Consider the following 88434-nt stretch of genomic DNA (forward strand, 5'->3'; position numbering starts at 1 on the left):
ATCTTTACGCCGCCGCGAAAGCGTTGGGATTTGATATCGACTATAAACTGTTGCGCCAGGAATTCATGCGGCGCGGCAAACTGCTGCGCGCATTCTATTACACTGCCCTGCTGGAAAACGATGATTACTCGCCGATCCGGCCGCTGGTCGATTGGCTGCACTACAACGGGTATAACATGGTCACCAAACCGGCCAAGGAATACACCGACAGTCAGGGCCGCCGTAAGGTGAAAGGGAACATGGATATCGAACTGTGCGTCGATGCCATGGAACTGGCCCCACGGGTGGATCATATCGTGCTGTTTTCCGGCGATGGCGATTTTCGGCCTCTGATCGAAAGCCTGCAACGCAGTGGCGTGCGCGTTTCCGTGGTCTCCACCGTGCGCAGTCAGCCACCGATGATATCGGATGAGTTGCGCCGTCAGGCCGACAATTTCATCGAGCTGGACGAGCTGAAAGATGTCATTGGCCGCCCACCGCGCGACCCCCGCGAAGAGGATCGTGAACTGCACGAGATGGCAGGCGAATAACCCGCCGCTGTTTCCCTGAAAGACCCATTCCGGCGTGACCGGGCTGGGCGCAATGTTTGTGGCGGCCTTTGCGGCGGCCACATTTTTGCCGTTCCCATCCGAGGTGTTGTTCGCCGGATTGCAACTGGGCGGTGAGACGTCGCTGTTTGCGCTTATCCTTGTGGCCAGCATCGGCAACACCTTGGGATCTTTTGTAAATTACGCCATCGGCTGGCAGGTTGACAGGTTCACCGGCACCCGTTGGTTTCCCATCACCCATGCGCAACTGGAACGCGCGCAGGTGTGGTATGCGAAATATGGCGTCTGGACGCTGTTGTTGTCCTGGGCACCCCTGGGCGATGCAATCACTTTGGTTGCGGGGGTGATGCGCACGCCCTGGTGGTTGTTTTTGTTGCTGGTCGCATTCGCCAAAACCGCGCGCTATGTGGTCATGGCGGCCCTGACCGCGGGCGTGATTGCCGGGATCGGTTAATCCGCCGCGCTGGCGGCGTTCATTTCATTGTGCCTTGCGATGATTTCGGCAGGCCAGGTTGATTTGATATAGGCCAGTGTGGCGGCGATTTCTGCATCGCTCAGCACGTCGCCGTATCCTATCATATCGCTTTCATACCCCTGCCCGACCAGTGCCGCGACGCCGTATTTGGTGAGGGCAAACAGGTGTGCATCGGAATGGTGCCAGGTGTGGCCGGTGGGGTCATGGGGTGGGGCGGGCAATACCCCCGATGGCAGGCGCGTGCGCCAGTTTTCCTGGCCTTCCAATGCGGCCCCATGGCACGACGCACAATTTTGTGCATAAAGTTCGGCGCCCCGGGCCACAACATCCGGATCGTCATAGGCAAAAATCTGACCGGCGCGCGGGGCGGAATCGGCCATGCTCCACAGGCTGATGGCAACAACCGCAACGACCGGCAGGGCAAAGGTGGACAGCACGATGGGTTTCACAAGAGCTCCTTTTCGATTTTTGGCACTTTGCCAGACTCCCCCAGGGGGAACCCAAATCACAAACACGCGACCTTTGGGGGGCTGGACGCATGGCGCGCGGTTGATTACCTCTGTGCTACGCCAAAAGGACCATCGCCATGACCAAACCGCCCCTTACCCTTTATCTTGCCGCGCCACGCGGATTTTGCGCCGGGGTGGACCGGGCGATCAAGATTGTCGAACTGGCGATTGAAAAATGGGGCGCGCCGGTGTTCGTGCGCCATGAAATCGTGCACAACAAATTTGTCGTTGACGGGCTGCGCGCCAAAGGTGCCGTGTTTGTCGAGGAATTGGAAGATTGCCCCACCGACCGCCCGGTGATCTTTTCCGCCCATGGTGTGCCCAAATCAGTGCCCGCGGCGGCCGAAGCGCGGCAGATGGTCTATGTCGATGCCACCTGCCCCCTGGTCAGCAAAGTGCATATCGAGGCAGCGCGCCATCACGAACGCGGTTTGCAAATGATCATGATCGGCCACGCGGGCCACCCCGAAACCATGGGCACCATGGGCCAATTGCCCGAAGGCGAGGTGTTATTGGTGGAAACCGAGGCCGACGTGGCGAATGTGACACCGCGCGATCCCGAAAAATTGGCCTTCATCACCCAAACGACCCTGTCGGTGGATGACACGATCGGCATCGTCGCCGCCCTGAAGGCGCGGTTTCCCGCCATTGTCGGGCCGCACAAGGAAGACATCTGTTATGCCACCACCAACCGCCAGGAGGCGGTCAAGGCGATGGCGCCCAAATGCGATGCCATGCTGGTCATCGGCGCGCCCAATTCCAGCAATTCGCGACGTCTGGTCGAGGTGGGGCGCACCGCCGGTTGCGCCTATTCGCAACTGGTACAGCGGGCCGATGACATTGATTGGCGCGCGCTGGAGGGCATCACCAGCATCGGCATCACCGCCGGGGCCAGCGCCCCCGAGGTATTGGTAAACGAAGTGATCGACGCCTTTCGCGCCCGGTTCGATGTGACCGAGGAAATGGTGGAAACCGCTGTCGAGAACGTAGAATTCAAGGTGCCGCGCGTGTTGCGCGAACCGGCCTGATGGCCACAGCTTTTGATCCCGAACCGGTGCTGGCCACCATCGCCGCAGGTTGCATCCCCCGCAACGCGCCGGTCCGGTTTTGCTGGTCAACTTGCCACCCCTGCCCTATCTGACACGGCTATGAAACCAACCATTCCTCTTTCTGCGCTCTGCCTTGGTCTTGCCGGGCTTATTCCGTTTGTCTGGGGGGCGCTGACGGTGGTGTTTCCCGATTTTGGCCTGCAGGCGGCGCGCATCGTTGGGCCCCGGTTTGTCGGGCCTTATGTGCAACTGGCCTATGGCACGGTGATCCTGGCGTTCATGTCCGGTGTGCTGTGGGGGTTCGCCACCAAGGTTGAAGGGAAGGCCGCCGCCATCGGATACGGCCTGTCGGTGCTGCCGGCACTTTGGGCGTTTTTCTTTGTGGGGGGCGGCCCGGTTTCTGCGGCGATATACCTGATATTCGGGTTTCTTGGCCTGCTGATCCTTGACTTTCAATTCTGGCGCTGGGGGCTGGCCCCACCGTGGTGGATGCAGTTGCGCATCCTGCTCAGCGTCGTTGTTGTGGGCTGTCTGTCCATCGGAGTCTTTTGACGCCAACGGGAACCGACCCGATGCCCGGCGCGTTCAAGAACGTGTGATGCGGAATTATGCATAATTGGGGGCGCCATGGCTTCGGAACTTGAAGGGCTACGCCGGGGCGTCAATACCTTGGTTGTTTTATCACTGTTTGCGCTGGCCTATGTCGCGCGCGATCTGCTTTTGCCGGTTCTGGCGGGGCTGTTGATTGCGCTTACGCTGCGCCCGTTCTCGCGCGGGATGCAGCGCGCGGGGTTTCCACCCGGTGTTGCCGCCTTTGTTTTGATATTGGGCGTCACCTTTTTGCTGTTGGCGCTGGCTCTTGGTTCGGCGGGGGCAGTGAATGCCCTGGTCGACGAAAGCGCGACCATGCAGTTTCAACTGAAACAGCGCCTGCGCGGTTTGTTCCTGTCGATCAACGACATGCAGAACGCCACCAAAGAGGTGGAAGACATGGCCCGCATGGGCGAGCCGGAAAAGACCGAAGTTGTGGTTCAGCAACCATCGCTTTTGAACAGCGCGGTCAGCTCTGCCGGGATGATTGGCGGCACGATTGCCGTGGCCCTGGTGTTTGCCACATTCCTGTTGGCGTCGGGCGATGTGATGCTGACCAAGGTGGTGCAATCCTTTCCAAAGCTCAGTGACAAGAAACGCGCCCTGACCACCGTGTATGAAATTGAGCGCAACGTGTCGCGCTATTTGCTGACGATCACGCTGATCAACGCATTGCTGGGGGTGGCGGTCACGCTGGCGATGTTCGCGATCGGGCTGCCCTATCCTTATGTGTGGGGCATGATGGCCTTTGCGCTGAACTTTCTTCCTTATCTTGGGGCATTGATCGGGGCGGCCATCGTTGCGGCATTTTCCGTGGTCAGTTTTGATTCGCTCGGCTATGCCGCGCTGGCGCCGGTTGCCTTTCTGACCCTGACCACCATCGAGGGTCAGTTCGTCACCCCGACGGTGATCGGACGGCGGTTGTCGATGAATCCGATTGCGGTATTTCTGGCCGTGGTTTTGTGGGGTTGGCTTTGGGGCATTGCCGGGGCTTTGGTGGCGGTGCCGATCCTGGTGGTGTTCAAGGTGATCTGCGACAACACCGGCCCGCTTAAAACATTCGGGCAATTCCTCAGCGGCGCGGCCCCGGTCACGTCATAGCCCGGTGAAGCCCGAGGGGACTGGCCTCGGAGGTCGGCTTCGCCTATGACGGCGGCGACATATTCTGGGACATACCGATGGCTGAACTTTTCGCCTATACCGATGGCGCCTGTAGCGGCAACCCCGGCCCCGGCGGTTGGGGCGCGCTGATGATTGCCCGCGAAGGCGGCAAGGTGATCAAGGAACGCCCGCTCAGCGGCGGTGAACCCCTGACCACCAACAACCGTATGGAACTGTTGGCCGCCATCGGCGCGCTGGAATCCCTGTCACGCGACAGCGAAATCACCGTCGTCACCGATAGCCAATATGTGAAAAACGGCGTGACCACATGGATTCATGGCTGGAAGCGGAACGGTTGGCGCACCGCCCAGAAAAAGCCGGTGAAAAACGAAGATCTGTGGAAACGTCTGGATGCCGCACAGGCCCGCCACAATGTGACCTGGGCCTGGGTCAAGGGCCACGCGGGCCACCCCGAAAACGAACGTGCCGATGAATTGGCCCGCGCCGGGATGGCCCCGTTCAAGGCAGGCAAATGACCATTCTTCCCCTGCTTGATTTTGCGGCGGTGTTCATCTTTGCCCTGACCGGCGCATTGGTGGCCAGCCGGGCGCAATTGGACCTGATCGGGTTTTCCGTTCTTGCGGGCCTGACCGGCGTGGGCGGGGGCAGCATGCGTGATGTGCTGTTGGGGCGGGACACGGTGTTCTGGATTGCCGAACCCACCTATCTGGTGGTGATCGGTGCGGCGGCTGTTTTCATCTTCTTCACCGCCCATCTGGTGGAAAGCCGCCATCACTGGGTGTTGTGGCTGGATGCCGCGGCATTGGCGGTTGCCGTGCCTGCCGGTGTCGGTGTCGCGCTGGCGCTTGATGCGCCGCCGCCGATCGTGATTGTCATGGGGGTGATCACGGGCTGTGCCGGGGGATTGATGCGCGATGTCGTCGCGAACGAGGTGCCATTGTTGCTGAAACAGGGCGAAATTTATGCCACCGCCGCCGTCGCCGGGGCAATTGCCGCGCTGATCATGCCTGAGGTCGAACTGGGCGGGTTTGGCCCCCTAGCGGTTTGCGGAATTGTCACCTTTGCGCTGCGGGGCGGATCGTTGATGTTTGGCTGGAAATTGCCCGTCTATCGCGCCCGCCCGCCGCGCGGCTAACCCAGGCTGGGCGGCAACGTCAGACCGCGCAGGATATCGCCGCTGTTCATGGCCGATTTACCGGCCCGCTGCGCCTGTATGATGCGCACGGCCCCGGTGCCACAGGCAATGGTGAACCCCTGTAACACCGTGCCCGGCGCGCCCTGCCCGGCCACCGGTTCGGCGCGCAACAGTTTCACCCGCTCGCCCGCAATATCGCACCATGCGCCGGGAAAAGGCGACAACCCGTTGATATGGCGCGCCACCTCGTCGGCGGGTCTGGCCCAATCCACCCGCGCCTCGGCCTTGTCGATCTTGGCGGCATAGGTCACGCCCTGATCGGGCTGTGGCGTGGCGGTGAGGCCCGGCAGATCGCCCAAGGCTTGAACAATCAGATCGGCGCCCATTTCTGACAACCGGTCATGCAGATCGCCGGTGGTATCGGTCGGGCCAATCGGCAGGGCTGCACGCAACAGCACCGGGCCGGTGTCCAACCCTGCCTCCATCTGCATGATGCAAACGCCGGTTTCCTCGTCGCCCGCCATGATCGCCCGGTGAATCGGTGCCGCCCCGCGCCAGCGCGGCAAAAGCGAGGCGTGAATGTTCAAACACCCGTGGCCGGGCGCATCCAGCACCGCTTGGGGCAGGATCAGACCATAGGCCACAACAACCGCCACATCGGCCCTGAGTGCGGCAAAATCGGCCTGTGCCTCGGGGGATTTCAACGATTTCGGATGGCGCACCGGCAGGCCCAGCGTTTCGGCCCAGGCATGCACGGCGGTGGGGCGGTCTTTTTTACCGCGTCCGGCGGGGCGGGGCGGCTGTGTATAAACACAGGTGATCGTATGATCGCGCGCCAGCGCCCGCAGGATCGGCACAGAAAAATCGGGCGTGCCCATGAATATGATGTTCAACTGTGCCTCCTGTGGTTAGGCGCGGCTTAGCCCGGCGCGGGGGCCGGTGTAAACCCGCCCGCCGCCGCGCCCTTGGGCAATGTCACCCGGCGCAGGCGCAGGGCGTTGGAAATCACGAACACGCTGGACAATGCCATCGCCCCCGCCGCCAGCATCGGCGACAGCAACGTGCCGCTGATCGGGTACAAAACCCCCGCCGCCACCGGGATCAGCGCCGTGTTATAGGCAAAGGCCCAGAACAAGTTCTGACGGATATTGCGCAGGGTCGCGCGGCTGACCACCATTGCCTTGGCCACCCCGTTCAAATCGCCCGACATCAACACCACATCGGCGGTTTCCATCGCCACATCGGTGCCGGTGCCCAGCGCAATGCCCACATCGGCCGCGGCCAGCGCGGGCGCGTCGTTGATGCCATCGCCGACAAAGGCCAGGGTTTTGTCGCCCCTCAACTGCTCGATCGCGGCGACCTTGCCATCGGGCATGACGCCGGCAACCACATGTTCAATGCCCAGATCGCGGGCAATGGCGCGGGCTGTCGCCTCTTGATCGCCAGTGACCATGGCCAGGGTCAGGCCCATCGCACGCAATTCGGCCAAAGCGGCGGGCGTGCTGGGTTTGATCGGGTCGGCCACGCCGATCACGGCGGCAAGTTCGCCATCAATCGCGGCAAACATCGCCGAACGCCCCTGATTGGCAATCCGCGCGCTTTGCTCGGCCAACGGATCAACCGCCACATCGATTTCGGCCATGAACCGGGCGGTACCGATGCGCACGGCGCGCCCGCCCACCCGGCCTGACACGCCCTGCCCGGTGTGAGATTGAAAATCATCCACCACGGGCAGGGTCTGGCCTGCTGCCGCACGGGTGATGGCACGGGCAATCGGGTGTTCTGATTGCGCCTCAAGGGCGGCAAGCAACGGCAGAACATCGTCCCGCTGCAATCCGGCCGCCAGTTCAAGATCGGTCAGCTCAGGGCGGCCTTGGGTCAAGGTGCCGGTTTTATCAAACGCGATCACCCCAACCTCGGACAGGGATTGCAGCGCGTCGCCCTTGTGAAACAGCACGCCCATTTCGGCGGCGCGCCCGGTGCCCACCATCACACTGGTTGGCGTGGCCAGACCCATGGCACAGGGGCACGCCACGATCAAAACCGACACCCCCGCCACCAGCGCGAATGTCAGCGCCGGATCGGGGCCGAACACCAACCATGCCAGAACCGTGGCGGCGGCAATCGCCAATACGGCCGGTACGAAAATCGCGGTGATCCGGTCGGCCATGGCCTGAATCGGCAGGCGCGCGCCTTGTGCCTCTTGCACCATGCGCACGATGCCCGACAGCACCGTGTCAGCCCCCACCGCCGTGGCGCGAATGCGCAACGCGCCGGTGCCGTTGATCGTGCCGCCCACCACGGTGTCGTCGGTGGTTTTGGCCACGGGGGCCGGTTCGCCGGTGATCATGCTTTCGTCAACCCAACTGTCACCCGACATGACCTGCCCGTCCACCGGAATACGCGCGCCGGGGCGGGCCAATACCACATCGCCGGGGGCAAGTGTGGCGATGTCCTGTTCAACCGTTTCGCCATCACGCTCAACCAAAGCCACACGCGGTTGCAGGCCCATCAGCCCGCGAATCGCAGCACCGGTGCGCCCCTTGGCCCGCGCCTCAAGCGTGCGACCCAAAAGGATCAGGGTGACAATCACCGCCGCCGCCTCAAAATACACGGCGCGGCTGGCCGCGGGCAAAAGCGTGGGCGCAAACAGCGCCACAGTGGAATATAGCCAGGCCGCGCCGGTGCCCAGCGCCACCAATGCGTTCATGTCAGGTGCCCGGCGCATCAGCGCAGGCCAGCCCTTGGTGATGAACCGCCGACCGGGAAAGACCAGAACAGCCGTGGTCAGAACGAATTGGATCATCCAACTGGTCGTATGACCGATGGTCTGGCCGATAAGATGATGAAATGCCGGAATCAAATGCCCGCCCATTTCCAAAATGAACACCGGCAGGGTGAGCACGGCAGCGATAATCGTATCGCGCGTCAAAATCGCCGCCTCATCGGGTTTGGTGTCGGGCTGTGCAGTGTCATCTTGGGGAATCACCGGATATCCGGCGGCCCGCGTCGCGGCGGTGATGGCGTCGGGTGTTGCCGCGCCTTCGGCCCATGTCACCTGTGCCGTTTCGGTGGCCAGATTAACGCTGGCCTCAACCACGCCGGGGATCGCCAACAGCGCCTTTTCGGCGCGCCCCACACAAGACGCACAGGACAGGTTTTCAACATCGAACTGCGCGGTGTGCATTTTGGCGGGATAGCCCGCTTCGCGCAACGCCTGAGCAACCTGCGCCATACTGGCGTCGTCCATCGTGACCCGCGCGGTGGTGGTGGCCAGATTGACCTGTGCCGCGGTGACGCCGGGCACGGTTTTGATCGCCTTTTCCGCCCGCCCCACACATGAGGCACAATTCAGTCCCTCAAGTTCAAAAGTGATATCTGCCATAGGATTTCCTTTCCCTGGCAGAGATAGGCCCTCCACCCACTGGAGGGTCAAGGGCCGCCTAGCGCAATTTGGCCGCCTTTTTCAAAAGCATCGCGCGTTTGGTGCGGCTCAGGCGGTCAAAATACATCTTGCCGTTCAGATGATCGATCTGGTGTTGCACGCTGGTGGCCCACAGGCCGACAAAATCGCGCTGTTCCACCGCACCTGCGGCATTCACAAACCGTACCGTTACGGCGCGGGGCCGGGTCACGGGGGCGGCCAGACCGGGCAGGTTTGGCGATGCCTCCTGGTGCAGCCGTGGTTCGATACTGGCATGCAGGATTTCGGGGTTGGCCATGCGCACCGCCTGACCGCGCTTTTCCGAGGCATCCACCACCGCCAGACGCAGCATCACGCCCAATTGCGGTGCGGCCAGACCGACGCCGGGCATCGCCTCCATCGCCTCGATCATCTCATCCCACAGGGCGCGGATGTCATCGGTGATTTCCGGCACCATTTCGGCGGGGGTCTGCAACCGTTTGTCGGGCCACATCACATAGGGGCGCGGCGTCATGGCAAAACCTCGGCTTCAAACGTTGCGCGCTGATCGGGCGACATGTGATCAAACAGGGTCACGCCATTCAGATGATCCAGCTCGTGCTGCGCACAGGTGGCGGCAAACCCGCTCAGCATGGCCCGATGCGCGGCACCCGTCAGATCCTGCCAGGACAGCGTGAGTGTGTCAGGGCGCGTTACCTGAACCGGCAGATCGGGAATCGAAAGGCAGCCTTCGGTTTCGGCGCGCTGATCGGCGCTGGCGGCAATGATCGCCGGATTGATACAGATCCAAGGGTCCGGCGCGCCGTCTTTCCACGTTACATCCATGACAAACACCCGCCGTGTCACGCCGATTTGCGGCGCTGCCAAACCCCGCCCCGAGGCATCATACATCGTTTCCAACATATCATCGGTGAGCGCTGTAAGAGCATCATCAAACACAGTGACCGGCGCACACACAGCCCGCAACACCGGATCAGGCCACAGCACAATGGGCCGGATCACGCGCGCTGCCGTTCGCGTTTCAGTTTCACCATCTTGCGGGTGATCATCTGACGGCGCAGGGGTTTGAGATAATCAATGAACAACTTGCCGTTCAGATGGTCAATTTCATGCTGCACACAGGTGGCCCACAACCCGTCAAACCGTTCGCTGTGCTCGCCCATCTTCAAATCATTCCAGCGCACCTCGACCTCGGCGGGGCGCTCGACCTCGCCATATTGTTCGGGGATCGACAGGCACCCTTCTTCATAGACCGATTGCGCGTCGCTGGCCCATGTCACGGTGGGGTTCAGCATGACGATCGGGCGCGGCGCGGCGCCGTCCTCTTTTACGCAATCGACCACGATCAAACGCTGCATCACCCCCACCTGGGGCGCGGCCAATCCAATGCCCGGCGCGTCATACATGGTTTGCAACATGTCATCGGCCAACCGGCGCAAATCGTCAGACACGTCCTGCACGGGGGCGGCGACCTTTTTCAGGCGCGGATCGGGATGGATGAGAATATCAAGAATGGCCATTTGCGGGATGTATGACGTGCCGGAAGGTTTTGCAATATCACCCGCGCGAATGGGGCTTTACCCGGCGGCGCAACGCCTTAGGCTAGACAAAAATAGGCCAAAGGACGAAAATCCATGAGTTTTGACGATATAATTGACCGGCGCGGCACCCATTGCATGAAATGGGACATGATGGAGCCCCTGTATGGTGTGCCACGGGACGAGGGCCTGTCCATGTGGGTGGCCGATATGGATTTCCGCCCCCCCGCCTGTGTGCAAAACGCGGTGCAAAACATGGTTGACCATGGGATTTACGGCTATTTTGGCGACGATACCGATTATCTGGCCGCCATCCAGTGGTGGATGCAAACGCGCCACGGTTGGACGGTTGACCCCGATTGGGTGTTCACCACCCACGGTCTGGTCAACGGCACCGCGATGTGCCTGGATGCGTTTACCGCACCGGGCGATGGGATCGTGTTGTTCACGCCCGTTTATCATGCCTTTGCCAAAGTGATCAAAGCCGCCGGTCGCCGCGTGGTTGAATGCGAGATGGCGTTGGATCAGGGGCGCTATACCCTCGATTTTGACCGCTGGGATGCGCAACTTGACGGCTCGGAAACCATGCTGATCCTGTGTTCGCCCCACAACCCCGGCGGCCGCGTCTGGACCCGCGAAGAACTGACCCAGGTGGCCGAATTTGCAAAGCGTCACGATCTGATTCTGGTCAGTGATGAAATTCATCACGATCTGGTATTTCCCGGCCACAGCCATATTCCCATGGCCCATATCGACGGGATCGAAGACCGGCTGGTGATGATGACGGCCACCACCAAAACATTCAACATCGCCGGATCCCATGTTGGCAACGTGATCATCGCCGATCCCGAATTGCGCGCCCGGTTCGGCGCGCGGATGGCGGCATTGGGCCTGTCGCCCAATTCATTCGGGCTGTTCATGGCCACGGCGGCCTATTCGCCCGACGGCGCCGCCTGGGTCGATGATTTGATGACCTATCTGGATGGCAACCGTAAAGTATTTGACGAAGGGGTGAACGCGATTCCCGGCCTTTCCTCGGTTTCGCTTGAGGCGACGTACCTGAGCTGGGTCAATTTTGAGGGCACCGGGATGAAACGCGAAGAATTCAGCCGTCGTGTCAGCCAGGATGCCAAAATCGCCGCCAATGCCGGGCCGACATTCGGCACGGGCGGCGAACATTTCCTGCGGTTCAACATCGCCACGCCGCGTGCACGGATCAAAGAGGCCGTCGCGCGGCTGACAGACGCTTTTGGAGATTTGCAATAAGGAGGCGGCCCTGCGGGCCGGGTTGGGGGCTTTGCCCCCGGCCTTTCAGGCCTCCCCCAAGATATTTTCAGCAAGAAAAAACCCTGTGCGATTCATTGAATATTAACCAAAATCACGAAATCTCATCATGCGGTACAGGCTGGGAAGCCGATGACCGTGCAAGGAAAAGCCGCCCCGTTTCATTTTGACACATCTGAAATGGGGCGCATTTCTGTGTTTTTTCTTGCTATAAATATCCAAAAGGCGCGTGTCCCTTCGGGCGCGGCGCAAATTGGATTGGCGCAGAGCGCTTGACTTTCACGGCGTCCCCGCCGATATGGCGTGTAACCGCCGCCCTCTGCCGCGTGAGCAGATTTGCCCGAAACCGGGCACACTCGGGGCCGCGACGATCACTAAAGTTTCCCACATCACGCAGGGGGGCAGCGCTTTGACGGCCACGGGGCATCCGGCCCAGCGGTCAGATCGCGGCGCAACCTGCACTTTCGCCCGGGGCAGACCTGGGGCGTTTGACCGTTTCATACGGCAGGCCATGGGGCGTGCCGTGACAAAGGATTTACTATGGATTTCGACATGTTGGGCCTTGCGCCCAAGATCGTTTCTAACCTCACTGCCTTGGGCATCACCGAGCCAACGCCGATTCAGAAACAGGCGATTCCGCATGCGATGAATGGCCGCGATGTGATGGGTCTGGCGCAGACCGGCACCGGCAAAACCGCGGCGTTTGGCCTGCCGTTGATTCACACGCTCAGCAAACTGGGCGTAAAGCCCAAGCCACGTTCGGTTCACGGGCTTATCCTGGCACCGACACGGGAACTGGCCAATCAGATCGCCGAAAACCTGCGCGCTTATACCGGTGGGTCGCACCTTTCCGTGGCGATTGTTGTGGGCGGCGTCAGCATCAACCGCCAGATCAATCGCCTTGAGCGTGGCGTAGATCTGTTGGTTGCCACGCCTGGCCGTTTGATGGATCTGCTGGATCGTCGCGCTGTTACATTGAGCGACGCCAAATTCCTGGTTCTGGATGAGGCAGATCAGATGCTTGATCTTGGCTTTATCCACGCTTTGCGCAAGATTGCGCCGTTGCTGGCCAAGGATCGCCAGACCATGCTGTTTTCGGCCACGATGCCAAAGCAGATGAACGAAATCGCCAGTGTGTATCTGACCGATCCGGTGCGTATCGAAGTGGCCCGCCCGGGCCAGACCGCTGACAATATCACCCAATCGGTGCATTTCATCGCCCAGGCCGAAAAGCAGGGGTTGTTGATGGATCTGCTGAAAAAGCACCCCGATGAGCGGGCCTTGGTGTTTGGACGCACCAAGCATGGCAGTGAAAAACTGATGAAAAACCTGGATCGTGCCGGGTTTTCCACCGCATCGATCCATGGCAACAAAAGTCAGGGACAGCGGGATCGCGCGATCGCCGATTTCAAGGCTGGCAAGATCAAGGTGTTGGTCGCCACCGATGTGGCCGCGCGCGGCATCGACATTCCCGAGGTGATGTTCGTGTATAACTACGACCTGCCCAACGTTGCCGAGAATTATATTCACCGCATCGGGCGCACCGCGCGGGCCGGGGCCAGCGGCCAGGCCATTGCATTTTGCGCGCCAGATGAGATGCCGTATCTGAAAGACATCGAAAAAGTGATGAAATCAGGGATCGATGTCGCGTCGGGCCGCCCATGGGAGGTTGTCGGCGGTGCAAAACCCGCACGTCGGCGCGGTGGCGGCGGCGGCAAACCCCAGGGTCAGCGCAAGCCGCAGGCCGGCAAACCGGCAACAGGTGGTGGACCCAGACGGCGGCGTCGCGCGGCCTAGGCGGTTGCCACTCGGTAAATAAAACTGCGCACGGGCCCGGGAAACAATCCTTGGGCCCGGCGTTATCAAGGCTGAATTGCCTCGGTTAGGTCAGCAAACCCGCCGGGGTGAAATCATCGGGTGCGAAATCGCGCGGCGGGCGGTCGAACACCGGTGTGTTTTGCTTGAACTCATACACCATTTCGTCACGCTCCTGACCGCTGGCCACGATCAGACAGCGGCCCATGTGACGCGGGCCATCATACAGGTCAACATGGCCCCGCAGATGTGGTGCGTCGGCCGCACTCAGGGCAAACCCCTGATCCCAATACCGCAAAACCACATACTCCTGATCCCCCACCTGCACATGCATCCGGCCTTTGCGGCGGGCGGCATCGCGGCGGGCCTTGTCCAATCCGTCTTTCACCTCTTGCGGTAGATATTCCAGCATCACAGCCTCCGAAAGCGTTGGCGTTATCTTAACAGACGTCACCGGCGTGCGATCCGTCAAGTGTTTGGGCGCCGGACCCTTCAAATAGAGCGCAAATTTATGACAGGATTGTTAATCTCACCCTTTCAATGGCGAAACATCGGTCATTTTGAACAACGCGCCAGGCGAATCGGGGCCATAGGACAGGCGGCCATGCCACTGTGCACAGAATCGGTTCCAATGCGGGCGGCTGATCCGACCGGGGAACGCCGCCCCATGGCTTGACACAGGCGGTGGCCGGGTTGATGCATGGCACCATGACTGACACTGCCCGCTGTTGCAGCCCCGAAATGGTGAAACCCACCCTGCCCGATCAAACGCTGCCCACAGGCGGCAATGTCGCGCGCGACTGTGTGCCGGTGCCCGGGGGGCGGGCGGTTTTAGGCACCGACAGACCGGTTTTTCCGGTGGATGAGGAAGGCCCGGCGCGCCGCGCCACGGTAAAGCCCCTGTGGTGGGAACGGGGCACCGTCAGCAATGCCGCCTTTGCCCGGTTCGTCGACGCCACCGGATACCAGACCGAGGCCGAGCGGTTTGGATGGTCGTTTGTATTCTGGTCCCATGTTCCGGAACAACAGGGGCCAACCCACGCCGTGCAGGGTGTTGAATGGTGGCGCCGCGTCGATGGCGCGTGTTGGCACCGCCCCACCGGGCCACAGGGCGGCGCGCCCTTGGCCGATCATCCGGTGGTGCATATCGCCTGGACCGATGCGCGCGCCTATGCCGCCTGGGTCGGGGGCCGATTGCCGCGCGAGGCCGAATGGGAACACGCCGCACGGGGGGGATTGGGCGATGTGCGCTATCCCTGGGGTCATGAGGCGCCCACCGATGCGGGCCCGTTTCGTTGCAACATCTGGCAAGGGCGGTTTCCCGATCACGACACCGGGGCCGATGGATTTACCGGCACCGCCCCAACCCACAGTTTTCCGGCCAACGGATACGGATTGTTCAACATGGTCGGCAATATCTGGGAGTGGAGCAGTGATCCGTTTCGCCTGCGCACATTGAAACGGGCGGCGCGTCAGGTGGCAAATGCCCCCCGCAAGCTGTTGAAAGGCGGATCATTCTTGTGCCACGAATCCTATTGCCACCGCTATCGCATTGCCGCCCGTATCGGCAACACCCCCGACAGCACAACAACCCATACCGGATTTCGCGTCGTATACGACACGCCCCCCCTGAAACCCGATCCATGATGGCGATCTGTGCACAGGCGCGGGGCGGGCGTGCTGTGACGCTGGTATCGCAAGGGCCGACAATCGGGTAAACACCCACAAACAGCACAGGAGACATGCAATGGGACAATTGGTTGACGGCGTCTGGCACGATGAATGGTACGACACCAAAAGCACGGGCGGCGCGTTCAAACGATCGCAGGCCAGCTTTCGCAACTGGATCACCGCCGATGGCAGTGCCGGCCCAACCGGCGAAGGCGGGTTCAAGGCCGCGCCGGACCGGTATCATCTGTATGTCTCTCTGGCCTGCCCCTGGGCCAACCGCGCGCTGTTTTTCCGCACCCTGAAGGGGTTGCAAGACATGATTGGTGTGTCGGTGGTTCACCCCGACATGCTGGGCGAAGGGTGGACATTTGCCACCGATTATCCGGGCACAACGGGGGATACGTTGTACGGCCTGCCCTTCGCGCGCGACATCTATCTGAAAGTAAAACCCGATATGTCGGGCCGCGTGACCGTGCCGATCCTGTGGGACAAAGAGCGCGAAACCATCGTCAGTAACGAAAGCTCTGAAATCATCCGGATGTTCAATTCGGCCTTTGATCATCTGACCGGCAATACCGATGATTACTGGCCCGAACCCCTGCGCGATGCCATGGAGCCGGTCAATGACCGTATTTATGACACGGTGAACAATGGCGTTTACAAGGCCGGGTTTGCCACCAGTCAGGGCGCCTATGACAACGCAGTTGTCCCGCTTTTTGAATCGCTTGACTGGCTGGAAGACCGGCTGTCTGACAACCGGTATCTGATGGGTGACACCCTGACCGAGGCGGATTGGCGGCTGTTTTCAACCCTGGTCAGGTTCGATCTGGTCTATCACCTGCATTTTAAATGCAATCGCAAGCGGATCGTCGATTACCCCAACCTATGGGCCTACACGCGCGAATTGTACCAATGGCCCGGCATTGCCGAGACGATCAATTTTGATCATATCGTGCGCCATTATCATTACAGCCACGACACGATCAATCCAAACCGGATCATCCCGATCAACCCGGTGATCGATTGGATGGCGCCGCACGGGCGATAGCGGCACAAAACGGAGTTGACGGAAAAAGCGTTGCAAATTAAAGCCTTGCTCATAGTTTTAGTGGCTCAATGCAACGAGCGTCACCTCCCTGCCCTGCCGAAACCGGAGCCCCGAAATGAGCCAAGATAAAGACGACCGCCTATATGTCAAGGAAGATGGCAACGGCACTTTCAGGCTCATGTCGGGCAAGGAGAAAAGCGAAGAAGACGCGATTGGCGTTGTCGTCTTTGTCTGGTTCGCCATCGTCGCGGCGATCCTGATAATTTACGGGTTTTCGCCAATCTCGTTTTTCATGATCGTCGGCTCGTTCATTCTGTGCATATTACTGCGCAATCTGATCCTGATCATGGTCGGCCTGCTGTTTATTGCCGGGGTGGGATATGGGGTGATCTGGCTGTTTTTCCTCTGACAAACAGCCAGATGGCCCGTGATCAGTCGGCCCAATCCCAAGGCGTGGCGAATTCGCCCAACACCTGCGCCACGCGGCCCTGATCACCGGCTTCGCCCCGCGCCACATATGCGACAAGGCCGCGCTTTCGGTCTTCGCGCACATCGGCCACGCGGGCATCGATACCGGCCTGTTCAAGGGCGGCGTTGAACACACGGGTGATGGCGCGGCGGCGCAGTTCGGGTTTGAATACCTTGCCCACCGCGGTTTTGGGCATTTCATCAATGATTTCGATGTATTTTGGCCGGGCGGCGCGTTCGCGCACATTTTGGCGGGCGTGTTCGATCAGGGTTTCAACCGTGCAATCGCTGTCCGCCACCAGTTCGACATAGGCACAGGGCAGTTCCCCGGCAAAGGCATCGGGTTGGCCGATGGCGCCTGCCATGGCCACGTCGGGATGGCCGGCCAATGCCTCTTCTATTTCGGCGGGGTCGATATTGTGGCCGCCGCGAATGATCACATCCTTGGCCCGGCCGGTGATCCAGATATATCCATCACTGTCGATCCGCCCCAGATCACCGGTGCGCAGATAGATATCATCGTGAAACAGGTCATTGTTCTTATCAACCTCGGTATAGGTTGAGCCCGCATAAACCCCGGGGTTTGATACACAGATTTCCCCAACGGCATCGGTTTCACATTCCTGCATGCCATCAGGCGTTTCGACCAGGATTTTCACCCCACAATAGGGAAACGGAATACCGACGCTGCCGATTTTCTTAATCCCGTCCACCGGGTTGATCGACACCAGACAGGTGGCTTCGGTCAGCCCGTAACCTTCGCAGATGGCCACGCCTGTGGCCTTTTCAAACCGTTTGTACAATTCAACCGGCAGTGGCGAAGATCCGGAAAACGCCTGTTTGATGCTGGAGACATCGGCATCGACCGGGCGCTGCATCAGCGCGGCAATGGCCGTGGGTACGGTGATGACAAAGCTGATTTTCCATCGCTCGACCAGCTTCCAGAAATTGTCGAACACCCCGTCACCCCGGTATCCCGCAGGTGTGGGAAACACCACATGACCCCCCGATGATATCATCGCCATCAAGATCACATGGCAGGCAAACACATGAAACAACGGCAGTGGGCAAATCACGTTGTCCTTTTCGCTGAACAACAACCGATGGCCCAGCCATCCGTTATAGACCATGCCGGAAATTCTGTGTTGCGCCACCTTTGGCATGCCGGTGGTGCCGCCGGTGTGAAAATAGGCGGCGACACGATCCTGATCCGGGTCATCGAATGTCAGATGATCGCCGGGGTATTTCGCCAATTCGGTGCGAAACTGCAAAACCCGCGCGTGGTGATCCACGGGGTTTTTCGGGCGGATAAACGGCACGATCCAACGTTTGGGCGGCGTGAGATAGTGGTTCAAATCCACCTCAAGCACAGTTTTGACGTTTGGGGCCAGCTTCACCGCCTCGGCGGCCTTTTGCGGCACGTCGGTTTTCGGAAACGCCTTGAGCGTCACCAACACCGTTGCCCCGGTTTCGCGCAGGATGGCGGCGATCTGGGCGGGGGCCAACAACGGATTGATCGGATTGGCGATGCCCGCAATCGTCCCCCCAATCAGGGTGACGGCGGTTTCCAGACAATTGGGCAGCAGATAGGCCACCACATCTTTTGGCCCTACCCCCATGGCGCGAAACATGTTCGCCGCCTGGGTTGATTGACTGTGAAACTGTGCCCAGGTCAGGGTGTCGGCCCGGTCTTTCGGGCCTGACAACAGTTGAAAGGTGATCGCAGGGCGGGATGGAAACCGCTGGGCAACCGACCCCATGAACCGGTGCATGGTGCGCGGCATATCCCGTGCGTCCCATGGCATTTCCGCCTCGATGGCGGTGCGGTCGGCATGGCCTGCAAATTTGCCCATTCGTCTCCCCCCGTGATGCGCGCCTTGCCCGCATGTCTTTACACCAAGATGGGAGGGTTTGCGCAACAGCGCAAGGCGGCGGTTTATTCCGCCGCCAACCCATCGGTAAATTGCAACCGCGCCAGACGCGCATACAGCCCGCCCTGGGACACCAGATCATCATGGGTGCCGGTGGCAATGATTTGACCGGCATCAAACACGATGATCCTGTCGGCCTTTTTCACGGTCGCCAGACGGTGTGCCACGATCAGGGTCGTGCGCCCCTCGCTCAGGGTTTCGACGGCCTGTTGCACGGCGCGTTCCGATTCAGCATCCAGCGCGCTGGTGGCTTCATCAAGCAACAGAACCGGACTGTCACGCAGGATCGCGCGCGCAATCGCAATGCGCTGTTTCTGCCCCCCCGACAACATGACGCCACGTTCCCCCACATAAGTGTCATACCCTTGGGGCAGTGCGGTGAGAAAATCATGGGCGGCGGCGGCGCGGGCGGCCTGTTCGACCTGTTCATCGCTGGCGTCCGGGCGACCAAAGCGGATGTTTTCCCGCGCCGAGGCGGCAAAAATTACCGGATCTTGCGGCACAAGCGCGATATGGGTGCGGAAATCGGCGCGCGCCATATCGCGCAGGTTCATGCCATCCAGGGTGATCGTGCCGCTGTCGGGGTCATAAAACCGCTGTATCAACTGGATGATCGTGGTTTTACCGGCCCCCGATGGGCCGACAAGGGCCACGGTTTCCCCCGGTGCAACCGTCAGGTTGACACCGTTCAGCGCCGCCGTTCCCGGCCGGGCAGGATAGTGAAACACCACATCGTCAAACGTTATCGCGCCTTTCACCGGTTTGGGCAACGCCAGGGGCGCGGCGGGGTCTTGCACCGTATCGACGGCATTGAGCAATTCAACCAACCGCTCGGTGGCTCCGGCGGCGCGCTGCAACTCGCTCCAGATTTCCGAAAGCGCGGCAACGCCCCCGGCCACCATCACCGCATAAATGACGAACTGCACCAATTCGCCCACCGTCATCAGATCGGCCCGCACATCGCGTGCACCAATCCACAACACCCCGACGATGCCGAAAAACACCAGCGCAATCACGATCACCGTCATGATCGCGCGGGTAAAAATCCGGCGCCGCGCGGCGTCATAGCTTTTTTCCGTCACATCGGCGAAAGATGCCCGGCTTTTCGCCTCGTGGGTAAAGGCCTGAACGGTCTGCACAGAACTAAGCGTTTCACTGGCCGTGCCCGACGATTGGCCGATCCAATCCTGATTTTCACGGCTCAGCGCGCGCACCCGGCGGCCCAGCACGATGATCGGTACAATCACCGCAGGCACGATCAGCATCACCATCAGCGTCAGCTTGGTTGAGGTGAAAAACAGCATCGCCAAGCCGCCCACCAAAATCAGGGCGTTGCGCAGGGCAATCGACACCGACGATCCGATCACCGACAGAATCAGCGTGGTGTCGGTGGTGATGCGCGACAGGACTTCGCCGGTCATGATGTTTTCATAAAACGTGGGCGACATACCGATCACCCGGTCAAACACCGCCTTGCGGATATCGGCCACCACCCGTTCGCCAAGCCGGGTCACGAAATAATACCGCAGCCCGGTGCCAACGGCCAACAATCCGGCAATCGCCAATGCGGCAAAGAAATAACTGTCCAACAGGGCCTCGGCGCTGGTTTCAAACCCGTCCACCACGCGCCGCACCGCCAAAGGCAGCACCAGCGACACACAGGCGGTCAGGATCAAGGCACCAATCGACAACCCCAAAAGCACCCGGTAGGGCCGCAAAAATGGCCACAGCGACGCCAGCGCGCCGATCTTCTTGCTCTTTTCGCGTTCCTGTTCGCTGTATTTATCCGCCATCGCACCCTACCTTTTCTATGCGCCACTTACCCACTTTGGCCGCGCGGAACAAGTTCCCCTTGGCGCGTCACGTCGCCCCTTGCATATGAGGCACGCCGTGGCACTGTGCGTTCTGTATCAAATCAGGAGGGCGCAGCATTGTCACAGCGCAACATAATCGTAACCGGCGCAACCAGCGGCATCGGGGCCGCCACCGTGCGCCAATTGTGCGCCGGGAGGGATCGGGTGCTGGCCATCGGGCGGCGGGCCGACCGGCTGAGCGAACTGGCGGCAGAAACGGGGTGTGATACCCTGACCGGGGATGTGCGCGATCATCGCGCATTGCACGATCGGATTTTGACCTTTGCCCCCGATGGGTTGGTGAACAACGCAGGCGCGGGCCACGGGATTGACGGGTTGGAAACCGCGCCGCCCGAAACCATTCAACTGGCCATCGACACAAACGTGACCGCGCTGTTGCATCTGAGCGCACTTGTGTTGCCCGGAATGCGCGCACGCGGGCGCGGTCATATCGTGAATATCGGCTCGATTGCGGGGCTGCATAACGGCGTGTCGGCGATCTATGGCGGCACAAAGGCGGCGGTGCACATGATCAGCCAAAACCTGAGGATGGAGTTGCGCGGCACCCCGATCCGCGTGTCTGAAATCTGTCCCGGGCGGGTCAGCACCGAATTTTATCAGGCCGCCCAGGGGCAGCGCGAAACACTGGATCAGATGGGCAAAACCGGCATCACCGAGTTGCGCGCGCAAGACGTGGCCGATGCCATTGCCTATGCGCTGAACGCACCGGCCCATGTGAACATCTCGACGATTGAATTACTGCCCACCGAGCAGGTGGTCGGTGGCACCAATGTCGTATCAGACCGGTCCTGACGGCCCTAAGTCGGCGGCGGCCCAAACCCGCCGCCGCCGGGGGTTTTCATGACAAACACATCGCCAACCTGCACCTGAATTTCACTGTTGCCGCCCAAATCCTCGACCGATCCATCGGCGCGTTCCACACTGTTTTCCCCCACGGCCCCCGGTGCGCCCCCCGCCGCGCCGTGGGGCGGGATTTTGCGATGCGATGTAAGGGTGGTCACGGTCATATCTTCAAGAAACCGCAATTTGCGGATCACCCCATCCCCGCCCGCATACTGCCCCGCCCCGCCCGAGCCGGTGCGCACGGAAAATTCCTCAACCCGTACCGGGAACCGGGTTTCCAACACTTCCGGGTCGGTCATGCGGGTGTTGGTCATGTGGCTGTGCACCGCACTTGCGCCGTTAAACCCATCGCCCGCCCCGGTTCCCCCGCAGATCGTTTCGTAATTTTGATAGGTGTCATTGCCATAAACGAAATTGTTCATCGTCCCCTGACTGCCGGCAATCACGCCCAGCGCGCCATATAACGTATCGGCAATCGCCTGGCTGACCTCGGTATTTCCCGAAATCACGGCGGCGGGATATTCCGGATTGATCATACTGCCCTGTGGCACGATCAGGTTGAGGGGTTTCAAACACCCCTCGTTCATCGGAATGTTCGACCCAACCAGGGTGCGAAACACATAGAGCACCACAGCGCGGCAAATTGCCAAAGGCGCGTTGTAATTCAGCCGATCCTGGGGCGATGTGCCGGTGAAATCAATCACCGCCTCGCGCTTGGTCTTATCGACCGAAATCTTCACCTTGATCTGTGCGCCACTGTCCAGCGGATAGGTGAACGCACAGTCGTGCAGCACATCGAGCACCTGGCGCACGCTTTCTTCGGCATTGTCCTGCACATGCCCCATATAGGCATGCACGGTTTTCAGGCCGAATTGCCCGGCGATCTTGGTTAATTCCTGTACACCGGTGGCATTGGCGGCGATTTGGGCGGCAAGATCGGCCATGTTCTGATCAATATTGCGGCACGGATATTTGCCCGAGGCCAACAAATCGCGCGCCGCCCGCTCTTGCAATGCCCCCTGTCTGACCAAGGTGAAATTATCGATCAGCACGCCCTCTTGTTCGATATGGGTGCTGTCGGGCGGCCCCGATCCGGGGGTGGTGCCGCCGATATCGGCGTGATGCCCACGTGAGGCGACAGTATAAATGATATCGCGACCGTTTTCATCAAACACCGGCGTGATCACGGTAACATCGGGCAAATGGGTGCCGCCATTATAGGGGTTGTTCATCATGAACACATCGCCGGGGCGGATTTTACCGGCATTCTGGCGCAACACCGTGCGCACACTTTCCGACATCGACCCCAGATGCACCGGAACATGGGGCGCATTGGCCACCAGATCGCCGTCTTGATCAAAAATCGCACAGGAAAAATCATAGCGTTCTTTGATATTCACCGAATAGGCGGTGTTGGCCAAGGTCGCGCCCATTTGTTCGGCAATCGACATGAACAGATTGTTGAACACTTCCAACATCACCGGATCAACCCGGGTGCCAATCGCCTCTTGGCGGTTCAGGGGCACGGTGCGGCGCAGGATCAGATTGCCGCCGCTGGCACATTCCGCCTGCCAGCCCTGTTCCAGAATATTGGTGCCGGTGGGTTCGGTGATGATTGCCGGGCCTTCCACCGTTTCGCCCCGGCCCAACTTCGCACGATCAACCAGCGGCACATCGTGCCACGCGCCCTGGCTGAACATCGGCGCGGTTATTGCCGACGACCCCTGGGTTTTCGTGTCAGGCAACGTCACCGCCGCGCCGGTCGTGCCAATCGCCTCGGCGGTTAACAGATCGATAATCAGATCGGCGTAATCGGGCACGAAGCCAAACCGCTGTTTGTGGGCCTTGGCAAAGGCGGCGGTCATATCCTCGGCGGGGCCGAACGGCACGGCCAGGGTTTGATGGCCACCATCGGTGCGCAGATGCGCCATGGCGACCGTGTGAATATCGCGCTCGGCAATGCCTTGGGCGGCCACCTCGGCCTTTGCCTGTTCGATCAGTGTGGCCAGCGCGGTTTCTGCCGCGCCCACCGCGCCCAGGGGTTTGGCAAACTGATGTTCGTGGATCGCGCGCACATCGGCCAACCCCATGCCAAAGGCCGACAGGACTCCGGCAAAGGGGTGAATATAAACGCTTTCCATTCCCAAAGCATCGGCCACCAAACAGGCGTGTTGCCCGCCCGCCCCGCCAAAACAGTTCATCGTGTATTTGGTGACGTCATAGCCGCGCTGCACGCTGATTTTCTTGATCGCATTGGCCATGTTTTCAACCGCAATGCGCAGGAATCCTTCGGCAATATCCTCAACCGTTCGCCCGCCCCCGATTTGTTGCGCCAAGGCGGTGAATTTTTCGCGCACGATGTCGGCGTCCAACGGTTCATCCGCATCGGGGCCGAAAACCGCCGGAAATTGATCGGGCTGAAGTTTGCCTAACAGCACGTTACAATCGGTCACGGTCAATGGCCCGCCGCGCCGATACGCCGCCGGGCCGGGGTTGGCACCCGCACTTTCGGGGCCGACCTGCATGCGCCCGTCCCTGTAAGACAGGATTGATCCGCCCCCCGCCGCGACCGTGTGGATTGACATCATCGGCGCGCGCATCCGCACGCCTGCCACTTCGGTTTCAAAGCTGCGTTCAAATTCACCGGCATAGTGGCACACGTCGGTCGATGTGCCGCCCATGTCAAAGCCGATCAGTTTTTCAAACCCCTGTTCGGCGGCGGTGCGCACCATGCCCACAACCCCGCCCGCCGGGCCAGACAGGATCGCATCCTTGCCCTGAAACATCCGCGCATCGGTCAGCCCGCCATTCGATTGCATGAACACCAGACTATCACAGCCCCCATCATCGGCATTCAACGCATCGGCCACCTGTTCCACATAGCGGCGCAGGATCGGCGAAAGATAGGCATCAACCACCGCCGTATCGCCCCGCGACACCAGTTTGATCAAAGGGCTGGCGCGGTGGCTGAGCGAGATTTGGCGAAACCCAATCTCTGCCGCCAGATCGCCCAACGCAACCTCGTGATCTGTAAACCTGTAGCCATGGATCAGCGCAATTGCAACGGATCGAAACCCATCGTCATAAGCACGCATCAGCGCCGCGCGGGCCGTTTGCAAATCAAGCGGCGTGATAATTTCACCGGTCGCGCTGACGCGCTCATCAACCTCAACAACCTGTTCATACAGCAATTCCGGCAGTTTAATATCAAGGTCGAACAACCGGGGCCGGTTTTGGTATCCGATGCGCAACTGATCGCGCAACCCTTTGGTGATCAACAACAATGTGCGCTCGCCCTTGCGCTCCAGCAATGCATTGGTGGCCACGGTTGTACCCATTTTCACCGCTGAAATCTGGCCGGGTGCAATTGCGCAATCCCTCGCCATGCCCAACAGGGTTTTGATGCCATGAACGGCGGCATCGGCGTAAACTTCGGGGTTTTCCGACAGCAATTTATGGGTCAGCAATTCGCCTTTGGGGGTTTGGGCCACGATATCGGTAAATGTGCCGCCCCGATCCACCCAGAACTGCCACTTTTTCTTATCCACGCCTGTCTCTCCCACATTTTGGTGTCGCATTGTTGCGGCAATGCCGGGCAATGTTCAACGCCCCCCACCGTTCACGGCGCAGAACGCAAAAGTGCGGCAAAATGCGTTGCCACATGGGAGGGCGGGCGATGCGCGGGAAACAACAGATAAAGCACCCGTGACAGCGCCAGATCCGCGATTTCGACCCACCCAAGATCGGGATCGTTGAACAGGCGCACGGCCTCGCGCGGCAAAAGCGCAAGTCCGATGCCCGCCCGCACCAGACACAGTTGCGCGATGGTCGATTTTGCGTGCAACGCCCCGGTGCGCAAATCCGCGGGCAAAGCAGGATGATTGCGCAACAATCGCGCGGTGCCGGTATCTTCATCAAGGTGAATCAGGCTGTCTGGCGCAATATCGCACAACTGCACCGCCCGCCCCGACCGGGCCAGCGGATGATCGCGCCGACAGGCCAGAACAAAAGGATCACGGGCCAGTTCGGTTTGCACCAGATCGCCCGGAACTTCGCCCGGCCCGGCAATCGCCAGATCCAGATCGCCCTGAGAAACCTTTTGCGCCAGACGTTCGGCGATATCATCATCCAGCGTGATTTCGATCGCCGGATGGGCCGTGCGAAACCGCAACAATGCGGGCGCAACAATTGACGAAATCGCCGAGGGCGACGCGCCAAGGCGCAAGCGCCCGCGATCAAGATCCGCCGCCGCGCGCAGCCGTTCGGTGGCCCGGTCCAGTGCGGCCAGATGCGGCCCGGTTTCGACCAGAAACTCAAGCCCGATGGGCGTGGGGTGCGGTGGCCGCTGACGGCGATCAAACAGGGGAACGCCGATGATTTCTTCGATCTGGCGCACCGCATCACTCAGCGCGGATGGCACCACGCCCAACCGGTTCGCAGCGCGCGCAAAGCTGCCCTCGGCCCAGATTGCATGAATGGCACGCAGGTGGCGCAGATTCAGGTTCGTGTTTTCCGAATTTATCTTCATTACTTTCTGATTTTACGATCTTCCATTTCGTGGTTCAATGGGCAATCCCTTTTTTAGCGAGCGTGCCATGTCGTTTATTCCCCGGCCCCCGGCCCACCCTTTATGCGATGCATTGCGCGGCGCGGGGTTTCGCGGCGAGGTTGAAACCGACGGCGCATTGCGCACGGCCATGTCGACGGACAATTCGGTCTATCAGATCATTCCCGATCTGATCGTCGCCCCCCATGACGCCAAGGATATCGTGTGCCTGATGGGGGTTCTGGACCGGCCCGAATTTCGCGGCCTCACCCTGACGCCGCGCGGCGGCGGCACCGGCACCAACGGGCAAAGCCTGAACGCCGGTGTCATTCTGGATACGCGCCGCCACATGAACCGCCTGTTACAGATCAACGCCGCCGAAGGCTGGGCCGAGGTGGAACCGGGCATGGTGCTGGACGATCTGAATGATCAGTTGCGCCCACTGGGCCTGTTCTTTGCGCCGGAAACGTCGACGTCGACACGCTGCACCATTGGCGGCATGGTGTCGACCGATGCATCGGGCAAGGGATCGCGCATCTATGGCAAGACGTCCGACAATATTCTGGGCCTTGAAATCGCGCGCGCCGACGGGCTGTTGAATTCCACCCTGCCGACACCCGATTGGGCGCGCGCGATGCTGGCAAGCGCCGAAATGGCCGCGCGCGCGGGGCGCGCCGCGTTTATCGCCGCGACACCCCGGATCAACCGCCGCTTTACCGGTTATGATCTGGAACGCGCCTGCCCCGAAACCGGTGGGTTTGAGTGGTGGCGGTTATTTCTTGGCGCCGAAGGCACGCTGGGCCCGATCACCCGCATTCGGGTGGCCCTGCGCCCGGTCGAGGCGGAAAAGCGGCTGATCGTTGCGGGGTTTGACAGTTTCGCCGCCGCCATGGCCGCTGCCACCCCATTGCTGGCGGATGAGCCAACAGCGATCGAGGTGATGGATGAACGGGTGCAACACTTGGCCGAAACGGCGGGCATTCTGGCGCGCCTTCCCGAATCGTTAAGGCCGCAGGATGGCGGGCGGGTGGCCTATGTGTTTATCGAATTCAACGGCGACGATCTGTCGGTGATCGGTGAACGCGTCGCGTCGTGCCGCGCGCGGTTGGCCGGATTGCCCGGCATCCTGTCGGTGCATCTGGCCGGGGATCGCGCCGAAATCCGCGATCTTTGGGCGATCCGGTCTGCCGGTGTGGGGCTGCTTGGCAAGGTTGATGGCCCATCGCGCCCGGTCGCCTTTGTCGAGGATTGCGTGGTGCCGCCCGAAAACCTGCCCGGTTTCGTTGCCGATTTTCTGGCCCTGCTGGAAGGCGAGGGTTTAGGGTTTGGCATCTATGGCCATGTGGATGTGGGCTGTTTGCACATCCGCCCGGCGCTTAACCTGGATCGGACCGCCGACCGGGATCGGTTGGTGCGGGTATCGCGCGATGTGTTCGATCTGACCCGCAAACATGGTGGCATCTTTTGGGGCGAACATGGCAAGGGTGTGCGCGGCGCATTTCTGGAAGAATGGATCGGCCCCGAAGCATACAGCGCGCTTAAGGCGGTAAAGGCCGCGTTTGACCCAGGCGAACGGTTCAACACCGGCAAGCTGGTGAGCGGGAAGAATCCGGTCATGGGCATTGCAACCACACCGTTTCGCCGGTTCAACAGCACCGAAGATGACCCGTTGGAAAAGGCGTTCCGCTGTAACGGCAATGCCCAATGTCTCAGCTATGCGGCGGCAACGCCCATATGCCCGTCGTTCAAGGCCACCGCGGATCTGCGCCAATCGCCCAAAGGGCGGGCCGATGTGTTGCGCGCCTGGCGCAGTGGGGCGCAAACGGTAAACGAGGATGAAGTTCTGGCCGTGCTTGACACCTGCCTGGGCTGCAAGGCCTGCGCCACATCCTGCCCGGTGCAGGTGGATATCCCGCAAATGCGCAGTGCCTTTTATGCCGATTACTATGGCCGCCACAGACGCCCCCTGTCCGACCGCCTGACGTTGTTGGCCGAACGCGCAAGCCCGGTGCAAATGCGCCTTGCCCCCGCCTTGCGCCCGGTCTGGCCGCTGTTGCGCGCATTGGCAACGCCGCTGATGGGGGCGGTTGATCTGCCCGACCGCATTGCGCGGCCCCTGCCCCGCGGCGACCGGATCACCGTGGATGAATTGGCCGGCCCCCACTCCGAAAACACGGTTCTGATCTGGCAGGATTGGTTTACCGCGCTCTATGACGAAAGCGCGCAGCGCGGTGCCATTGCGGGGCTGCGCGCGCTTGGCTATCGGCCCCGGATGGTGGCGATGCTCCCTTCGGGCAAGGCGGCCCTGAACCTTGGCGATATGTCCGGGTTCCGGGCCATAGCGAAACGCCTGTGCGCCGCGTTGGAACAGGCCGCAATCAGCGGCGCGCCAATGCTGGGCCTTGATCCGGCGTTTGTGATGTGTCTGCGCCAGGATTATCCCAGCGCCGGGTTTGCCCCGCCCAAAGTGCTGTTGCCACAGGAATTTCTGAGCGCCGAAATCAAGGCCGGGCGAAAATTTCCGCAGGCGGCAACCGCAGACAAGGCCCGATTGTTCAACCATTGCACCGAGGCGACCGCCCTGCCCGAAACCGGCGCGTTGTGGCACGGGGTTTTTGCGGCGCTGAATATCGAACTGGACACGCCCGCCACCGGCTGTTGCGGCATGGCCGGGCAATTTGGCCATCAGGCCCGGCATCAAACCGTATCGCGACGGTTGTTTGATCTGTCATGGGCGGCACCGGTTGCCGCCGGGGGCGCAATGGCGGCCACCGGTTATTCGTGCCGCTGCCAGGCTGGGCGGCTGAGCCAAGAAAAATTGGCGCATCCACTGGCATTGATTGCCGATCTGTTGGGCAAATCGCCCTGATCTGTGCCGCCCCTCAGGTTTTCGCCCAGAACGATGTTTTCCGGTCATGGTGCGCGCGCAGGGTCTGAACGTAGGTATCGTGGGTCGGGAATGGCCCGTAGTCGGTGATCGCCCCATCCAGTGACGCGCAATCGGCAAGGTGCGCGGCGGCATGGGCATAGCGCGAAGACCGCGCCTGACCCAAGGCAAAATCAATCATCGCCCGCCAAAGCAGCACGGCAGCGCGCGGATGGCGCAGGCGCAATGCCTCGGCGGCGGGGGTCAGGCGCATATAATCGTTGCCATTTATTTCATCGGCGCGGGCCTCGATCAACTGCGCCGCTGTCACCAGATCGGGCCAGGTCAGACAAAATTCCAACGCTTTGGCGAAATCTTCAAATTGCAGAACATGGGCCCGGGCGCGATCTTCGGCTTCGACATCGTCAAAATCCGCCAGCCTTTTGAGATGTTCGCGCAGGTGGATTTCATCGAGCGTGGCGAGGAAACAGGCCCATCGGTGGCTCTGCGCATCGCCATCCCGGCCAAGTGCCGTCAGGGTGGCGACATAGGCCGCATCCCACGCCGCCTGCCCAAAACTCTGGCCATCCTGCGCGGATTTTGACAACAGCGCCAGCGCATCATCGGCGCGATCCTCGGACAGCAAAAGCATCGCGACCTCGGCCGAGACATCCTTGCGCCGCAGATCGGCGTCGGAGTATTGCGAAATATATGCCGCGGTGTCGCCGGCGGCTTCGGCGATCTCTTGCAGACAGCTTTTGACGAACCGCGCCTTGCGCTCGGCGGCATAGGTGTTTGGCCCCCGCAAATCGCGCAGGAAACGGAGTGCCTCGTGTTCATCGGATTCGGGCTCAAGGGGTGCCGCGCCGTATGCATTTACATGGGCGGTCAGCCGTTTCAGGCCGGGTTGGGCCAAGGTAGGCGCAAGCCGGGTTATGATACCGTCCCATTCCCCATATCCGTTATCCTGAACCACGCCCCACACCCGATCGGCCAATGCATCGGGGTTCAGCGCCGCGCGGGGCGCGATGGTTTCAAAATGCGTGATGGCGGCGCGAAAGACATCACCCACATCGCCACGGCTGTCATCAACCCGGCCATAGACCGAAGGGGCGATTTCAATAAACTGCCACAGCAAATCAAACGCCGCTGCCGGATCTTGGGGTGCGATTTTCTCAACGATCATCGCCACTTGCGTTTCAAGATCCTTGATCAGCGCCTTGCGTTTGCGCCAGCCCACGAAACTGGTGGATTTTCGAAGCGACGCGAGCCGTTTGCGCACATCATGGGCCAATTCGGCAGGGCCCAGATTATGGCTGAGCTCTAACCGCAACCGGCGTTTTATATCGGCGCTGCCCATGCTGACCTCGATCAACAGGGCGGCCAACTGCGCCGCGCCCAGCGCCTCAAGGTTGGTTTGGTTCAGGGTCTTTTTTGACATGGCTGATTTTGGCATTTGCCGCCGTCAAAGTGAAGCGGCGTCATGATTTGGCGGCGCGTGGCACCGGGGTGCCACACGCCATGATCCACCCTAGACGGATTGCATCAGCAATGTCTGGTTGTGCCAATCTTCGTCATCAACCGCGCGGGCCAGAACGGCGGCAACATCGCCGCGCGCGGCCATGCCCTTTACATCAACCTGATCGCCAAAGCGCATGTCGCGTGTGCCATCTTCGTCGGTCAGGCGCACGGGGCGCAAAATTGCATAGCTAAGCCCCGATGCCATCAGATGTTCGTCGGCGTCGTGTTTCGCCTGAAGATAGTGCGCCATATCACCGCCCGACCCGGGATCGCCCGCGCCAACACTGCTGAGCATGACAAAGCGTGACACGCCCGCCTTGGCGGCCAGATCGATCAACCGTTTGGCACCGTCGCGATCAACCTTGTCGGTCATTTCCGGGCCGGTCGAGCTGCCCGAACCGGCGGCAAAGATCACCGCATCACAGCCGTCGCACACACCGTCCTGTAAATCCGTCAGATCCCCGTGGCGCAGGGTAATATCCCCCGGCAAAGTACTGGTATCCGAGGATTCGCGCACCAACGCAATCGGGCTATGGCCGTTGGCCATCAATTCATTGACGAGCCGAACGCCGGTTTGTCCGGTAGCCCCTGCAACAAGAATATTCATAAATTTCTCCAAACATTTATCTTGAATGGCAAATGATCGGGGCGGCATGTTTCACCGCCCCGACCGGCAACATCAGAGCAGCGTCAGAAGTTTGCGCGCCGCCTCTTCGGACGAGGCCGGGTTCTGGCCGGTTACCAATTTACCGTCCGTCACCACAAACGACGCCCAATCGTTGCCCTTCTGATAATCGGCACCGTTCGATTTCAGCATATCCTCAACCAGAAACGGCACGATATCGGTCAGGCCCACGCCCTCTTCTTCGGTGTTGGTAAAGCCGGTCACGGTCTTGCCCGACACCAAGGGTTTGCCATTTGCGCCCTTGGGGTGTTTGAACACGGCCGGGGCATGGCACACCGCGCCGATCGGGCGATCAGAGGTGGCGAAGGCTTCGATCAACGCCGTGCTGTCGCCATCTTCGGCCAGATCCCACAACGGCCCATGGCCACCTGGGTAAAACACCGCGTCAAATCCATCAGCCGAAATGGATGACAGTACTTCGGTATTGGCCAGCACATTTTGCGCGGCTTCATCGTTCTTGAACCGTTTGGTGGCGTCGGTCTGGGCATCGTCTGTATCGCTGGACGGATCAAGCGGCGGTTGCCCGCCCTTGGGTGAGGCCAGCGTGATATCGGCCCCTGCATCCTTGAACACGTAATAGGGTGCCGCGAACTCTTCGAGCCAAAAGCCCGTCTTGTTGCCGGTGTCGCCCAATTTATCGTGCGACGTCAAAACCATAAGTATCTTCATCGGGTACTGCCTTGTGTATGTTTCAGGCGCTCAGCTTGATAACGCGTTTGCCAAAAGCTTCGCCGTTCAGCAGCCCAACAAACGCGGCGGGCGCCTGTTCCAATCCATCTATCATTTCTTCGCGATACTGGATTTTGCCCTGTTTCACCCAATCACCCATTTGCTTGGAAAATTCGGGGTACAGGTGGCCAAAATCATCAAACACGATAAACCCGCGCATCGTCATCCGTTTGCGCAGAACCAGGCCCAGCAAAAGATTCAGCCGGTCAGGGCCATCGGGCAGCGACGTGGCGTTGTATTGTGAAATCAGCCCGCATACCGGAATGCGCGCCGAAGGATTCAGCAGCGGCATCACCGCATCAAACACCGCGCCACCCACGTTTTCGAAATAGATATCGATGCCATCTGGCACGGCGGCTTTCAACGCGTCGGGAAATCCATCGGCCTTGTAATCAATGCACGCGTCAAACCCCAGCTTTTCAACCACATGGGCGCATTTTTCGGCGCCACCTGCAATACCGACAACCCGGCATCCCAAAATCTTGCCGATCTGCCCGACGGTCGCGCCAACCGGGCCGCTGGCCCCGGCCACCACCAGTGTTTCGCCTTCTTTTGGCTGGCCGATCTGGATCAGCCCGGCCCAGGCGGTCAGGCCCGGCATTCCCAGCACGCCCAGCGCCCAGGATGGGTTTTGCGGATCCTTGCCCATATTGATGACGCCGGTTCCGTCAGAAACCGCGTAATCCTGCCAGCCGCCAAATGCGACCACCCAATCGTTCTTTTCAAAACCATCCACATCCGATGTCACAACCTGTGCCACGGTGCCGCCTACCATCACATCGCCGATGTTCACCGGATCGGCGTAAGACGGCGCATCGCTCATCCGGCCGCGCATATAGGGATCAAGCGAAAGATATTCGTTGCGCAGCAGCATCTGGCCTTTGCCCGCCTTGGGCAGATCGCCGGTTTCCAGACGCAGGGTGTTTTCATCGGGCGCGCCTTTGGGGCGTTCGGCCAGAACGAATTTACGGTTTTGTGTGTCGGATTGTGCCATTGGATATTCCTTTTTCAGACCGGCGCATGGCCAGTCGTGGTATTTGCAAGACGCGCAGAATGCGGCGTCGCCCACCGACTACGGCCGGGGGCTTGAATCCTAGGTATGGCCGCAGGGATCAAATGCAATGCCACCGCACAGGGCCGACCATTGCGATGGACCGGGGCGCCCTGACGTAACCGCGCCGTGTGCGCCCGTGGCTCAGAGGGGGCGGGTTTCCCTGACATAGATCTCGAAGAAATCCGAAAAGGTCGCAACCCGCAGCGGCAATTGTTCGTAGGGCGGATAATACAGGGTCAGCCAGATTTCGGGGGTGCGCCAGTCGGGCAGCACCGCCACCATGCGCCCGGCGGCCAGATCGCCGTCAATGATGAAACGCGGCAACAGCGCGATGCCTTCGTCGTTCAAAACCAACCCCGCCAGAAGATCGCCGTTATTGGTGCTTAACCGGCCCTGCGCCCGGTGGCTGCGCCGCGCGCCACCATTTGCAAGCTGCCACACCTCGTCGCGCAAATCATCGCGATACCCCAGACACTCGTGATCGGCCAGATCATCGGGGTCTTGCGGTGTGCCGCGCGCGCGCAGGTAACCGGGGGTGGCAACAAGAAGGCGGGGCACCATGCAAATCTTGCGCCAGATCGTCGATTTATCGCTGGGCGGGCCGGAAACGCGGATCGCCAGATCGAAATCATCTTCCACGATATCGACAAATCCATCGGACAGGTTGACGTCAACAGTGGTTTGGGGATGCAGCGCCGCGAATTGCGACAGAACCGCAGGCAAAACCTTGACGCCCAAAGACAGGGGCGCACTGATCCTCAACCGCCCCGAGGTGATGCCCTGCGCCTCGCGCGTTTGGGTCGCCGCCTCGGCCAACCCGTCGGCCAGGGGCGCCACCCGCGCGGCATAAACCGCCCCCGCCGAGGTCAGCGAGACCTGCCGCGTCGTGCGCACCAGCAATTGCACGCCAAGGCGCGCCTCAAGCGCGGCGATGGTGCGCGTGACCGATGCTGGCGTCATACCCAGATGGCGCGCGGCCCCAGCAAAGCTTTGCTGTTCGGCCACGGCCAGAAACACACGGATGGATTCCAACTCTCCCATGGGCGATTGTTACACTAGGCGCAACAGTGAATGCAACATTATAGCCATTCAAGGAAATGATCCGCAGATCTATATTGGGTGCAAGGAAACATTCATTCGGGAGAAACATCATGCTCACCCAGATCAACGGCCTGCATCACGTGACGTCGATGGCGTCGGATGCACAGGAAAACAACGCATTCTTCACCAACGTTCTTGGCCTGCGCCGGGTCAAGAAAACCGTGAATTTCGACGCGCCAGACGTGTATCACCTGTATTACGGCGACAAAACCGGCGGTGCCGGCACGGTGATGACATATTTCCCCTTCCCCAACATGCCAAAGGGCCACCGCGGCACAGGCGAAGTGTCACAAACCGTGTTTGCCGTGCCCCAGGGCAGTTTGGGATTTTGGCAGGACCGTCTTGAAAACGCCGCTGTCGAGGGCATTTCCACCGCAGAACGGTTTGGTGAAAAGCGCCTGAATTTCCATGGTCCCGACGGCGATGGGTTTGCCTTGGTCGAGGTTGCGAGCGATCCGCGCACGCCCTACGGCGATGGCCCGGTTCCGGTGGATATGGGCATCTATGGTTTTCATTCTGTCACCATGCATCTGCGCGATGCGGCGGCCACCGCCGAATTGCTGAAATTCATGGGATACAAGGAAACCAACCAACAAGGAAACCTGACCCGTCTTGCCGCCACGGATGGCAATGGCGCCCATATCATCGATCTTGAGGCCGATTCCGACGCCCCAAGAGCGCGCGAAGGTGCCGGATCGGTGCATCACGTCGCCTTTGCCGTAAAAACCAAAGAGGCCCAGGTTGAAGTGCGCAAGGCATTGCTGGCCCATGGCGTGCATGTGACACCGGTGATCGACCGCGATTATTTCTGGGCGATCTATTTCCGCACCCCCGGCGGTGTTCTGTTCGAAATCGCAACCCACGAGCCGGGATTTGCACGCGACGAAGACGTCGCACATCTTGGCGAGGCCCTGAAACTGCCCGATCAGCACGCCCATCTGCGCGCCCGGTTGGAAAAATCACTGCCGGAAATTGCTGACTAAACCAAAACGGCCGGACCTTTCGACGCGTTCAACACGTTGATCGGATGGTTCGGCCCGCGCTTTGACCGCTTGGACCATGACAAAGAGAAGGATATAAGATGACCACCCGACAGCTTGAAACCATATGGGCCCCCCGCATGCTTGGCATTTTGCGGATCATGACGGCTCTTTTGTTTCTTGCCCATGGATCGCAAAAGCTTTTGGGCTTTCCCGCGTCCGAATTTTCGCCCGCCGTCTTTACCTTGCCATGGGTTGCCGGTGTGTTGGAACTGTTTGGCGGTGCCTTGTTGGTGCTTGGCCTTTTCACCCGCCCGGTGGCCTTTGTTCTGTCGGGAATGATGGCCGTGGCCTATTTCATGGTCCATGCACCACAGAGCTTTTTCCCACCGCTGAACGGCGGCGATGCGGCGATCTTGTTCAGCTTTGTCTTTCTTTATATCGTGGCCGCCGGCCCCGGCGCGTGGAGCGTTGATGCCCTGCGCAACCGTCGCCTGACCGTTTCCGAAGGCATCTAAGACCGGATTTGCCGTTCAATTGGCCGCGACATTCAGGTCAGGCCCGTGTATCAGCATAACATGTAACCCCTAACTCAACCAACCTGACAGGAGAACGACCATGACCGTCAAACTCGCCATTATCTATTATTCCAGCTACGGCACCAACCATCAGATGGCATCAATCGCCGCCGAGGCGGCAAAGGCCGCAGGTGCCGAAGTACGGCTGTTGAAAGCCCCCGAAACCGCACCTGACGAAGTTGTTGCCGGTGTCGACGCCTGGAAGGCGCAGGCCGAAAAAACCGCCGACATTCCCGATGCAACCGCCGACGACATGGAATGGGCGAATGCCTATCTGATTTCGGCGCCAACCCGGTTTGGCATCATGGCCAGCCAGATGCGCGCCTTCATCGACACGCTGGGCGGTGTCTGGGGCAAGGGCGGGTTGGCCAACAAACCGGTATCGGCCATGACCTCGGCGCAGAACATGCACGGCGGCCAGGAAACAACCTTGGTGTCGTTTTATACCACTGTGATGCATTGGGGCGGATTCGTGGTTGCGCCGGGCTATACCGACGAAGTCATCTTCAAAACCGGCGGCAATGCTTATGGCTATAGCCACACCCAAGGCAATGAATTCACTGACGAGGTGAAAAACGCGATTGGCCATCAGGCTCGCCGTCTGGTCGATGTTGCGGCAAAGCTGGGCTAAGCCCGAAAACACGTGATTGGCACGGTCAGCCATCTTGTCTGACCGTGCCAGTATGGGCGAACGGCGGCTGAAAACACCGCCGTTCGCCACCCTGGCAAAGATCATTCAGCCGCCAGAGACACCTTGGCGCCACTTTCGCGCCGCAACCGTTTTGACGCCATGCCAGGTTCGGCGCCCCAGACCGCGATCCAGCGGTAAAAGACCGGCGTCAGAAACAGGGTGAACACCGTGGCAAAGCCCAATCCACCCACAATCACCCATCCAACCGCGATGCGCGCCTCGGCCCCTGCCCCCGATGTCAGGATCAGCGGCAAGCCGCCAAACACCGTTGACACCATCGTCATCAATACCGGCCGGATCCGCAGGCGCAGGGCATCGCGAATGGCACTGTCAATGTCCTGACCCGCCTCGCGCAACTGATTGGCAAATTCCACGATCAGGATACCGTTCTTGGCCATCACCCCGATCAGCATGACCAGCCCGATCTGGCTGTAATAATTCAACGATCCACCGGTCAGCGAAATTGCCATCAGGGCCGCCGCCAGCCCGAATGGCACGGTCAGCATGATCACGACCGCACTGGCAAAGCTTTCAAACTGCGCCGAAAGCACCAGAAAAACGACCACAAAGGCGACGGCAAACACCATATACATATCGGCCTGACTGTCGGTCAGGGTTGCCGCCTCGCCGGTGAAAATGATCCCCATGCCCTCGGGCAATGTATCGGCGGCGATCGCCGAAAGCCGGGTCATGGCCATGCCCAGATCAATCCCCTCTCCCAGGTTGGCCTGGGCCGACACGGCCAGCGATCCGCCTTGGCGCGAAATCGACGATTGGTTCACGACCGGCACCAGCGTTGCCGCAGATGACAGGGGCACATAGGCCCCACCGGGCAAACGCAGATAGATCGATTCAAGGTCGGACGGGTCGTCAATCGGCGGCCCACCGGGCAGGATCCTGACGTTGGTTTCGGTATCGTTTTCAAAAACCGTAGTGGCAATCCGGCCCTGCACCAGCGCGCTGACAGTGCGGGTGATGTCTGCCGCGCTTAATCCGAACACGCTGGCCATGTCGGGGTCGACGCGCACCTCGTACTGGGCCTGCACGCTGTCACTGGAAATCTGCGGGTTGAGAAACGTGTCATCCTGCGCCATCGCCGCCACCAATTGATCGGCGGCGGTGGTCATTGCATCGACATTCTTGCCGGTGACTGCAAATTGCAATCCCCGCCCGCCGCCACGAATGTTCAGACTGTTGGTCGAACGGGCGCTGACCTGAACGCCGGGCACGGTGGCCAGTTGGCTGTTGATGCTGGCGATGATTTCGGATTGTGACCGGTCGCGGTCGGCCCAGTCGGGCAGACGTACGATGATAAACGCGCTGGTGCCGCCACCGATACCGATGATGCTTTGCACTGCCGCAATTTCGCCGGTGTCACGGTACGGGGTCAGGATGTCTTCGATCATCGTGACCTGGGTTTCCAGGTAATCAACCGTGGTATCGGGCGCACCCCGCGCAAAGATCAGGAAAAATCCGCGGTCTTCCTCGGGCGTGATGCTGGACGATAACGTACCCGCAGCCCCCGCCGCAATAATCGCAAACCCCGTTGCGATCGCCAGCACGATCAGCGGCGCGCGGATCGCACGGTCCATCACCCAGTCAAATCCCCGTGCAAGCCTGCCGGGCGTGGCGGGTTTGGTGATTTTGGGATCGGGTTTTCCGGGGTCAAGGAACGCCGCCAGCACCGGTGCCAAGGTCAGCGCGGTGATCGACGACAGCGTGACGGCAAACGCCAGTACAAAGCCAAATTCGCTGAACACCCCGCCTGCCTGACCGGGCAGGAACGAAATCGGGATAAACACGGCCGCCAGCGTCGCAGTGGTTGAAATGACGGCAAAGAATACCTCATTCGTGCCCGAGGCGGCAGCGGCAAACGCGCCCATGCCCTGTTTGCGTTTGCGCACGATGTTTTCGATCACAACGATGGAATCATCCACAACCATGCCCGTTGCCAGCACCAGCGCCAGCAGGCTGATCGTGTTGACCGAAAATCCGGTCAGCCAGATCGCCGCGATCGTACCAACCAAGGCCACGGGAATCGTGATCGCGGGAATGATCGTTGCGCGCGCCGAGCGCAGGAAGGCAAAGATCACCGCGATGACGATGATTGTTGCAAGGCCAATGGATGTGACCACCTCGTTGATCGACCCTTCGATGAAGGTGCCGTCATCGGATGTGATCAACAGTTCGACCCCCTCAGGCAGTGTCGGGCGCAGTTCCTCGACCGCGGCGCGCACCTGTTTTGAGATTGATAACGTGTTGCCGACGGATTGGCGCGTGATCTCAAGCCCGACCGCCATTCGCCCGTTGACCCGGGCCGATACGGTGTTTTCCTCGGGAAGCAACCGAACGAAGGCCACATCGGACACCCGCGTATTTGCATCGATCGGGGTCTGGCCCACGGTCTCGACCGTGACATCCGCGTTGCCCACCCGCAGCGCCATGGTTTGCGATGTCGATTCCAGCGTGCCCAGCGGCGTGTCGTCGCGCAAGGCGGTCAGCGCCGTGGATACATCAAATACCGTCAACCCCCGGCTCAGCAACGCGGGCATATCAAGGGTCACGCGAAATTCGTTGGCCCGGTTGCCCCGCACCGAAACCTCGGCGATGCCGTCAATGACCGACAGGCGGTCATAAATTGCCCCCTCGGCCAGAGCGGTCAGCGCATCAAAACTGGCGTCGCCCAAAATCGCCAGACGGATGATCGCGTCGGCATTGCTGTCGCTTTTGGTGACGGTCGGATCATCATCCAGAGCGTCGGGAAGGCGGCGCAGGGTGGCCGATACGATCTCGCGCGCCTCGTTGGCGGCAACGTCAACATCGGTGCCATCGGACAAATCAATGGTGATCCGGCTCGACCCGGTCGAAGATGTCGATTCGATATAAGACACACCCTCCAACGCGCTCAGCGCGTCTTCCAGAACCTGTGTCACTTCCTGATCGACAATCGCGGGCACGGCCCCCTCGTATGTGGTACGCACCGACAACACAGGGCGGTCGACGTCGGGCATTTCGCGCACATCAACGGCGACCAAGGCGGCAAGCCCGGCAATGAGGATCAACAGGTTGACGACAATGCCAAAAATCGGGCGGGCAACAAAAAGCTCGGCAAACCCCGTTTTGCCGGATGACGGTATCGGCGCGCTCATTTCGACACGTTGGCCGCTGGGCGCGGTCCCGTCTGATCGCCCGACCCGGCATTGCGCGCGGGCGGCCCGCCCAAGGCGGCGGATTCGCCCGCGGCACCCCCCCGGCGGCCACGCCGTTCGCCGGCGCCACCCGGTGTGGAAATCCGCGCCCCGTCGCGCAGTTTTTGCGCGCCTTCGGTGACCACCATCGTGCCTTCGGCAATCTCGGCATCAATCCAGACCGTATCATTGCGGCGATACAGAATCGTTACCGGCACCCGTTTGGCGGCACCATCGGCATCAATCCACACACCCGCCCCGGCGCGCGACCAGGTGATCGCGGTTGAAGGCAGGGCCGGTAACGGCGCGCTTTCCTGATTTAGGCGCACGGCAAATGTCATGCCCGGCCACAGCACCCCGTCCGGGTTTTCGATCCGGGCCTTGACGGTCACGCTTCTTGTGACACTGTCGATGCGGCTGTCGAATGACACGATATCGCCCTCGAACACCCGCCCCGCAAAAGTTGAGGTACTGGCCAGAACGGTTTTCGCATCGGCCAGCAGGCCGATTGCCCGCTCGGGCAGTTCAAATTCGACAATCAGCGCGCTGGCCTGATCGATGCTGGCAATAACGCTGTTGGCGGTGATCACATCACCGATTTCAACACGGCTGAGGCCGAGTTTGCCGGCGATGGGCGCGCGGATGATCCGGTCATCCAGCGCCACTTGCGCCAGCCCTACCGCCGCTTCGGCAAGGCGTCGCTTCACCAGGGCCTCGGACATTGTCACGTCGGTCACCGTTGACGCGCCCCCCGCCCTAAGCCGTTCATAGCGCGCGACAATTTCCTGTGCCTGTTCCAGATTGGCCTGGGCAATCTCAAGGTTCAGAACCTGGGCGCGCACATCGAAACGCACCAATACCTCGCCCGCTTCCACGTCGCGGTTTGCGGTCAGGTTGGTTTCGGTCACCGTGCCTGCGGTATTGGCCACGACATTGACACTGCGCAGGGCCGAGGCGGTGCCGATCGCGTTCAGCGTATTCACATAGGGCTGGATTTCCAGCGGTGTGGTCACGACTGTTGTGGCGCGTGATCCCCCCCTTGGCCCACGCGCGCCACCACCCGCCGGCGGCACGGCGCCACCGTTGCCCGCCGCAGAATCGCCACCTGTGCCCGGCGGGATCATTGCCGCAATCGATGGCGGCAGACCAAACGTCACCGTATAGGCACCGGCGACAATCGCAATTGCGACAAGCAGCGTCAGAAGTTTCCGCATGAAAGATACGCGCCTTTTTTGAACATGTTCTTTTGATTATACGTCACGGTCCGGCATTTCCGTCGCAAAAATCCGGCCTGTCCGGAATATTATATATCCCCACCATTGTGTGATCGTTCAATACCCTTACCTAACCCTCATCACGCCCCGCGATATTTGCGGTCGCGCGCCGCCACACGGAAAGGACCACCCCATGAGCAACCCACTTCGCATTGACATCGTGTCTGACGTGATGTGCCCCTGGTGCATCATCGGGTATCGTCAACTGGCGCAGGCGTTGGCCGACACCGGCACCGCCCATGACATCCACTGGCATCCGTTCGAATTGAATCCCGAAATGCCGCCAGAAGGGCAGAACATGCGCGAACACATCATCGAAAAATATGGTGCTACCCCCGCGCAATCGGCGCAGAACCGCGCCCAGATGACAGCACTGGGTAAAGATCTGGATATCGATTTTCGCTTTACCGAAGACATGCGCATGCACAACACATTCAACGCGCATCAACTGCTGCATTGGGCCGATACGCTGGATCGCAAGCATGATCTGAAAATGGCGCTGTTCAGCGCACATTTCACCGACGGGCGCAATCTGTCCAACCCGGCGGTGCTGGCCGATGTGGCCGGAGAAATCGGCCTGAACCGCGACACCGCCGCGGCCGTTCTGGAGGATCAGCGGTTCGCCTCGGCCGTGCGCGAGGCACAGGGTTTCTGGAGCGAACAGGGCATTCGCGGCGTGCCTGCCATGGTGTTTGATCGCCAACACCTGGTCACAGGGGCGCAAGGGGTGGAAAATTATACCAACATCCTGAAACAGTTGGCCAAGACGCCCGCCTGACCGAATCCTGCGGCCCCTGACCAAAATACAATCGCCGCTTTGATCCCGATCAACGCGGCGCGTATCGTGTCAGATAACCTTTGGGCAATCAAAAGGAGATTCGGATGCTTGGCTTTACAAAAGCGATGGTATTGGCAATCTGCGTGGCCACGCCCGCCATGGCCCAGGATATGGCCGAAGGCGAACAGCTGTTTCAGCACCGCTGCGCGACCTGCCACGGTCTGAGCGCGAATGGCACCGGGCCGATGGCCCCCGTATTGCTGATTCAACCCACGGATCTAACGCAGTTACAGCAAAAAAACGATGGCACGTTCCCTGTTCAACGGGTGGTCTGGCGCATTGATGGACGCGAACCTTTGGTCAGCCACGGATCGCCAATGCCCGTCTATGGTGACTTTTTTCAAGGCCGCGATGTCACGCTGAAGGCCGACACGGGCCAGCCGATCATGACCAGTCAGCCGATTGCCGATCTTGTTGCCTGGCTGCAATCCATCCAGCAATGACATCAGCGGCCCCACCCCGCCGATCACCAGAAAATTATTCTGACAGACCCATAGTTTGTGTTAGCGTGGCAATAACGCGCCAAAATATCCGGAGGCCGAGATGGCGATCAATGTTGTGTGTCTTGAATGTGGCCAAGGCAACAGAATACCCGAGGCAAAGCTGAATGCCGGGCCGAAATGCGCCACCTGTGGCACGGCACTGTTCACCGACAAGCCGACGGAAATCTCGCTCGACATTCTGACCAAGGCCGCGCGCGTCGACACAATGCCGCTGATTGTGGATTACTGGGCGGCCTGGTGCGGACCCTGCCGGATGATGGCCCCCGAATTTGCCGCCGCCGCCAAAGCCATGAAGGGCAAGGCGCGTTTTGCAAAACTCGACACCGAGGCCTATCCAAAAGCAAGCCAACGATACGACATCCGCGGCATCCCTTTGTTGATTGCCTTTGTTGGCGGGCGCGAGGTCAAACGCCAATCCGGGGCGATACCCGCGGCCAAGATCATCGAATGGGCCTCGGGCCTGGTGCAGGCAAAAGGTGGGGTAAAATAAGTTTCAACCACGCCCGTCCATTTGCCAAAGATGCCGCTGACGTCATTCATGAGTGAACCGAACATGTAAGGGGAGATGAAAAATGCACGCTGATCTTGAAACACGCCGCCGGGTGCTGATCGTGATGTATCGACGTTACCTTGATGCCGACCGATGCTGGAATCTGGCTGTTCGCGAGATGAAACTGTGGTTTCCAACAGAAGATCAGCACAGCCTTTCAAGGTTGGGCAACCCCGGCTCTTTCATTCGGCGCCGCTATGAACAGCGAGAGCGGGCCTTGGCGCTTTTGACGGCCGCGCACCTGAAACTTGACGTGGCACGACAGCGTTTGGCCAAAAGACGCGCAAAATCCGATGCCGCACCGCCCCTGCGCCTGACCTATATCGGGGCGCATGTCGCCTGATAGATCATCCACGGCAGGATCGTTTTCACCCATCCCAAGGAGCATGAAATGGTAGATACAGATCGGCACAAAAAACAGATCAAGGCACAGTTGCAGGAACTTCACAAACGTCTGGACCGCGTCGAAGAAACATTGGATGAACCCGCCGATCGGGATCTGGCAGATCAGGCAATCGAACTGGAAGATGATGAGGTTCTGGAGGGCATTGGCCGCGCCAGTGTGCGCGACGTCCGGCTGTTGGAGGCGGCGTTGGAGCGGATCGAAAACGACACCTATGGTATCTGCAACACCTGCGGCACGGAAATCACCACCGCGCGCCTTGATGCCATCCCTTATGCGATGCTGTGTCGCGACTGTGCCGGGGCAGGCCCGTCAAAATCATAGGGCACCGCACCAGCGGATATGAATCCCATCGTGGCACGGGGGCGAGGCGCGGCTTAATCCGTGATCTCGTCAAGGCCCCGTGTCACCACGATCGAGGCCACAGCCATGGCCGCAAAAATGATTAGCGTAATGTGTGGACCGGCCAGTGAGGCCAGCGCGCCAAACACGCCCGACCCCAACAGGACAATCCCGATCACCGTGTTTGACACGGCGGTATATGTCGCGCGGTTGTCGGCGGGGGCCATATCGACCAGATAAATCACCCGCCCCTGCCGCACCCCGTGATAGGCGAGCATCAGCACAAACAAAACCAGCGGCAGCGCCCAGATCGTACCCGAAGCCCCCGCCAGATCCAGCCCCACCGCCGCCAACAGCGCCACCGCCCCGGCCATGCCCGAAAACATCAGCACCTTGCGGCTGGACCGATCAGCCAACCGGCCCCAGATCCACGAACTGAGAAAAGACGCCACCGACGAGGCCAGCACCAGCGCGCCAAGACGGTCAAACGCGCCCTGCCCCGCCTGCGCGCCCAGCAACACGATATAGGGCGGCGCAAGGGCGGTGGCGGTCAAAAGCCCCCGCGCCAGGATGAAGCGGCGCAATTGCCGATCACTGCGCAAAATACCAAGCTGACCCAGCGTCGGCGTTTCGGACTGTCCCGGTGCGCGTTCTTCCCACAAGGTTGAAAAAAACGCGCCCGCACCAATCCACAACGCCGCAGCCAGGGCAATGGCAACCAGCACCAGCGTCGGGCGGTCCACCAGCCCGGTGATCAGCACCAGCGCAAAAATCACCACCGCCCCCGCGCCCAGAGATGTGGCCACGCCAGTTGCCGCACCGCGCCGCGACTGGCCCACGGTCTTGCCCAAAACATCGCTGTAACTGACCGAACAAACCGACCGTGACACCGCCAGCACCGCCAGCAAAGCACAAATCACCGCCCCCGCGGTGGAACCGGTCAGTGTCAGCGCCGCCAGAACGATACCCGCCGCCGCCGCTCCCTGCCCGATGCAGCCCGCCGCCCAGGCCCATTTGCGTTGCGCCATCGCCTGTATTCGCGGCGCGGTGAACAGTTGCGGCAGCAATGCCCCCGCTTCGCGGATCGGCACCAACAGGCCAACAAAAAATGTCGAAGCCCCTAGATGGGTCAACAGCCAGGACAGCACCAGTTTCGGATCGATCAGCCCGTCGGCGACCTTGCTCATCGAAAGAGAGGCGGCGTGGCGCAGAAAATTCGCAGGCTCGTGGCGCGCCTGAGCCTGCGACAGACCGCCCGCATCCCCGGTGTCATCCACCAGGGCGGTGAACAGCCTGTTCGTGATTGTTGCTCTGCTCATCGCACCCCCGGCTGAATGGTCGTCGGCATGCGCACAAGAAACGTCAGCGGGCCGGAAAACACAAGCAGCGCGGCGATACCGGTCTGTTTGGCGGCGATCGGCATCACATTTGGCTGGCCCCTTTGTGCCGGGGCTGACTGTTATCCCGGCCAAAGGCGCAATCACCCTACTAAAACAGGGGCGATTTCAGAGACGTTAGAATACGCGCTTTTGTCGTTTGCGATATCTGCGAAAGCTGAACGCCAACGCCACACACAGGACAGCGGGCACCAAAAGCGCCTTGAAGGCCACGCTTTGAAACAGGAACGCGCCGCCGATGCCGCCGATCAAAAACCCCGAGATGATCAGCAGGAACAGGACCGCCTTGCGCCTGTCAAAGGTTTGCCCCCGCACCATCATGCCGATCATGATCCCCAGATCGGTGAATATTCCGGTCAGGTGCGTGGTACGCACAATTGCGCCGCTATAACTTGTCGCCAGCGCGTTTTGCACACCGCACGCCGTTGCCGCCGCGAAATAGCCAAAGATCGACCCTTTTGCCAACAACAGATAGGCGATGAAAAACAACGCCGCTTCCGTCATCAGCGCGGTATCGTAATGGTGACTGACCGTCAGCGCGCTGCCGCGCAGCAAAAAGCCGGATATCGCCGCCCCCAGAAGAAACGAAACCAACACCCCCGCCAGATGGGACGTGCTGGACAGCGACGGATCATACAGCGCAGCGCCAAGCAATGTCGCCGTGCCCGATACATGCGATATCGCCAACCGGTCAAAACCCAGAAACCCGATCACATTGACCAGCCCGGCGATGAACGCCAGCAAGAACGCGCCAAATTCAATCCATCTTGGCAGTTTGGTGATCAAGATCTGGCCTCACTTGGTTCTTGCCCGCCACCCTAAGCGCTCTTGCCGCGTTCTGCCAGATTGCGGGGGTGAATTTTGATCATGAACCGCGGCACGCCCCCCGCGCCCTATGAGGGCAGCGTGGAAAACAGGTGTTTTCGCCCCGCAATCAAAGGAGGATACAGTGCGCGGCAAACCCTTTACAGCTACGGTTAAATTGATCAATATCTCACTCTGTTGCCCGACACAGTATTGCCCGGACCCTTGCCCATGCGAATTGATCTTAGCGCGCTTTTTGCCGCTGCCCCTTCGCCATATGTTCTTCTTGATTCTGACCTGCGCATGGTTTGGGTCAATGATGCCTATGTTGACGTCACCGGGCGGGACCGCGACACCCTGATCGGGCGCATCATGACCGAGGCATTCCCCGCCCCTGCCGACTCCACCTCTGATCAGATGCTGCGCGGGTCGTTTCGGCGGGTTCTTGAAACAGGGCGGGTCGATCATTTGCCGTTGATCCCCTATCCGATCAAGACGGCAACCGGCCAAATCATTGATCGTTTCTGGAGCGCGACGCACACGCCCATTCTGGATGCAGACGGGCGCGTCGAATTCATTTTGCAAAATTCGATGGATGTGACCGACCTGTATCACTCCGAACACGCCGCAAGCGAACGGACCAGCCCGGATCAGGCATCTGTGCTGCAACGGGCCGAAGCGGTTGCAAACGAAAACCTGGCCCTCGGAGAGATGACCCGGTTCTTTCAGTCGGCGTTTGATCAGGCGCCCAGCTTCATGGCCATCGTCAACGGTCCGCAACATGAATTTCAGATCGTGAACAGATCCTATGTCGATCTTGTCGATGGGCGCGATCTGGTTGGCCTGACGGTGCGCGAGGCCCTGCCCGAACTGGAAGGTCAGGGATTTTTTGAACTGCTCGATCGGGTTTATACCACCGGTGAGCCGGTTTCGATCAAGGGCATGGGCGCACAGCTGAAATCCCCGGCAAACGGGCAGATGGCACAGCGTTTCGTCGATTTCATTTTTCATCCCATAAAGGATGAAACCGGCACCCCGACCGGAATATTCATTCAAGGGCATGATGTAACCGGCCAGAAAACCGCCGAGGCACAGCTGACCGCGACCCGCGAAAAGTTCAGAACCATGGCGCAGACCATGCCAAACCACGTCTGGACCGCTGAAAAGGACGGGGGGATCAATTGGCTCAACGATCGGATTTATCGCTTCACCGGCCTGCGCGAGGGGGATTTATACGGAACCAATTGGGGACGTGTCGTTCACCCTGACGATTTGGAAACCGTAAGTACACAATGGGCCGACACCATTCGGCATGGCAAGACCTATGAATCCGAATTTCGCATTCAGGCCGCCGATGGCAGTTACCGGTGGCATCTGGTGCGCGCGTCGCCTCTGCGCTCTGACGACGGGGCGCTGATCGGCTGGGTCGGAACCAATACCGACATCGAAGAGCGTAAAAGCACCGAAAACCAGATTGCCCAATTGAATGCGACGCTGGAAACCCGTGTTGCCGCCCGCAATCAAGAACTGGAAGAGCTGCACGCCACCTTGCGACAAAGTCTCAAGATGGAGGCGATTGGCAGCCTTGCCGGTGGCATCGCCCATGATTTCAACAACCTGTTGCAGGTCATCACCGGCAACCTGCAACTGCTCGGGCGCGAGATCGCGGCCGACTCGGCGGGGCAGGAACGGCTGGATCAGGCGATGAAGGCCGTGATGCGGGGCGCGACACTTGCCTCGCAACTTTTGTCATTTGCGCGCAAGCAACCGCTGGCGCCGGTTGTGACGAATCTGCGCCGCCTGATTGGCGAGAATTGGGATATCCTGAGCAGCGCGATTGGCGAAGGTGTCGAAATCGAAACGCAGTTTGCCGATGATCTGTGGAACACCAACGTCGATCCGAACAACATGGAAAATGCGCTGTTGAATCTGGCGATCAACGCGCGCGATGCGATGGAGCGACACGGCAAGCTGAGGATCAGCGTTGAAAATGCCGATCTGGGGGCCGCCGATGTGCGCGCCCATCCGGGGCTGGAGCCGGGCCAGTACGTGACACTGGCGGTCACAGATACCGGATCGGGCATTCCCGACGATGTGGCCGAACGGATATTCGAACCGTTCTTCACCACCAAGGAGGATGGCAAAGGCACCGGGTTGGGCCTGTCGATGGTGTATGGGTTTGCCAAACAATCGGGCGGGCATGTCACCATCGACAGCAAGGTGGGCAAAGGCACAACCATCCGCATCTATCTGCCAAGATCGTTGGAAAACGAACAGGTGTCTGATCAGACCGGGTCTGATGGCCTGTCGGGCGGGTCTGAAACCATTCTTCTTGTCGAAGACGATGACGACGTGCGCGAAACCGCGTTCAGCATGCTTTCGGATCTTGGATACACCGTTCTTCAGGCCGCCGGGGCCGACACCGCGTTACAGCATTTGCAGGGCGACGCGGCAATCGATCTGTTGTTTACCGATGTGGTGATGCCCGGCAAAACCACCGGTCAGGATCTGGCGGAAATGGCGCGTGAATTGCGGCCCGGTTTGCCGGTGCTGTTCACGTCAGGTTATGTTCAGGATACCATCGTGCATGACGGCCATCTTGACGAAGGATTGCAACTGCTTGGAAAGCCCTACACACAGCTTTCAATGGCGCGCAAGATCCGGGATGTTCTGGCACTTGAGGGAACACCGATCCAGCCGCGCGCAACTTGCACCCAACCGCCCGAGGAAAAGCGCGCGCCAGACCGGGCAGCCAGTCTCAAACCTCACCACATTCTGCTTTGTGAAGACGACCCATTGATCCGGATGGATGTTGCCCTTGGGCTTCGCGATGCCGGATATGAGGTTTTCGAAGCGCCAACAGCCCAAGGCGCGATTGACATACTAAAGGCAGAAACCATCGCCCTTTTGATCACGGATGTCGGATTGCCGGATCGCTCGGGCGAGGAATTGGCGGTTGAGGCAAGGCAGTTTCACCCGCAGTTGCCAATCATCTTTGCGACCGGCGGTCTGGATGTGCCGGCGGCGGAAACCCTTGGAAATTGCAAGGTGATGACCAAACCATTTCGCGATGTGGCCTTGTTAGAGACAATTGGCACCATGAATGTGGGCCGCGCAGAAATGGCCGACTGAGGCAGGTTTCAACGGCAGTCGGCGATTTTGGCAACCTGAATCAAAACGCGGCCGGTATGCATTCCGATCCGGCGCGCCAATGGCCGCAACTGCGGCCACCGAACCCCGTTTCATTTTATGCGACACGCCGCCAATCAGTCTTGTGTTACGCTTGCCGCAATCGCATCGACCGCCCTGAGCGAAAGCGCGGCAATCGTAAGGCTTGGGTTGGCCGTGGCCGATGTGGGAAACGTGCCAGACCCCAGCAAAAACAGATTGCGGTGATCAAAGCTGCGCAGATCGCCATCCACCACCGAATCCTTGGCATCCTTGCCCATGCGCACGGTGCCGATGATATGGCCTGCCCCCTGAATATCGGGCGAATGGTTGATGTTGGTGGCACCGATGGCGGCGAACACCTCGTCATGAGCCTGTTGGGCGGCGTCCAGACCGGCGCGCGTGTAATCGGAGTAATCGAAATGAATCCGCGGCAACGGCATGCCGTTGGCATCCTTTTTGTCAGGGTCCAATGTCACGCGGTTTTCGGCATCGGGCGATTGTTCGACCAGCGAACTGATGCGCAACTGACGCGAGGTCGCATCCTTAATCGCGGCGTCAAGTTCGGCACCGCGCAGGCCCGAATTGGCCAGATCGGCCGCTGTCGACAGGGGCGCACCGGTGGGCCAGGCGTGGCCATCATTGGCGATTTCAATCCGAAACGCGGCATGGTCCTTGCGGAAATCACCATCGCGCAGATTTTCGATACCCGAGGTCGAAAGCGGGCCGCGGAAGGGCCACACAGGCTCGGGCGTTTCTGCCCAGCTGAGTTTTGAGGGGTGATCCATCAGATTGCGCCCCACCTGATCAGAGCTGTTGGCAACACCATTCGCCGCCCCCTCTTGCGCTGAATTAAGCAGCAGGCGCGGTGTTTCAATGCCGTGGGCCGCAACAACCACAACCTTGCCGGTGGCCGTGCCGGTGCTGCCATCGGCCCGGCGGAAATCGACCGAGGTTATCTTGCCATCCGCACCAAGATTAAGCCGCGTTGCGGTGGTTTGATCATGCACAACCGCGCCCGCCGCTTCGGCCTGTTTCACATGAACGGTTGCGTCATATTTCGCCTGAATGGGACAGATCGGAATGCACGACGCGTTGCCGCAACATTCGGGGCGGTCGGCATGAAAGACCGAATTTCGCCCCTGCGGTGTGGCACGCAGTTCAAATCTTGTGCCCTCCAACGCCTTACCCACCTGTTTGTCCAGATAGGTGACCGGGATCATCGGCATCGGGTATTCGCCCGACCTGGGTGAACCCAGATCCTCGGCGCTGTCGCCCGCGACGCCAATCTCTTGTTCAGCGGCAAGATAGAAAGGCTCAAGCGCGTCATAATCAATCGGCCAGTCAACGGCGTGGCCATAAAGCGATTTCAGTTTGAAATCGGCCGGCACGTTGCGCAATGTCGTGCCCAACCAGTGCCATGTCGTACCGCCCACCACCTTGATATAGGTGGATTTGAAATTTTCGGGGCCCATCTGTTGATAATAATCTTCGATGCGGTGAGTCAGGGGATGGGGCGCGGTCGGGTCATTCGGATAAGGCGATTCCGGCACCTTGATCTTGGCATCCCAAAAGGTCTGAACGGCATCAAACCGGTCAATCCGCTTGCCACTCTCCAGAAAGGCAACCTTCAGCCCTTTTTGCGCCAGCTTTGCGCCCGCAATCGCCCCGGCCACGCCGGTGCCGATGATCAGAATGTCTGTGGTAATGTCATTTGCCATGTAAATTTGTCCTTGAATCAGATGTGGCCGGAAGAGAAAGAGATCAAATTCACGCCGCTGGCGGCTCTGACCAATACCCCACACCACCGCCGCAAAACGCCATCGGCTTGGAATAGCTCATCGCCTGCCAGATCAGCGCGTCGGTATAGGTAACCACCTGCAGATCATCGGGATCGGGCGATATCCCGGTGTACCAAGCCGCCACGATGTCATTGGCAAGATCTTCGTCAGATTGCCCATCTGCCAGTGCAGAAATTTCATCTTCCTTGCCCATGGCGACGAAAGATTTAAGGATCTTGGCGCCAACATCCTCATACAGGCTTTCCTTATTCAGCAGATTTTCGGACAGGGCCAGAAACGCCTCGGTATCCATGCCCGCAGCAAAGGCCCGGCCCGGCAGATGCGTCAGGGACAGCACGGAAATCCCCGAAACCGCAGACAACAGACCGCGCCGGGTTATGGTTGCCGAATTTCCCGAATTTGTATGAGCCATGCAATTTCCCCTTTTTCTTGCCATGCCAAGCGCAGGCCGACTTGACCTGTCCAACGTGCCACGGGTGCGGTTTGTTCCCCGGTGTCAGATATCGGCCCTTGTTTGATCATCCGGCGCGCTCACCGCCGGGTCGGGAAAAGCCACCACACCGCCTTGCGATTGGTTTGGGCCTTGGCTTTGGCGCTTGGGCCGCTACCTTAGCATGCAGAACCGACGCAACTTTGTGTTAAAACCATTTTTTGGAAGGAGCTTGATCAATCATGGGATCGCGCATTTTCACCACTGTCACAGCCATCAGCCTGTCAGCCACAATCGCAACTGGCGCCGCTGCCGACATTACCGTTTCATCAAAAATAGACACCGAAGGCGGCCTGTTGGGCAACGTCATCGCGCTGGCGCTGGAGGATGCGGGCCTGCCGGTTGAACGTCGCCTGCAACTGGGCGGCACCCAGGTGGTGCGCGAGGCGATTCTGGCCAATCAGATCGACATCTATCCCGAATACACCGGCAATGCCGCGTTCTTTTTCAACGAAGCCGACAGCGACATCTGGAAAGACGCCAAGGCCGCCCACGCCCGCGCCTCCGAATTGGACAGCGCGCAGAACAACATCACCTGGCTTGCATCTGCACCTGCCAATAACACCTGGGCCATTGCCGTAACCGGCCCCGTGGCCAAGGAAAACACACTCACCACCATGTCTGATTTTGGGGCCTGGGTGGCCGGGGGCGGCACGGTCAAACTGGCCGCGTCGACCGAATTTGTTTCGTCGCCTGCGGTGTTGCCCGCAATGCAGGCCACCTATGGTTTCGCGCTTTCGCCGGATCAGACGGTGATCCTGTCGGGCGGTGATACGGCGGCAACAATTCAGGCCGCCGCGCGCGGCACTTCGGGCGTCAATGCGGCGATGGTTTATGGCACCGATGGCGGCGTTGGGGCCACCGGCCTTGTGGTGATGGAGGACGACAAGGGCGTCCAGCCGGTTTATGAGCCCGCGCCAATCGTGCGTGCCGATGTGCTGGCGGAATATCCCGCCATTGCCGATGTGTTGAACCCGATCTTTGCGGGCCTTGACATGGCAACGCTGCAACAACTGAACGGGCGGATTCAGGTCGGTGGTGAACCCGCCGAGGCGGTCGCCCGCGATTATCTGACCCAGACCGGAGTTCTGGACTGATCGCGCGCAGTTTGCCCATATTACGATCCGGTGCAGGACTGTCTGCACCGGGGATTCTGTTCGGCGTTCTGGGTCTGGCGGCGTTACTGACGCCGTTCATGACCCTGGCCGCCAACCGAATTGTCGCAGGCGACGGCATTATGGCCTGGAACCTTGCCAGCCCACTGGCGGTCTTGCCGGGTCTGGCGGCGGTGCTGTTGGGGCTTGGCCTGGGGTTGCCCGCCGGGTTTGCGCGGCTGCGCCTTGTCGGGGCGGTTGTGGGGTTGGCCGGGCTGCTTTGGCTGTTGATGCAGGGGGCCCCTGCGTTATTGGACGGTGCGGGGGAGTATGCCCGGGTGTCGCCCGCTGTCGGATTCTGGTGTCTGCTTGTCGTGCTCATGTTGCTGATGGCTGATGCACTTGCCACCATGGCGTTGGGGCCCATGCAACGTGGGGCGGTGTTGCTCACCGTGATCGGCGCGCTGGCGATCATGCTGGGGTCTGGCGTTTTGGCCGATTTGTCGGTCATGCAGGAATACGCCGCCCGGCGCGATGCCTTTGTCAGTGAACTGGTGCGCCACCTTGGCCTTGCCTTTGGCTCGCTTGCGGCGGCGGCGGTGATCGGCTTTCCCTTGGGCGTTTTGTGCCATCGCCGCGAACAGTTGCGCGGTGCGATCCTGCCGGTGCTCAGTTTTTTGCAAACCATCCCGTCGCTGGCGATGTTTGGCCTGATGATACCACTGCTTGGCTGGGTCGGCGATACCGTGCCCGGCGCACAGGCCATCGGCATCGCCGGAATCGGGTTTGCCCCTGCTTTTCTGGCGCTGGTGCTTTATTCGCTGCTGCCGGTGGTGGGCAACACGGTCGCGGGTCTTGGCGCGACACCGCCTGCCGCGCTTGAGGCGGCGCGCGGCATGGGCATGACCCCGGCACAGCGCCTGCTGCGGGTCGAATTGCCGCTGGGCCTGCCGATCATCCTGACCGGGCTGCGCATTGTGCTGGTGCAAAACATCGGGCTGGCGGTGATTGCCGGGCTGATCGGCGGCGGCGGGTTTGGCACATTCGTGTTTCAGGGCCTGAATCAGACCGCGACTGACCTGATCCTGCTGGGCGCCTTGCCCACTGTGGCCCTGGCCCTGACCGCAGGTATCGTCATGGATATTCTGGTCGAACTGACCCGCCGCACCCCCAAGGACACCCGATGATCGAAATCGACAAAATCACCAAAACCTATGGCGCGACACAGGCGGTCGATTCTGTATCGATGACCGTTGAAACGGGCACGATCACCGTCATCGTCGGCACGTCGGGATCGGGCAAAACCACGCTTTTGCGCATGATCAACCGATTGGAAGAACCGACATCGGGCGAAGTGCGGATCAACGGCGAATCTACCCTTTCGCTGAAACCACATATCCTGCGGCGGCGGATCGGTTATGCCATTCAGGGCCACGGATTGTTTCCCCACCACACCGTGGCGCGCAATATCGGCGCTGTGCCCGAACTTTTGAATTGGTCGCGTGACAAGATCGCGGCCCGTGTTGATGAACTGCTTGATCTGTTTTCGATGGAGCCTGCACAGTTTCGTGACCGGTATCCGGGTGAATTGTCGGGCGGGCAACAACAGCGTGTCGGCGTGGCGCGCGCGCTGGCATCGCGCCCGGATCTGTTGTTGATGGATGAACCCTTTGGTGCGCTTGATCCGATCATCCGCACCCGCGCCCAAGAGGATCTGCGCCGCATCCAGAAACGGCTGGGGTCAACCATCATGCTGGTCACCCACGACATGGAAGAGGCGATCCGCCTCGGCGACCGCGTCGCGGTTATGGATGGCGGAAAACTGGTGCAATATGCCACGCCGCCAGAAATCATCACCCATCCGGCAACCGAATTTGTCGCCAACATGGTCGGCGATGTCGAGCGGCCCTTACGGCTTTTGTCACTGATCCCCCTGTCCGAAGTCGTTGAGGAAGGCAGCGCCGAGGGCGAGGCATTGCCGCCCGAGGCAAGCCTGCGTGATGCGTTGTCGGCCTGCCTGTGGACAGGGCGGTTGGCGGTGCCCGTGGTACAGGATGGCAGGCATATGGGCCGCGTCACTCTTGATGCGATCCGCGCGCGGGCCGAGTTGCACACATGAAAATCGGGATGATCCTGCGCCCCGCGCTGATCGCGCTTTTGCTGGCGCTGGTGGTGCGGCCCGACTGGTTCGTGCCCGTCTTTGCGCCACTGGCGCCCGAGGGTGGGCCGGTGATCTATCAACGCGCCTCGCTTTTGTCCCTGTCTCTCAGTCATCTTGGGCTTGTCTTGATGGCGTCATTGGCGGCCACTTTTGTCGCCGTTACGCTGGCCATTTTCGTGACCCGCCCGGCGGGGGCGGCGTTTCGTCCGTTGTCGCGCACGATCACCAATATCGGGCAAACCTTTCCGCCCGTGGCCGTGTTGGCATTGGCTGTGCCGGCCTTGGGGTTTGGCGCCGGGCCGACATTGGTGGCGCTGTTTCTTTACGGGTTGTTGCCGATTTTCGAAAACGCGATCACCGCGTTGTCCACCCTGCCCCCCGCCACGATGGAGGCCGCGCGCGGCATCGGGTTAAGCCGTTGGCAAAGACTGGTACGGGTGGAATTGCCGCTGGCCCTGCCGGTGACGCTGACGGGTATCCGCCTGTCGGTCGTCATCGCACTGGGCACTGCGACAATCGGATCGACCGTCGCCGCGCGCACATTGGGCGAAGTGATCATCGCCGGCCTTCTGACCAACAACACCGCCTTTGTTCTTCAGGGTGGCCTGATCGTGGGCCTGTTTGCCGTTCTGATCTATGATGCTATGGTCCTTCTCGAACGGCACCTGGCGCGCCGCATGGGCGGCTGAGCGATGTCCGGGATCAGAAATCGGCGATATAACCCACAGGCACCGAAAGGGCGTCTTGCAATCAGATCGCCTTTTGGTTCACCCGCGCCGACAGCTCTGCCGCACTTTCCTTGCGCTCGCTGTACCTGTCCAGAAGATACGCCTTGTTGTCACGGGTCAGCAGTGTGAATTTCATCAACTCTTCCATCACATCCACCATCCTGTCGTAAAACGGCGAAGGTATCATGCGCCCCGCGTCGTCAAATTCCAGAAATGCCTTTGGGGTGGACGACTGATTGGGAATGGTCAGCAAACGCATCCAGCGGCCGAGAATACGAAGTTGGTTCACCGCGTTAAAGCTCTGCGAACCGCCGCTGACCTGCATCACGGCAAGTGTTTTACCTTGGGTCGGGCGCACCCCGCCAAGGGACAGCGGTATCCAATCTATTTGGGCTTTCATGATCCCGGTCATCGCACCGTGGCGTTCGGGGGAACACCACACCATGCCTTCGGACCAGGTGACGAGATCGCGCAATTCCTGCACCTTGGGGTGATCGGCGCCTGCATCATCGGGAAGAGGAAGCCCCGAGGGGCAAAACGTGCGCGTCTCCGCGCCAAGCCGGGTCAGGATGCGGGCTGCTTCTTCGGTCATCAGCCGACTGTACGCGCGCGCCCTGAGAGAGCCATAAAGCAACAGAATACGCGGCGCATGTGACGCCCGATCCGGTGACAGCAGGCGATCATTGTCGATCGGGTGGAAAATCGGTTCGTCAACATTCGGGGTATCAGTCAACACGGCGTCCTTTCGAATCGATCAGCAATGTGCCGTCTTCTTTGTTCATCGGGCCGGGGGGCAGGCGTTCAAGAAGATCCAGCACCGCCTCGCTCGGGCGGCACAGCCGCACCCCTTTGGGCGTGCAAACGATGGGGCGGTTGACCAGAACGGGGTGGTCCAGCATTGCAGAAAGCAGCGCCTCGTCGCTCACCGTCGGGTCAAGCAATCCCAGGTCTTGCGCCGGGGATTTCGTTGTTCGCAATGCCGTGCGCGGCGTCAGCCCAGCAGCAGCGAACAGCCCGAGGAGTTGCGGGCGGGTCCAGCCGGTTTTCAGGTATTCAATGACCACCGGCGTTTCGCCCGATGCCTGAATGATCGCCAGCACATTGCGCGATGTGCCGCAATCGGGGTTATGGTGGATGACGATGCTCATGATCTGCCCCCTTCGGCCGGAAACCAGTGCTGTGTGCGGTTGGCAAAGGCAACAAGCGACAGCATCACCGGCACTTCGACCAGCACGCCAACCACCGTAGCCAGGGCAGCGCCCGATCCCAGACCAAACAGGCTGATGGCGACGGCAACCGCCAGTTCGAAAAAGTTGGACGTGCCGATCATGGCGCAAGGTGCCGCAACGTTGAACGGAATGCGCCAGGCCCGCGCGGCGCCATAAGCCAAAAAGAAAATGCCATAGGACTGAATCAGCAGCGGCACCGCGATCAGCACAATAACAAGCGGACGGTCAAAAATTACCTCGCCCTGAAACCCAAACAGCAGCACCACCGTCACCAACAGCCCGAAGATGGAAAAGGGTTGCACCCGGGCCTTGAAGGCATCGACCGCCCCTTCGCCGCTTCTGGCAACAAGATTGCGCCGCGTAATATACCCCGCCAGCAACGGCAGCAGGACATAAAGACCGACCGACAACAGCAGCGTATCCCACGGCACGACAATATCTGTTACGCCCAGCAAAAAGGCCACGATGGGCGCAAAGGCAAAGACCATGATCACATCGTTCACGCTGACCTGTACCAGCGTATAGGTGGCATCGCCGCGCGTGAGGTTCGACCAGACGAAAACCATCGCCGTGCAGGGTGCCGCGCCCAGCAGGATCACCCCCGCCAGATAGGCCTGCGCGTCATCCGGCGGGATCAGCCCCGCGAAAACATAGTTGAAGAACAACACGCCAAGGGCGGCCATGGTGAAAGGCTTGATCAGCCAGTTGACCGCCAGCGTCACGACCAGACCCTTGGGCCTGTCCCCCACCTGCCGCAGCGCGCCAAAATCCACGCCCACCATCATCGGATACACCATCGCCCAGATCAGCACCGCAACCGGCAGGTTGACCGAGGCAATTTCGAGCGAGGCCAAAGCCGAAAACGCGCCCGGAAACAAATTGCCCAAAAGCAGCCCCGCACCGATGGCAAGCGCCACCCAGACAGAAAGCCAGCGTTCAAAGAGGCCAAGGCCGGCGGCAGCGGAATGTGACAGATCGGTCATGTGAATCTTTCGCAAATGAAGTTTGACAAGTCCTGCCAGAGATCAGGCACAGACGATTTCATCGAGCACCGGCTGGCACAGCTCGGGGCACCCACCGCAGCAATCCTCCATCAGGAAACCCAGCAGGGCGCGCATTCCGTCCATATCGGCGAAATAGCGGATACTGCGGCCCTCCCTTTCGCTGCGGATCAGGCCCGAACGCGCAAGAATCGACAGGTTCGCCGACATCGTGTTTTGCCGCACATCAAGCGCAGTGCCGATCTCTCCGGCGGACATGCCCGCCTTTCCGGCCTTGATAAGCAAACGAAACACATCGAGGCGCGTGGGCTGACCGAGGGCGGCGAAGGCATTGAGGGCATCTTTTGTATCCATAAATCATGAAATATTGATATATTTTGGATATGTCAAGACGGGGTTCGATCATTTCGCAAACGTAGTTATTTCCCAGCGCAATTGTAATTTGCCCGTCCAATATCCTTTCTGAGGAACCGGGGCAGAACCACGGGCAACTCGGCCCCCCAAGCGCACTCTTTTACGCGTGCTTGGGCAGGTTCATGGTGTGGCTCTATTTCGGGGTGCCGGAACGCGCTTTCAAAACGCCGGATCAAACCGCATGCATCTCACTCCAAATGGATATTACATTCAGGTGGGTAAGGCTCCGTGTGGCGGTCGATAGGCGGCGCATCACACCCATAACCGCCACCCAACCGAATGAAAAAAGTGGTGTCCGCGGCGGGATTCGAACCCACGGCCCCAGGATTCATACCACTTCGACTTTCGCCGCCGCCTTTCGGCGTTCGTGGTCTGGACTGTCCCTTCATCCTAGGCCGAAACCCTTAGATGCTGCCCGTCCAGTCTCTACACCTTCCCCTTGCGAGGCTTGGCTCGGGATTGGCACGGCGCGATTGCGCCAAGCGTTCCCCGAATTTGAGCAGATCCGTTGCGCAGTTTCCAAGCGCAACGCCCAATTTTAAACTAGGAATCCTGTGCTCTATCCAGCTGAGCTACGCAGACATTCTTTTTTCATTGCCCAATATATCGGGCCACAGACCCCAGCGCCATGGTAAAATCCGATTTTTGCGGCTTGCGCCCCCTTTGCGCCTTCATGCCAACAGGTCACAGCAGGTATTGACGTAAAGAACTTGGAAAGGCGCGCGTTTTGCGATCTAACACAGCAAAACCGTAAGGACGCCATGACGTGACAACCGACCCAACTTTACCCCATCGCCGTCAACTTACATTGCGCGACGTGTCCGAGGAATCAGGCGTCAGCGAAATGACCGTCAGCCGTGTATTGCGCAACCGCGGCGACGTCAGCGAGGCCACCCGCAACAAGGTGTTGGCAGCAGCCAAACGGATGGGATACGTGCCCAACAAGATCGCCGGCGCCCTTGCATCGAGTCAGGTGAATCTGGTTGCGGTCATCATTCCCAGCCTGTCGAACATGGTATTTCCCGAAGTGATGACAGGCATCAGTCAGATCCTGGAACATACCGAATTGCAGCCAGTGGTCGGGGTAACCAATTACCGCCCCGAGCGCGAAGAGGATGTGCTGTATGAAATGCTGTCCTGGCGGCCTTCGGGCGTGATTATTGCCGGGCTTGAACATTCCGATGCAAGCCTGGCGATGCTGCGCGCAAGCGGCATTCCGGTTGTCGAAATCATGGATACCGACGGCGAAGCGGTCGACGCTGTGGTGGGCATTTCCCATCGCCGCGCCGGGCGTGAAATGGCCCAGGCAATCGTGAAACAGGGGTTCCGGCGGATCGGGTTCCTGGGGACAAAAATGCCGCTCGATTTCCGTGCCCGCAAACGATTTGAAGGCTTCACCGAAGCCTTGGCCAAAACCGGTCTGGAAGTGGTCGAACAAGAGTTTTACGATGGCGGTTCGGCCCTGGTCAAAGGCCGCGAAATGACCCAAGCCATTTTGGAACGCGATCCGGATCTCGATTTTCTGTATTATTCCAATGATATGATCGGCGCCGGCGGGCTGTTGTATGCGTTGGAAAAGGGCATTGATGTGCCCAACACCTTGGGCATGGCCGGATTTAATGGGGTTGAATTCCTGCAAGGATTGCCAAAACAACTGGCAACAATGGATGCGGGGCGTCTGGAAATTGGCCGTGCCGCCGCGCAGATCATCGCGGACCGGGTCAGTGGCCGTGTCACCGAAGGCGGTCAGCGGATTGAACTGACCCCAAAATTGCAGATTGGGGACACCTTGCGCCGTTACAAGGTCTGATCGGTCACCGCACCGGTGGCCCGATCAGTTTTGCGGCCATGGGCATATTCGGCTTTTTCGGTCTGCCGGGGCCAGATCATCCTGCCCCCGGATGTCCGATTGTCACACGGCCCCGAACATGGGTTATTTTTCCGGCTTTTCGATCGGTCCGCCCTGCGCGGCCCAGGTTGAAAACCCCTCTTTCAGATGTGCGGCATCAAACCCCATATCCTGCAACGTGGCCACCGTCAGGGCCGACCGCCAGCCCGAGGCGCAGTGAAACACATATTTCTTGCCCTCCTGGCCGAATACCTCTTTGAAATAGGGGCTGTCGGGGTCGACCCAGAATTCGATCATCCCCCGTGGCGCATGGACAGCACCCGGAATATACCCGTCACGCTGGCGTTCGCGGATGTCGCGAATATCCACAACCACAACATCCGGATCATCAAGCATCGCAATCAGATCCGGCGCTTCGATTTCATCAATCCGGTTGCGGGCTGCAGCCACCATCGCGGCGGCAGAGGTTTTAAGAGGCGTCGCCATAATTGTGCATGTCCTTGTTGGTTTTCGGCAATCCATTCACAAAGCGTGCCAGATTTACAGCAACAGGACCAGCCATCTGTCACCTGCCCGCCCACAACGGCAATGCCCGGCTATGCCAGACACACTCTATCAGATTTCATTGGAAATTCACTGGTCGGGCTGAGAGGATTCGAACCTCCGACCCCCTGCTCCCGAAGCAGGTGCGCTACCAGGCTGCGCTACAGCCCGACCTTGGGAGGCGGATTAATGCTTTGCGCGATCTTTGGCAAGGGATTCGTAGCTGGGGGGAAACCGTGTGGCGCGATCACGTAACATTTGCGATATGCGCGGCGCTGATCCGGTTTCCCGGGGTGATCGGTTTTCCAACACCGGGGTGTTGCGTGACACACCGCGCGTGGTTTCGCGCAGCACGATATACAATCCGCTGGCAATGATGATTCCCGCGCCAATCAGCGTAAAAGTATCGGGCGTTTCATCAAAGAACAGGATGCCGTATCCCGCAGCCCACAGGATTTGCGAATACTGCATGGGTGCCACAATCGCCGCGTCACCGGCGCGGTAGGCGGCAATGGTCAGCAGCCCGGCAATAAATCCGAACGCTGAAATCACCCCCACCAACCCCAGATGCTCAAGCGGCATGGGGCGATAAACAAACGGCAGGATACATGCCATCACCACAAAGTTCGCCACCATCGGATACAGCATCAAAACCGCGCTCCGCTCTTTGCGGCCGATCTTGCGCACAATGACCGATGCCGTGGCACTGCCCACGGAAGCGGTGATGGCGGCCAAATGGCCCAGCGACAGTTCGGTTGCCCCGGGGCGCAGCACCACAAACACACCCACCAGGCCCAACAGGATGGCAGCCCAGCGATGCGCGCCGACCTTTTCTTTCAGAACCGGGATCGAGAGGATGGTAATCAGCATCGGTGAGGCGAACAAAATCGCATAGGTTTGCGCCAGCGGCAGCACCGAAAAGGCGTAAAATGCCGAGAATCCCGTCATTACGGCGGCCAGAGTGCGCAGCGCGGTCCACCACGGATGCACCGGGCGCAGCGTGCCCGAGGTTTTGTCGCGCATCAGCATCAGCGTGGCCAAAGGAAAGCTGAACAGCACCGAGAAAAAGATGATCTGAAACGGGGCGTAATGACTTCCCAACACCTTGACCACCACATCGTGGGTGGCAAAGACACCAAAGGCCAACAGTGACAGCAATGCGCCGGTGATATTGGATTTCGCAGAATCAGTCATTGGGCGCCCCTGAACAGCAGCATATTCTGCAAAACGGAAAGAGTTGGTTAAGGCGGGGCCTGATCCGGCCCCGCCCATGACTTAAAGGCTGGCGTTCAGTGCCGCGATGACGGCTTGGCCCATTTGCGTGGTGGTGGCCGGTGTGCCCTCGCCCGACTGCATCAAATCAGCGGTGCGCACCCCATCGGCCAGCACTTTTTCCACGGCCTGTTCCAGGCGTGTCGCCTCATCGCCCTGATCGAACGAATAACGCAACGCCATGGCAAAGCTGAGGATACAGGCGCAAGGGTTCGCCTTGCCTGTGCCCGCAATATCGGGGGCGGAGCCGTGTACCGGTTCGTACAATGCCTTGGGCCGTCCGTTTTCCATCGGCAGGCCAAGGGACGCCGAAGGCAACATGCCCAACGACCCGGTCAGCATTGCCGCCAGATCCGACAACAGATCGCCAAACAGGTTGTCGGTGACGATCACATCAAACTGTTTGGGCCAACGGGTTAGCTGCATCGCGCCAGCATCGGCATACATATGCGAAAGTTCCACATCCGGGTATTCGGCGGCGTGAATTTCGGTCACCACATCGCGCCACAGCACGCCGGATTCCATCACGTTGGCCTTTTCCATCGAACACAGCTTGTTGTTGCGCTTGCGCGCCAGTTCAAACGCCGAGCGTGCCACGCGGGCGATTTCGGATTCGGTGTAACGCTGGGTGTTCAGGCCGATCCGCTCGTTGCCCTCTTTGAACACGCCGCGCGGTTCGCCAAAATAAATGCCCGAGGTCAGTTCGCGCACGATCATAATGTCCAGACCGGCCACAACATCGCGCTTGAGCGAGCTGAAATCAGCCAGCGCATCAAAACACTGGGCCGGGCGCAGGTTGGCGAACAAATCCATTTCCTTGCGCAGGCGCAAAAGGCCGCGCTCGGGCTTCAGGGAAAAATCCAGATTGTCGTATTTCGGCCCGCCCACAGCGCCCAACAGCACGGCGTCGGCCTCTTGCGCCTTGGCCATGGTATCATCGTGCAATGGGGTGCCGTGGGCGTCATAGGCCGCGCCGCCCACCAGATCCTCGGAGACGTCAAAGGCCAGGTCACGGTTTTCACCGAACCACGTGATCACCTTGCGCACTTCGGCCATGACTTCGGGGCCGATGCCGTCGCCGGGCAGGATGAGGAGGGAGGGGTTGGACATAGGGACGCTCCTTGTGATGGGTTATTTGTGGGGTATCCCCAAGCCAAAGTTGGGTCAAGCGATGGGCGGCATATTCCGCCCTATGGGGCAAGTGCAACATCGACCCACACCAACCGGTGGCGCGACGCCGTGCTGTCACCTGCGCCCAGCATCGCGTGCAACGGATCGTTCGGCGCGGGCCAGAACACGCCCGAATCCAACACCCTCCAATCGGTTGAGGGCAATATGTAACTGACGCGCATATTGCCCGGATCACGGGGTGTTTCATCGGGCCAATTGGCCGTATCAAACGCTGGATCGCCCTGATGGGTGGCATTCTGCCCGCCCTCCTGGGCCGCGGCGCGCACACCTCCGGCCGAGCGCGGCTGTGGGTCTTGCAAACGCGGATCGCCCAGCAGCGCGCGCAAGGATTCGGGCCGACCGTCGCCATCCACCGGATCAAGGTTGGCACTGCCGACAATCACGAACGGACGATCAGGCGGGGGCGTGGACAGCGCGCCATCCAGATATCGCAGCCAAAGCGCGGTTTCATCGTGGTTGCGGCGGCCATTGCGATCCTCTGGCCCATCAAACACCGGTGGGGTGCCGTGCCATGTGAACGCATGAAACACCGTGCCATCGCGGGTTTGCAACGGAATATCCCAATGGGCGACCGATGACAGACGTTGGATGGCAAAGGCTTTGGCATCGGGAAAGGGCGCGCCGTCCTTGGTGGGGGGAATTGCGCCGGGCAGATCGGCCCATAACAAGGCCGAAAAATCCGTCACCCCGCCGCGGTCAATCGGTAGGGCCGAAAGCACCGCAATACCGCCTGCCCCGGCAAACCGGCCATACCCCTGGGCATCGCGCGGCTCACCAGTGCGCCCGTTGCCATCCATATCAAGGCCCGTGGCGATGCCCGCATTGGGAAGCCGCGCAAAGGCATAGGGCAATGCATGGCCGGCCTCGGCAATCATTTGCGACAGTGCGGCCAGGGCCAGCCCATCACCGTCGTAATCCACATCCTGAAGCACCAGAACATCAGGCGCGATATGGGCCACAATCGCGGCCACCTGTTTGGCCTGGGCATCACCGCGCAACAGATCGCGCAACAACAAACCCGGCCCATCCCGGCCCAATTGGGTGTTGTATGTGGCAATGCGCAGGGGTTCGCCCAGCGCGGGCGCGGCCAGAACCGCAATCAGGCTGGCAAAAATCCAGCGTCGCTGATGGTGGAATACTTGCGCTTTTCTTCGATCATCTGGGCGATACGGCCCATGGCGATGCCACGCATCAACAACGAAACAGGGAAAAAGGCCCACGCGGTTACCGTCCAGATCAGGGTTTGCGGGCTGCCACCTGCCGCCGCGCCAAACAGGTTTGAGGCCGACGATACCACCATCGGCATCAAAAAGGGCAAGGCGATTCCCAACCCGATATTCACATAGGAATCGCGGCGCAACCGCCCCACCACATCGCGCCCCGCTGTTGGGTCGAATGTGGGCAGATTGGTCCAGACGTTGAAACTGCCATTTTGCATCGGCCATCCGGTCAGACGAATCGCAATCACGAATACGGCCAGTGACACCAGGGAAATCAGGTATGACAGCCCGGCCAATGCACGAATCATGTCCAACTGATGCACCGGCGCATTTTCAGGCAGCATCAAAACAACCAGCCGCACCGGGCTATAGGGAAAATCAACCGCCCGACTGATCAACAACCCGATCGATTCAACAAATTCGGGCAGCAGGGCGGGCTGTGTCTGCCCCTTTACGATCAACGACAACAAGAACACCGTGACGAACAGGCTGACAAACCGGATACGGTTGAACGGAGGGGCATCGCGAAATTCATAGAGGCAGGGATAGGTGGAATTGTATTCAAACACGGTCAGGATCGCCGCACACAGCGCCACCAACATCACCATTTGCGCCGTGTCCGGCGACACGCCGGGCAGCAACAACGCCGGTGTTGCAATCAACAGCGCCACCAGGAACCCCCTGAGACAAGCGCCAAAAAGCCGCGAAATCACTGCCATGTACCCTCAACCTGGACGGATGCGATACGATGCCGCGCCCTTGTTCCAACTTGTTTTTCCGCTTTGTGGCGGAGCGCCTCAATCTTGCCCAAGTTTTGCCCACTTTCACTTCATTCGACAACGTCTTGTTAAGGTTGACGAAAGTTTAAGGGTTTTTCAGGGAAGAACTGGTGCGCCTTTGCATCATTGTCTTGGTTAAAAAAAGGCAGCCCTTGGGGCTGCCTCAAAATCTTGTGTCTGCGCCCGAAACGGGCACTAAGGGTCAAACCCAGGGGCGGCTTTGCGCGGTCTGAGATTCGTAAGTGTCGATTGCCGCCACCTTTTCAAGGGTCAGCGCGATATCATCCAGACCGTTCAGCAGGCAATGTTTGCGGAACTGATCCACCTCAAAACTGATTTCTTCGCCGTCGGATGTGGTGATCACCTGATTTTCCAGATCCACGGTCATCCGGGCGTTTTCGCCTTTTTCGGCGTCTTTCATCAGGATATCCACCTGCTCTTGCGGCAGGGGGATCGGCAGGATGCCGTTCTTGAAACAGTTGTTGAAAAAGATATCGGCAAAGCTGGGCGCGATAACACAGCGGATGCCAAAATCCTTGATCGCCCAAGGCGCATGTTCGCGCGATGAACCACAGCCAAAGTTATCGCCCGTGACCAGAATTTCGGCATTGCGATAGGCCGGTTTGTTCAGCACGAAATCCGGGTTTTCATTGCGATCATCATCATAGCGCATTTCATCAAACAACGACACGCCAAGGCCCGTGCGCTTGATCGTTTTCAGAAAATTCTTGGGGATGATCATATCGGTGTCGATGTTGATCATATCCAACGGTGCCGCAACACCGGTCAGTTTTTCGAATTTTTCCATCTCAGTCTCCCATGGGATTGGCCGAACCGACCCCAGAATTATTTGTGCAGTGCCCGCACGAAAAACGACAAAACGATCAATCCAAGACCGTTGAACAACAATTCAACCCCCAACAGGATGCCCAAAAGCTGTGGCCCGACAGTGGCAAAGTTCACCGCGATATACCCACCCAAAAGGATCGAAAACGCCCCCGAAATCAGCATCGGCCAAAAGAACGGCGTCGGTTTCATCCGCCATGACAGGGCAATGCGCACCACGCCGTTGGCGATCAGCAACACCAACACCAACAGCGCCAGCGATATCACCCCGTCAAGCGGGTTGAACAGGAACGACAGGCCCAGAAACACCAACAGCGCGCCAAGCACGATGTTGAGGAATTTCGCGCCCCCCGTGCCATCGCTCATCATGCTGCCGGCAATTTGAAATCCGCCGCTGAGCAGAAACAAAAAGCCGGTCAGGGTGGTGACAGCCAAAGAGGCCAGCACCGTGTTGCCCAAGGCAAACACCCCAAACGCCATGGAAAGCAGGCCCAGGATCAACCATTTGGTCCAGGGTTTCATCACATCAACTCGCGGACATCGGTCAACCGCCCGGTGACCGCCGCCGCCGCCGCCATGGCCGGGCTCATCAGGTGGGTGCGCCCGCCGCGCCCCTGACGACCTTCAAAGTTGCGGTTGGATGTGGCGGCGCAACGCTCGCCCGGTTCCAACTGATCGGGGTTCATGGCCAGGCACATGGAACAGCCCGCAAGGCGCCATTCAAACCCGGCGTCGATGAATACCTGGGCGATGCCTTCTTCCTCGGCCTGGGCGCGAACAAGGCCCGATCCGGGCACGACCATCGCGCGCATTCCATCGGCAATCTTTTTGCCTTTCAGAATGGCGGCAGCGGCACGCAGATCTTCGATCCGGCCATTGGTGCACGACCCGATGAACACCGTGTCGATTTTCACATCGCTCAGGGGCGTGCCCGCGGTCAGGCCCATATATTCCAACGACCGGCGCGCGGCGTCGACCTTGCCGCCTTTGAAATCTTCGGCGGCGGGCACCGATGCGGTGATCGGCAGAACGTCTTCGGGCGATGTACCCCAGGTGACAACGGGCGCAATATCTTCGCCCCGGATCGTGACAACCTTATCCCAATGGGCATCGTCATCGGATTTCAGGGTTTTCCACCATTCCATCGCGGCCTCCCACTGCGCGCCTTTGGGGGCGTGGGGGCGGCCTTTGCAATATTCGAACGTGGTTTCATCGGGCGCAATCAGACCGGCGCGCGCGCCGCCTTCAATCGCCATGTTGCACACGGTCATGCGGCCTTCCATGCTCAAGGCTTCAATCGCCTCGCCGCAATATTCAATCACATAGCCGGTGCCGCCGGCCGTGCCGGTTTTGCCGATCACCGACAGGGTGATGTCCTTGGCGGTGACACCGGGGGCCAGTTTGCCGGTGATTTCCACCTTCATGTTCTTGGATTTCTTCGAGATCAGCGTTTGTGTGGCCAACACATGTTCCACCTCTGACGTGCCAATGCCATGGGCCAAGGCACCAAACGCGCCGTGGGTGGCGGTGTGGCTATCGCCGCACACCACGGTCATGCCCGGCAGGGTCCAGCCCTGTTCAGGGCCGACGATATGCACGATGCCCTGGCGAATGTCGGACACCGGATAATAGTGAACACCGAAATCGCGGGCGTTCTTGTCCAGCGCATCCACCTGAATACGGGATTCTTCGTTTTCGATAAACTCATTGCGCCCCTCGGTTGTGGGCACGTTGTGATCGGGCACGGCAATGGTGCGTTCAGGTGCGCGCACTCCGCGCCCGGCCATCCGCAGGCCTTCAAACGCCTGTGGGCTGGTGACTTCGTGCACCAGATGGCGGTCAATATACAAAAGGCAGGTGCCGTCGTCTGCTTCTTCGACGAGATGGGCATCCCAGATTTTATCATAGAGCGTTTTGGGGGACATTTCTGTGTCTTTCGCTAAAGGTGTAACGATGGATCAGGGGCAGTGGCAGATGCCACGCTATAGATGTGCCAGAACGGTCAGCGTCGCACCGAAAAACCGCCAGGGCAGGCGCGCGCGATCATCCATGTCAAAAACCTGTGTCATGGGTCACGGATACAATGGCAGGGCATGTGGGGCAAGCCGGATTAGAGCCGTTTCAGCCCCGGGGCGCGGCGGCGCGGCGCAATCTGTCGTTGATTGCCTGCCCCAACCCCGTGTCGGGAATCGGCGACACCGCGATTTTGCGCGCGCCCTGTGCGTCAAGCGTGCGCAGATGGCGAAACAGGTTGGCCGCCGCCTGCGCCAGATCGCCACCGGGCGACAGGTTCAGATCGGCCTTGACCGCACCAAAGCCCAACAGGGTTTCGCCGGGCCGCGCAGACTGTGCATTCAATCGCACCGTCCCCAAAGGTGCGTAATGCGATGTCAGCTGCCCCGGCGCGGTGATCTTCGCACCCGTGTCAGGCAGGGCAAGGGGATAGCCCAGCGCGCGTTCAATCGCCTGCGTCGGCAATCCGCCGGGGCGCAACAGGGTTGGCACCGGATCAAACCCGACGATGGTGGATTCCAGCCCGACACCACAGGGCCCACCATCCAACACCGCATCGATTTTGCCTGAAAGCCCGTCCAATACATGCTGCGCCGTGGTCGGCGATACCCGCCCCGACGGGTTGGCCGACGGTGCGGCAATCGGCAGGTCGGTGAGGCGCAACAGATCCCGCGCCAAGGGCAAATCGGGAATCCGCACCGCCACCGTATCCAACCCCGCCGTCACCAATGGTGACAGGCCGTGATCCGCCGCAAGGGGCAAAACCAGGGTCAGCGGGCCGGGCCAGAACGCCTGTGCCAGAATCGCCGCCGCATCGGTCAAATGCGCAAACCGCGAGATTTGGGCGATATCCGCCAGATGAATGATCAAAGGATTGAACCGGGGCCGCCCCTTGGCCGCATAGATCGCCGCCACCGCTGCATCGCTCAGGGCATTCCCGCCCAGCCCGTAAACTGTTTCGGTCGGAAATGCGACCAGCCGCCCTTGGGCCAACAATCGGGCCGCAGGGGTTGGGGTGGTCAGGATGTCTGTGCTAAGGGTCATGTGATGTGACGCTGCGTTTTGGGTTGCCCGGCGACGGTCATCGCCCCAGATTGGCCACCATGCCTTAATGGGGCGCGCCGCCAATGCCAAGCGTGCCGGTGTTCTATCTGTGGAGAATTTGATGCCATATCGCGCCCCCGTCCGCGAATTTTCATTTCTGTTCGACCATGTTGTCGGGGTATCGCAGGTCAGCGGCACCGACAGATTTGCCGAAGCCACCCCCGATATCGTCGGCGCGATCCTGACCGAAGCGGCACACCTGTGCGAGGGCGCGTTGGCGCCTTTGCAACGGGTCGGCGATCAGCAACCGGCGGTTCTTGAAAACGGCGTTGTGCGCACATCGCCCGGGTTTGGCGCGGGCTATGATGCGATCGCCAAAGGCGGCTGGATCGGGATGTCGGCCAACCCCGATCAGGGGGGCATGGGCCTGCCCATGGTGGTGACAACGGCGGTCAATGAAATGATGTCATCCGCCTGCCTTGCGCTGCAACTGAACCCGCTGATGACCCAAGGCCAGATCGAAGCATTGGAACACCATGCCAGCGATGCGATCAAGGCGCTGTATCTGCCCAACCTGATTTCGGGCCGGTGGAGCGGCACAATGAACCTGACCGAACCTCAGGCCGGAAGCGATGTTGGCGCGTTAAGCAGCAAGGCCGCGCCAAACGGCGATGGCACCTATGCGATCACCGGACAAAAGATTTACATCACCTGGGGCGATAATGATTTCACCGAAAACGTCTGCCATCTGGTGTTGGCGCGCCTGCCGGATGGTGTGGCCGGAACCAAGGGGATATCGCTGTTTCTGGTGCCAAAATACATTCCCGATGATGATGGCAAACCGGGGCGGCAGAACGATCTGAAGGTCGTCAGTCTGGAACACAAGATGGGCCTGCACGGATCACCCACTGCGGTGATGCAATATGACGGGGCCACGGGATGGTTGGTGGGGGCCGAACATGGCGGCATGGCGGCGATGTTCACGATGATGAACAATGCCCGTCTGGGTGTGGGCGTGCAAGGCATCGGCGTGGCCGAGGCGGCGTATCAACAGGCGTTGAGCTATGCGCAAGAGCGTAAACAGGGCGGGCCGGGCACAATCATCGACCATGCCGATGTGCGCCGGATGCTGACCACGATGAAGGCCGACACCCAGGCGGCGCGCGCCATTGCGTTGATCTGTGCCATGGCCACTGATATGGCGCGGGCCACCGGCGGGGCGGATTGGAAAGCGCGCGCCGCCCTGCTGACCCCGATTGCCAAGGCGTTTGGCACCGATGTCGGGATCGAAGTGGCGCAAATGGGGGTGCAGGTGCACGGCGGCATGGGATATATCGAAGAAACCGGCGCGGCACAGTATTACCGCGATGCCCGGGTCACCGCGATTTACGAGGGCACGAATGGCATCCAATCCATGGATCTGGTGGCGCGCAAGATGATGGACAATGGCGATGCGGCCTTTGCCCTGCTGGATGAGGTTCAGAAAACCGCCGAAGGTGCCCGCAACGGTCACAGCGCATTGGCAAAGGCCGTGTGGGACGCCGCCGAATCCCTGCGCGAAACCACCGAATGGCTGGTTGATCAGGATGTGCAGGATCGATTTGCCGGAGCGGTGCCTTATCTGCGGGCCTTTGCCCGCGTGTTGGGCGGGTATATCCACCTGAAATCTGCCGTGGCCGGGGATGGCGCACGTCAGGCATTGGCGGCGTTTTATGTGGATCGGTTGCTGCCCGAACACACGGGTCTGTTGGCCCATGCGCGCGCCGGGGCCGCCGGTCTGTATGCGCTGTCGCCCGAAGATCTGGCATCGTGATGGCCGGGCCTGCGCCACTGCGCTATCCGTTTGAACCCCCGGCGACCGGCCAGGCGGTTGAGGTGGCACCGGGTATTTTATGGATGCGCCTGCCGCTGCCGATGGCGTTGGACCATGTGAATGTCTACGCGCTGGACGATGGCGAGGGCTGGTGCATTGTCGATACCGGGTTTGATTCACGCAAAACCCGTGCGATCTGGGCCGATCTGTTGGCCGGGCCCTTGGCCGGAAAACCCGTGACCAAGGTGTTGATCACCCACCACCACCCCGATCACGTGGGCCTGGCCGGTTGGTTTCAGGCGCAAGGCGCCACACTGATCACCACCCGCACGGCGTGGTTGATGGCGCGAATGCTGGTTTTGGATGAACAGGCGGTGCCACTGCCCGAAACCCTGGCGTTTTGGCGCGGTGCAGGGATGGATGCGGCGGTGTATGAACAACGGCTGACCGAACGCCCCTTCAACTTTGCCGATGTGGTCGCACCCCTTCCCCTGGGGTTTCAACGGATCGCCGAAGGATCGACCCTGACCATTGGCACGCGCGATTGGCAGGTGCGCATCGGCAATGGCCACGCCCCCGAACACGCAACCCTTTGGGCGGATGGCATCGTGATTGGCGGCGATCAGTTGATCCCGTCAATTTCGCCTAACCTGGGCGTTTACGCGACCGAACCCCTGGCAGACCCGGTTGCCGATTGGTTGGAAAGCTGTGAGCGACTGGCGCAATTTGCCAAAGATGATCAACTGGTTCTGCCCGGTCACAAGCTGCCGTTTTACGGCCTGCCCACGCGATTGCGCCAGTTGATTGAAAACCACCATGGCGCATTGGACCGGCTGGAAACGTTTCTGGCGCAACCGCGCACCGCCGCCGAGTGCTTCGAAGTCATGTTCAAACGAAAGATCGGGCCGGGCGAATATGGTCTGGCGCTGGTCGAATCTTTTGCCCATTGCCAACACCTTTGGCATGCGGGCCGGGTGCGGCGCGAAAGGCGTGATGACGGCGCGTGGCTTTGGCGGGTCTAGGCGGGCACCGGGGCCAGATCGCGGTACGATGCCTGCAATCCGCGCAATTCCAACAACTGATCCGGATGCACCGGGCGCCACCGCTGGCCGCATTGCTCCAACGGTTCTGACGCCATGGCGCGCCCGCCATTGTCCAACCGGTCAGACAGATACAAACTGGGGCAGCGCCCATCCGAGGCATGGCGAAACCCATACAAGGCATCGCCATCACTGAACACACAGGTCAGGCGGATTGGCCCCAGATGCGTGGCCGCGCCCAGATCGGCAATCATCGCCTGAATCGCGCGGGCCGGATCATCGGCCAGACCATGGGCCAGCAGCGTCAGGAAAATCAGCTCGGAATCGGTGGTGCCCTGGCGGTGGTCATACAGCGCATCAGGCAGCGCCGCCTCAAGCCGCCGCCGGATCGCGTTGATATGGGGCACCTGCCCGTTGTGACAGAATGACCAGTTTTTCCAGGTAAACGGATGGCAGTTCTGACGCGATGTTTCGCCTACGGTCGAGGCGCGGATATGGGCAATGAATTGTGGACTGCGCACCATACGGCACAGGCTGGTCAGGTTGCCATCGGCCCAGGCGGGCAACACATCACGGTACAATCCCGGCAGCGGCGTTTCGGGTTGATACCAGGCAATGCCAAATCCATCACCGTTCACCGCCAACTTGGCCTCGGTTGCGTGCTGACTTTGGGTCAGCAATGAATGGGTGGGCCGCACGATGATGTTTTCAAGCGGAATCGCCGGCCCCTGATAGGCAGCAATGCGGCACATCAGCAGTGCCCGCCGGTATTGCGCCCCGCCGTTGAGCGGCGCGACGTTGGTACAACGGTATGGGGCAGAGCGGTGGTGGGCATGTCGGCTCCGAAGTTTGTTTTTGGCAATGTCGCCCAATATCACGGCGCGGCGGCGGCACAAATCATTGTGTTTGAATGAGCGGGATATTTTTTCAACGCACGCGCGTTGAGCGCTTTGGTGGTTTGCGGTGGCAGACACCGGGGCTGGTGTTTTTCGATTTGGCGATTACTGTTTCAGACAAAAGGATGTTCCATGGACAATGCAATTCAAACCACTGCCGAACTGGCCGAAGCGGCGGCCATGCCGCGCGCCCATGCGGTGCACACCGACCCAAGTATGAAAGGCGCTGAATCCGCGCCCCTGCCCCCTTGCATGGCCAAAACCCCCGTCAAAAACAAAAGTGCGGCGGAATGGGCCTATCAACGCTTGGTTTTGTATATTCAGCATTTTGAAAAACAACTGGACGAAGAACACGAGGTCGCCATGGGCTTTGTCGGCAGCGCGTCGGGCGTGATGCGGATCGAAGGGATGGGGTTTTACGACCCTGATATCGTGACGTTTTATGGCTCAGAGGCGGCGGGCGCGCGCACGCAGTTGATTCAGCATGTCAGCCAGTTGAACGTGTTTTTGCGCGCTGTGCCCAAAACTGCCGGCCAAAAAGAACCCAACAGAATCGGATTTCGCCTTGCCGCCGATCTGGAAGAGGGCGATGCCCCCTGACACCGCCGCGAAATTGCAACATTTCTGGGTCGTGACAGGGCGATCGGAATCGTCTATTCGGATTCTCAGAACATAGCGAGGAACCACAGCCATGGCCGACCACAAGCACGGATCGATGAATATCGAAGAGCAGGAAAAAACCTTTAACGGGTTCATCACCCTGATGACACGCACGGTTATCGCCATCATCGTGGTGCTGATTTTGCTGGCATTGATCAACGGCTAGGGTCGTGGGATTGCGCGCGCTGGCGGCGGTATTATTGTTGGTGATCGTCGCCGGATGCGGCGCGGGGGCTGTTTCGGTCATGGCCCCGATGGAAGACGTGCAGCGCAGCGCCTATGCCCATCCGGGGCCGCCATCGCTTACGCTTTATACTGTGATCAACAACCGTACCGGATCGGGCGCGCACACGGCGTTGATGATCAGCGCCAGTCAGCGGGTGCTGTGGGATCCGGCAGGATCGTTTTATCACCCCGCCGCCCCGGAACAGAACGATGTCCTGTTCGGTTTCACCCCCAATGTTCAGGCCGTATACGAAGATTACCATGCGCGTGAAACATTCCGCATCGTGTCGCAAACCGTGACCGTCACGCCCGAAGTGGCGGAACTGGCCCTGAAACTGGCCCGGCAACAGGGCCCGGCCGGTGATGCCACCTGTGCGATCACCACCAGCGGAATCTTGCGCCAACTGCCGGGGTTCGAAGGTTTTCCCGCCAGTTATTTCCCGGTACAAACCATGGAAAACTTTGCCGCACGCACCGGGGTAAAGGGCCAAACCATTACCGATGACGATGCCGATGACAATCACGGCGTCCTGTTTCGGGTGATGCGCCCCGCCGGGCCTGCCGCCGCCCCCTAGCCCAGCGCGAACAACAGCGTATAAAGCGCGACAGCGCCCCCGACCATGGCCCAGATCGTGTTGCGCGTCGCCAACCCAATGCCAAGGGCGACCAAGGCCGCCACACCCCGCGCCAGATCGGGCTCGCCGCCCGTGGCGGCGGGCCACAACACCAAAGGTGCCACCATCCCGGGCAACACGGCCACCGGCGTATAGCGCAACAGTTTCAACAGGATCGGCGGCATCGGGCGATTGCCGATCAGGCCCAGAAACGAAAACCGGATCACATAGGTGCCAAGACCCAACAGGGCAATGGTGGCCCAGATTTCAGTGGTGGAATAGGTCACGCGCGCCGCTCCATCAGGGTTTCAACCGTGGCCCCGACCGCCATCGCACAGGCCGCCGCAATCAACAGCCCGGTGCCCCAGGGCAGCCCGACCAACAGCAGCGCCGCCACAACCGAAGTAAAGGCCGACGCCACATGGGCCAGGGATTTCAGCGATGGGGCAACCATGGCGATGAATGCAATCGGCAGGGCAAAATCCAGCGCAAAGGCGGGCGGAACCGCGCCGCCGATCAGTACGCCGACAAAAGCAAAGGCATACCATGTGGGCACCACCGGCGTTGCGACCCCAAAGAAAAACGCCAGTTTTTCCGAAATCGACATTTTCGGCCGTTTTTCATATTCCAGAACGGCCACGGTATAGGTTTGATCCAGGGTCATATACGCCACAATCGCCCGTTTCCACAAAGGCGCCGCGCCCAGATGCGGCACCAATGCCGCCGAATACATGCCCATGCGCAAATTCACCGCCAACGCTGTGGCCAGAACCGCAAACAATGGCGCGTCTTCCTGCATCAGCGACACGGCGGCAAATTGCGCCGATCCGGCAATCACCAACGCATTGAACCCCATGGATTGTGCCAAGGTCAGGCCCGCCTCGGTTGCGACAACGCCAAACAGCAACGCAAACGGGATCAGCACGATGATAAATGGCGCGCCATCGCGCGCTCCGCGCCAATAGGCGGATTTCGTCGTGGAACCTGACATGGGAACGTCCTAGATTGTTTTGGCTGTCTTACGCATCCCGTGCCCGAGGTTCAAATGCCAAATCCCCCAACCGATCTTCCCTATCTCATCGCCCCCGATCCGGCGCGCCCCGGGTTGACCCGACAGGTGCAAGGGGTGGATCACACCGGCGCCATTGGTCCGATTTCGGTGGTCGAAGAACGGCCTTTGACGATTTTCCTGAACGGCGCCGAAATTGTGACCGCGATGACCATTGGCGATTATCCCGAATACCTGGCGCTTGGGTTTTTGCGCAATCAGGGGATGTTGCGCGATGGCGAAACCATCAAGGGCGTCGATTACGACGATGATTTGCAGGTGGTTGTTGTGCGTACCGATGGCACCACGACATACGAGGAAAAGCTGAAGAAAAAGACCCGCACATCGGGCTGTGCCGTGGGCACCGTGTTTGGTGACATGATGGAGGGGCTTGAGGGGCTGACCCTGCCCGCCGCACAGGTGCGCACATCCTGGTTGTATGCCCTGGCCGATCAGATCAATCGCACCCCTTCCTTGTATCTTGAGGCGGGGGCGATTCACGGCACAGTGCTGTGTCATCAGGCCCGCCCGCTGGTCTATATGGAGGATGTCGGCCGCCACAACGCTGTCGATAAGATCGCCGGCTGGATGCTGAGCGAGACTATATCGGCGCAGGACAAGATCTTGTATACCACCGGGCGGCTGACCTCGGAAATGGTCATCAAGACGGCCCTGATGGGAATCCCGGTGTTGGTGTCCCGGTCGGGGTTCACCGCCTGGGGGGTTGAAATTGCGCGTCAGGTCGGGCTGACCCTGATTGGCCGGATGCGCGGGCGGCGGTTTGTATGTTTGTCGGGCGAAGATCGGGTTTTGCGTGATGCCAACCTGTCTGCCGTGGCCGATGAGCCGCGCAAATCCGCGCGGAAGGGTGGCGGCGATGACTGATCCGATCGGCAAAAAAGCGGTTATGAAGCAGCCCCTTGGTGTCATTCTGGCTGGCGGTCTGGCCCGGCGCATGGGCGGCGGCGACAAAGGTTTGCTGCCCCTTGGCGCGGGTACGATCCTGTCGCATGTCGTGGCGCGGTTGGAACCGCAGGTGGCGGGGCTGGCGCTCAATGCCAATGGTGATCCGTCGCGCTTTGCCACGCTCGGCCTGCCGGTATTGCCCGACAGCATTGATGGCTTTGTCGGCCCTCTGGCCGGGGTTCTGGCGGGCCTTGATTGGGCGGCAGAGCAAGGTGGCGATCATATCGTGACGGCCGCTGCCGACACGCCGTTCTTTCCCTGTGATCTGGTGGCGCGGCTGTGTGCGGCGGGGCCGGGCATCGTGCTGGCGGCCACGGCGGACGGGCGCCACCCCACCTTCGGGCTGTGGCCCGTCGCGCTGCGCGATGATCTGCGCGCCGCGTTGCAGGGGGGATTGCGCAAAGTGGTGCAGTGGACACAGGCCCATGGCGGCGTCGAGGCGATGTTCGATGACCCCGGCGCGCCGTTTTTCAACGTCAACACCCCCGAGGATCTGATCAAGGCCGAGAGCATGTTATGAAAATCTATGGCGTGACCGGCTGGAAAAACGCCGGAAAAACCGGATTGATGGAGCGTTTGGTAACCGAATTCACCGCCCGCGGCCTGCGGGTTTCGACCCTGAAGCATGCCCATCACGCCTTTGACATCGACCAGGAAGGGCGCGACAGTTACCGCCACCGTCAGGCCGGGGCGGCGCAGGTACTGCTGTCATCGGGGCACCGTTGGGCGTTGATGTCGGAACTGCGCGGTGCACCCGAACCCGCACTGAAAGACCTGTTGGCGCGGCTGGACCCCGTCGATCTGGTTTTGATCGAAGGCTGGAAGCGCGATTCCCACCCCAAGGTCGAAGCATGGCGCGCGGCGGCCTCAAACCCGCTGATCGCCCCGGGTGATCCGACAATCCGCGCTGTGGCCAGCGATGTACCCGTGGATGTGCCTGACCGGGCGCAATTTCGCCTCGATGACACCGTCGCAATCGCCGATTTCATCGCCACCGAGGTGGGATTGTGACCTTTGACACCATCGCCATTGTCGATTGGTCCGGCGGCAACGACACCGGCGCGCGCGCCCGCAAAGATGCGATCTGGGCCTGTGCGGTGGGGGCCGGGGCCTGTGCACCCACGTATTTGCGCAACCGCGACGCGGCATTTGACTGGCTGTTCGCCTTGGGCACGGCCACGGTTTCAAACGGACAGCGCGCGTTGATCGGGTTTGATTTTCCGTTCGGCTATCCGGCGGGGTTTGCGGGGCGTCTGGGCGTTTCCGGGCCGCTGGACCTGTGGGATTTTTTGGCGCGGAATCTGGAGGATACGCCCCGGCGCAACAGCCGTTTTGCGTTGGCCGGGGCGTTGAACCGGCGGTTTCCGGGTGTCGGGCCATTCTGGTTTAATGGCGGCAAGGCCGATGTGCCCGACCTGCCGCGCAAGGGGCTGGCGCGTCATGATCATGGTATGGCCGAACGGCGATTGGCCGAAACCCGCGCCAAGGGCACGTTCACCTGTTGGCAAATGGGTGGTGCCGGATCGGTCGGCAGTCAGGCGATGACCGGCATGGCCCATCTGGCGCGGTTGCGCGCAGCCCTCAAAGACAGGGTTCGGGTTTGGCCATTCGAACCGTTGAACCGCGAGGTCGCTCTTGTGGAAATATGGCCCAGCTTGATTGACGACGCGGTTCGAAACGCCCAGCGCCCTGATGAGCCACGCGATGCGGCGCAGGTGCGCGTGTTGGCGGCAACCCTTTGGGAAATGCAATTGGCCGGTGATCTGACCGCCGCCCTGAACGACGTGCCAGAAATCGCCCGCCGTGAAGAAGGCTGGATCCTGGGCCTGGGCCATCAAACCACCCTGAGCAAAGGCGCAGAAAGGATACCGGATGTCGCAGTTGGCCAATGATTGTTTTGCCCTGCCCCCCGGGGTGTATTGGACCCCGGTGGACGACGCGCTGGCGATCCTGCGTGATCGGCTGAACCCGGTGGTTGGGGTTGAAACCTGCCTTACCGCTGACGCCGATGGCCGCGTTTTGGCGCGTGATCATTTCGCCCCGCGCGCCAATCCGCCCGGGGCAAATACGGCGATTGATGGCTATGGTTTTGCCCTTGGTACGCTGTCCCCCGGTGCACAGGATTTGCCATTGGTGGCCGGGCGCGCCGCGGCGGGGGCGCCGTTTGAAGGTGTGGTGCCACCGGGCCATGCCGTGCGCATTCTGACAGGCGCGTTGGTGCCTGCGGGTGTTGATACGGTGGTGATGCAGGAAGATTGCGAACTGGCCGAGGGGCGCATCACCTTTCCCGGCTTGCCCAAATTGGGTGCCAACACCCGCAAGGCGGGTGAGGATGTGCCCGCCGATGCGCGGGTGCTGCCGGGCGGCCATGTGTTGCGCCCGCCCGATCTGGCGCTGTTGTCTGCCGTGGGCTGTGCCACGGTCGAGGTGTTTCGCCCGCTTCGGGTGGGGGTGCTGTCAACCGGTGATGAGCTGTGCGCGCCCGGCGCTGACCCGGACCCGGCCCGCACCTATGACGCCAATCGCCCGATGCTGTTGGCGCTGGCCGCGCGCTGGGGCTATGTGCCGGTGGATCTGGGCCATGTGGGCGATGATCGCGCCGTCCTGCGCGCGCGTCTTGACAGCGCACAGGCCGATGTCGTGCTGACGTCTGGCGGCGCCTCGGCAGGCGAGGAAGACCACGTATCGGCCCTGTTGCAAAAGGCCGGCGCGATGCAGGCATGGCGCATCGCCCTGAAACCGGGGCGGCCCCTGGCCTTGGGCCTGTGGAACGGCATGCCGGTGTTTGGCCTGCCCGGCAATCCGGTGGCGGCTTTGGTTTGTGCGCTGATCTTTGCGCGGCCCACCCTGTCGTTGTTGGCCGGGTCCGGATGGCGCGCGCCGGTGGGATTTGACATGCCGGCCGCCTTTGCAAAACGCAAAAAGGCCGGGCGCCGCGAATATCTGCGCGCCCGCATTGTGGATGGGCAAATCGAAACCTTTGCCTCGGAAGGGTCGGGGCGGATTTCCGGGCTCAGCTGGGCCGATGGGTTGGTCGAACTAAGCGAACCCGCGCAAGAGGTGCGCCCGGGCGATAGGGTTCGGTTTCTGCCCTATGGGGGATTTGGGTTCTAAACCCCGCCCTTTGGCCCATCGGCAGAGGTCAGATGGCAGGCTGCGGATTGGGTGCCGTTCAGCAGTTCAAGCGCGGGTTCTTTCTGGCGGCAAATGTCGATCGCCAGTGGGCAGCGGGTGTGGAATTTGCATCCCTTTGGCGGGTTGATCGGTGACGGCAGATCGCCCTTCAGACGAATCCGATCCCGCCGGGTCGTCGATTTCTCCAGATGCGGCACCGATGACAACAGCGCCTTTGTATAGGGGTGCATCGGATTTTCCAAAACTTCGCTGGTTTCGCCCTCTTCCACGATCTTGCCCATATACATCACGGCAATCCGGTCGCTGACGTAACCGATGACCGAAATATCATGGGAAATGAACAGATAGGTCAGGCCCAGTTCCTGTTTCAGATCATCCAGCAATTCGATGATCTGCGCCTGAATCGAAACATCCAGCGCCGACACCGGTTCATCGCACACCACGAATTTCGGGTTCATGATCAACGCCCGGGCAATCCCGATCCTTTGGCGCTGACCACCAGAAAACTGGTGCGGATAACGATTGAGGTGGCTGGAATTCAGCCCCACGCGGTTGAGGATGCTGACAACCCGGTCTTTCAATTCACTGCCGCTGGCCAGCTTGTGAATCTGCAATGGCTTTGCAACGATTTCGCCCACCGTGCGGCGTGGATTGAGCGATGCATAAGGATCTTGAAAGATAATCTGCATCCGTTGGCGCATGGCTTTCAGCGCGGTGGCATCCAATGTGGTGATATCGGTGCCATCAAACGAAATTTCGCCCGATGTCGGTTCGTGCAACCGCAAAAGCGCGCGGCCAAGCGTGCTTTTGCCGCAACCGGATTCGCCGATCAGGCCCAGGGTTTTCCCCGCGCCAATGTTCAGATCGACGCCATTCACCGCCTGCACCAGAATGCCGGGGTTGCCCAACATCCGGCCGAATACTCCACGGCGCGCATCGAAATGTTTGACCAACCCGGTCACGCGTAACAAATCAGACATCGCCACCTCCGGGCGTACCGGGAAAAAGACACCGCACTTCGCGCTCGGGGCCGCAATCCTGCATCGCGATATGGGTTTTACAGGCAGGGCGCGCCCGGGTGCAGCGATCCATGAACCGGCATTGCGCCGGCAGATTGACCAGTTCGGGAACGGTGCCTTTGATCGGTTCGATCCGGCGCGCCAAATCCGACAGGCGCGGGATCGAATTAAGCAACCCCTGTGTATAGGGATGTTGCGGATTTGCGATCACTGCGTGGGTCGGGCCGCGTTCGACAATCTGGCCCGCATACATCACCACCACATTGTCGCAATATTCGGCAACAACCCCCAGATCGTGGGTGATCAGAATAACGCTCATCCCCAGTTTTTCGCGGATGCCCGCGATCAGCTCCAACACCTGCGCCTGAATGGTGACATCCAACGCGGTTGTCGGTTCATCCGCGATCAGCAGTCGGGGTTTACAGGCCAAAGCAATGGCAATCATCACCCGCTGGCGCATTCCGCCCGAAAATTGGTGGGGATAATCATCAAACCGCGATTCCGGCGATGGGATGCCAACCAGTTTAAGCATCTCCAACGCCTGTTCGCGGGCCTGTTTTCGCTTGGCCTTGCGCGATCCGGTCAACGTATCATCATGGGCCAAAAGCACCTCGATGATCTGGTTTGACACGGTGTAAGCGGGGTTCAGCGCGGTCAGCGCATCCTGCATCGTCATGGCAATTTCCTTGCCGCGCAGTTTGCGATATGCGGTCGGGTCCAGCCCGACCAATTCACGTTTTTCAAAGGTGATCGACCCGTTGGCGATAAACCCCGGCTTTTTGATCAACCCCATCACCGATGCAAAGGTCACGCTTTTGCCCGACCCGCTTTCGCCGACCACGCCCAGACATTCGCCGCGGTTTAACGACAGGCTGACACCATCAACGGCGGTCACCATCCCGTCGCGGGTATCAAAACACGTTTTGAGATCACTGATCTGAAGAACCGTATCGCGCATCATCCCGCCTTAATCATGGAACTTGGGGTCAAAGGCATCGCGCAGCCCCTGACTGACGACATTGATCGACAGGACCAACAGCAAGATCGCCAGCCCCGGAAAGGTGGACAGCCACCATTCCTGCAACATGAACGACCGGCCATCGGCCACCATCGCCCCCCAGGACGCGGTTGGCGGTTGCACGCCAAGCCCCAGAAACGACAGGCTTGCCTCAAGGATGATCACATTGGCCATGCGCACGGTGGACACCACCAGAACCGGCGACAGGATATTGGGCAGGATTTCACGCAGCATGATGTTGGATTTGCTGGCGCCCATCGCCTGTGCCGCCTCGACATATTCAACGCCTGTGGTCGCCAAGGTTTCGCCGCGCACCACCCGGCACGGGATCACCCATTCTTTATAGGCCAGCGCCAGCACGATATTTTGCAACCCCGGCCCGGTCATCGCGATAAGGGCAATCGCAAAGATCAGATAGGGAAAGCCGAGCAGGATATCGACCAGACGCGAGATCACAACATCGACCCAGCCGCGCAGAAACCCCGCGGCCAAACCGGCCAATACGCCGATGGTCGTGGCCACGATGATGACCGACGCGCCGATGAAAATGGAAATCCGGCTGCCATAGATGATGCGCGACAGGATATCGCGGCCCAGCCCGTCACAGCCCAACACATAGGCCCAATCGCCCCCTTCCATCCAGGCGGGCGGCATCAGACGGCGAAACAGATCGGCCTCGTTCGGATCGTGGGGCGCAATCAGGGGTGCGGCCACCGCCATGACGACAAACCCGATGGTGACGCACAGAAAAAACATCGACAGTTTGCTGGACGCAAACAGTTTCATATTCCGCTGAAACAGGGTTTCGGGGCGCGGTGCCTTAAGTTCAGTCTGCGCCATGGTCATAGTTTCACCCGTGGGTTCAGCATGGTGTAGAGGATATCGGCAAAGAAATTCAGCATCACGTAAGTCACCGCATAAAACAGCACCGCCGCCTGAATCAGGGGATAGTTGCGCACGAAAATGCTTTCGACCACCAGACGCCCCAGACCGGGCCAGCCAAACACGGTTTCCACCACCATATTTCCCCCAAGCAGTGAACCGGTTTCAATCGCCGCCACTGTCACCGTGGGAATCAGCGCGTTTTTCAACGCATGTTTGACCAGAATCCTGGTGCGGCTCAGGCCCTTGGCCTCGGCAAAGGTGATATAATCGCGGTTCAACACATCCAGCATCGACGCCCGTGTGACCCGCATCAGGATTGATGCCATCGGCAGGCCCAGGGTGATTGTGGGCAGGATCAGGTGTTTGAGGGCATCCCAAAACGCATCGATCCGGCCGCGCAACAGGCTGTCGATCAACAGAAGATGGGTGATTGGTGCCACTTCGGATTCAAAACCGGCCCGCCCCGATACGGGTAGCCATCGCATGTTTACCGCAAAGAACAGGATCAACAGGATGCCAAACCAGAACCCCGGTAACGACACGCCAAACAAAGATGTAACCGTGGCAAGCCGATCAAGAAACGAATTCTTGCGCACCGCCGCCAACACCCCCAACGGAATCGAAACCAACAGCGCGAAAATCAACGCCGCAAGGCTGAGTTCGATCGTGGCAGGCAGGCGCGATGCGATCACCTCTGCCACAGGTTGGCGGTGATAATAGCTTAGCCCGAAATCGCCGGTCATGGCATTTCCGAGGAATTTGAAAAACCTCTCATGGGGTGGGAGATCCAGCCCCATATCGCGGCGCAGGGCCTGTTCCATCTCTTCGGTAACGTGCTGATCGCCCAACATGATGTCGACCGGATCACCGGGGGTAAACAGCATCATCACAAAGACGATAACACTGACCCCCAACAAAACCGGGATCAGTTGCAGAAGTCGTTCGATGAATTTTCCAAGGCTCATGTGGCGCCGAATCCTGAAAGGTTTGAAACGCCCTGACCGATCACGCGCCGGTCAGGGCCCTTTTGCATCACAATGCCTTAGTTCAGGCAGGCATCATGCAGATTGATGCGGCTGTCGGCACTGGGCGACCAACCCGATACTTTGGTCGAAACGCCGTACAAATCCTGTGCAACCCACAGATACAGCTTGGGCAGATCGGCATTCACGATCGCCTCGGCCTGGCTGTACAATTCGGCCCGCTTGGCACGGTCGGTTTCAACGTTGGCTTCGTCAAGCAGCGCGTCAAGTTCGGGGTTGGTATAGCCCGAGGAATTGCCACGGTCATCGGTGCGGTGCGTCGGGTCAAAAATGCCAACCGGGTCAAGCGATCCGTTGCCCCAGGATGTCAGCCACATTTCGCCATCAATCGGGCTGCCTGGTGTGCGATATCGGGTTTTCAGCATCGACCATTCCCCGACAACCACGTTGATCTGAAATCCACCCTTGCTGGCCACGGCCGAAATTGCCTCGGCAATCTCTTTCAACTCACCCTCGACATCCATGGTCACGGTCAACCCGTCTGGATATCCGGCCTCGGCCAACAGGGCCTTGGCCTTTTCGACATCATATTCATAGGCAGGCAGATTTTTGTTCTTGCCAAAGGCATCGGGGCTGAGAATCCCGTTGGTGAGCGAGGCGTTGCCATCCAGAATCTTGTCGATGATCAACTGCCGGTCAACCGCATGGGCCAAAGCATGGCGCACCCGAATATCGGCAAACGGGCCTTTTTCATTGTTCAGCGCCAAAAATGAGGTGCGCGTGCCGTTTACCGCCATGACCGTGGTGTCAGGGTTTTCTTCAACCTGGCGCACCATATGGGTCGGCAGACCGCTGACGATATGCACATCACCCGCCAACAGCGCGGCCACCCGCGACGCGTTTTCAGGAATGATCTTGAAAATAACCCGCTCAACACAGGCCTTATCGGTTGGCGCAATATCGCGCGCGCCGCCATAGTAATCATCGAACCGTTCCATGATCACGGAATCGCCCTTGCGCCATTCGACCAATTTGAAAGGCCCGGTGCCGTTGACGTTTTCGGCCATGCCGGCGGTTCCCACCGCCTCGACATGGGCCTTGGATACGATTTCCTGAAACGGCAACATCGCGGGCAGGATCGGCCAGGGCGATTCCAGAATTAGCCGCACGGTATGATCATCAACCGCCACCACCTCTTTCAACGGGCCCAAAAGGCTTTGACGGGGGCTGGTCTGCCCGTCCATGGCACCCTCTTCGATCATCCGATCCAGAGAAAATTTTACATCGGCGGCGGTCATCACCGACCCGTCATGAAATTTCACACCCTCGTGGAGTTTGAATTCATAAGTGGTGGGGTCAATCGCCGCCCAACTTTCGGCCAGTTCCGGCACAAGGTTCATTTCGGAATCGCGGGTCATGATACCATCAAACATGTTGCGGATGATGGTTTCGGTTTCCCGGTTGCGGTGGTTGGCCGGGTCCAGTGTCAGCGCGTCAGACGGGAAACCGACGCGCAATTCCTGGGCTGTGGTGGCGACGGGCGCGGCCATTGCCCCCGTCAGTGCCAAGGCCAGCAGTGTGCTTGATCGTATCATGGTTGTCTCCTTGTTGGTCATTGGGTCTTTGCCCGCTGGCCGGTTGTTCCGGCCTGTCTTTCCCCGCGCCCTCTTTTTCGGGGCGCGAGGGTCTGTTTGTCATGCTAACGTGACGGAACTTCGATATCCATCAGCGGCGCATATTGCTGTGCGCCAAAGATATCCGGATCACCCGCGCTGCCGCTGGGACGGTCGCGCAGAATCGAAAACTTGATCGCATAGGCCGGATCGAAGGCCACGAAATCGGTGATACGATTTTGCGAAATGCCGTACAGGTCTGCGACGGTTTCACGGGTCAACGCGCCACTGTCACGGACCAGTTTGTATTCATCCTCGGTTTGGAAAATCACATCGAATGTGATCTTGTCGACCCCGGCGTTTTTGCTGCGGATGGTTTTGGCGATGTCTACCAGTTTGCGTGTCATGTCCAATGCCCCCTATGCGCCAATGTCGATCATGTGGGTTGGAAAAAGCTCCAGCCCGTCAGCCACGGCCATTGTGTGATTGATCGTCCAACGGCAGGCGGGGCTGGCGCGCATCACCTCATCAAACGGAAACGATACCCCACCTGCGGTGCCCTTCACATTCGGCAGCCGGGCATAAAACAACTGTCGCGTACCGGTCAGCGCCAATTCTTCGGCCAGCTCACTGGTCGGGGCGACCCCTTGAACGACGATGCACAATTCATGCGCAGGCGTGTCGCGTTTTGGCTCCATCGCGCCCAAAATGCCATCGCGGCCATAGACCGAGTAATGCAGTTCATACCCGGTTTCACCGAACTTGCGCAAAACTTCGGCCTTGGCCCAATCCATCACCTGATCGACATGGGCAATCGTGTGCGGATCGCGAATACCCGCAATGCCGACAAAGCGTTCGCCCACCTTGCCGGCCCCTTCCAGTTTCACGCGCATCTGTTTGGCGGGAATGAATTTTGGTCCCGTCACCCGCGTGGTTTTTTCATTGCGCTGCTCATAATGGCAGTTGGTCATGTCCAAAAGGCCGCCCGCCACATATTCGTGAAACGGATTGGCCCGTTCATACATCGCATGGCCCGCGACCGAGGCGACGGTGCAGCGCTGATCAGGATGCATGGCGGTGATATCTATTCCGTCGGGCGAAATCGTACCCATCACGGTTTCTTTGCCGCCATAAGGTTCGGCACAAAACGACGCGCATTCCAACAGCTTGCCCAGCATATATGCCTTGTCTTTCGGGTACCCATTGTGAATCGCGGCCGATGCAAAAATCGCGCTGTCAGAACTGCGCCCGCCGATAATTACATCGGCGCCCCCCTCAAGCAGATGCAAAAACGGATCGGCCCCGGCCATGGCCACGATGTGATCGCTTGCGTCCAGCTCGGTCTCGTCCAGCGGATCACGGCCATCCAACCCTTCGATGGCGTCGCCGCTCTGAATCTTTTTGCGGATCAGATCTTTATCGACCTCGGAGTAAAAATAACCCAACTTGAACGGAGCCAGCCCATGCCGCTTGGCAATCGCGCGGATCATTTCCACATACATATCGACGCGGCTGTTGGTTCCGGTATCTCCGGCACTGCCGATAATCATCGGCACACCCAGTTTACGGGCGGCCAACAGCATTTCTTCCAGATCATGCTCTTGCCAGTTTTTCGGGCTGGCCGAGGTGTCAGTGGCCAAAGGCACCGGACCCACATCGTCAGACCCCGAATCCGCGGCGACGTAATCGGGGTTTGCCGCCACGCCCAAATGAAAGCTTTCAACCTTGAGCGGCGCAAATCCCAAATGCCCATTGGGACAAATCATTGTTACAGGTTTCATAGCAGCCTTTTCGAAATGATACTCGCCCAAACGTTCTCCGGGCTCTTCACATTCCAGCGTAAGAGGCCAACATCCCCCGAACAACGAGTGAGAATTGCGCATCATCCGCCAATCTCACGCCAATGCACACATTTCACGCACCCATGCGCAGTTTCAACGCATGGCCAGTTTGCTCATTTGATGGCGCAGGGCATGGCGTGTCAGGCCAAGTGCTGCTGCCGCTTCGGCCTTGCGCCCACCATGCTGCTTCAGCGCCAGCTTGATCAGCTTGGTCTGATAGGCTTCGGTCGCCTCTTGAAATGTCAGACCGGCGGGCAGCGCCTCTGCCTCTACGGCGGCATTTGATGCTGCCTCAAACTCGCGCATGATACGCGGTGGAATATGGCTGATACGGATGACATCATCCGATTCCAGCACAAAAATCCGTTCCAGAAGGTTTTCCAGCTCACGCACGTTTCCAGGCCAACCATAGGCCCGGAATACGTTTTCAACCTCACTGTCCCACCCTTTGATCGCGCGATTGTATTTCTTGTTGAACCGCGCCACAAAATATTCGGTCAGCAGAAAACAGTCATCCCCCCGCTCCCGCAAGGGCGGCAAATTAACCGCGACCACTTGCAAGCGGTAATAGAGATCGTCACGAAAATTGCCTTTTTTCACCTCCTGAAACAGGATCTGATTGGTGGCACAGATAAAGCGAACATCAACTTCAACGTCATGCACCGCACCGATACGGCGAAAACTCTTGCGATCCAGCAGCCCCAGAAATTTAGTCTGTGCGAGGTGATTCAGCCCGCGAATTTCATCAAGAAACAGGGTTCCGCCATGGGCTGCCTCAATCAGCCCATTCTTTCTGCTCAGCGCGCCCGCGAATGATCCTTTGTCCTGACCAAACAGTTCCTGGTCAAACATATCGGCCGGGATCGAGGCACAGTTCACATCGACAAATGGTTTACGCGCCCGTTCGGATTGTTCGTGCAGCTTTTGCGCGACCAACGCCTTGCCGGTGCCGGTTTCACCATAGATCAAAACGGCATTTGCCTTGCTTTGCGCAACGCGTCTGACCAATTTTCGCAACTCTTGAATTGCCCGCGAATCGCCGATGAATTCCCGCTGGTTCATCTGTCATTCGTCCCTTCGCCCCAAAAGGATCATGCCCACCTACAGCGTAAATATCTGCCGATTGCCTTTGCACGGTGGACCACTGGAAAAAATCAGTTCCTTGGCTTCACACAAATATATAACCGAAGAGATGGTGAAACTTGTGCCATGTCCCGGATGCAGACACAGCCGATGATCGTCGTCGCCGTGGCGCGACATCAGATCAAGGATATCTTGCCGGTTTGCTGATGCGATCAGGCCCGGCAGCGCCTCGGTCAACACGTCCAGTCGGCCAACTGAACTGCGCTCATTGGCGTTGTCAGACAGGTTCATCGGGCGGGCGAATGGGGCGGTCAGAAAATGGTTGGTGTGAACGAAACCGCCGGACTGTTTCATTTCAACCTGCGCATCTGGGCTTCCGAATTCAACCGATGCGATACACCCAGACGGATCGACCAACGCCATTGACCCGCCGCCAACATGGGGGTTGGAGCGGATGATCTCAATCGCCTCGCGCACGGTGCTGGCTTGCCACAACACCTCGGTCATCAAAAAATACCGTAGCCATCCAACACCGGGGCCGTTGCGATCAACACGTGTATCCACAAGCGCCAGCCCATCAGAATTCATCCCGCTGGAAAATGCGCCCGGTGCGCCAAGAGAGCCAACAAATAAACACTCTTTGTCGCTTTGCTGCGGATTATGATGCAGAAAGACCCGTTGAAGCTGGTGATGTTCGCCCCCGTAATCACGGTTCTTTGCGACCAGCGGCCCATCAGACGAAGCGCTCAGCGCGACTGTGCTGCACCCATCCACTGGCGCGGTGCGCGGATTGATAAAGCTGAGGTGCAAAAATGCAAACAGATCCCGCGCTGAAAATCCGTATCCTTGAGCCAGCCCTTCAACCTCGTCCAAATGGCTTTGGCCGTAACGTTCGGTGAATTGCCACTGTGCGTCGAGGTATTTCTGCGTCTCGGGCTTTGACAAAACAGCATCCGCAGCGGCCAACGGCTCCTCGATTGCGCGCCGCACGCTGGAACAAAGCGTCGGGTCAGCCCCGGCTTGCATCACACCCCGTTCGTGCGCTGTGCCTTCGAGCACGACAAGATCGGATTTGTTCATCACACCATTCCTCATATTCGGGCGTCGTCCGTTGCCCCCAGACATTGCAGCGCATCGCGCCGCAATTCCAGTGCCTTTCAAGACACAACCGATGGCCGCGAATGGCAGTCGTGCCCCGGACATATGAATTGGATGGTGAAGCTAACGTAAACCCTGACGGCGCGCTCAGGCCATTTCTCGTTATTTTTGGACGTCGAAAAAGCCGCCTAGGGTTTTATTCCTTGGCGGCTGATTTTTTGATTTGTATATATAATGTTGTTCTTTACTAGGTTTGGCGGTGACCTACTCTCCCACGT

Annotated in this window: 85 protein-coding genes and 1 tRNA gene (1 of these 86 cut by a window edge); 38 read left to right on the forward strand and 48 right to left on the reverse strand. The window is 59.8% G+C overall.

Features of this window, described 5'->3' with window-relative positions:
• On the forward strand, positions 1 to 530 hold the 3' portion of the coding sequence (locus C8265_RS14565) for a LabA-like NYN domain-containing protein (protein ID WP_108484753.1). 46 nt of this gene lie to the left of the window's left edge; 530 of the gene's 576 nt are visible here — the last part of the coding sequence; the start codon falls outside the window, past its left edge; the stop codon is at positions 528 to 530.
• Between the two features lie 34 nt (positions 531 to 564).
• On the forward strand, positions 565 to 1002 hold the full coding sequence (locus C8265_RS14570) for a YqaA family protein (protein WP_338065788.1): 438 nt from the start codon (positions 565 to 567) through the stop codon (positions 1000 to 1002).
• Here C8265_RS14570 and C8265_RS14575 read toward each other — a convergent pair.
• Positions 999 to 1403 carry a c-type cytochrome gene (locus C8265_RS14575; RefSeq protein WP_108484832.1) on the reverse strand — a complete coding sequence of 135 codons (405 nt, stop codon included), beginning with the start codon at positions 1401 to 1403 and terminating at the stop codon, positions 999 to 1001. The genes C8265_RS14570 and C8265_RS14575 overlap by 4 nt on opposite strands.
• 206 nt (positions 1404 to 1609) lie before the next feature.
• Here C8265_RS14575 and ispH point away from each other — a divergent pair, with 206 nt between their 5' ends.
• The 5 genes from ispH to C8265_RS14600 all read left to right on the forward strand — a co-directional run bounded on the left by ispH (position 1610) and on the right by C8265_RS14600 (position 5429).
• The gene (gene ispH, locus C8265_RS14580; protein WP_108484754.1) at positions 1610 to 2560 is read left to right on the forward strand and encodes a 4-hydroxy-3-methylbut-2-enyl diphosphate reductase; all 951 of its coding nucleotides are present in this window, start codon (positions 1610 to 1612) and stop codon (positions 2558 to 2560) included.
• Positions 2561 to 2680: 120 nt separating this feature from the next.
• On the forward strand, positions 2681 to 3133 hold the full coding sequence (locus C8265_RS14585) for a DUF3429 domain-containing protein (protein ID WP_108484755.1): 453 nt from the start codon (positions 2681 to 2683) through the stop codon (positions 3131 to 3133).
• Between the two features lie 75 nt (positions 3134 to 3208).
• On the forward strand, positions 3209 to 4273 hold the full coding sequence (locus C8265_RS14590) for an AI-2E family transporter (RefSeq protein WP_108484756.1): 1065 nt from the start codon (positions 3209 to 3211) through the stop codon (positions 4271 to 4273).
• 77 nt (positions 4274 to 4350) lie between these two features.
• The gene (rnhA, locus tag C8265_RS14595; RefSeq protein ID WP_108484757.1) at positions 4351 to 4809 is read left to right on the forward strand and encodes a ribonuclease HI; all 459 of its coding nucleotides are present in this window, start codon (positions 4351 to 4353) and stop codon (positions 4807 to 4809) included.
• Complete coding sequence (locus C8265_RS14600) at positions 4806 to 5429, forward strand: trimeric intracellular cation channel family protein (RefSeq protein ID WP_108484758.1); 624 nt, start codon at positions 4806 to 4808, stop codon at positions 5427 to 5429. The genes rnhA and C8265_RS14600 overlap by 4 nt, the downstream gene beginning before the upstream one ends.
• On the opposite strand, the gene fmt is transcribed toward C8265_RS14600, so the two are convergent.
• From fmt to def (C8265_RS14625), 5 genes are read right to left on the reverse strand one after another with little or no spacing between them, the layout of a single operon-like run.
• Positions 5426 to 6322 carry a methionyl-tRNA formyltransferase gene (gene fmt, locus C8265_RS14605; protein WP_108484759.1) on the reverse strand — a complete coding sequence of 299 codons (897 nt, stop codon included), beginning with the start codon at positions 6320 to 6322 and terminating at the stop codon, positions 5426 to 5428. The two genes, C8265_RS14600 and fmt, sit on opposite strands and share 4 nt — an antisense overlap.
• A 26-nt stretch (positions 6323 to 6348) precedes the next feature.
• A complete protein-coding gene (locus C8265_RS14610) occupies positions 6349 to 8814 on the reverse strand; it encodes a heavy metal translocating P-type ATPase (protein ID WP_108484760.1) in 2466 nt (821 codons plus the stop codon).
• A 58-nt stretch (positions 8815 to 8872) separates the two neighbouring features.
• On the reverse strand, positions 8873 to 9367 hold the full coding sequence (def, locus tag C8265_RS14615; protein WP_108484761.1) for a peptide deformylase: 495 nt from the start codon (positions 9365 to 9367) through the stop codon (positions 8873 to 8875).
• On the reverse strand, positions 9364 to 9855 hold the full coding sequence (gene def / locus C8265_RS14620; RefSeq protein WP_108484762.1) for a peptide deformylase: 492 nt from the start codon (positions 9853 to 9855) through the stop codon (positions 9364 to 9366). The genes def (C8265_RS14615) and def (C8265_RS14620) overlap by 4 nt, the downstream gene beginning before the upstream one ends.
• A complete protein-coding gene (gene def, locus C8265_RS14625; RefSeq protein WP_108484763.1) occupies positions 9852 to 10373 on the reverse strand; it encodes a peptide deformylase in 522 nt (173 codons plus the stop codon). The genes def (C8265_RS14620) and def (C8265_RS14625) overlap by 4 nt, the downstream gene beginning before the upstream one ends.
• Before the next feature lie 114 nt (positions 10374 to 10487).
• Here def (C8265_RS14625) and C8265_RS14630 point away from each other — a divergent pair, with 114 nt between their 5' ends.
• Entirely contained in the window at positions 10488 to 11657 is a 1170-nt protein-coding gene (locus C8265_RS14630; protein ID WP_108484764.1) for a MalY/PatB family protein, read from the forward strand.
• A gap of 558 nt (positions 11658 to 12215) precedes the next feature.
• A complete protein-coding gene (locus C8265_RS14635) occupies positions 12216 to 13472 on the forward strand; it encodes a DEAD/DEAH box helicase (RefSeq protein WP_108484765.1) in 1257 nt (418 codons plus the stop codon).
• An 85-nt stretch (positions 13473 to 13557) separates the two neighbouring features.
• Here C8265_RS14635 and C8265_RS14640 read toward each other — a convergent pair whose 3' ends face one another.
• Positions 13558 to 13902, reverse strand: coding sequence for a hypothetical protein (locus tag C8265_RS14640; protein ID WP_108484766.1), 345 nt, complete (start codon positions 13900 to 13902; stop codon positions 13558 to 13560).
• A 296-nt stretch (positions 13903 to 14198) separates the two neighbouring features.
• Here C8265_RS14640 and C8265_RS14645 point away from each other — a divergent pair, with 296 nt between their 5' ends.
• From C8265_RS14645 to C8265_RS14655, 3 genes are all read left to right on the forward strand, one after another.
• The gene (locus C8265_RS14645; protein WP_108484833.1) at positions 14199 to 15137 is read left to right on the forward strand and encodes a formylglycine-generating enzyme family protein; all 939 of its coding nucleotides are present in this window, start codon (positions 14199 to 14201) and stop codon (positions 15135 to 15137) included.
• A 100-nt stretch (positions 15138 to 15237) separates the two neighbouring features.
• Positions 15238 to 16209, forward strand: coding sequence for a glutathione S-transferase family protein (locus tag C8265_RS14650; RefSeq protein WP_108484767.1), 972 nt, complete (start codon positions 15238 to 15240; stop codon positions 16207 to 16209).
• A gap of 115 nt (positions 16210 to 16324) precedes the next feature.
• Positions 16325 to 16618, forward strand: coding sequence for a hypothetical protein (locus tag C8265_RS14655; RefSeq protein ID WP_108484768.1), 294 nt, complete (start codon positions 16325 to 16327; stop codon positions 16616 to 16618).
• A gap of 22 nt (positions 16619 to 16640) precedes the next feature.
• On the opposite strand, the gene C8265_RS14660 is transcribed toward C8265_RS14655, so the two are convergent.
• Positions 16641 to 18530 carry an acyl-CoA synthetase gene (locus C8265_RS14660; protein ID WP_108484769.1) on the reverse strand — a complete coding sequence of 630 codons (1890 nt, stop codon included), beginning with the start codon at positions 18528 to 18530 and terminating at the stop codon, positions 16641 to 16643.
• A gap of 83 nt (positions 18531 to 18613) precedes the next feature.
• Positions 18614 to 20401 carry an ABC transporter transmembrane domain-containing protein gene (locus C8265_RS14665; protein ID WP_108484770.1) on the reverse strand — a complete coding sequence of 596 codons (1788 nt, stop codon included), beginning with the start codon at positions 20399 to 20401 and terminating at the stop codon, positions 18614 to 18616.
• A gap of 138 nt (positions 20402 to 20539) precedes the next feature.
• Between C8265_RS14665 and C8265_RS14670 the strand changes: the two genes are divergently transcribed.
• Positions 20540 to 21274 (forward strand): SDR family oxidoreductase, encoded by a 735-nt coding sequence (locus tag C8265_RS14670; RefSeq protein ID WP_164512343.1) that lies wholly within the window; start codon positions 20540 to 20542, stop codon positions 21272 to 21274.
• Between the two features lie 5 nt (positions 21275 to 21279).
• Here C8265_RS14670 and C8265_RS14675 read toward each other — a convergent pair whose 3' ends face one another.
• The gene (locus C8265_RS14675; protein WP_240611099.1) at positions 21280 to 24873 is read right to left on the reverse strand and encodes a hydantoinase B/oxoprolinase family protein; all 3594 of its coding nucleotides are present in this window, start codon (positions 24871 to 24873) and stop codon (positions 21280 to 21282) included.
• A 71-nt stretch (positions 24874 to 24944) separates the two neighbouring features.
• Positions 24945 to 25853 carry a LysR family transcriptional regulator gene (locus C8265_RS14680; RefSeq protein WP_108484773.1) on the reverse strand — a complete coding sequence of 303 codons (909 nt, stop codon included), beginning with the start codon at positions 25851 to 25853 and terminating at the stop codon, positions 24945 to 24947.
• 67 nt (positions 25854 to 25920) lie between these two features.
• Here C8265_RS14680 and C8265_RS14685 point away from each other — a divergent pair, with 67 nt between their 5' ends.
• Positions 25921 to 28740, forward strand: a complete 2820-nt coding sequence (locus C8265_RS14685) for an FAD-binding and (Fe-S)-binding domain-containing protein (protein ID WP_108484774.1) — start codon at positions 25921 to 25923, stop codon at positions 28738 to 28740.
• A gap of 13 nt (positions 28741 to 28753) precedes the next feature.
• On the opposite strand, the gene C8265_RS14690 is transcribed toward C8265_RS14685, so the two are convergent.
• From C8265_RS14690 to C8265_RS14710, 5 genes are all read right to left on the reverse strand, one after another.
• Entirely contained in the window at positions 28754 to 30178 is a 1425-nt protein-coding gene (locus C8265_RS14690; RefSeq protein WP_108484775.1) for a DUF6880 family protein, read from the reverse strand.
• 90 nt (positions 30179 to 30268) lie between these two features.
• Entirely contained in the window at positions 30269 to 30865 is a 597-nt protein-coding gene (locus C8265_RS14695) for an SDR family oxidoreductase (RefSeq protein WP_108484834.1), read from the reverse strand.
• Positions 30866 to 30937: 72 nt separating this feature from the next.
• Positions 30938 to 31612, reverse strand: coding sequence for a type 1 glutamine amidotransferase domain-containing protein (locus tag C8265_RS14700; protein WP_108484776.1), 675 nt, complete (start codon positions 31610 to 31612; stop codon positions 30938 to 30940).
• A gap of 22 nt (positions 31613 to 31634) precedes the next feature.
• The gene (locus C8265_RS14705; RefSeq protein ID WP_108484777.1) at positions 31635 to 32666 is read right to left on the reverse strand and encodes an NADP-dependent oxidoreductase; all 1032 of its coding nucleotides are present in this window, start codon (positions 32664 to 32666) and stop codon (positions 31635 to 31637) included.
• Positions 32667 to 32867: 201 nt separating this feature from the next.
• Positions 32868 to 33767: a LysR family transcriptional regulator gene (locus C8265_RS14710; protein ID WP_108484778.1), complete on the reverse strand. Its 900-nt coding sequence runs from the start codon at positions 33765 to 33767 to the stop codon at positions 32868 to 32870.
• Between the two features lie 110 nt (positions 33768 to 33877).
• Here C8265_RS14710 and C8265_RS14715 point away from each other — a divergent pair, with 110 nt between their 5' ends.
• From C8265_RS14715 to wrbA, 3 genes are all read left to right on the forward strand, one after another.
• On the forward strand, positions 33878 to 34810 hold the full coding sequence (locus C8265_RS14715) for a ring-cleaving dioxygenase (RefSeq protein WP_108484779.1): 933 nt from the start codon (positions 33878 to 33880) through the stop codon (positions 34808 to 34810).
• A 98-nt stretch (positions 34811 to 34908) separates the two neighbouring features.
• Positions 34909 to 35325 carry a DoxX family protein gene (locus tag C8265_RS14720; protein ID WP_108484780.1) on the forward strand — a complete coding sequence of 139 codons (417 nt, stop codon included), beginning with the start codon at positions 34909 to 34911 and terminating at the stop codon, positions 35323 to 35325.
• Positions 35326 to 35425: 100 nt separating this feature from the next.
• Positions 35426 to 36016 (forward strand): NAD(P)H:quinone oxidoreductase type IV, encoded by a 591-nt coding sequence (gene wrbA / locus C8265_RS14725; RefSeq protein ID WP_108484781.1) that lies wholly within the window; start codon positions 35426 to 35428, stop codon positions 36014 to 36016.
• A 101-nt stretch (positions 36017 to 36117) separates the two neighbouring features.
• Here the strand turns inward: wrbA and C8265_RS14730 are convergent, their stop codons facing one another.
• The gene (locus tag C8265_RS14730; protein WP_108484782.1) at positions 36118 to 39225 is read right to left on the reverse strand and encodes an efflux RND transporter permease subunit; all 3108 of its coding nucleotides are present in this window, start codon (positions 39223 to 39225) and stop codon (positions 36118 to 36120) included.
• The gene (locus tag C8265_RS14735; RefSeq protein ID WP_108484783.1) at positions 39222 to 40478 is read right to left on the reverse strand and encodes an efflux RND transporter periplasmic adaptor subunit; all 1257 of its coding nucleotides are present in this window, start codon (positions 40476 to 40478) and stop codon (positions 39222 to 39224) included. Before C8265_RS14735 ends, C8265_RS14730 begins: the two co-directional genes overlap by 4 nt.
• 193 nt (positions 40479 to 40671) lie before the next feature.
• On the opposite strand from C8265_RS14735, the gene C8265_RS14740 reads away from it, so the two are divergent.
• The 5 genes from C8265_RS14740 (at position 40672) to C8265_RS14760 (ending at position 43156) form a co-directional block, all read left to right on the forward strand.
• Positions 40672 to 41316 carry a DsbA family oxidoreductase gene (locus C8265_RS14740; protein WP_108484784.1) on the forward strand — a complete coding sequence of 215 codons (645 nt, stop codon included), beginning with the start codon at positions 40672 to 40674 and terminating at the stop codon, positions 41314 to 41316.
• 104 nt (positions 41317 to 41420) lie between these two features.
• Positions 41421 to 41819, forward strand: a complete 399-nt coding sequence (locus C8265_RS14745) for a c-type cytochrome (RefSeq protein ID WP_108484785.1) — start codon at positions 41421 to 41423, stop codon at positions 41817 to 41819.
• 100 nt (positions 41820 to 41919) lie between these two features.
• Positions 41920 to 42369: a thioredoxin domain-containing protein gene (locus C8265_RS14750; protein ID WP_108484786.1), complete on the forward strand. Its 450-nt coding sequence runs from the start codon at positions 41920 to 41922 to the stop codon at positions 42367 to 42369.
• An 82-nt stretch (positions 42370 to 42451) separates the two neighbouring features.
• Positions 42452 to 42772, forward strand: a complete 321-nt coding sequence (locus C8265_RS14755; protein ID WP_108484787.1) for a hypothetical protein — start codon at positions 42452 to 42454, stop codon at positions 42770 to 42772.
• 48 nt (positions 42773 to 42820) lie between these two features.
• Positions 42821 to 43156, forward strand: coding sequence for a TraR/DksA family transcriptional regulator (locus tag C8265_RS14760; protein WP_108484788.1), 336 nt, complete (start codon positions 42821 to 42823; stop codon positions 43154 to 43156).
• A 53-nt stretch (positions 43157 to 43209) separates the two neighbouring features.
• Here the strand turns inward: C8265_RS14760 and C8265_RS14765 are convergent, their stop codons facing one another.
• Both C8265_RS14765 and C8265_RS14770 read right to left on the reverse strand, forming a co-directional pair.
• A complete protein-coding gene (locus tag C8265_RS14765; protein ID WP_108484789.1) occupies positions 43210 to 44493 on the reverse strand; it encodes an MFS transporter in 1284 nt (427 codons plus the stop codon).
• A 195-nt stretch (positions 44494 to 44688) separates the two neighbouring features.
• Positions 44689 to 45357, reverse strand: coding sequence for a YoaK family protein (locus tag C8265_RS14770; protein WP_108484790.1), 669 nt, complete (start codon positions 45355 to 45357; stop codon positions 44689 to 44691).
• Positions 45358 to 45606: 249 nt separating this feature from the next.
• Between C8265_RS14770 and C8265_RS14775 the strand changes: the two genes are divergently transcribed.
• Entirely contained in the window at positions 45607 to 48507 is a 2901-nt protein-coding gene (locus tag C8265_RS14775) for a hybrid sensor histidine kinase/response regulator (RefSeq protein WP_108484791.1), read from the forward strand.
• 134 nt (positions 48508 to 48641) lie between these two features.
• On the opposite strand, the gene C8265_RS14780 is transcribed toward C8265_RS14775, so the two are convergent.
• On the reverse strand, positions 48642 to 50264 hold the full coding sequence (locus C8265_RS14780; RefSeq protein WP_108484792.1) for a GMC family oxidoreductase: 1623 nt from the start codon (positions 50262 to 50264) through the stop codon (positions 48642 to 48644).
• A 49-nt stretch (positions 50265 to 50313) separates the two neighbouring features.
• The gene (locus C8265_RS14785) at positions 50314 to 50757 is read right to left on the reverse strand and encodes a sugar dehydrogenase complex small subunit (protein WP_164512344.1); all 444 of its coding nucleotides are present in this window, start codon (positions 50755 to 50757) and stop codon (positions 50314 to 50316) included.
• A gap of 260 nt (positions 50758 to 51017) precedes the next feature.
• On the opposite strand from C8265_RS14785, the gene osmF reads away from it, so the two are divergent.
• From osmF to C8265_RS14805, 4 genes are read left to right on the forward strand one after another with little or no spacing between them, the layout of a single operon-like run.
• Complete coding sequence (gene osmF, locus C8265_RS14790) at positions 51018 to 51932, forward strand: glycine betaine ABC transporter substrate-binding protein OsmF (protein WP_108484793.1); 915 nt, start codon at positions 51018 to 51020, stop codon at positions 51930 to 51932.
• An 11-nt stretch (positions 51933 to 51943) separates the two neighbouring features.
• Positions 51944 to 53116, forward strand: coding sequence for an ABC transporter permease (locus tag C8265_RS14795; RefSeq protein WP_108484794.1), 1173 nt, complete (start codon positions 51944 to 51946; stop codon positions 53114 to 53116).
• Entirely contained in the window at positions 53113 to 54048 is a 936-nt protein-coding gene (locus C8265_RS14800; RefSeq protein WP_108484795.1) for an ABC transporter ATP-binding protein, read from the forward strand. The genes C8265_RS14795 and C8265_RS14800 overlap by 4 nt, the downstream gene beginning before the upstream one ends.
• Positions 54045 to 54779: an ABC transporter permease gene (locus C8265_RS14805; protein ID WP_108484796.1), complete on the forward strand. Its 735-nt coding sequence runs from the start codon at positions 54045 to 54047 to the stop codon at positions 54777 to 54779. The genes C8265_RS14800 and C8265_RS14805 overlap by 4 nt, the downstream gene beginning before the upstream one ends.
• Positions 54780 to 54840: 61 nt before the next feature.
• On the opposite strand, the gene arsH is transcribed toward C8265_RS14805, so the two are convergent.
• The 4 genes from arsH to C8265_RS14825 are packed head-to-tail and all read right to left on the reverse strand — an operon-like array spanning position 54841 to position 57402.
• The gene (arsH, locus tag C8265_RS14810) at positions 54841 to 55551 is read right to left on the reverse strand and encodes an arsenical resistance protein ArsH (RefSeq protein WP_108484836.1); all 711 of its coding nucleotides are present in this window, start codon (positions 55549 to 55551) and stop codon (positions 54841 to 54843) included.
• Positions 55544 to 55966, reverse strand: a complete 423-nt coding sequence (arsC, locus tag C8265_RS14815) for an arsenate reductase (glutaredoxin) (RefSeq protein WP_108484797.1) — start codon at positions 55964 to 55966, stop codon at positions 55544 to 55546. Before arsC ends, arsH begins: the two co-directional genes overlap by 8 nt.
• Positions 55963 to 57030, reverse strand: coding sequence for an ACR3 family arsenite efflux transporter (arsB, locus tag C8265_RS14820; protein WP_108484798.1), 1068 nt, complete (start codon positions 57028 to 57030; stop codon positions 55963 to 55965). Before arsB ends, arsC begins: the two co-directional genes overlap by 4 nt.
• A 42-nt stretch (positions 57031 to 57072) precedes the next feature.
• Positions 57073 to 57402, reverse strand: coding sequence for an ArsR/SmtB family transcription factor (locus C8265_RS14825; protein ID WP_108484799.1), 330 nt, complete (start codon positions 57400 to 57402; stop codon positions 57073 to 57075).
• Positions 57403 to 58228: 826 nt separating this feature from the next.
• Between C8265_RS14825 and C8265_RS14830 the strand changes: the two genes are divergently transcribed.
• Complete coding sequence (locus C8265_RS14830; RefSeq protein WP_240611100.1) at positions 58229 to 59272, forward strand: LacI family DNA-binding transcriptional regulator; 1044 nt, start codon at positions 58229 to 58231, stop codon at positions 59270 to 59272.
• Positions 59273 to 59395: 123 nt separating this feature from the next.
• Here C8265_RS14830 and C8265_RS14835 read toward each other — a convergent pair whose 3' ends face one another.
• The 10 genes from C8265_RS14835 to C8265_RS14875 form a co-directional block, all read right to left on the reverse strand.
• Positions 59396 to 59797 (reverse strand): rhodanese-like domain-containing protein, encoded by a 402-nt coding sequence (locus C8265_RS14835; RefSeq protein ID WP_108484800.1) that lies wholly within the window; start codon positions 59795 to 59797, stop codon positions 59396 to 59398.
• A gap of 151 nt (positions 59798 to 59948) precedes the next feature.
• Positions 59949 to 60025: transfer RNA gene (locus tag C8265_RS14840), tRNA-Pro, on the reverse strand.
• Between the two features lie 15 nt (positions 60026 to 60040).
• Positions 60041 to 61048: a DMT family transporter gene (locus C8265_RS14845; RefSeq protein WP_108484838.1), complete on the reverse strand. Its 1008-nt coding sequence runs from the start codon at positions 61046 to 61048 to the stop codon at positions 60041 to 60043.
• Between the two features lie 81 nt (positions 61049 to 61129).
• Positions 61130 to 62236, reverse strand: a complete 1107-nt coding sequence (leuB, locus tag C8265_RS14850) for a 3-isopropylmalate dehydrogenase (protein ID WP_108484801.1) — start codon at positions 62234 to 62236, stop codon at positions 61130 to 61132.
• An 80-nt stretch (positions 62237 to 62316) separates the two neighbouring features.
• On the reverse strand, positions 62317 to 63432 hold the full coding sequence (locus C8265_RS14855; protein ID WP_338065790.1) for an endonuclease/exonuclease/phosphatase family protein: 1116 nt from the start codon (positions 63430 to 63432) through the stop codon (positions 62317 to 62319).
• Positions 63417 to 64208: a hypothetical protein gene (locus tag C8265_RS19795; protein ID WP_338065789.1), complete on the reverse strand. Its 792-nt coding sequence runs from the start codon at positions 64206 to 64208 to the stop codon at positions 63417 to 63419. The genes C8265_RS14855 and C8265_RS19795 overlap by 16 nt, the downstream gene beginning before the upstream one ends.
• Positions 64209 to 64518: 310 nt before the next feature.
• A complete protein-coding gene (leuD, locus tag C8265_RS14860; RefSeq protein WP_108484803.1) occupies positions 64519 to 65124 on the reverse strand; it encodes a 3-isopropylmalate dehydratase small subunit in 606 nt (201 codons plus the stop codon).
• A gap of 38 nt (positions 65125 to 65162) precedes the next feature.
• Positions 65163 to 65684 carry an HdeD family acid-resistance protein gene (locus tag C8265_RS14865; RefSeq protein ID WP_108484804.1) on the reverse strand — a complete coding sequence of 174 codons (522 nt, stop codon included), beginning with the start codon at positions 65682 to 65684 and terminating at the stop codon, positions 65163 to 65165.
• A complete protein-coding gene (leuC, locus tag C8265_RS14870; protein WP_108484805.1) occupies positions 65684 to 67087 on the reverse strand; it encodes a 3-isopropylmalate dehydratase large subunit in 1404 nt (467 codons plus the stop codon). Before leuC ends, C8265_RS14865 begins: the two co-directional genes overlap by 1 nt.
• 196 nt (positions 67088 to 67283) lie before the next feature.
• A complete protein-coding gene (locus tag C8265_RS14875; protein WP_108484806.1) occupies positions 67284 to 68219 on the reverse strand; it encodes an L-threonylcarbamoyladenylate synthase in 936 nt (311 codons plus the stop codon).
• A 121-nt stretch (positions 68220 to 68340) separates the two neighbouring features.
• Here C8265_RS14875 and C8265_RS14880 point away from each other — a divergent pair, with 121 nt between their 5' ends.
• Both C8265_RS14880 and C8265_RS14885 read left to right on the forward strand, forming a co-directional pair.
• A complete protein-coding gene (locus C8265_RS14880) occupies positions 68341 to 70032 on the forward strand; it encodes an acyl-CoA dehydrogenase (protein ID WP_108484839.1) in 1692 nt (563 codons plus the stop codon).
• Complete coding sequence (locus C8265_RS14885) at positions 70032 to 71054, forward strand: MBL fold metallo-hydrolase (protein WP_108484807.1); 1023 nt, start codon at positions 70032 to 70034, stop codon at positions 71052 to 71054. Before C8265_RS14880 ends, C8265_RS14885 begins: the two co-directional genes overlap by 1 nt.
• Here C8265_RS14885 and C8265_RS14890 read toward each other — a convergent pair.
• Positions 71051 to 71824 (reverse strand): class II glutamine amidotransferase, encoded by a 774-nt coding sequence (locus tag C8265_RS14890; RefSeq protein WP_108484840.1) that lies wholly within the window; start codon positions 71822 to 71824, stop codon positions 71051 to 71053. The genes C8265_RS14885 and C8265_RS14890 overlap by 4 nt on opposite strands.
• A 276-nt stretch (positions 71825 to 72100) precedes the next feature.
• Here C8265_RS14890 and C8265_RS14895 point away from each other — a divergent pair, with 276 nt between their 5' ends.
• The 3 genes from C8265_RS14895 to C8265_RS14905 all read left to right on the forward strand — a co-directional run bounded on the left by C8265_RS14895 (position 72101) and on the right by C8265_RS14905 (position 73428).
• Positions 72101 to 72568 (forward strand): DUF6173 family protein, encoded by a 468-nt coding sequence (locus tag C8265_RS14895; protein ID WP_108484808.1) that lies wholly within the window; start codon positions 72101 to 72103, stop codon positions 72566 to 72568.
• Between the two features lie 91 nt (positions 72569 to 72659).
• Positions 72660 to 72794, forward strand: a complete 135-nt coding sequence (locus C8265_RS14900; protein WP_108484809.1) for an aa3-type cytochrome c oxidase subunit IV — start codon at positions 72660 to 72662, stop codon at positions 72792 to 72794.
• 4 nt (positions 72795 to 72798) lie between these two features.
• The gene (locus C8265_RS14905) at positions 72799 to 73428 is read left to right on the forward strand and encodes a hypothetical protein (RefSeq protein WP_240611101.1); all 630 of its coding nucleotides are present in this window, start codon (positions 72799 to 72801) and stop codon (positions 73426 to 73428) included.
• Here the strand turns inward: C8265_RS14905 and C8265_RS14910 are convergent.
• Complete coding sequence (locus tag C8265_RS14910; RefSeq protein ID WP_108484810.1) at positions 73425 to 73754, reverse strand: AzlD domain-containing protein; 330 nt, start codon at positions 73752 to 73754, stop codon at positions 73425 to 73427. The genes C8265_RS14905 and C8265_RS14910 overlap by 4 nt on opposite strands.
• Positions 73751 to 74458: an AzlC family ABC transporter permease gene (locus tag C8265_RS14915; protein WP_108484811.1), complete on the reverse strand. Its 708-nt coding sequence runs from the start codon at positions 74456 to 74458 to the stop codon at positions 73751 to 73753. Before C8265_RS14915 ends, C8265_RS14910 begins: the two co-directional genes overlap by 4 nt.
• Positions 74459 to 74512: 54 nt before the next feature.
• Here C8265_RS14915 and C8265_RS14920 point away from each other — a divergent pair, with 54 nt between their 5' ends.
• Genes C8265_RS14920 through C8265_RS14940 form a run of 5 tightly spaced genes read left to right on the forward strand, consistent with a single transcriptional unit; the run spans position 74513 to position 78595 of the window.
• A complete protein-coding gene (locus C8265_RS14920) occupies positions 74513 to 75400 on the forward strand; it encodes a formate dehydrogenase accessory sulfurtransferase FdhD (protein ID WP_108484812.1) in 888 nt (295 codons plus the stop codon).
• A gap of 22 nt (positions 75401 to 75422) precedes the next feature.
• Positions 75423 to 76001: a molybdenum cofactor guanylyltransferase MobA gene (gene mobA / locus C8265_RS14925; protein ID WP_108484842.1), complete on the forward strand. Its 579-nt coding sequence runs from the start codon at positions 75423 to 75425 to the stop codon at positions 75999 to 76001.
• Positions 75998 to 76492, forward strand: coding sequence for a molybdopterin-guanine dinucleotide biosynthesis protein B (gene mobB, locus C8265_RS14930; RefSeq protein WP_108484813.1), 495 nt, complete (start codon positions 75998 to 76000; stop codon positions 76490 to 76492). Before mobA ends, mobB begins: the two co-directional genes overlap by 4 nt.
• On the forward strand, positions 76489 to 77373 hold the full coding sequence (locus tag C8265_RS14935; RefSeq protein ID WP_240611102.1) for a molybdopterin guanine dinucleotide synthesis: 885 nt from the start codon (positions 76489 to 76491) through the stop codon (positions 77371 to 77373). Before mobB ends, C8265_RS14935 begins: the two co-directional genes overlap by 4 nt.
• Positions 77354 to 78595, forward strand: a complete 1242-nt coding sequence (locus tag C8265_RS14940; RefSeq protein ID WP_108484815.1) for a molybdopterin-binding protein — start codon at positions 77354 to 77356, stop codon at positions 78593 to 78595. Before C8265_RS14935 ends, C8265_RS14940 begins: the two co-directional genes overlap by 20 nt.
• On the opposite strand, the gene C8265_RS14945 is transcribed toward C8265_RS14940, so the two are convergent.
• The 9 genes from C8265_RS14945 to C8265_RS14985 form a co-directional block, all read right to left on the reverse strand.
• Positions 78592 to 79596 (reverse strand): ABC transporter ATP-binding protein, encoded by a 1005-nt coding sequence (locus C8265_RS14945; RefSeq protein WP_108484843.1) that lies wholly within the window; start codon positions 79594 to 79596, stop codon positions 78592 to 78594. The genes C8265_RS14940 and C8265_RS14945 overlap by 4 nt on opposite strands.
• Positions 79589 to 80593: an ABC transporter ATP-binding protein gene (locus C8265_RS14950; protein ID WP_206050344.1), complete on the reverse strand. Its 1005-nt coding sequence runs from the start codon at positions 80591 to 80593 to the stop codon at positions 79589 to 79591. The genes C8265_RS14945 and C8265_RS14950 overlap by 8 nt, the downstream gene beginning before the upstream one ends.
• 9 nt (positions 80594 to 80602) lie before the next feature.
• Positions 80603 to 81499, reverse strand: a complete 897-nt coding sequence (locus C8265_RS14955; RefSeq protein WP_206050345.1) for an ABC transporter permease — start codon at positions 81497 to 81499, stop codon at positions 80603 to 80605.
• Positions 81496 to 82503, reverse strand: coding sequence for an ABC transporter permease (locus tag C8265_RS14960; protein WP_108484817.1), 1008 nt, complete (start codon positions 82501 to 82503; stop codon positions 81496 to 81498). Before C8265_RS14960 ends, C8265_RS14955 begins: the two co-directional genes overlap by 4 nt.
• A gap of 77 nt (positions 82504 to 82580) precedes the next feature.
• The gene (locus C8265_RS14965; protein ID WP_108484845.1) at positions 82581 to 84116 is read right to left on the reverse strand and encodes an ABC transporter substrate-binding protein; all 1536 of its coding nucleotides are present in this window, start codon (positions 84114 to 84116) and stop codon (positions 82581 to 82583) included.
• A gap of 104 nt (positions 84117 to 84220) precedes the next feature.
• Positions 84221 to 84541: a DUF4387 domain-containing protein gene (locus C8265_RS14970; RefSeq protein ID WP_108484818.1), complete on the reverse strand. Its 321-nt coding sequence runs from the start codon at positions 84539 to 84541 to the stop codon at positions 84221 to 84223.
• 12 nt (positions 84542 to 84553) lie between these two features.
• A complete protein-coding gene (locus tag C8265_RS14975) occupies positions 84554 to 85915 on the reverse strand; it encodes an acyclic terpene utilization AtuA family protein (protein ID WP_108484819.1) in 1362 nt (453 codons plus the stop codon).
• Positions 85916 to 86068: 153 nt separating this feature from the next.
• Entirely contained in the window at positions 86069 to 87037 is a 969-nt protein-coding gene (locus C8265_RS14980) for a sigma-54 interaction domain-containing protein (protein WP_108484820.1), read from the reverse strand.
• A 39-nt stretch (positions 87038 to 87076) separates the two neighbouring features.
• Positions 87077 to 88138, reverse strand: a complete 1062-nt coding sequence (locus C8265_RS14985) for a C45 family autoproteolytic acyltransferase/hydrolase (RefSeq protein WP_164512345.1) — start codon at positions 88136 to 88138, stop codon at positions 87077 to 87079.
• Positions 88139 to 88434: the final 296 nt, after the last annotated feature.

It is taken from the genome of Oceaniglobus ichthyenteri (assembly GCF_003057885.1).
Lineage (GTDB): Bacteria > Pseudomonadota > Alphaproteobacteria > Rhodobacterales > Rhodobacteraceae > Oceaniglobus > Oceaniglobus ichthyenteri.

What these genes read in the sequence shown, in the direction of transcription:
- C8265_RS14780 (WP_108484792.1), bottom strand. Translation starts at nt 50,264, where the DNA reads ATGGCAAATGACATTACCACAGACATTCTGATCATCGGCACCGGCGTG.
- C8265_RS14775 (WP_108484791.1), top strand. Translation starts at nt 45,607, where the DNA reads ATGCGAATTGATCTTAGCGCGCTTTTTGCCGCTGCCCCTTCGCCATAT.
- C8265_RS14700 (WP_108484776.1), bottom strand. Translation starts at nt 31,612, where the DNA reads ATGAAGATACTTATGGTTTTGACGTCGCACGATAAATTGGGCGACACC.
- C8265_RS14665 (WP_108484770.1), bottom strand. Translation starts at nt 20,401, where the DNA reads ATGGCGGATAAATACAGCGAACAGGAACGCGAAAAGAGCAAGAAGATC.
- C8265_RS14890 (WP_108484840.1), bottom strand. Translation starts at nt 71,824, where the DNA reads ATGTGCCGCATTGCTGCCTATCAGGGGCCGGCGATTCCGCTTGAAAAC.
- C8265_RS14575 (WP_108484832.1), bottom strand. Translation starts at nt 1,403, where the DNA reads ATGGCCGATTCCGCCCCGCGCGCCGGTCAGATTTTTGCCTATGACGAT.
- C8265_RS14685 (WP_108484774.1), top strand. Translation starts at nt 25,921, where the DNA reads ATGTCGTTTATTCCCCGGCCCCCGGCCCACCCTTTATGCGATGCATTG.
- C8265_RS14600 (WP_108484758.1), top strand. Translation starts at nt 4,806, where the DNA reads ATGACCATTCTTCCCCTGCTTGATTTTGCGGCGGTGTTCATCTTTGCC.
- C8265_RS14835 (WP_108484800.1), bottom strand. Translation starts at nt 59,797, where the DNA reads ATGGCGACGCCTCTTAAAACCTCTGCCGCCGCGATGGTGGCTGCAGCC.
- osmF (WP_108484793.1), top strand. Translation starts at nt 51,018, where the DNA reads ATGGGATCGCGCATTTTCACCACTGTCACAGCCATCAGCCTGTCAGCC.
- C8265_RS14970 (WP_108484818.1), bottom strand. Translation starts at nt 84,541, where the DNA reads ATGACACGCAAACTGGTAGACATCGCCAAAACCATCCGCAGCAAAAAC.
- C8265_RS14960 (WP_108484817.1), bottom strand. Translation starts at nt 82,503, where the DNA reads ATGAGCCTTGGAAAATTCATCGAACGACTTCTGCAACTGATCCCGGTT.
- C8265_RS14735 (WP_108484783.1), bottom strand. Translation starts at nt 40,478, where the DNA reads ATGCGGAAACTTCTGACGCTGCTTGTCGCAATTGCGATTGTCGCCGGT.
- arsC (WP_108484797.1), bottom strand. Translation starts at nt 55,966, where the DNA reads ATGAGCATCGTCATCCACCATAACCCCGATTGCGGCACATCGCGCAAT.
- C8265_RS14785 (WP_164512344.1), bottom strand. Translation starts at nt 50,757, where the DNA reads ATGGCTCATACAAATTCGGGAAATTCGGCAACCATAACCCGGCGCGGT.
- C8265_RS14800 (WP_108484795.1), top strand. Translation starts at nt 53,113, where the DNA reads ATGATCGAAATCGACAAAATCACCAAAACCTATGGCGCGACACAGGCG.
- C8265_RS14955 (WP_206050345.1), bottom strand. Translation starts at nt 81,499, where the DNA reads ATGACCATGGCGCAGACTGAACTTAAGGCACCGCGCCCCGAAACCCTG.
- C8265_RS14875 (WP_108484806.1), bottom strand. Translation starts at nt 68,219, where the DNA reads ATGACCCTTAGCACAGACATCCTGACCACCCCAACCCCTGCGGCCCGA.
- C8265_RS14695 (WP_108484834.1), bottom strand. Translation starts at nt 30,865, where the DNA reads ATGAATATTCTTGTTGCAGGGGCTACCGGACAAACCGGCGTTCGGCTC.
- C8265_RS14630 (WP_108484764.1), top strand. Translation starts at nt 10,488, where the DNA reads ATGAGTTTTGACGATATAATTGACCGGCGCGGCACCCATTGCATGAAA.
- C8265_RS14845 (WP_108484838.1), bottom strand. Translation starts at nt 61,048, where the DNA reads ATGACTGATTCTGCGAAATCCAATATCACCGGCGCATTGCTGTCACTG.
- rnhA (WP_108484757.1), top strand. Translation starts at nt 4,351, where the DNA reads ATGGCTGAACTTTTCGCCTATACCGATGGCGCCTGTAGCGGCAACCCC.
- C8265_RS14940 (WP_108484815.1), top strand. Translation starts at nt 77,354, where the DNA reads ATGTCGCAGTTGGCCAATGATTGTTTTGCCCTGCCCCCCGGGGTGTAT.
- mobB (WP_108484813.1), top strand. Translation starts at nt 75,998, where the DNA reads ATGAAAATCTATGGCGTGACCGGCTGGAAAAACGCCGGAAAAACCGGA.
- C8265_RS14640 (WP_108484766.1), bottom strand. Translation starts at nt 13,902, where the DNA reads ATGCTGGAATATCTACCGCAAGAGGTGAAAGACGGATTGGACAAGGCC.
- leuB (WP_108484801.1), bottom strand. Translation starts at nt 62,236, where the DNA reads ATGTCCAACCCCTCCCTCCTCATCCTGCCCGGCGACGGCATCGGCCCC.
- C8265_RS14680 (WP_108484773.1), bottom strand. Translation starts at nt 25,853, where the DNA reads ATGAAGATAAATTCGGAAAACACGAACCTGAATCTGCGCCACCTGCGT.
- C8265_RS14705 (WP_108484777.1), bottom strand. Translation starts at nt 32,666, where the DNA reads ATGGCACAATCCGACACACAAAACCGTAAATTCGTTCTGGCCGAACGC.
- C8265_RS14590 (WP_108484756.1), top strand. Translation starts at nt 3,209, where the DNA reads ATGGCTTCGGAACTTGAAGGGCTACGCCGGGGCGTCAATACCTTGGTT.
- def (WP_108484761.1), bottom strand. Translation starts at nt 9,367, where the DNA reads ATGACGCCGCGCCCCTATGTGATGTGGCCCGACAAACGGTTGCAGACC.
- wrbA (WP_108484781.1), top strand. Translation starts at nt 35,426, where the DNA reads ATGACCGTCAAACTCGCCATTATCTATTATTCCAGCTACGGCACCAAC.
- leuD (WP_108484803.1), bottom strand. Translation starts at nt 65,124, where the DNA reads ATGGAAAAATTCGAAAAACTGACCGGTGTTGCGGCACCGTTGGATATG.
- C8265_RS14650 (WP_108484767.1), top strand. Translation starts at nt 15,238, where the DNA reads ATGGGACAATTGGTTGACGGCGTCTGGCACGATGAATGGTACGACACC.
- def (WP_108484763.1), bottom strand. Translation starts at nt 10,373, where the DNA reads ATGGCCATTCTTGATATTCTCATCCATCCCGATCCGCGCCTGAAAAAG.
- C8265_RS14805 (WP_108484796.1), top strand. Translation starts at nt 54,045, where the DNA reads ATGAAAATCGGGATGATCCTGCGCCCCGCGCTGATCGCGCTTTTGCTG.
- C8265_RS14980 (WP_108484820.1), bottom strand. Translation starts at nt 87,037, where the DNA reads ATGAACCAGCGGGAATTCATCGGCGATTCGCGGGCAATTCAAGAGTTG.
- C8265_RS14915 (WP_108484811.1), bottom strand. Translation starts at nt 74,458, where the DNA reads ATGTCAGGTTCCACGACGAAATCCGCCTATTGGCGCGGAGCGCGCGAT.
- C8265_RS14585 (WP_108484755.1), top strand. Translation starts at nt 2,681, where the DNA reads ATGAAACCAACCATTCCTCTTTCTGCGCTCTGCCTTGGTCTTGCCGGG.
- arsB (WP_108484798.1), bottom strand. Translation starts at nt 57,030, where the DNA reads ATGACCGATCTGTCACATTCCGCTGCCGCCGGCCTTGGCCTCTTTGAA.
- mobA (WP_108484842.1), top strand. Translation starts at nt 75,423, where the DNA reads ATGAAGCAGCCCCTTGGTGTCATTCTGGCTGGCGGTCTGGCCCGGCGC.
- ispH (WP_108484754.1), top strand. Translation starts at nt 1,610, where the DNA reads ATGACCAAACCGCCCCTTACCCTTTATCTTGCCGCGCCACGCGGATTT.
- C8265_RS14950 (WP_206050344.1), bottom strand. Translation starts at nt 80,593, where the DNA reads ATGCGCGATACGGTTCTTCAGATCAGTGATCTCAAAACGTGTTTTGAT.
- C8265_RS14740 (WP_108484784.1), top strand. Translation starts at nt 40,672, where the DNA reads ATGAGCAACCCACTTCGCATTGACATCGTGTCTGACGTGATGTGCCCC.
- C8265_RS14635 (WP_108484765.1), top strand. Translation starts at nt 12,216, where the DNA reads ATGGATTTCGACATGTTGGGCCTTGCGCCCAAGATCGTTTCTAACCTC.
- leuC (WP_108484805.1), bottom strand. Translation starts at nt 67,087, where the DNA reads ATGTCCCCCAAAACGCTCTATGATAAAATCTGGGATGCCCATCTCGTC.
- C8265_RS14750 (WP_108484786.1), top strand. Translation starts at nt 41,920, where the DNA reads ATGGCGATCAATGTTGTGTGTCTTGAATGTGGCCAAGGCAACAGAATA.
- C8265_RS14975 (WP_108484819.1), bottom strand. Translation starts at nt 85,915, where the DNA reads ATGAAACCTGTAACAATGATTTGTCCCAATGGGCATTTGGGATTTGCG.
- C8265_RS14900 (WP_108484809.1), top strand. Translation starts at nt 72,660, where the DNA reads ATGGCCGACCACAAGCACGGATCGATGAATATCGAAGAGCAGGAAAAA.
- C8265_RS14965 (WP_108484845.1), bottom strand. Translation starts at nt 84,116, where the DNA reads ATGATACGATCAAGCACACTGCTGGCCTTGGCACTGACGGGGGCAATG.
- C8265_RS14760 (WP_108484788.1), top strand. Translation starts at nt 42,821, where the DNA reads ATGGTAGATACAGATCGGCACAAAAAACAGATCAAGGCACAGTTGCAG.
- C8265_RS14880 (WP_108484839.1), top strand. Translation starts at nt 68,341, where the DNA reads ATGCCATATCGCGCCCCCGTCCGCGAATTTTCATTTCTGTTCGACCAT.
- C8265_RS14755 (WP_108484787.1), top strand. Translation starts at nt 42,452, where the DNA reads ATGCACGCTGATCTTGAAACACGCCGCCGGGTGCTGATCGTGATGTAT.
- C8265_RS14730 (WP_108484782.1), bottom strand. Translation starts at nt 39,225, where the DNA reads ATGAGCGCGCCGATACCGTCATCCGGCAAAACGGGGTTTGCCGAGCTT.
- C8265_RS14945 (WP_108484843.1), bottom strand. Translation starts at nt 79,596, where the DNA reads ATGTCTGATTTGTTACGCGTGACCGGGTTGGTCAAACATTTCGATGCG.
- C8265_RS14745 (WP_108484785.1), top strand. Translation starts at nt 41,421, where the DNA reads ATGCTTGGCTTTACAAAAGCGATGGTATTGGCAATCTGCGTGGCCACG.
- C8265_RS14655 (WP_108484768.1), top strand. Translation starts at nt 16,325, where the DNA reads ATGAGCCAAGATAAAGACGACCGCCTATATGTCAAGGAAGATGGCAAC.
- C8265_RS14610 (WP_108484760.1), bottom strand. Translation starts at nt 8,814, where the DNA reads ATGGCAGATATCACTTTTGAACTTGAGGGACTGAATTGTGCCTCATGT.
- C8265_RS14765 (WP_108484789.1), bottom strand. Translation starts at nt 44,493, where the DNA reads ATGAGCAGAGCAACAATCACGAACAGGCTGTTCACCGCCCTGGTGGAT.
- C8265_RS14920 (WP_108484812.1), top strand. Translation starts at nt 74,513, where the DNA reads ATGCCAAATCCCCCAACCGATCTTCCCTATCTCATCGCCCCCGATCCG.
- C8265_RS14720 (WP_108484780.1), top strand. Translation starts at nt 34,909, where the DNA reads ATGACCACCCGACAGCTTGAAACCATATGGGCCCCCCGCATGCTTGGC.
- C8265_RS14985 (WP_164512345.1), bottom strand. Translation starts at nt 88,138, where the DNA reads ATGAACAAATCCGATCTTGTCGTGCTCGAAGGCACAGCGCACGAACGG.
- C8265_RS14645 (WP_108484833.1), top strand. Translation starts at nt 14,199, where the DNA reads ATGACTGACACTGCCCGCTGTTGCAGCCCCGAAATGGTGAAACCCACC.
- C8265_RS14895 (WP_108484808.1), top strand. Translation starts at nt 72,101, where the DNA reads ATGGACAATGCAATTCAAACCACTGCCGAACTGGCCGAAGCGGCGGCC.
- C8265_RS14885 (WP_108484807.1), top strand. Translation starts at nt 70,032, where the DNA reads ATGGCCGGGCCTGCGCCACTGCGCTATCCGTTTGAACCCCCGGCGACC.
- C8265_RS14710 (WP_108484778.1), bottom strand. Translation starts at nt 33,767, where the DNA reads ATGGGAGAGTTGGAATCCATCCGTGTGTTTCTGGCCGTGGCCGAACAG.
- C8265_RS14865 (WP_108484804.1), bottom strand. Translation starts at nt 65,684, where the DNA reads ATGAAACCCTGGACCAAATGGTTGATCCTGGGCCTGCTTTCCATGGCG.
- C8265_RS14715 (WP_108484779.1), top strand. Translation starts at nt 33,878, where the DNA reads ATGCTCACCCAGATCAACGGCCTGCATCACGTGACGTCGATGGCGTCG.
- C8265_RS14825 (WP_108484799.1), bottom strand. Translation starts at nt 57,402, where the DNA reads ATGGATACAAAAGATGCCCTCAATGCCTTCGCCGCCCTCGGTCAGCCC.
- C8265_RS14660 (WP_108484769.1), bottom strand. Translation starts at nt 18,530, where the DNA reads ATGGGCAAATTTGCAGGCCATGCCGACCGCACCGCCATCGAGGCGGAA.
- C8265_RS14690 (WP_108484775.1), bottom strand. Translation starts at nt 30,178, where the DNA reads ATGTCAAAAAAGACCCTGAACCAAACCAACCTTGAGGCGCTGGGCGCG.